Annotated in this window: 113 protein-coding genes, 1 tRNA gene and 1 pseudogene (1 of these 115 running past the window's edge); 67 read left to right on the plus strand and 48 right to left on the minus strand. The window is 54.8% G+C overall.

The window, feature by feature from the left end:
- Positions 1-27, plus strand: partial view of a hypothetical protein gene (locus SynROS8604_RS14885; protein ID WP_186544569.1) — the 3' portion only. 408 nt of this gene lie to the left of the window's left edge; only the last 27 of its 435 coding nucleotides appear in the window; its start codon lies beyond the left edge, outside the window; it ends in the stop codon at positions 25-27.
- Here the strand turns inward: SynROS8604_RS14885 and SynROS8604_RS14890 are convergent, their stop codons facing one another.
- The 3 genes from SynROS8604_RS14890 to SynROS8604_RS14900 form a co-directional block, all read right to left on the minus strand.
- Complete coding sequence (locus SynROS8604_RS14890; RefSeq protein ID WP_186524120.1) at positions 28-549, minus strand: DUF1269 domain-containing protein; 522 nt, start codon at positions 547-549, stop codon at positions 28-30.
- Between the two features lie 58 nt (positions 550-607).
- Positions 608-1141, minus strand: coding sequence for an RNA helicase (locus tag SynROS8604_RS14895; protein WP_186544570.1), 534 nt, complete (start codon positions 1139-1141; stop codon positions 608-610).
- Positions 1142-1247: 106 nt separating this feature from the next.
- Positions 1248-1796: a SprT family zinc-dependent metalloprotease gene (locus tag SynROS8604_RS14900; protein ID WP_186544571.1), complete on the minus strand. Its 549-nt coding sequence runs from the start codon at positions 1794-1796 to the stop codon at positions 1248-1250.
- A gap of 99 nt (positions 1797-1895) precedes the next feature.
- Between SynROS8604_RS14900 and SynROS8604_RS14905 the strand changes: the two genes are divergently transcribed.
- The 4 genes from SynROS8604_RS14905 to SynROS8604_RS14920 are packed head-to-tail and all read left to right on the plus strand — an operon-like array spanning position 1896 to position 5716.
- Entirely contained in the window at positions 1896-2315 is a 420-nt protein-coding gene (locus SynROS8604_RS14905) for a hypothetical protein (RefSeq protein ID WP_006854171.1), read from the plus strand.
- A 10-nt stretch (positions 2316-2325) separates the two neighbouring features.
- Positions 2326-4419 (plus strand): NAD-dependent DNA ligase LigA, encoded by a 2094-nt coding sequence (gene ligA, locus SynROS8604_RS14910; RefSeq protein WP_186544572.1) that lies wholly within the window; start codon positions 2326-2328, stop codon positions 4417-4419.
- 14 nt (positions 4420-4433) lie between these two features.
- On the plus strand, positions 4434-5549 hold the full coding sequence (locus SynROS8604_RS14915) for a TIGR00341 family protein (protein ID WP_186544573.1): 1116 nt from the start codon (positions 4434-4436) through the stop codon (positions 5547-5549).
- Complete coding sequence (locus SynROS8604_RS14920; RefSeq protein WP_186544574.1) at positions 5546-5716, plus strand: hypothetical protein; 171 nt, start codon at positions 5546-5548, stop codon at positions 5714-5716. Before SynROS8604_RS14915 ends, SynROS8604_RS14920 begins: the two co-directional genes overlap by 4 nt.
- Before the next feature lie 164 nt (positions 5717-5880).
- On the opposite strand, the gene SynROS8604_RS14925 is transcribed toward SynROS8604_RS14920, so the two are convergent.
- Positions 5881-6492, minus strand: coding sequence for a TVP38/TMEM64 family protein (locus tag SynROS8604_RS14925; protein WP_186546057.1), 612 nt, complete (start codon positions 6490-6492; stop codon positions 5881-5883).
- Positions 6493-6700: 208 nt separating this feature from the next.
- Between SynROS8604_RS14925 and SynROS8604_RS14930 the strand changes: the two genes are divergently transcribed.
- Positions 6701-7879, plus strand: coding sequence for an ABC transporter substrate-binding protein (locus SynROS8604_RS14930; protein WP_255445102.1), 1179 nt, complete (start codon positions 6701-6703; stop codon positions 7877-7879).
- Positions 7876-9246, plus strand: a complete 1371-nt coding sequence (locus SynROS8604_RS14935; protein WP_186544575.1) for a mechanosensitive ion channel family protein — start codon at positions 7876-7878, stop codon at positions 9244-9246. Before SynROS8604_RS14930 ends, SynROS8604_RS14935 begins: the two co-directional genes overlap by 4 nt.
- Here the strand turns inward: SynROS8604_RS14935 and SynROS8604_RS14940 are convergent.
- From SynROS8604_RS14940 to SynROS8604_RS14950, 3 genes are read right to left on the minus strand one after another with little or no spacing between them, the layout of a single operon-like run.
- Entirely contained in the window at positions 9163-9951 is a 789-nt protein-coding gene (locus SynROS8604_RS14940) for an ABC transporter permease (RefSeq protein ID WP_186544576.1), read from the minus strand. The two genes, SynROS8604_RS14935 and SynROS8604_RS14940, sit on opposite strands and share 84 nt — an antisense overlap.
- The gene (locus SynROS8604_RS14945) at positions 9952-10749 is read right to left on the minus strand and encodes an ABC-2 family transporter protein (RefSeq protein ID WP_186544577.1); all 798 of its coding nucleotides are present in this window, start codon (positions 10747-10749) and stop codon (positions 9952-9954) included. It lies immediately after the preceding gene.
- Positions 10749-11723: an ATP-binding cassette domain-containing protein gene (locus tag SynROS8604_RS14950; RefSeq protein WP_186546061.1), complete on the minus strand. Its 975-nt coding sequence runs from the start codon at positions 11721-11723 to the stop codon at positions 10749-10751. The genes SynROS8604_RS14945 and SynROS8604_RS14950 overlap by 1 nt, the downstream gene beginning before the upstream one ends.
- A gap of 138 nt (positions 11724-11861) precedes the next feature.
- Here SynROS8604_RS14950 and SynROS8604_RS14955 point away from each other — a divergent pair, with 138 nt between their 5' ends.
- Positions 11862-12935 carry a mechanosensitive ion channel family protein gene (locus SynROS8604_RS14955; protein ID WP_186544578.1) on the plus strand — a complete coding sequence of 358 codons (1074 nt, stop codon included), beginning with the start codon at positions 11862-11864 and terminating at the stop codon, positions 12933-12935.
- A gap of 10 nt (positions 12936-12945) precedes the next feature.
- On the opposite strand, the gene SynROS8604_RS14960 is transcribed toward SynROS8604_RS14955, so the two are convergent.
- Positions 12946-15690, minus strand: coding sequence for a valine--tRNA ligase (locus SynROS8604_RS14960; protein ID WP_186544579.1), 2745 nt, complete (start codon positions 15688-15690; stop codon positions 12946-12948).
- 91 nt (positions 15691-15781) lie between these two features.
- Between SynROS8604_RS14960 and SynROS8604_RS14965 the strand changes: the two genes are divergently transcribed.
- Positions 15782-16069 (plus strand): hypothetical protein, encoded by a 288-nt coding sequence (locus SynROS8604_RS14965; protein WP_255445105.1) that lies wholly within the window; start codon positions 15782-15784, stop codon positions 16067-16069.
- Here the strand turns inward: SynROS8604_RS14965 and SynROS8604_RS14970 are convergent.
- Complete coding sequence (locus SynROS8604_RS14970; RefSeq protein WP_186544581.1) at positions 16060-16692, minus strand: 2OG-Fe(II) oxygenase; 633 nt, start codon at positions 16690-16692, stop codon at positions 16060-16062. The genes SynROS8604_RS14965 and SynROS8604_RS14970 overlap by 10 nt on opposite strands.
- Positions 16692-17159 (minus strand): protein phosphatase, encoded by a 468-nt coding sequence (locus tag SynROS8604_RS14975; protein WP_186546063.1) that lies wholly within the window; start codon positions 17157-17159, stop codon positions 16692-16694. Before SynROS8604_RS14975 ends, SynROS8604_RS14970 begins: the two co-directional genes overlap by 1 nt.
- A gap of 62 nt (positions 17160-17221) precedes the next feature.
- Here SynROS8604_RS14975 and SynROS8604_RS14980 point away from each other — a divergent pair, with 62 nt between their 5' ends.
- From SynROS8604_RS14980 to SynROS8604_RS14990, 3 genes are read left to right on the plus strand one after another with little or no spacing between them, the layout of a single operon-like run.
- Complete coding sequence (locus SynROS8604_RS14980) at positions 17222-17479, plus strand: hypothetical protein (RefSeq protein WP_006854188.1); 258 nt, start codon at positions 17222-17224, stop codon at positions 17477-17479.
- A 39-nt stretch (positions 17480-17518) separates the two neighbouring features.
- The gene (locus SynROS8604_RS14985) at positions 17519-18439 is read left to right on the plus strand and encodes an oxidoreductase (RefSeq protein ID WP_186544582.1); all 921 of its coding nucleotides are present in this window, start codon (positions 17519-17521) and stop codon (positions 18437-18439) included.
- Between the two features lie 6 nt (positions 18440-18445).
- On the plus strand, positions 18446-18844 hold the full coding sequence (locus tag SynROS8604_RS14990; RefSeq protein WP_186544583.1) for a Fur family transcriptional regulator: 399 nt from the start codon (positions 18446-18448) through the stop codon (positions 18842-18844).
- Positions 18845-18862: 18 nt separating this feature from the next.
- Here the strand turns inward: SynROS8604_RS14990 and SynROS8604_RS14995 are convergent, their stop codons facing one another.
- The gene (locus SynROS8604_RS14995; RefSeq protein WP_186544584.1) at positions 18863-19066 is read right to left on the minus strand and encodes a hypothetical protein; all 204 of its coding nucleotides are present in this window, start codon (positions 19064-19066) and stop codon (positions 18863-18865) included.
- Positions 19067-19943: 877 nt separating this feature from the next.
- Here SynROS8604_RS14995 and SynROS8604_RS15000 point away from each other — a divergent pair.
- Positions 19944-20114, plus strand: a complete 171-nt coding sequence (locus tag SynROS8604_RS15000) for a hypothetical protein (protein ID WP_186544585.1) — start codon at positions 19944-19946, stop codon at positions 20112-20114.
- A gap of 1075 nt (positions 20115-21189) precedes the next feature.
- Here SynROS8604_RS15000 and SynROS8604_RS15005 read toward each other — a convergent pair.
- From SynROS8604_RS15005 to SynROS8604_RS15015, 3 genes are all read right to left on the minus strand, one after another.
- The gene (locus SynROS8604_RS15005; RefSeq protein WP_006854199.1) at positions 21190-21390 is read right to left on the minus strand and encodes a hypothetical protein; all 201 of its coding nucleotides are present in this window, start codon (positions 21388-21390) and stop codon (positions 21190-21192) included.
- Between the two features lie 11 nt (positions 21391-21401).
- A complete protein-coding gene (locus SynROS8604_RS15010; protein WP_006854200.1) occupies positions 21402-21560 on the minus strand; it encodes a hypothetical protein in 159 nt (52 codons plus the stop codon).
- Between the two features lie 165 nt (positions 21561-21725).
- Positions 21726-21797: transfer RNA gene (locus SynROS8604_RS15015), tRNA-Val, on the minus strand.
- A gap of 56 nt (positions 21798-21853) precedes the next feature.
- On the opposite strand from SynROS8604_RS15015, the gene SynROS8604_RS15020 reads away from it, so the two are divergent.
- Positions 21854-22372: a metal-binding protein gene (locus tag SynROS8604_RS15020; RefSeq protein ID WP_186544586.1), complete on the plus strand. Its 519-nt coding sequence runs from the start codon at positions 21854-21856 to the stop codon at positions 22370-22372.
- Between the two features lie 85 nt (positions 22373-22457).
- Positions 22458-23300 (plus strand): nucleoside triphosphate pyrophosphohydrolase, encoded by an 843-nt coding sequence (gene mazG, locus SynROS8604_RS15025; protein ID WP_186544587.1) that lies wholly within the window; start codon positions 22458-22460, stop codon positions 23298-23300.
- Between the two features lie 22 nt (positions 23301-23322).
- Here mazG and arfB read toward each other — a convergent pair whose 3' ends face one another.
- Complete coding sequence (gene arfB / locus SynROS8604_RS15030; RefSeq protein ID WP_115071375.1) at positions 23323-23757, minus strand: alternative ribosome rescue aminoacyl-tRNA hydrolase ArfB; 435 nt, start codon at positions 23755-23757, stop codon at positions 23323-23325.
- 122 nt (positions 23758-23879) lie between these two features.
- Here arfB and speE point away from each other — a divergent pair, with 122 nt between their 5' ends.
- Together speE and speB are read left to right on the plus strand one after the other, a co-directional pair.
- Positions 23880-24743 carry a polyamine aminopropyltransferase gene (speE, locus tag SynROS8604_RS15035; RefSeq protein WP_186544588.1) on the plus strand — a complete coding sequence of 288 codons (864 nt, stop codon included), beginning with the start codon at positions 23880-23882 and terminating at the stop codon, positions 24741-24743.
- Positions 24740-25621: an agmatinase gene (speB, locus tag SynROS8604_RS15040; protein ID WP_186544589.1), complete on the plus strand. Its 882-nt coding sequence runs from the start codon at positions 24740-24742 to the stop codon at positions 25619-25621. Before speE ends, speB begins: the two co-directional genes overlap by 4 nt.
- Before the next feature lie 144 nt (positions 25622-25765).
- Here speB and SynROS8604_RS15045 read toward each other — a convergent pair whose 3' ends face one another.
- On the minus strand, positions 25766-25999 hold the full coding sequence (locus tag SynROS8604_RS15045; protein ID WP_186546112.1) for a hypothetical protein: 234 nt from the start codon (positions 25997-25999) through the stop codon (positions 25766-25768).
- Between the two features lie 179 nt (positions 26000-26178).
- On the opposite strand from SynROS8604_RS15045, the gene gcvT reads away from it, so the two are divergent.
- From gcvT to SynROS8604_RS15065, 4 genes are all read left to right on the plus strand, one after another.
- Positions 26179-27291: a glycine cleavage system aminomethyltransferase GcvT gene (gene gcvT / locus SynROS8604_RS15050; protein WP_186544590.1), complete on the plus strand. Its 1113-nt coding sequence runs from the start codon at positions 26179-26181 to the stop codon at positions 27289-27291.
- A 71-nt stretch (positions 27292-27362) separates the two neighbouring features.
- Positions 27363-29198 carry an aspartate--tRNA ligase gene (gene aspS, locus SynROS8604_RS15055; RefSeq protein WP_186544591.1) on the plus strand — a complete coding sequence of 612 codons (1836 nt, stop codon included), beginning with the start codon at positions 27363-27365 and terminating at the stop codon, positions 29196-29198.
- A 93-nt stretch (positions 29199-29291) separates the two neighbouring features.
- The gene (locus SynROS8604_RS15060) at positions 29292-30422 is read left to right on the plus strand and encodes an RNA polymerase sigma factor, RpoD/SigA family (RefSeq protein ID WP_038014277.1); all 1131 of its coding nucleotides are present in this window, start codon (positions 29292-29294) and stop codon (positions 30420-30422) included.
- Positions 30423-30452: 30 nt separating this feature from the next.
- Positions 30453-30935, plus strand: coding sequence for a Dps family protein (locus SynROS8604_RS15065; protein ID WP_186544592.1), 483 nt, complete (start codon positions 30453-30455; stop codon positions 30933-30935).
- A gap of 3 nt (positions 30936-30938) precedes the next feature.
- Here the strand turns inward: SynROS8604_RS15065 and SynROS8604_RS15070 are convergent, their stop codons facing one another.
- The gene (locus tag SynROS8604_RS15070) at positions 30939-31673 is read right to left on the minus strand and encodes an SDR family NAD(P)-dependent oxidoreductase (RefSeq protein ID WP_186544593.1); all 735 of its coding nucleotides are present in this window, start codon (positions 31671-31673) and stop codon (positions 30939-30941) included.
- Between the two features lie 53 nt (positions 31674-31726).
- On the opposite strand from SynROS8604_RS15070, the gene SynROS8604_RS15075 reads away from it, so the two are divergent.
- A complete protein-coding gene (locus tag SynROS8604_RS15075; RefSeq protein ID WP_186544594.1) occupies positions 31727-33400 on the plus strand; it encodes a CTP synthase in 1674 nt (557 codons plus the stop codon).
- Entirely contained in the window at positions 33397-34005 is a 609-nt protein-coding gene (locus SynROS8604_RS15080) for a 7-carboxy-7-deazaguanine synthase QueE (protein ID WP_186544595.1), read from the plus strand. The genes SynROS8604_RS15075 and SynROS8604_RS15080 overlap by 4 nt, the downstream gene beginning before the upstream one ends.
- Before the next feature lie 16 nt (positions 34006-34021).
- Here the strand turns inward: SynROS8604_RS15080 and SynROS8604_RS15085 are convergent, their stop codons facing one another.
- Positions 34022-34543: an ecotin family protein gene (locus tag SynROS8604_RS15085; protein WP_186546065.1), complete on the minus strand. Its 522-nt coding sequence runs from the start codon at positions 34541-34543 to the stop codon at positions 34022-34024.
- 31 nt (positions 34544-34574) lie between these two features.
- On the opposite strand from SynROS8604_RS15085, the gene queC reads away from it, so the two are divergent.
- Genes queC through SynROS8604_RS15105 form a run of 4 tightly spaced genes read left to right on the plus strand, consistent with a single transcriptional unit; the run spans position 34575 to position 39078 of the window.
- On the plus strand, positions 34575-35255 hold the full coding sequence (queC, locus tag SynROS8604_RS15090; RefSeq protein ID WP_186544596.1) for a 7-cyano-7-deazaguanine synthase QueC: 681 nt from the start codon (positions 34575-34577) through the stop codon (positions 35253-35255).
- The gene (locus SynROS8604_RS15095; RefSeq protein ID WP_186544597.1) at positions 35252-36595 is read left to right on the plus strand and encodes an anthranilate synthase component I family protein; all 1344 of its coding nucleotides are present in this window, start codon (positions 35252-35254) and stop codon (positions 36593-36595) included. Before queC ends, SynROS8604_RS15095 begins: the two co-directional genes overlap by 4 nt.
- Positions 36592-37458, plus strand: coding sequence for an aminotransferase class IV (locus tag SynROS8604_RS15100; protein WP_186544598.1), 867 nt, complete (start codon positions 36592-36594; stop codon positions 37456-37458). Before SynROS8604_RS15095 ends, SynROS8604_RS15100 begins: the two co-directional genes overlap by 4 nt.
- 24 nt (positions 37459-37482) lie before the next feature.
- The gene (locus SynROS8604_RS15105) at positions 37483-39078 is read left to right on the plus strand and encodes an APC family permease (RefSeq protein WP_186544599.1); all 1596 of its coding nucleotides are present in this window, start codon (positions 37483-37485) and stop codon (positions 39076-39078) included.
- Here SynROS8604_RS15105 and urtE read toward each other — a convergent pair.
- The 8 genes from urtE to ureE all read right to left on the minus strand — a co-directional run bounded on the left by urtE (position 39041) and on the right by ureE (position 46042).
- Positions 39041-39748 carry an urea ABC transporter ATP-binding subunit UrtE gene (gene urtE, locus SynROS8604_RS15110; RefSeq protein ID WP_006854218.1) on the minus strand — a complete coding sequence of 236 codons (708 nt, stop codon included), beginning with the start codon at positions 39746-39748 and terminating at the stop codon, positions 39041-39043. The two genes, SynROS8604_RS15105 and urtE, sit on opposite strands and share 38 nt — an antisense overlap.
- On the minus strand, positions 39745-40518 hold the full coding sequence (gene urtD / locus SynROS8604_RS15115) for an urea ABC transporter ATP-binding protein UrtD (protein ID WP_186544600.1): 774 nt from the start codon (positions 40516-40518) through the stop codon (positions 39745-39747). Before urtD ends, urtE begins: the two co-directional genes overlap by 4 nt.
- On the minus strand, positions 40515-41645 hold the full coding sequence (urtC, locus tag SynROS8604_RS15120; RefSeq protein ID WP_186544601.1) for an urea ABC transporter permease subunit UrtC: 1131 nt from the start codon (positions 41643-41645) through the stop codon (positions 40515-40517). The genes urtD and urtC overlap by 4 nt, the downstream gene beginning before the upstream one ends.
- Before the next feature lie 4 nt (positions 41646-41649).
- Positions 41650-42804 (minus strand): urea ABC transporter permease subunit UrtB, encoded by a 1155-nt coding sequence (gene urtB, locus SynROS8604_RS15125; RefSeq protein ID WP_186544602.1) that lies wholly within the window; start codon positions 42802-42804, stop codon positions 41650-41652.
- A gap of 90 nt (positions 42805-42894) precedes the next feature.
- Positions 42895-44190, minus strand: coding sequence for an urea ABC transporter substrate-binding protein (gene urtA, locus SynROS8604_RS15130; RefSeq protein WP_186546066.1), 1296 nt, complete (start codon positions 44188-44190; stop codon positions 42895-42897).
- Between the two features lie 117 nt (positions 44191-44307).
- Positions 44308-44910 (minus strand): urease accessory protein UreG, encoded by a 603-nt coding sequence (gene ureG, locus SynROS8604_RS15135; RefSeq protein ID WP_186544603.1) that lies wholly within the window; start codon positions 44908-44910, stop codon positions 44308-44310.
- Positions 44910-45578 carry an urease accessory protein UreF gene (locus tag SynROS8604_RS15140; protein WP_186544604.1) on the minus strand — a complete coding sequence of 223 codons (669 nt, stop codon included), beginning with the start codon at positions 45576-45578 and terminating at the stop codon, positions 44910-44912. The genes ureG and SynROS8604_RS15140 overlap by 1 nt, the downstream gene beginning before the upstream one ends.
- Positions 45575-46042 carry an urease accessory protein UreE gene (gene ureE / locus SynROS8604_RS15145; protein WP_186544605.1) on the minus strand — a complete coding sequence of 156 codons (468 nt, stop codon included), beginning with the start codon at positions 46040-46042 and terminating at the stop codon, positions 45575-45577. The genes SynROS8604_RS15140 and ureE overlap by 4 nt, the downstream gene beginning before the upstream one ends.
- 109 nt (positions 46043-46151) lie before the next feature.
- Here ureE and SynROS8604_RS15150 point away from each other — a divergent pair, with 109 nt between their 5' ends.
- From SynROS8604_RS15150 to SynROS8604_RS15180, 7 genes are all read left to right on the plus strand, one after another.
- On the plus strand, positions 46152-47042 hold the full coding sequence (locus SynROS8604_RS15150) for an urease accessory protein UreD (RefSeq protein ID WP_186544606.1): 891 nt from the start codon (positions 46152-46154) through the stop codon (positions 47040-47042).
- A gap of 63 nt (positions 47043-47105) precedes the next feature.
- Entirely contained in the window at positions 47106-47408 is a 303-nt protein-coding gene (locus tag SynROS8604_RS15155; RefSeq protein ID WP_186544607.1) for an urease subunit gamma, read from the plus strand.
- An 11-nt stretch (positions 47409-47419) separates the two neighbouring features.
- On the plus strand, positions 47420-47740 hold the full coding sequence (locus tag SynROS8604_RS15160; RefSeq protein WP_006854228.1) for an urease subunit beta: 321 nt from the start codon (positions 47420-47422) through the stop codon (positions 47738-47740).
- A 3-nt stretch (positions 47741-47743) separates the two neighbouring features.
- Complete coding sequence (gene ureC / locus SynROS8604_RS15165) at positions 47744-49453, plus strand: urease subunit alpha (protein ID WP_186544608.1); 1710 nt, start codon at positions 47744-47746, stop codon at positions 49451-49453.
- 243 nt (positions 49454-49696) lie between these two features.
- On the plus strand, positions 49697-51187 hold the full coding sequence (locus tag SynROS8604_RS15170; RefSeq protein ID WP_186546068.1) for a circularly permuted type 2 ATP-grasp protein: 1491 nt from the start codon (positions 49697-49699) through the stop codon (positions 51185-51187).
- Positions 51181-52164, plus strand: coding sequence for an alpha-E domain-containing protein (locus SynROS8604_RS15175; protein ID WP_186544609.1), 984 nt, complete (start codon positions 51181-51183; stop codon positions 52162-52164). The genes SynROS8604_RS15170 and SynROS8604_RS15175 overlap by 7 nt, the downstream gene beginning before the upstream one ends.
- Positions 52149-53051 (plus strand): transglutaminase family protein, encoded by a 903-nt coding sequence (locus tag SynROS8604_RS15180; protein ID WP_186544610.1) that lies wholly within the window; start codon positions 52149-52151, stop codon positions 53049-53051. Before SynROS8604_RS15175 ends, SynROS8604_RS15180 begins: the two co-directional genes overlap by 16 nt.
- Here SynROS8604_RS15180 and SynROS8604_RS15185 read toward each other — a convergent pair.
- The 3 genes from SynROS8604_RS15185 to SynROS8604_RS15195 form a co-directional block, all read right to left on the minus strand.
- On the minus strand, positions 53039-53530 hold the full coding sequence (locus tag SynROS8604_RS15185; RefSeq protein WP_186544611.1) for a redox protein: 492 nt from the start codon (positions 53528-53530) through the stop codon (positions 53039-53041). The two genes, SynROS8604_RS15180 and SynROS8604_RS15185, sit on opposite strands and share 13 nt — an antisense overlap.
- Positions 53531-53594: 64 nt before the next feature.
- Positions 53595-54647 carry a GTP 3',8-cyclase MoaA gene (locus SynROS8604_RS15190; RefSeq protein WP_370586529.1) on the minus strand — a complete coding sequence of 351 codons (1053 nt, stop codon included), beginning with the start codon at positions 54645-54647 and terminating at the stop codon, positions 53595-53597.
- Positions 54644-55240 (minus strand): molybdenum cofactor guanylyltransferase, encoded by a 597-nt coding sequence (locus SynROS8604_RS15195; RefSeq protein WP_186544613.1) that lies wholly within the window; start codon positions 55238-55240, stop codon positions 54644-54646. The genes SynROS8604_RS15190 and SynROS8604_RS15195 overlap by 4 nt, the downstream gene beginning before the upstream one ends.
- 218 nt (positions 55241-55458) lie before the next feature.
- Between SynROS8604_RS15195 and SynROS8604_RS15200 the strand changes: the two genes are divergently transcribed.
- Positions 55459-57021, plus strand: a complete 1563-nt coding sequence (locus SynROS8604_RS15200) for an MFS transporter (RefSeq protein ID WP_186544614.1) — start codon at positions 55459-55461, stop codon at positions 57019-57021.
- A 76-nt stretch (positions 57022-57097) separates the two neighbouring features.
- The gene (locus tag SynROS8604_RS15205; protein WP_186544615.1) at positions 57098-59326 is read left to right on the plus strand and encodes a molybdopterin oxidoreductase family protein; all 2229 of its coding nucleotides are present in this window, start codon (positions 57098-57100) and stop codon (positions 59324-59326) included.
- Here SynROS8604_RS15205 and SynROS8604_RS15210 read toward each other — a convergent pair.
- The gene (locus tag SynROS8604_RS15210; RefSeq protein WP_186544616.1) at positions 59307-59762 is read right to left on the minus strand and encodes a nitrate reductase associated protein; all 456 of its coding nucleotides are present in this window, start codon (positions 59760-59762) and stop codon (positions 59307-59309) included. The genes SynROS8604_RS15205 and SynROS8604_RS15210 overlap by 20 nt on opposite strands.
- Positions 59763-60075: 313 nt before the next feature.
- Between SynROS8604_RS15210 and SynROS8604_RS15215 the strand changes: the two genes are divergently transcribed.
- The 3 genes from SynROS8604_RS15215 to SynROS8604_RS15225 are packed head-to-tail and all read left to right on the plus strand — an operon-like array spanning position 60076 to position 62118.
- Entirely contained in the window at positions 60076-60396 is a 321-nt protein-coding gene (locus SynROS8604_RS15215) for a hypothetical protein (RefSeq protein WP_186544617.1), read from the plus strand.
- A gap of 2 nt (positions 60397-60398) precedes the next feature.
- Complete coding sequence (gene moaC, locus SynROS8604_RS15220; protein WP_186544618.1) at positions 60399-60875, plus strand: cyclic pyranopterin monophosphate synthase MoaC; 477 nt, start codon at positions 60399-60401, stop codon at positions 60873-60875.
- Positions 60859-62118: a molybdopterin molybdotransferase MoeA gene (locus SynROS8604_RS15225; protein ID WP_186544619.1), complete on the plus strand. Its 1260-nt coding sequence runs from the start codon at positions 60859-60861 to the stop codon at positions 62116-62118. Before moaC ends, SynROS8604_RS15225 begins: the two co-directional genes overlap by 17 nt.
- 8 nt (positions 62119-62126) lie before the next feature.
- Here the strand turns inward: SynROS8604_RS15225 and SynROS8604_RS15230 are convergent, their stop codons facing one another.
- Together SynROS8604_RS15230 and SynROS8604_RS15235 are read right to left on the minus strand one after the other, a co-directional pair.
- Complete coding sequence (locus tag SynROS8604_RS15230) at positions 62127-62564, minus strand: molybdenum cofactor biosynthesis protein MoaE (protein WP_186544620.1); 438 nt, start codon at positions 62562-62564, stop codon at positions 62127-62129.
- A gap of 4 nt (positions 62565-62568) precedes the next feature.
- On the minus strand, positions 62569-62823 hold the full coding sequence (locus SynROS8604_RS15235; RefSeq protein ID WP_115071340.1) for a MoaD/ThiS family protein: 255 nt from the start codon (positions 62821-62823) through the stop codon (positions 62569-62571).
- Positions 62824-62882: 59 nt separating this feature from the next.
- On the opposite strand from SynROS8604_RS15235, the gene moaB reads away from it, so the two are divergent.
- A complete protein-coding gene (moaB, locus tag SynROS8604_RS15240) occupies positions 62883-63410 on the plus strand; it encodes a molybdenum cofactor biosynthesis protein B (protein ID WP_186546070.1) in 528 nt (175 codons plus the stop codon).
- 53 nt (positions 63411-63463) lie between these two features.
- Here the strand turns inward: moaB and cobA are convergent, their stop codons facing one another.
- Both cobA and SynROS8604_RS15250 read right to left on the minus strand, forming a co-directional pair.
- Positions 63464-64252, minus strand: a complete 789-nt coding sequence (gene cobA, locus SynROS8604_RS15245; protein WP_186544621.1) for a uroporphyrinogen-III C-methyltransferase — start codon at positions 64250-64252, stop codon at positions 63464-63466.
- Positions 64249-64935, minus strand: a complete 687-nt coding sequence (locus SynROS8604_RS15250) for a DNA mismatch repair protein MutS (protein ID WP_186544622.1) — start codon at positions 64933-64935, stop codon at positions 64249-64251. The genes cobA and SynROS8604_RS15250 overlap by 4 nt, the downstream gene beginning before the upstream one ends.
- Positions 64936-64977: 42 nt before the next feature.
- Between SynROS8604_RS15250 and SynROS8604_RS15255 the strand changes: the two genes are divergently transcribed.
- The 4 genes from SynROS8604_RS15255 to SynROS8604_RS15270 all read left to right on the plus strand — a co-directional run bounded on the left by SynROS8604_RS15255 (position 64978) and on the right by SynROS8604_RS15270 (position 68773).
- A complete protein-coding gene (locus SynROS8604_RS15255; RefSeq protein WP_255445106.1) occupies positions 64978-65121 on the plus strand; it encodes a hypothetical protein in 144 nt (47 codons plus the stop codon).
- A 220-nt stretch (positions 65122-65341) separates the two neighbouring features.
- Positions 65342-66883 (plus strand): ferredoxin--nitrite reductase, encoded by a 1542-nt coding sequence (locus SynROS8604_RS15260; protein WP_186544624.1) that lies wholly within the window; start codon positions 65342-65344, stop codon positions 66881-66883.
- Positions 66884-67160: 277 nt separating this feature from the next.
- On the plus strand, positions 67161-68048 hold the full coding sequence (locus SynROS8604_RS15265) for a formate/nitrite transporter family protein (protein WP_186546072.1): 888 nt from the start codon (positions 67161-67163) through the stop codon (positions 68046-68048).
- A gap of 11 nt (positions 68049-68059) precedes the next feature.
- Entirely contained in the window at positions 68060-68773 is a 714-nt protein-coding gene (locus SynROS8604_RS15270; RefSeq protein ID WP_186544625.1) for a HEAT repeat domain-containing protein, read from the plus strand.
- A 51-nt stretch (positions 68774-68824) separates the two neighbouring features.
- Here SynROS8604_RS15270 and cynS read toward each other — a convergent pair whose 3' ends face one another.
- Positions 68825-69277, minus strand: coding sequence for a cyanase (gene cynS / locus SynROS8604_RS15275; protein WP_071778049.1), 453 nt, complete (start codon positions 69275-69277; stop codon positions 68825-68827).
- Positions 69278-69822: 545 nt separating this feature from the next.
- On the opposite strand from cynS, the gene SynROS8604_RS15280 reads away from it, so the two are divergent.
- The 5 genes from SynROS8604_RS15280 (at position 69823) to SynROS8604_RS15300 (ending at position 76199) form a co-directional block, all read left to right on the plus strand.
- The gene (locus SynROS8604_RS15280; RefSeq protein WP_186544626.1) at positions 69823-70896 is read left to right on the plus strand and encodes an anthranilate phosphoribosyltransferase family protein; all 1074 of its coding nucleotides are present in this window, start codon (positions 69823-69825) and stop codon (positions 70894-70896) included.
- 19 nt (positions 70897-70915) lie between these two features.
- Positions 70916-72139 (plus strand): MFS transporter, encoded by a 1224-nt coding sequence (locus SynROS8604_RS15285; protein WP_186544627.1) that lies wholly within the window; start codon positions 70916-70918, stop codon positions 72137-72139.
- A gap of 48 nt (positions 72140-72187) precedes the next feature.
- Entirely contained in the window at positions 72188-74311 is a 2124-nt protein-coding gene (gene ppk1 / locus SynROS8604_RS15290) for a polyphosphate kinase 1 (RefSeq protein ID WP_186544628.1), read from the plus strand.
- A gap of 210 nt (positions 74312-74521) precedes the next feature.
- Entirely contained in the window at positions 74522-75544 is a 1023-nt protein-coding gene (locus SynROS8604_RS15295) for an RpoD/SigA family RNA polymerase sigma factor (RefSeq protein WP_186544629.1), read from the plus strand.
- A gap of 43 nt (positions 75545-75587) precedes the next feature.
- A complete protein-coding gene (locus SynROS8604_RS15300) occupies positions 75588-76199 on the plus strand; it encodes a diacylglycerol/polyprenol kinase family protein (RefSeq protein ID WP_186546074.1) in 612 nt (203 codons plus the stop codon).
- A gap of 40 nt (positions 76200-76239) precedes the next feature.
- Here the strand turns inward: SynROS8604_RS15300 and SynROS8604_RS15305 are convergent, their stop codons facing one another.
- On the minus strand, positions 76240-77298 hold the full coding sequence (locus SynROS8604_RS15305) for a 3-deoxy-7-phosphoheptulonate synthase (protein ID WP_186544630.1): 1059 nt from the start codon (positions 77296-77298) through the stop codon (positions 76240-76242).
- A 114-nt stretch (positions 77299-77412) separates the two neighbouring features.
- Here SynROS8604_RS15305 and acnB point away from each other — a divergent pair, with 114 nt between their 5' ends.
- From acnB to SynROS8604_RS15320, 3 genes are read left to right on the plus strand one after another with little or no spacing between them, the layout of a single operon-like run.
- A complete protein-coding gene (gene acnB / locus SynROS8604_RS15310; RefSeq protein WP_186544631.1) occupies positions 77413-79995 on the plus strand; it encodes a bifunctional aconitate hydratase 2/2-methylisocitrate dehydratase in 2583 nt (860 codons plus the stop codon).
- Between the two features lie 19 nt (positions 79996-80014).
- Positions 80015-81421 (plus strand): ClC family H(+)/Cl(-) exchange transporter, encoded by a 1407-nt coding sequence (locus SynROS8604_RS15315; RefSeq protein WP_186544632.1) that lies wholly within the window; start codon positions 80015-80017, stop codon positions 81419-81421.
- A gap of 31 nt (positions 81422-81452) precedes the next feature.
- Complete coding sequence (locus SynROS8604_RS15320) at positions 81453-83138, plus strand: radical SAM protein (protein ID WP_186546076.1); 1686 nt, start codon at positions 81453-81455, stop codon at positions 83136-83138.
- On the opposite strand, the gene SynROS8604_RS15325 is transcribed toward SynROS8604_RS15320, so the two are convergent.
- Both SynROS8604_RS15325 and purU read right to left on the minus strand, forming a co-directional pair.
- Positions 83074-84369, minus strand: a complete 1296-nt coding sequence (locus tag SynROS8604_RS15325) for an O-antigen ligase (protein WP_186544633.1) — start codon at positions 84367-84369, stop codon at positions 83074-83076. The two genes, SynROS8604_RS15320 and SynROS8604_RS15325, sit on opposite strands and share 65 nt — an antisense overlap.
- Positions 84366-85220, minus strand: coding sequence for a formyltetrahydrofolate deformylase (gene purU / locus SynROS8604_RS15330; protein WP_186544634.1), 855 nt, complete (start codon positions 85218-85220; stop codon positions 84366-84368). The genes SynROS8604_RS15325 and purU overlap by 4 nt, the downstream gene beginning before the upstream one ends.
- 100 nt (positions 85221-85320) lie before the next feature.
- Here purU and psbQ point away from each other — a divergent pair, with 100 nt between their 5' ends.
- The 3 genes from psbQ to pstS are packed head-to-tail and all read left to right on the plus strand — an operon-like array spanning position 85321 to position 87932.
- Positions 85321-85779, plus strand: a complete 459-nt coding sequence (psbQ, locus tag SynROS8604_RS15335) for a photosystem II protein PsbQ (RefSeq protein ID WP_006854265.1) — start codon at positions 85321-85323, stop codon at positions 85777-85779.
- A 14-nt stretch (positions 85780-85793) separates the two neighbouring features.
- Positions 85794-86879 carry an FAD-binding oxidoreductase gene (locus tag SynROS8604_RS15340; protein WP_186544635.1) on the plus strand — a complete coding sequence of 362 codons (1086 nt, stop codon included), beginning with the start codon at positions 85794-85796 and terminating at the stop codon, positions 86877-86879.
- Positions 86880-86927: 48 nt separating this feature from the next.
- Entirely contained in the window at positions 86928-87932 is a 1005-nt protein-coding gene (gene pstS / locus SynROS8604_RS15345; protein ID WP_186544636.1) for a phosphate ABC transporter substrate-binding protein PstS, read from the plus strand.
- Positions 87933-88095: 163 nt separating this feature from the next.
- Here pstS and SynROS8604_RS15350 read toward each other — a convergent pair.
- Both SynROS8604_RS15350 and dnaK read right to left on the minus strand, forming a co-directional pair.
- A pseudogene (locus SynROS8604_RS15350) lies at positions 88096-89770 on the minus strand (iron uptake porin).
- A gap of 216 nt (positions 89771-89986) precedes the next feature.
- Entirely contained in the window at positions 89987-91900 is a 1914-nt protein-coding gene (gene dnaK, locus SynROS8604_RS15355; protein WP_186544637.1) for a molecular chaperone DnaK, read from the minus strand.
- Between the two features lie 129 nt (positions 91901-92029).
- On the opposite strand from dnaK, the gene SynROS8604_RS15360 reads away from it, so the two are divergent.
- From SynROS8604_RS15360 to SynROS8604_RS15375, 4 genes are all read left to right on the plus strand, one after another.
- Entirely contained in the window at positions 92030-92923 is an 894-nt protein-coding gene (locus SynROS8604_RS15360) for a shikimate dehydrogenase (protein ID WP_186544638.1), read from the plus strand.
- A gap of 38 nt (positions 92924-92961) precedes the next feature.
- A complete protein-coding gene (locus tag SynROS8604_RS15365) occupies positions 92962-93426 on the plus strand; it encodes a Tic20 family protein (protein ID WP_006854938.1) in 465 nt (154 codons plus the stop codon).
- Between the two features lie 78 nt (positions 93427-93504).
- Positions 93505-93870 carry a 30S ribosomal protein S6 gene (rpsF, locus tag SynROS8604_RS15370; RefSeq protein ID WP_186544639.1) on the plus strand — a complete coding sequence of 122 codons (366 nt, stop codon included), beginning with the start codon at positions 93505-93507 and terminating at the stop codon, positions 93868-93870.
- A gap of 41 nt (positions 93871-93911) precedes the next feature.
- Complete coding sequence (locus SynROS8604_RS15375; protein ID WP_186544640.1) at positions 93912-94229, plus strand: hypothetical protein; 318 nt, start codon at positions 93912-93914, stop codon at positions 94227-94229.
- Between the two features lie 2 nt (positions 94230-94231).
- Here the strand turns inward: SynROS8604_RS15375 and SynROS8604_RS15380 are convergent, their stop codons facing one another.
- Together SynROS8604_RS15380 and SynROS8604_RS15385 are read right to left on the minus strand one after the other, a co-directional pair.
- A complete protein-coding gene (locus SynROS8604_RS15380; RefSeq protein ID WP_186544641.1) occupies positions 94232-95437 on the minus strand; it encodes an argininosuccinate synthase in 1206 nt (401 codons plus the stop codon).
- Positions 95437-95682, minus strand: coding sequence for a hypothetical protein (locus SynROS8604_RS15385; protein WP_255445313.1), 246 nt, complete (start codon positions 95680-95682; stop codon positions 95437-95439). Before SynROS8604_RS15385 ends, SynROS8604_RS15380 begins: the two co-directional genes overlap by 1 nt.
- A gap of 62 nt (positions 95683-95744) precedes the next feature.
- On the opposite strand from SynROS8604_RS15385, the gene SynROS8604_RS15390 reads away from it, so the two are divergent.
- From SynROS8604_RS15390 to SynROS8604_RS15400, 3 genes are all read left to right on the plus strand, one after another.
- Positions 95745-96008: a DUF3134 domain-containing protein gene (locus tag SynROS8604_RS15390; protein WP_006854943.1), complete on the plus strand. Its 264-nt coding sequence runs from the start codon at positions 95745-95747 to the stop codon at positions 96006-96008.
- Between the two features lie 26 nt (positions 96009-96034).
- Positions 96035-97144: a phospho-N-acetylmuramoyl-pentapeptide-transferase gene (gene mraY / locus SynROS8604_RS15395; protein ID WP_186544643.1), complete on the plus strand. Its 1110-nt coding sequence runs from the start codon at positions 96035-96037 to the stop codon at positions 97142-97144.
- A gap of 299 nt (positions 97145-97443) precedes the next feature.
- Positions 97444-97707 carry a hypothetical protein gene (locus SynROS8604_RS15400; RefSeq protein ID WP_186544644.1) on the plus strand — a complete coding sequence of 88 codons (264 nt, stop codon included), beginning with the start codon at positions 97444-97446 and terminating at the stop codon, positions 97705-97707.
- On the opposite strand, the gene SynROS8604_RS15405 is transcribed toward SynROS8604_RS15400, so the two are convergent.
- Positions 97708-97869, minus strand: coding sequence for a hypothetical protein (locus tag SynROS8604_RS15405; protein WP_006854947.1), 162 nt, complete (start codon positions 97867-97869; stop codon positions 97708-97710).
- 45 nt (positions 97870-97914) lie between these two features.
- Here SynROS8604_RS15405 and purT point away from each other — a divergent pair, with 45 nt between their 5' ends.
- Positions 97915-99084, plus strand: coding sequence for a formate-dependent phosphoribosylglycinamide formyltransferase (gene purT / locus SynROS8604_RS15410; protein WP_186544645.1), 1170 nt, complete (start codon positions 97915-97917; stop codon positions 99082-99084).
- Here purT and SynROS8604_RS15415 read toward each other — a convergent pair.
- From SynROS8604_RS15415 to recN, 4 genes are all read right to left on the minus strand, one after another.
- Complete coding sequence (locus SynROS8604_RS15415; RefSeq protein ID WP_186544646.1) at positions 99069-101219, minus strand: HAD family hydrolase; 2151 nt, start codon at positions 101217-101219, stop codon at positions 99069-99071. The genes purT and SynROS8604_RS15415 overlap by 16 nt on opposite strands.
- A gap of 263 nt (positions 101220-101482) precedes the next feature.
- Positions 101483-102997, minus strand: coding sequence for an alpha/beta fold hydrolase (locus SynROS8604_RS15420; RefSeq protein WP_186544647.1), 1515 nt, complete (start codon positions 102995-102997; stop codon positions 101483-101485).
- Entirely contained in the window at positions 102994-105981 is a 2988-nt protein-coding gene (gene uvrA / locus SynROS8604_RS15425; protein ID WP_186544648.1) for an excinuclease ABC subunit UvrA, read from the minus strand. Before uvrA ends, SynROS8604_RS15420 begins: the two co-directional genes overlap by 4 nt.
- 46 nt (positions 105982-106027) lie before the next feature.
- Positions 106028-107716 carry a DNA repair protein RecN gene (gene recN, locus SynROS8604_RS15430; protein WP_186544649.1) on the minus strand — a complete coding sequence of 563 codons (1689 nt, stop codon included), beginning with the start codon at positions 107714-107716 and terminating at the stop codon, positions 106028-106030.
- A gap of 75 nt (positions 107717-107791) precedes the next feature.
- Here recN and SynROS8604_RS15435 point away from each other — a divergent pair, with 75 nt between their 5' ends.
- The 4 genes from SynROS8604_RS15435 to SynROS8604_RS15450 all read left to right on the plus strand — a co-directional run bounded on the left by SynROS8604_RS15435 (position 107792) and on the right by SynROS8604_RS15450 (position 112515).
- Positions 107792-109657 (plus strand): AarF/ABC1/UbiB kinase family protein, encoded by a 1866-nt coding sequence (locus tag SynROS8604_RS15435; protein ID WP_186546078.1) that lies wholly within the window; start codon positions 107792-107794, stop codon positions 109655-109657.
- 22 nt (positions 109658-109679) lie between these two features.
- Entirely contained in the window at positions 109680-110249 is a 570-nt protein-coding gene (locus SynROS8604_RS15440) for an alpha/beta hydrolase (protein WP_186544650.1), read from the plus strand.
- A gap of 112 nt (positions 110250-110361) precedes the next feature.
- Complete coding sequence (thrC, locus tag SynROS8604_RS15445) at positions 110362-111420, plus strand: threonine synthase (protein WP_006854955.1); 1059 nt, start codon at positions 110362-110364, stop codon at positions 111418-111420.
- 96 nt (positions 111421-111516) lie between these two features.
- Positions 111517-112515: a hypothetical protein gene (locus SynROS8604_RS15450; protein WP_186544651.1), complete on the plus strand. Its 999-nt coding sequence runs from the start codon at positions 111517-111519 to the stop codon at positions 112513-112515.
- Here SynROS8604_RS15450 and SynROS8604_RS15455 read toward each other — a convergent pair.
- Positions 112500-112703: a hypothetical protein gene (locus SynROS8604_RS15455; RefSeq protein ID WP_186544652.1), complete on the minus strand. Its 204-nt coding sequence runs from the start codon at positions 112701-112703 to the stop codon at positions 112500-112502. The genes SynROS8604_RS15450 and SynROS8604_RS15455 overlap by 16 nt on opposite strands.
- Positions 112704-112762: the final 59 nt, after the last annotated feature.

Consider the following 112762-nt stretch of genomic DNA (forward strand, 5'->3'; position numbering starts at 1 on the left):
CGTCTTGAGGAGAGCAGCAGCTGCTAGTCAGCCCAACCTGAGGCCTTCAGCCTGCCGTTTTGCCTTCTCGAGTTGCTCCTTCAGCAAGTCTTCATCGGTATGGCTGAGGTTGGTGTGGATCAACCGGGCGTGGGGCGCATGGCGACGCAAGCGCTCGATCACACGATCGGGCGTGGCATCCCTCACTAACAACGCCAAAGCAGCACTGCCCTTCGGCAGGGTTTCCGCGAGTTCTTTCAAAAAGTTGTCGTTGATGCCCATGTCATTCAGCGAACCCGAGGCAGCACCAGCACCGGCACCAACAGCAAGACCCAACAAAGGATTGGCAAACAACAAACCGATCAACAACCCCCAGAAGCTTCCGCCCATGGCTCCAGCCGCCGTCATATTGATCGCCTGACGCAAGTGCACATGGCCGTCTTCTCCATGCTCAAGCACCACCGCATCCTCAAGCGCAATCAAATGCTCTTGCTGGATCGTGACCAATTCGCGACGGACCTCCTCCGCTTCTTGGGCCTTGGGAAAGCCCACAACCACCAAATTGCTCATACAAACAGAGTGTTTTTAAAAGAGTAGAGATCAATCGATCCAGCGATCAGTCTCGTGATCAGTCCCGTCGCCTGCTGGAGCGAGGTAATGGACGTCTGGATGGGCCAGGGCCACGGGGCACAGGCTGAGGCGCTGGCGTGATTGCTGGGGGCGCTGCAGAACGGGACCAGCGCTCCACACGAAAGCTTTCGTCATCAGGCCAGCTGTTGTCATCCTCGCCGTAGGCGGGCTGAGGCTCAGGTACGGGCTCCACAATCTGCTGCCCAACACCTTGCCGCCGTGAGATCGCATCGAGAGGCCGCTTACGACTAGATGCGGCAGGCGATTCAGTCCGCAGGGCTGGCTCAACCGGATCCCTCCAGTCTTCTTCTTCGTCCATCAGCCAATCGATCTTGTCGCCGACCCAGCGACCCACGGTTTCGAGATCCATGCCAGGACGGGCTCCTCCACCTGGCCTTCGCCCAGGTCGCGTGCCAGCCACACCATCCACCAGCTGACGACCGGTTGCAAGCCACTGATCCAATCGCCGGTCACCAGAGTCCTGACTGCGCTGCACCTGACTGCGCTGCCGCGGTTGAAAACGTCCATCCATGTCCTGACCTTAACGACGACGCTGCTGCAGCCAACGCTCCCTTTGCCAACCGATCAACGCAATGGACACCCCGCCAGCTTCTAGGACCCAAAGAAACAAATCCATCTCAATCCTGAGCGGGGGCAGGTACATAGCTGAGTAGACAACTCACGTGCCAGTGACCGTCATGATGCCGATCACAGCACAACCTGCAAGCCGCTTGCCTGACCCGGCGCCGATAGGGAGTCCGCTGTTCACAGATCGGACAGCTGGCAATCCAACGCGGGGGGCTTTGCTGAACCGGAAAACGATGGCGAATGCTCACCTTGAATCGGGATTGAGAGGCATTAATCGCCTCCATCTGAGCCCGAAAACAAGGGCCATGACCCTCCCGTTGACCCAACACCAAATCCACCCAGGCATGAATCATTTCATGACAAAGAGTGCTCTCGGTGGCGCAGCGAGGCAAAGGATCCAGCAAGGGTTTTGAGAGCACAATCTCCCGACCAAGAGGCGGTGCAACCGCCGGCCCGCGGCGATAAAAGCCCGCCGTCTTGCGCATCCGCCCATCACTCCAGCGCAAGGAGACCAGGGGGCCTGTGCCCCGCACTAGGCCGCCATCGAAATGTTCTCGATTAAGCCTGTGAAACAAAGGCAGCAGTGGCTCGAGGGGCATGGGGACTGAGAAAGAAGCCAAACAGCACGAAAGTCGGCTCAGTCTGCCTCGTTCCTGCATCCAGTCGGTCAGAATCTGCATTCATTCGGATGCACCCCGATGGAACTGGGCTTGGTTCGCGAGATCGGTAGCAAGGCTTTATTAGCCGGCGGTGGCGCTCTGCTGCTCTACTGGACCATCACGGCGGTGAAGCTGGTGCTGAGCGCCCGTGGCATCAATCCGCTGATCAAGCAGTTCTTCACGCAAGTGGCAGCGGGAAGAATCGATGCTGCTTACTTGCTCACCACCAAGAACTATCGCCAGCACGTGAATCGTCAACAGTTCATTCGCTATCTGGCGGGTTTGAAGCTCAATCGCTTCCGCAATCTCAAATCTGGTCGCCCCCGGCTGCAGGAAGGCAACATCATCCTGACCGTGAAGTTGATCGCAGACGACAAAGAAGAGATGCCCCTGGATTTCACATTTATCAAATCGGATGAGTCCTGGAAGATCGAGCGCATCGTCGCCGTGAACAGCTGAGCACGAAGCGTTGAGTGGGTCGCAGCCGCTTAGATCGTCCAGCAGCTCTCGATCGCGAGCAGAGGACTTGCGGCGCCTGCTCAACCGAGCGGCACACGCCTATTACGTCCTCAACGCTCCGGTCATGGAAGATCCGGTGTACGACCAGTTCTACAGGGAGCTTCAAGAGCTAGAGCACCAAGATTCAGCCTTGGTGAGTGCAGACAGCCCAACCCAGCGCGTGGGTGGGCGCCTATCGGAAGGCTTCCACAGCGTGCGCCACAGGATTCCCCTGTTCAGCCTCGACAATGCGTTTAACCGTGACGAGCTGCATGGCTGGTATGGCCGTCTGCTCAAGGTGCTTGACCGCGCACCAGCAGAAGGAGCTCCACCTCCGGCCCTGGCCATGGTGGGAGAACTCAAAATCGATGGCAACGCTCTCGCCCTGAGCTACGAAAACGGCGTACTCGTCCGGGCCGCGACGCGCGGGGACGGTGAACAGGGAGAAGAGATCACCGCCAACGTGCGCACCATCAGCTCCATTCCCTTGCGCTTGCACCTCGAACCGGCACCCGCCTGGGTGGAAGTGCGTGGGGAGGCCTTCATCCCCGATGCCACCTTTCATGCGATCAACAACGAACGTCTAAGCCGCGACGAACCTCTCTTTGCCAATCCCCGCAATGCCTGCGCTGGAACGTTGCGCCAACTAGATCCAAGCGTTGTGGCCTCAAGACGGCTGGACTTTTTTGCCTACACGCTTCAGCTGCCAGAAGACTGGCAAGGATGCAGGCCGCTCACGCAATGGGATGCCCTGCAATGGCTGGGCGATGCCGGATTCAAGGTGAATCCCAATGCGGGTTTATTGCCAGATCTTCAATCGGTAGAGCAGTTCTTCGACACCTGGGATACAGAGCGCCGGCAGCTCAATTACGCCACCGATGGTGTGGTGGTGAAGCTCAATGATTTACGCCTGCAGGATGCAGCAGGCTTTACTCAAAAAGCACCACGCTGGGCGATTGCGCTCAAGTATCCAGCAGAGGAAGCTGCAACCAAGATCCTGAGAGTCAGCTGTCAGGTGGGACGCACGGGAGTGATCACTCCGGTGGCCGAATTCGAGCCTGTGCTGTTGGCCGGCACGAGCGTTAGCCGAGCCAGCCTGCATAACGCCGACAGACTGGTCGAGCTCGATCTTCATGACGGCGACACCATTGTGGTGCGCAAGGCCGGAGAAATTATCCCAGAAGTAGTGCGGGTGTTGCCGGAGCTACGACCTGCGCTGGCCCAACCCGTGGAGCTCCCCAAGACCTGCCCAACCTGCGGATCCACCTTGGTGCGCGAAACCAGCGAATCAGCCACGCGCTGCATCAACAGCAGCTGCCCCGCGATCCTGCGGGGTGCCCTGCGCCACTGGGTCAGCAAGGGGGCCATGGATGTGGATGGCCTGGGCAGCAAGCTCATTGAGCAACTGGTGGATCGAGGCCTCGTTCAATCGATTGCAGACCTGTATCGCCTCGACATGGCCCTGCTTGGCAGCCTGGAGCGCATGGGCACAAAAAGCGCCGAGAATTTAATTCAAGCGTTGGAGGCATCCCGCTCTAAAGGATGGGCCAAACAGCTCTATGGCCTCGGCATCCATCACGTCGGAGACGTGAACGCCAAGGCGATTACTGCTGCTTTTGCCAATGCAGACGACCTGAATCAAGCGGCGTGTCACGCACCAGACAGCATCACCACAATTTTTGGTGTCGGCAAAGAAATTGCCCAAAGCTTGCAGCAGTGGTTTTCCAACCCTGCCAATCAGCGGCTACTCGATGAGTTGCGGAGCCTCGGATTCAGCCTGGCACTCAATGAGAAAGAGCAAACACGAGCCACTGCGGCGGCGGCCAACGATCATTTATCTGGTTCAACCTTTGTACTGACCGGTACCTTGCCCACACTCACCCGTTCTCAAGCCAAAGAGCAAATCGAGGCTTGCGGAGGCAAAGTGTCGGGATCGGTCAGCAAAAAAACCAGCTATCTCGTGGCAGGTGAAGAGGCTGGAAGCAAACTCACCAAAGCCCAGGAGCTTGGGGTCCAAGTCCTTGACGAGGCTGACCTGCTGAACATGCTGAGAGGATCAGGGTAAGAATTCTTCTAGGCATGCAAAGCCCAGTTCAGAATCTGCTTGGGAGCCTCTCAGGTGAGTGGAAACTGAACCTGGAGACGCAGATCCCCAGGAACGACCTCTACAAAAGTCGAATTGCCTCTTCGAGGCCGACGCTGGGCTTCTTTTTGCTGCTGATCTGTTCAGCTGTGATTGCAACGCTCGGATTGATCTCCAACAGCACCGCTGTGGTGATCGGCGCCATGATCGTGGCCCCACTGATGGACCCAATCCTCAGCCTTGCCTTCGGACTCTCGATTGCCGACAACCGCTTGGTGAAACGGTCGGCGATCACGGTGATCATTGGCGTTCTCACTGTGATTGCCACGGCAACGCTGTTGGGCTGGATTCTCGATGCCAGTGAGGTGAATCGAGAGATCTACAGCCGAACCGCACCCAACCTGATCGACCTCGGCATTGCAGTAGCTGCCGCCATCGCCGGATCGTTCACATTGACCCGGGATCGATTGTCCAATTCGATCGCAGGGGTGGCCATCGCCGTGGCCCTGGTGCCACCGCTATGCGTCTGCGGAATTGGACTCAGCATGGGCTCGGAAGTCATTGCCGTGTTCGGCCGGGGCAGCGTTGCTGGACTCAGCAATCAGATCTCAGAAGGATCATTTTTACTCTTCCTAGCCAACTTAATTGGCATCACAGTTGCCAGCTTGATGGTGTTTTTGTTGCAGCGCTATGGCTCGATTCATCGCAGCTGGCGCAACCTACTTGTTTGGCTAGGACTACTCGGCCTGCTGTGCATCCCCTTGGCATCGTCACTCCGAGACTTCAGCATTCGCCAAAACATTGACGCCCAATTTGCCACCTTTAAAGCAGGACGCGTCAAGCAATTCAAGCTGACCGAAAAGAATCCATACCTCTGGAAAAAAGTAAAATTGCTCTATAGCAATGTTCGCGTTTCCCAGAACAACGCCACCATTGAGCTTGTCCTCAATGCCCAAGAAGGGCTGATCACTCAAAAGGTTATTGATGAGCTCCATCAACGGATCATCACGAGAGCAAGAAAGGATTATGGGATCAACGAAATCAGCGTTAATATCAGTGTGATTCCCAACCAAATCTTCAAATACAACTTTACTGAAGGCAAACAATCATGAGCTCACCCCAAGCCTTCCGCTGGATCAAAACAGAATGTGGTCGAGCTAAGTATGTTGAGCTGGCCTCTCGCAGCGGTGTTGCAGCAAAGCTTCGCTTGGGATGGTTTGTCGTGATTGCTGCAGCACGGGACCTTCGAACCCCGAATCCAGACCACACTCCTCACTAATCAATCAAAATCAATCACAAAAGAAATTAAACCCTTAGGAAAATTCGCGAACTCAGCACACTCCTATTGGACCAAAAAAAGGAACATCTAAATACAAGAACGTTCGCCATTAACTTGCGATTACATCAGCAAACATCCATTTAGCCAATAACTTTCAAAGGCTTTTATTGAACCTCGCTCGTCTCATCTTTCAAAGCCCGTTGTGCTGCACGCCCCACCAACCAAACCACCGCAACCGTGGCCAAAATGCCAACCACACGCAGAATCCAGCCCTGTGCTGAAGCTTCTCCAGCGAGCACCTCACCAAAACGAGCAGCATCACCCGCCAAGGCGCCCAAAGCACAAAACAAAATAGTGCCGGGAATGATGCCAATTAAACCGATGCTGTAATCACGCAAGCTCACCTCACTGAGGCCATAAACCAAATTCAATAACGAAAACGGAAACGCTGGAGATAGACGCGTCAACAGCACAAGCTTGAGCCCCTCTTGGCTCACGGCCCTCTCCACAGCCTGAAGCTTTGGATACTGCATCAGACGCTTGCTCGTCCAATCACGCAACCAATATCGGCCGAGCAAAAACGCGGCCTCTGCGCCGAAACAGGCCCCAACAAACACAATCAGGCTTCCCCACCAAGTGCCGTAGAGAGCACCCGCCAACATCGAAGCCCATACGCCCGGAAGCAACAGCGTCACCCAAACCGCATAAAGAGGAATGAACACCAGTCCGCCCAAAGGAGAGCGCAGCCAGAGCATCAATGGCTCGAACCAGGACATTCCCTCAATCATGTGTCCCACATCACCCGAGGCCAGCATTCCATCGTGATCGTTTTGGTGCCGAAGGGGATCATGCCTACTTTTACGCTAATGATTGGACAACTGTTCTAGAGGTATGGCAGCAAACCGCCTTTGTGCATCGATCAGAAGGAACAGACACCGACGCATCGCTCTCGTTCTGAGCACATCCTTACTTGGGGGCTGTGCCATGACCGACAACCAAGGATCGATCGTGTTGAAGGTGGCGCAAGCCAGCAATGAAAACGAACAACACTCCGACCATCGTTTTGAGACAGAACGGAAGATCACCAGGAATTTTCAACAGCAATTAAAAGAAATGCAGCCTGGAATCAAGCTGCATCCGTCGATCTATCCCGAAGAATCTCTAGTGAGGGCGCTGAAAACTCAAACCAACAGCGGCCTAGGACCGGACCTTGTGATTGCAGATAGCAATCAAGCCCTGAGCCTTCTTGCCTTGGGTCTGACCGATCCCATCAAGCTGACGAAAGAGCGTCAAAACTTGATCAACCCAGCAGCCCTAGAGCGCGTTAAGACAGCCAACGGATCCCTAGCGGGGCAACCGGTCTCGCAGTATTTCCAGATGGCTTGCTTCGATAAACGCAAGCTCAAAAAAGCTCCTGAAACACTCAAAGAACTGTCCGAGGCGAGTGGCACTGGCACGATCTTTGGAATGGTTACCAACCTCCAGGATCTTTACTGGAGCCTTGGCAGCTTCGGGGCGGGCGAGGCATTAACAGCCTCGTTAGCAGGTCAAAAAGTCACTGTGGCGGCCCATGAACGCCTAACGCAATGGATGCGTTGGCTCAAGGCATCCAGCTATCAGCAAAATATCGTGTTCTTACGAAATCAAGCCGCACTTCGAAAGGCGTTTATCAAGGGCGACATGCATTGGATCAGCTGTTGGAGTACCCAGCTACCCCAACTCCGTGAAAAGATCAAAGATCATCTCGGCATCGCCCCATTACCAAGTGGAGAGTTTGGACGGGCAACACCGATCACACGCTTGCAAGTTTGGGCTCTTGGTAAAAACTCAAGTAGACGCCAACGAGCGGAAAGCCTGAACTTGCTGGATTTCATGGTGCAACCCTGGGCTCAGAAAACCTACGCTCTCACATACCGGACGGGCTTTCCAGTTAATCCTGCAGCGGCAATGATCGTTAGCAAACAATTACCCCCAGGGTTCTCTAAGTTTAGCGAGGAAGAAAACAAGCGTGTAAGCCGCGGTGATGCCATTGTCTCGGCAATTGATGAAAAACCAAGATTAAAAAGAGGGATTCAGTCCACACTCAATGAGTTAATTTTCGAAGGATTGTCTCCCGAAAAAGCGGCCACTGAACTCGAAAACCAGATGAAGGCGAAGCGATGACTCTTTCCATGTCTTATCTCATCACTATCAACCCAGGGGCAATTCTCAACGAGCTCCTGAGCTGGTTGGCATATCTGAGTCGTGCGACTGTGGTTCTCCAACTCCTTTTAGTTGGAGTTGTGATGGTGGCAGAACAACGTGGCGCACTGCGGCGCCGCGTAGAGCACAGGCTGGTTCCTGAGTACATCCGAGTGCTGATCGGTCCCCTACTGCTTTTAATCAGTTCCAGTCTTTTCCTTTTAGTGGGCTTGCCATGGGGATTACTACGCTATTTCGGGCTCCTCTGGCTGGGATGGATGTCATTCACACCCTTAAAAACATTAATTTCACGCATCAACAAAAAGTTTCCTGTTGATGAATTAGAAAGCACATTTTTAAGACCAATCTACGTCATCGTGGCCTCAACCTCCTTCATAAGATTAATGGGGAGCACAGAGAATTTGGCACAAACTCCTGTTGCGAACCTATTTGGAGTTGAGCTCACTCTGGGAAGAATTTACCTCGCGATAATAGCCGTTTATGTAATCATGACGCTCTCCTCAAGGCCTGCAACATTTCTCGCATGGCTTAGTGGTGTGCTGTTTGGAGTCCGCCCCAGAAACAGGCGCGGCTTGGAACTCCTATTTCGCTACAGCGTGATCACCGTTGGCATCATTGGCGTGGCTTACTTCATCGGCATCGACGGAACTGCGTTCATCGCCATCGCTGGCGGATTGTCTGTTGGCATCGGCTTTGGCATTAAGGAAATCATCTCCAATTTCATCAGCAGCATCTGGTTGCTGTTTGAGGGATCAGTTCGCCCCGGAGAGATTCTGATGATCAACGGCGACCCCTGCACAGTGCGAAAACTGGGGCTTAGAGCGACACAATTACGACGCGGACGTGATGGAGCCGAACTATTGATTCCGAATCAAAACTTCTTCACGCAAGAAGCCACATCATTCACCGCAACGGAAACATCAAGACGTGATGGAGTGGTCGTTGGTGCCGCCTACGAGCACGACCCAGACATCATCGTGGAGCTATTAAAAACAATTGCAGAAAAACACAAAAAAGTTCTGGAATACCCTCCAGTCAATGCTTTTGTGATCGACTTCGCAGAGTCTTCGATTAATTACAAGGTTCTTTTCTGGGTCTCCAACCCCCTCGATGCCTTTGAAGTCGGTAGTGATATACGACGAACAATCTGGAAGCAATTTGAACAGAAAGGAATCACCATTCCATTCCCACAACGTCAGGTCTATCCAATGGAGTGGCCTCCCAGCCTGCAACAAAGCCTGCACTCAACTGGAGGCGGAGGTGTAGTGACGCAAGGCGTACAGCCAGAACTGACGGGCAGCGATGAAAAACCCCACAGCGAGGCCTAATCCAAGCCAGAGCGTGGGGGCGTTTGCCCGTCCCAGTACAACTTCAGCCGGAACAGTTGTTAGAAATGCCACCGGAATCACTATGGTAAACAGCAAATGCAAGGGGGCTGGGTAGGCCGCTACGGGATAGCGACCAGAGGCCAACACAGCCCGCAAAACCTCCGTTGCATTCCAGGTTTTCACAAACCAAATGCTGGTCGCTGCAATTAAAAACCAAAGGGAATACAGGATCAATCCACCAGCCAAGAGCATCAGCAACACCACCGCAAAGCCTCCTGGCGACAACGAAGCGCCAGCCTGTTGCCCACCCCAAATCACTAACAACAAACCAAGGACGATCTCCGGCAACCCTGCTGGCGAGATCGTTCGCAACGACAACCAAAACTGACTGTCAATTGGCTTGAGCAAGATGAAATCAAGCGTGCCTTCTCGCACATGGGTCACGATCGAAGACAGGTTGGGGCGCAACCAAGTGCTCGCCACACCATCGAGAACGGTATAAAAACCTTGAACAATCAAGGCTTCATTCCAGCTCCAGCCACCCAACGCTCGTCCTGGTCCAAAAAAGAGCGACAGCATGAATAAGCTGCCAAGCAAACTCAAGCCAACAGCTACCAGCTCAATCACAACATTGAGTTGATACTCCAGCTGCGAAGCCACGGCTGTTCCCCAGAATCGACGGAGACTTTTGAAATAACGCCCCATTCAGGCCCCCATCGCGCTGTAACGCCGAACCCCAGCGCGCCAAAGCAGAAGAACAAGCGGCAACAGCAGCACGATCCAGGTCAACTGGATTGCAAATCCAGCCAACATGTCCACAGGCTGTTCGGCTAAAACGCGCGCCGGAAAGTCAATCAGATAGGGGAATGGCGTCCATTGAGCAAATGTGCGCACAAAGGGAGGGAATGCTGTGATCGGAGCAAGAAGCCCAGACAAGAAAAGAAAGGGAATAAACAACAACCTCTCCAGAGCACTGGCCTTCTCACTCCAAAAACAAAGGGAAGCAATCAGGCTTTGCAACAGAAAAGCGATCGAGAAGGCCATCCATGTGGCCAACCAAGCCAGCACAAAGTGCCCCAAAGATGGCACCCAGAAGGCCTTGGGCTGAATCAGAAAGAAGATCGCGGTAATCACCGCAGCAAAAGGCAAGCGCGTGAGCTGCTCGCCAAGATGACTTGCCACATAACGCCAAAGCGGATGAAGTGGCTGAAGAAGATAAGGAGACAATCTGCCAGTGAGAGCATCTTCTTCAAAGGCGTAAATCATCCAAACAACAGAAAACTGCCGAACCAAAAAAGCACTTAAAAAATAACGATCAAGGCCTACACCATCCATCCCCAACACTCCGCGCGCATCACTGCCATTCCAAAGGCTGAGCATGATGAAAGGGAGCACACCAGAAAGAGCCCACAGGGCAATTTCGGCTCGATATTCCAACATATGGGCATATTCCGTGCCCAACAAAACACGAATAATTTTGCGATTGAGTCCAAAAATCCGCATTAGACGCTTCCCTGGCGAAACAAATCACCAATCAGCTGATCAATCGGGGGATCATTCACCTCCAGATCACGCACTTCAAAGCGTTCCAACAGTTGGGCCACCACAGCCGTGAGCTCATCAGGCTGCACACGCAAGTTGACCTCGCAGTCGCAGCAACTGTCGAGCCGGCCAAGGCCCGCAAACGCTTCAGCCCCAACGGGTGCAGCAAGTTCCAGACGAACATGGCGCTCAGGCGCGAGCCGACTGGCCAAGCGATCAAGCGGGCCGTCATGGAACAAATGCCCCTGATGAATCAACAACACGCGCGGACATAGGGCAGTGATATCGGCCATGTAATGGCTCGTGAGCAGCACAGTGGCACCAGTTCTTTGGTTGTAGTCCGCTAAAAACTGCCGCACCCTCGACTGCGCATTCACATCCAAGCCAAGGGTGGGCTCATCAAGAAACAACACCTCAGGTTGGTGAAGCAAGGCAGCGAGCAGCTCAGCTTTCATGCGCTGGCCCAACGACAACTTGCGAACAGGACGGGTGAGCTCCTCACCCAACTCCAATAAATCAGACAGCTCGGAGATACGGCGCTTGGCGTCCCGATCACTAATGCCATACACAGCAGCATTAACCCTCAAGGAATCCATCGGCGGCAGATCCCAAAGCAATTGCTGCTTTTGCCCCATCACCAGTGTGATCCGACGCAAAAAATCGGGATGTCGCTTTTGTGGTTGATGACCTGCAACGACCACCTGACCTGCACTGGGATAGATCAACCCACACAACATCTTCAAGGTGGTGGTTTTCCCGGCGCCATTGGCACCAAGAAATCCCACCATCTCTCCAGGGGCAATGCTGAAGCTGATGTCACGCACGGCGTGCACATCACGGTGTCGCCTGCGCATGAAGTGTTTCAAGGTTCCAGATAAACCCGGTTGCTTGTCGGCAACCCGGTAAATCTTGCTGAGGCCTTCAACCTCGATCACAACAGAACCATGAGCAACTTGTGGATGTAGGGAACGTTGTGGCGCCACGTGAATGGGAGTTTTAAAGCAGCTGCATTTGGACTGAACATAAGCAGCTGAGAAGGCAGACTGCATGAAGCAAGTCACCACGATGGCTCAATGAAAGAAGAGATCATTCAAGACGTGAATTTGATCCACTCCAACACTGGAGTCTTGATTGGAACTGTGGTCCTCATCCTGCTCTGGCTTGTCCTTGGGCTGATGGAGCGGAGAGGGCAACATCTTGGAGGAATGATCGCGAGAGCAATCCGTAAGCCATTGCTGCTAGGACTCAGCTCCTCTCTGTATTTGGGCTGGCTGGGTCGTCAAATCGCCAACAATGTGGAATGGCTTGATGGCAGCAATGCCATAAAACTCTCAGCCACCATCACAATCCTCGCCGTCATGTGGGCGCTGAGCCGATTAGGCCATGCCGTGATGGAGACCAGGCGTTTTGAGCGCTGGCTCCAGATGGACGACCCGAAAGATCGGTCGATGGCCATCAGTTTTATCGGCCGGATCTACACCATCTTGATCCTGGTGATTGGCTCTGGCGCCTTGATGCTCACCTTCGGCATTCCAGCCACTGCCCTCGCTGCTCTGGCAGGTGGTGCAGGCGTCGGCCTGGCCTTCGGAACGCAAAATATCTCCCAAAACTTTTTTTCCGGTTTCATGCTGTTCTTCAACCGTCCCTTTAAGGAGGGAGATTGGATCAGTACGGACGGAATGGAAGGAACCGTTGAAAACATCGGCTGGTATCACACACGCCTACGCACCTTTGAGCGCCGACCAATGTATATCCCCAACGCAGTCTTTGCGACCAATAGCATCATCAATCCTGGACAGATGTATAACCGCCGGATCCTGGCCAATATTGGCTTGCGATATGAAGACATCCCGGCGATGGATACGATTACCAAACAAGTGCGCGAACTCCTCAAAAGCCACAACGCCATTGACACGAATCAGATCATTCTTGTGCACTTCAATGCTTGGGAAAGCTCATCCCTCAATCTTCAGGTTTACTGTTTCACTAAAACCACAAATTGGCAGGATTACCTAGACATTCAGCAGGAAGTTTTTCTGGGGATTGCAAAAATCGTGAAAAACAATAATGCCGATTTCGCCTTCAATTGCACAACTCTCTATCCCGCGCCCAATTTAAAACCAGAGCAACTATTCCCCTCCAATTGATACTCACTTTTCATCCCAAATCCGCCAACCGTCTGCGTGCCAGGTCAGCCTGAGCCTCCGCTTCAGCAAGCTTTGCCTTGCATTCAGCCACCACCTCTTGCGGAGCCTTGTCCGCAAAGTTGGGATTGCTGAGGCGTCCTGCTAGCCCCTTGATCTCCTTCTCTGCTTTGGCGATGTCTTTTTCAAGACGACCCTGAAGCGCTTCCAGATCCACAAGGCCTTCAATGGGCAGCAACACCTGCAACTCACCGCTGATGCCAGCGAGTGCTTTCGCAACAGGTGCAGCCTCGGCCTGAGCCTGCGTCATCAACTCCACCGATTCCGCTCGCGTGAGCGCGGTGATATCAGGAGTCCCTTGCTCCAACACTGCCATCAGCTCTGGGCGGCTCGTCACGAAACGAACGGGCACCGATTGGGATGGCTTTAAGCCCGCCACAGCTCGCAAATTACGAACCACTCGGATCGCAGCGATCAACTCGGAAAAAGACGCTTCCAAGCCATCATCCAAAGCAACCTCGTCCACAGCCGGCCAAGGCTGAAGCGCTAACAACGTGATGTCGGGCTCAGCCGTCACGCTGTGCCATAGCTCTTCAGTGAGATGGGGCATCAACGGATGCAACATCACATGCATTTGGCTGATCACCTTGGCCAGCACTTGTTTGGCCGTGTGCTGATCCGCCAACGCTGCAGCGCTGGGCTCCTCGCCTGGATTTAGGCGTCGCTTGCTCAGTTCCAAGTACCAATCGCAAACATCGTTCCAAGCGAATTCATACAAACCTTTTGCAGCTTCACCAAGGGCGTAACTGCTGTATCGCGCTGCCGTTTCCCGGTTCACGCGCGCCAACCGCGACAAAATCCAGCGGTCGGCAAGCTGCAACGCTGAAACCTCTGGCTCCCCCAGCTCTGCTGGTATGGCCCCACCCAGATTCATCAAGGCGAACCGGGTGGCATTCCAGAGTTTGTTCGCGAAGTTACGGGAGGCCTCAACCGTGGCGGAGGTGTCCTTCTTGCGGTCGTAGTCCAGGCGGATGTCCTGACCCGCACCCGCCACCTCCCGCACCAAGGCGAAACGCAGGGCATCGGTGCCATAGCGCTCAATCAACAAAAGCGGATCGATCCCGTTGCCGGCGCTTTTGCTCATCTTGCGGTTCTGCTCGTCCCGCACCAGGCCGTGGATATAAACGTCCTTGAAAGGCATCTCACCGGTGAAGGCGCCGGCCATCATCGTCATCCTGGCCACCCAGAAAAAGATGATGTCGAAACCCGTGATCAGGGTGCTGGTGGGGTACCAACGCTGAAAATCAGGTGCATTCTCATCAGGCCAACCCAGGGTTGAAAACGGCCACAACCCACTGGAAAACCAGGTGTCGAGCACGTCTTCGTCCTGCTCAATGCGGGCCTCAGCTCCAAACTTTTCTTTGGCTTGGGCTAGCGCATCGGCTTCATTCCGAGCCACCACATAAGGAGTGGTGTCGGTGTAGTTGCCGCCGGTTTCACTAATCACAAACCAGGCGGGGATGCGATGGCCCCACCACAACTGACGGCTGATGCACCAGTCGCGAATATCCGTGAGCCAGTCGCGATAGACCTTTTCCCAGCGCTCAGGAATAAAGCGAGGGTCCTGTTTCTCGAGTGCTTCTCGACAGCGAGCTGCGAGAGGCTCGGTGTTCACAAACCACTGGGTAGAGAGCAGGGGCTCCACTGGCACCTTGCCCCGGTCGGAGTGGGGAACGCTGTGCCGATAGTCCTCCACCTTGACCAACAAACCCTCCTCGTCGAGGGCTGCCACCACAGCCTGACGCGCCTCAAAGCGATCCATGCCTTCGAAGCGGCCGGCTTCGGCATTCATCGTGCCGTTCTTGCGCATCACCGTGATCTGAGCCAAACCGTGACGCTGCCCAATCGCAAAGTCATTGGGGTCATGGGCCGGTGTGACCTTGACGCAGCCAGTGCCGAACTCTTTCTCCACGTGATCGTCGGAAACGATCGGGATCTGACGGCCCGTAAAAGGAAGGTCAAGGGTCTGACCGACGAGATGGGCATAGCGCTCATCGCTGGGGTTCACTGCTACTGCCGTATCACCGAGCATGGTTTCTGGCCGCGTCGTGGCCACCTCGAGATGGCCATCCCCACTGCTGAGCGGGTAGCGAAAATGCCAGAGATGGCCATCCACCTCTTTCATCTCCACCTCCAGGTCACTCACCGCGGAGCCCGAGGCAGGACACCAATTCACCAGGTATTCACCGCGGTAGATCAAGCCCTGCTCATGGAGACGAACGAAGGCCTCTTTCACCGCCTCGCTAAGACCTTCATCCAACGTGAAGCGTTGTCGCTTCCAGTCGACGGAATACCCCAACCGGCGCAACTGGTCGACAATGCGACCACCACTTTCTGCTTTCCACTGCCAGGCCCGCTCCAAGAAGGCCTCACGGCCAAGGTCATGGCGCGTCTTGCCCTCTTCCTTCAGCTGCTTCTCAAGGATCGTCTGCACTGCGATCGAAGCGTGATCCGTGCCCGGCAGACAAAGCACATTTTTGCCCGCCAACCGTTGATAGCGCACGATCGTATCGATCAGAGCCGTATTAAAGGCATGCCCCATATGCAGGCTGCCGGTGACATTGGGCGGCGGGATCACGACCGCAAACGGTTCACCCTCAGCCTCAGGATCCGGATGAAAGGCTCCCTCGTCCTCCCAAGCCTTCTGCCATCTGGCTTCTGTACCAACCGGGTCATAGGTCTTGGCCAGATCCGACACGGGTAGAGCCCATACAAGCCATTCATGGTCGCAAAAGACGTTTTCGAGCGGCTTGACAGCGATGATCAAACAGCGTCAATGCCAAAGATCCATGGGCTCCACTTCCAACGATCTCAGCACTGCCATCCAGCAGATGCTTGAAACTGTGGCCCAGAACGATGAGCTCAAGAGGGGCTTGCGGATGGCCACCACAGCGGCTGCCGTTAGCGAGGTGGCAGCAAAGGCAGGGTTTGAGATCGCCCCTGGTGCACTCGTGAAGCATTACGCCCAACGCCTGCTCGAGGCGTCCGATGCAACCGCAGTCCACAATTTCGATCTCTGCAGCTGGGATGCCGGAGAGCTTCTATGGGCGATGAACAATTGGCGTGTTCAGGACTGAGCAAGCCGCTTGAGGTACTCCTTCTGAGCCCCAGCATTAATCCAACCTGTTGCAATCGTCTTGCTCAAATCTGGATTCACACGCCCCCGATGAATGTGGGATGGGCCTGCTGGGAATATCACTAATTTGCCGCGTTCGGCAGGTTCGTGATGGTTTTGCCAATGGAATTCCGTACCGGCCTCTTCCACGGTGTCGCAATAAAGAATCCAAGCCAAGACACGATGCACTGGCTCAGTCGCTTCATCGCTGATGGTCCAATCGCAATGCCACTGCTTAAAACCTTCTCCAGGCGCATAGCGCTGCAGGTTGAAGATGGGCATCACAAACAACTCCTGATCCGGGCAAACCGAACGGAACAGAGGTCTTTCGTCTAGGTAGCGCTCTAATCCAGCGGCCACGCCGCGCGAGATCACCTCAGATAATCCAAAGGCATCTGGATCACTGCGATCAATCGCAACCAAACTGATATCCGTAGACACCTTGGCCGGTTCGTCTGCACCGCCTGGCCCAAAGGCCACCCCAGCCCGCTGAAGATCCGTGCGCCGATCAAAAAAGGCCATGGCACCATCAGCCACCGCTTCAAAACCAGCGTTGCGATACCGAGCGATTAAGTCTGTAGACATCAGGATTCAGGACGTTTCCAGGGAATCGCAACAACACCATCGAGAGCTTGCCACTCGCTGCGATCGGCACTCACAAGCTCCAACAAATCAACCCGCTTTAAGGCACGGGTCAAACACTCGGGAGCCAAAACTGAAGGATCTTGTGGAGCCTGAGACAGCAACAGCACCTGAGAATCCGCTGGATCCGCCAAAACATGGAGCTCAAGATCACCCAGCTCTCGCTCAAAAAATGTGCGGCGCATCCGAGTGGTAATCCGTTCACCAAGGGCCTGAGCGAAATGCTCAAAACTCTCCTTATCCGTGGATAGTCCGCAATTCAGCGCAAGCCAGATCATTAATTTGACCCAGCTATCCACAGTCCAAAGCGGTTGAAAACTGAGGCGGTGCTGTCGAATCAGCTCCAAAAGAGCAAAGTCCACAAGGGTTCCCTGCAGTTGATCAGGATCCGGAAGGCTCATACCGAACATCTGCTGCAAGACATCTTCCCCCCTGGAGGTCAAACTGGTAACGCCAACGACCGGCTCGGACCATGACCCTGGATCTCAACGATCCCGAACTCGAATTCTCGGATCTGGTTTACGCCTATCAGAGCTGGGTGATGGCCGTCATCAATGACGAGAAGCTCGAAGGCGATGACCAGCTCCTGACAGACGAGATCGCCGAAGACGCCCTCAACGCCATGAGATTCCTCCCAGGCGAAGTAACGAGCGCGATCGAAACGTCCCTTGCCCGTGTCTACGACGTGGATGCCGACGAACTAGCGGACTTGCTGTTCCCCGAAGACTGATTCCAACAGCGAGACTGGACGCTCTCTGACGCCTGCTCCATGGGCTGGACCCTGAAGGACATCCCAGACCAAACTGGACGCGTGGCCCTCGTCACCGGGGCCAACAGCGGCCTGGGCTTAGAAACCACGCGTGCGCTTTTGCAAAAAGGTGCCACCGTGCTCATGGCATGCCGCAGCCAACGCAAAAGCGAAGCGGCACGCCGTGACTTGCTGGATCTCGGCAGAACGGGCGTTGACCTGTTGGATCTTGATTTATCCGATCTCAACATTGTTGAACGTTGCGCCAACGTTGTCCAAGAGCGATACGGACGCCTGGACCTGTTGATCAACAACGCGGGCCTGATGGCACCGCCAAGACGGTTGAGCGTCCAAGGCTTCGAGATGCAGTTTGCTGTGAACCATCTTGGGCACATGGCTCTCACCCAAAGGCTTCTTCCCCTGATGGAAGGCCGCTCTGATGCGCGTGTGGTCACGGTGACCTCTGGCGCTCAATATTTCGGCAAAATGCAGTGGTCAGATCTGCAAGGTGAGCAGCGCTACGACCGATGGAGTGCCTACGGCCAAAGCAAATTGGCCAATGTGATGTTTGCGCTCGAGCTCAACCAGCGGCTTCAGCAGCAAAACAGCACCGTGATCTCTCTCGCCGCCCATCCAGGCCTGGCCCGTACCAATCTTCAACCAGTCTCCATTGCCGCGACCGGTGCCTGGCAAGAGTCCCTGGCCTACCGGCTCATGGATCCCTTATTCCAAAGTGCCGCGATGGGCGCACTGCCCCAATTGCATGCAGCAACAGCAAGCAACGCTAAGGGTGGAGAGCATTTCGGTCCAGGTGGGTTTGCCTCCATGCGTGGAATGCCAACACGTCAGCCTGTGGCCCGTACGGCCAGAGACCCCCAACAACGCGAGCGTCTTTGGACGACCAGCGAAGACATGATTCAATCCACAATGAGCAAGGTCTGAATCACCATGAAGACCCAGCCGTCCGCAAGCCGAAATCGACAACAACGCCTGCTCGAAGCCTTGCGTAGCTCTGGCGACGAAATGAGTGGGCAACAGCTTCATCGTCTCTTAGAGAACGGGGCTAGCGCCATGGGACTCGCCACGGTGTACAGGAACCTCAGGCAACTGCAGCAACAGGGTCTTGTGCGCTGCCGGCATTTACCCACCGGGGAGGCCCTTTATGCCCCGATTGAACAGGACCGTCATCACCTCACCTGCGTGGACTGTGGAAGGACCCAAACATTGGATCGTTGCCCGATTCACGGACTCTCCATCTCAACCGAAGAACAGTCTGGCTTCAAAATGTTGTTCCACACCTTGGAATTCTTCGGCATTTGCTCTGAGTGCCAACACAATCAGCCTTAATCAGCCTGCACACACGGATCAACTTCCACTGCAGCGGTTGACGGCAAAGGCCCGTTTCTGAGCAAAACTACCTTTGGCTTCCTGAATGACTTCATCCACACAATGGTCAAAATATCGAGCCTGATTTGCAATCGGAGCAATTTGGACCGAGAAATAAATCACAGAAAATGTAGCCAGCACTGGATATAGATGGGCATTAATCAGATCGCGTGCTTTTGACATGGACTGCTCCCCAAGGATCAAGCTTGATCATGACCAATCTGCAGCCAAAAGAAACCATCCAACAAGAAATCGTTTCATTCCTTACGGAACAAAAATGAATGACATCTGAGCGAATCCATGTCCGCAAATCGCATTTCGCCAAATCACCTATCGCCACAAAATCACTGCCTAAACGAAAGAAATTAGCGTAAGCAAGACCAAGGCGCAAACCATAAAAAACCCCGCATGACACGGGGAAAAGACAGATTACAGCAACCCATTTAAAACCAAAGAGATCTCACCACTTCACTCGAATCTTCCCACCGTTAGGGCCTTGGAATGTAACGCCACCTTCTGGTTTCTGAGGTTCATAGCGAGGCCCCCAGTTAATTGGCCTACGCCCTTTCCACCAGTCTCCGTTGCGCTTGCAAACACCACGACCTTCGTAGTGATAGCCGATCGCACAAACTTGATGGTCCCGCCTGTTTTTGGGTTTGCAATATCCAGAGCTGTATCCCGCGCCCGTCTGAACCCAGTGCCGATTAGGACCACAATTTTGCGCCGCACTCACAGGCAGGCCAGCAAAAGAGAGTGATTGCAATGCGGCAAAGCAGGCAATTGCCACATATTCAACTTTCAGCATCCAGTTCCCCTACAAATTCCAACCATGGCTCTTGACTGCCTGGATGTCAGCCAATCTTTGCAATGTTTCCTCATCGCTCGAGCGAGCAAAGCGCGAGCCAAAAAAGGCATTCGGCCGTGGTCAACGCTAAACCACTATTTAAAAAGATCGTATCGACGGCTCAGCACAAACGCGTGTTCGGGCGATGGGGGGATTTCACTGTCACGCCACACTCGATCAACTAGCGATTATTTGTGGGTTCTGAATTGAATTCAAATGTCCACTGAAATTCGTAATTGGGATGTTGTTGCCAAAGCTATGGAGGCATCAGGTGCAACATCGAGCCAAATGTATCAACGCGCCAAAGCATTAGCCCAAGGCAAACTTGACCCAATGCCAACCAGTGTTCCTGAGGCTCCTTACAGCATTTCAGCGATTGCTGGTTAATCACAACACGCCACTCAAGTCGTCCTTCAACGTGTCCTGCCGCCTTCACTGCCGGCAGGACACACTTCATTCACAACTGATCAATCTCAGCGCAAGTTTTATGTCCATTCAGCAGACCTGTAAACGCTACGCCATTCGATATCGAGATTCATGCGGATCGCCTCATGAAGACAATGTCTATGCCTCAGATGCAATGGAGGCACAACATTTAGCAATGGAGTTCAACGAAGAACTCATGCAAAGGCCCCACAGCATTACAGCTGTCCTTCAAACACCTGAATAACGCAACTCAATACATGAGTGAAGGAAGCCCATAAACGAGGTTTAAGAGTATGGCGCATGCTTAAAGCAAAAACAGACCGTTCAAGACTCACGCCAAGACGAAATAGTCAGGTCCTGAAACCGAACCTTCCGATACGGCTGCCCCCCTTCCAGGCGTAGGGGAGCAGATCTAGACAGACCTGAGCCCACTTGGAGACATCGATAACCACAATAATCCTCCATACCCCAATGGGCTTCGTCACCAGAGATGGCGAAGGTCACGACAAGGTGTATGCCAAAAAGCCACAAATGAACGCTTGGCCATGCTTGGCTTCGTTGCTGCCGTAATCACAGAAATAAATACGGGCGAGAGCTTATTGCATGCGATCGGGCTTTAACAAGCTCAAAAATGATCATTTTATCGAATGAAAACCATGAAACTATTCTCTGCCCTTGCTGCCATTACTCTGATGACTGTTCCAGCACAGGCAACGATGGGAGCAAAACCAAATCTCTTCAAGGAAATACTTTATTACGCCGAGGGGCGACAACACCCTGACCACCCACTGCATGGATTTTTCTGGCCTATGTTGCGATATAGGCAATTAAAGCATTCAATAACTTAAAAGCCAAAAGCAAAGGGGGCCTGCACATTCAGGCCAAGGAAATCAACAAGATAACTCCGAGCAGCTTGACCATTACCCAGGACACGCTGCTCGCCTTGTCGGATGGAGCTCTTATCTAGTTTTTCAGCACACATTCAGACGAATGCTTCACGAACAAACCCATATCCAAACAAGTCACTAGCGAAAACTCATCCAGCCTCAAGTTCAAAAGACTGTTCAAGCAAACAACGGAACAGCTGATCTTTGCTTTCTGCTAAAAACTGTTGCTCGAGGGGATCACCGCCAGGCCAATTGCGCAGCGCATCGCAAGTGGTTTTGTACGCCAATCGCAACGCTTCTCGGCTTAAGTGGACAGTCGCGACGATTTCTTCGGAATGATCCTGTGACATGGGATAACTCGTTATTTTTCAGAAATGACCCGTGCTGTAGCAGCCTTTTGCATGAAGTAAAGGTCTAAAAGCTGTCCAGCTACTTCTTTAAGCTCATCCATATCGCTGGCCTGTTGGATAGCCCCCTGAAGCCGAAGCTTCTCGAATTGGAAGTGGAGAGGCAAACCCATGGCGAAGCAGTCATTCCAATCAAATGTAAAGAACCATCAAGATTCAATTGGTAGTCATTTCTACTCAAAGCAAATCCCATGTCTCGGCCCATGGCCATGCGCCATGGAGTGCAGCTCTAGCTGGTCGCGCCGCAGCAAACACGGACTTTTGAAGGTGAGCTGAGATGGGCGATCCAGGTTTCGAACCAGGGACATCCTGCTTGTAAGGCAGGCGCTCTACCGCTGAGCTAATCGCCCTTAGACAGGGATTCTGCCTGAAGATGGCAGGCTACGTCCAACATTGTTTCTAAAGCATGGCTTCCGGCCGGAAGCACGATCGCGCCACCTGTGTCCTCGCTCTGATCTACGGGGCCATCTGGTGGCCATGGCTAGGGATCAGTGGTGCCGCCGGCAGTGCCGCGGCCTTTTTATTCGGCGGCCTCTTTCTTTCTCCTGATCTCGATATCAATTCCAGGCCCTATCAACGCTGGGGTGTGCTGCGCTGGCTGTGGTGGCCCTACCAACGCCTGATCCATCACCGCTCGGTGCTATCGCACAGTCCATTCCTAGGAACGGCGATTCGGCTCGCCTATCTCAGCCTCCTCGTAGCGGCGATCAGCTGGCTAGGCAGCCGTTGGGGAACGCCTACGCCAGATCAATGGCGCAGCTGGCTGCAACAGGCATGGAACGAATCATCAAACGCCATTTTGATCGGGCTGATTGGTCTTGAAGCAAGCGCTTGGCTGCATCTGATTCAGGACGGGGACCCCATGCCAAAACTGCCGATCAAGCGTCCGCTGTCTCACAAACGAAGACGCCGACGCCGAGGTTGACCTTGACCTAGACCTTGACGCCCTCGTTGGGCACGGCTGGTGGCTGTCCTGCCAACGAGACTTAAAGACTCCTCCACCTACCCCCATGAGCGACGCCATGCACGATCTGGTCGAGGTGGTCGCGCAATTACGCGACCCCGACCACGGTTGCCCTTGGGACCTCAAGCAAACGCATCAGACCTTGGTGCCCTATGTCCTAGAGGAAGCTCACGAAGTCGTGGACGCGATCCGCCATGGGGATGATCGGCACCTCAAGGAGGAGTTAGGCGATTTGCTTCTGCAAGTGGTGCTCCATGCCCAACTTGCTCAGGAACAACAACGCTTCGATCTCGACGCGATTGCGCGTGGAATCACGGACAAGTTGATTCGCCGCCATCCGCATGTCTTTGGCCATGCAGAAGCCCATGACAGCGAAACCGTCTCCGCGAATTGGGACAGCATCAAAGCCGCAGAACAAGCGGAACGGGGAGAGGTTTCCTCCGAATCAACCAGCCCATTGAGCGATCAACTCACCAAGAAAGTCCGTGGACAACCCGCTCTGGCTGGAGCGATGACCATCTCGCGCAAAGCCGCAAAGGCAGGGTTTGAGTGGGATGACATGAAGGGGGTTTGGGACAAAGTGCATGAGGAGCTTGATGAACTCAAGGAAGCGGTGTCTTCTGGTGATCAACAACATGCTCAGGAAGAGCTTGGTGACTTGTTGTTCACGCTTGTGAATGTGGCTCGCTGGTGTGAGATCCAGCCGGAAGAAGGCCTCGCCGGCACCAACCAGCGCTTTCTCGATCGCTTCTCTCGCGTGGAAACCGCCCTGGGAGGAGATCTCCAAGGACGCAGCATCAAGGAGCTTGAAAGGGTGTGGCAACAAGCAAAGCTGGCAATCCGTGCTGAACAAGCCTCCAAGCCCACAGCACCCAACAACCACCCCTGACAGGGAGCAAGCGCCCCATCGATCAATCGTCCAAGGACGGACGCTGTTGGCGATTTCTTTTGATCTGACCGCGACGCCCTTTGGCCTCAAGCCGTCGCTGCACCGCACCTCTGCCAGGCCGCGTAGCCCGGCGCTGGGGAGGCGGTGGCTTCAATCCCTCACGCAACAGATCAGCAAGCCGAGCCATCGCTCGCTGGCGGTTTTGCCACTGAGATCGCTCCTCTGCTGCCACCACACGCACACAACCATCCACCAGTCGCGATCCCAGTACCTCCATCAATCGTTGTCGCCGAAAGGGGCCCAGCGCCGACGAATTCGCCAGATCGAACACCAGCTCAACCCTAGAATCCGTGGTGTTCACGCCCTGCCCTCCAGGACCTGAAGCGCGAGAAAACCGCCATTGAAGCTCCCTTGAAGGGATCACCAGGCGAGCATTCACGGTGAGGTCCTGGGGCATCGTTCCAGCACTCCGTCACGGCATCAATCGCTGAACGACCGACTGACACCCCTGACCTTGGCATTTCGCCCTCAAGCCGGTGCTGGTTTTAGCTGGATGGAGCGAACGTCTAGCGACCCGCCATGACCACGGCACCTCAGACCAGTGGCAACTGGATCGATGAGCACCACAACGGCGTGCGCTACGGCCTGGAGGGACGCGTGCTGGTGGACGAGACCAGCCCGTTTCAGCGCATCACTGTGATCGATAGCCAGCGCTACGGGAAAGGACTCCTCTTGGACGGCTGCTGGATGACGGCAGAACACCAGGAACGCCACTATCACGAGCCATTAGTCCATCCTGCGCTCTGTTCGGCCGAGGCCATCGAGCGCGTGCTGGTGATCGGCGGTGGTGATGGCGGGACCGCCCGCGAATGCCTGCGCCACCCAGGGGTGAAGCACCTCGACATGGTGGAGATCGACCGCCGGGTTGTGGAGCTCAGTCAAGAACACCTCCCTTCAATCGGAGGCGGGTGCTGGAACGACCCCCGCTTCCAGCTGAGAATTGGGGATGGAATCGCCTGGGCTGCTGAAGCTGAAGACGCGTCTTACGACGTTGTGCTGGTGGATGGATCCGACCCCACGGGGCCCGCGGAGGGCCTGTTCAACCGTGCCTTCTTTGGCCACTGCTGCCGCATCCTCAAGCCGGGGGGTGTCTTTGCCACTCAAAGCGAATCACCCGAAGCCTTCCGCCAAGTGCACATCGACATGGTGAAGGTCATTCGGGAGCTGTTTGGCCACGCTGATCCTCTCTACGGCTGGGTGCCGATGTATCCCAGTGGCTGGTGGAGCTGGACCTTTGCGGCAAAGGATGGGCCCCGTTACCTCACCGTTCAAACCGAACGCTCCACGGCCGTGGCCGAAGGGTGTGCCATCTGGAGTCCCCGCTGGCAGCAAGGAGCCTTCCACACCATTCCAGCCTTCATTGAACGGGAACTCAATCCATGACCAATCCAACAACCCGAACGATTGATCAGAACCTGTTTGACGATGAGGGTGCCATTTTCATGGGAGCACGGCGCAATCCAAGCGGATGCCGCGTGGCCCTCTTTGGCGTTCCCTATGACGGCACCACCTCATTCCGCCCTGGCACCCGCTTTGGCCCAGCCGCGATTCGTGAGGTGAGCACAGGTCTTGAGACCTACTGCCCCCAGCTGGATCGGGACCTCGAAGACCTCGCTTACGCCGACATAGGAGCTGTTGAGATTCCCTATGGCGATCCGGAGCCCGTTGTGAATGCCGTGCGCCACGCCACCAGCACAGTGCTAGCTGCAGGGCTGAAACCGCTGATGCTTGGCGGTGAGCATTCCATCAGTTCTGGTGCGGTTGCTGCTGTAGCGGAGCAACACCCCGACCTCGTGCTCGTGCAACTCGATGCCCATGCCGACCTCCGGCAAGAGTGGCTTGGAACCCGTCACAGCCATGCCTGCGCCATGCGCCGCTGTTTGGAGGTGCTTCCCAGCCAACAGCTCATGCAGATTGCGATCCGTAGCGGCACCTGTGATGAGTTCAAAGAACTGCGTCGCAGCGGACGCCTGATCTCCATTCAAGACATCCCGGAGCGAATGAACGCGCTCAGGGGACGGCCGATCTACCTCACGGTGGACCTCGACTGGTTCGACCCGGCTGTGATGCCAGGGACAGGGACCCCAGAACCAGGTGGATTTGTGTGGAACGATTTCGCAGCCGTCATCAACGAGCTAAACCATCACCGCCTCATCGGCGCAGACGTGGTGGAACTCGCTCCCCAACTCGATCCGAGTGGGATCAGTAGCGTTTTGGCGGCCAAAGTCACACGCAGCCTGCTGCTGTTGCTGGCCCAATAGGCAACGCAAACCATCGCTCAGGCATTCAATCAACGGCATGAAACATCAAACAACCAAGCATGAAAGACTTGGCATTGATAAGCCCCCTAGCCCTCAAGCCTCAACAAAGAAGCCAAAACGACCAAAATGAATGCTGAGCCGCATTCACAGCCGAACTGTTCGTTCGGAAACCTGATCAGACGTTTGCATCGAATCACAAAAATCCAACTGACGATCCATTGGGATCAACAGAGGCTCCTGAAGATTGAGCTCGGGAAGTGATGGTGGACGACACGTCCAGTGGTGACAAAACACCTGGTTCGCCAACTCCGCATGAACGGAGAGTCGTCGTAACCGACACCATCCAGATCCTGTTGCTGCAGGGGGAGTGCAGTGCACGCAGGATTGACAACTTGACTGAGTCACATCTCACCTGCCGAAACGCGTGCTCAGACTAAGGACGCTTGCCAAAGCGGACCACAAAACCGCCGCAATCTGCTGCTTTGCTTCCAATTCCAGAATTGATCCCAATTCAAGCGCAAATTGGTTCATAGGATTTAAGCGCCAGCACCTCAGTCATGGACAAGAACTTCACACCGCTCCATGACCTCTGCATCGCGGCCGGAGGTCGCATGGTGTCTTTCGCTGGATGGGAGATGCCCGTTCAGTTTTCAGGGCTCATGGCTGAACACAAGGCCGTACGCAGCGAAAGCGGCATGTTTGATATCTCCCACATGGGAGTTCTGCGCATTGAAGGTGCCAATCCCAAAGATGCTTTACAAGAACTCGTACCAAGTGATCTGCACCGAATCGGTCCGGGGCAAGCCTGCTATTCGGTGTTGCTGAATGAGCAGGGCGGAATCATTGATGACTTAATCATTTACGACCTCGGGCCATCGTTGGTAAACGCGAACCACGAAACCTTGCTGGTTGTGATCAATGCAGCTTGCGCAGAAACCGACACAGCCTGGATTCGCCACCATCTTGAGAAAGCTGATCTGCAGGTCCTCGACGAAAAGAAGGACGGGGTGTTGGTCGCTCTCCAAGGGCCAACGGCCATCAGCCTGCTGGAGCGATTGAGTGGCAGCGATCTCAGCGAGCTACCGCGCTTTGGCCACTGCAGTCTCAACATTCACGGGCTGAAAGCTCCGGTTTTCACAGCCCGCACGGGCTACACCGGAGAGGATGGCGTGGAGCTGCTGCTCAACGCAGACGACGGACGGCAGCTCTGGCAGCAATTGCTTGAGGAGGGCGTGACACCCTGCGGCCTTGGCGCTCGCGACACCCTGCGACTGGAAGCCGCCATGCATCTCTACGGCCAAGACATGGACGCCGGCACCACCCCCTTTGAGGCGGGCTTGGGGTGGCTGGTGCATCTGGAGATGCCAGCCAGCTTCATCGGACGGGACGCGCTTGAACAAGCCGCTGAACAGGGACCGTCCAAGCGTCTGGTGGGCTTGAAGCTGAAGGGGAGGTCGATTGCTCGCCACGATTACCCCGTCATCCACAACGGGACGACCGTGGGCGTGGTGACAAGCGGCAGCTGGTCTCCCACCCTCGAAGAGCCCATTGCTCTCGCCTCCGTTCCCCCAGCCCTCGCCAAACTCGGCACAGAGCTGAGTGTGGAGATCCGTGGGCAGCTGCAGCCGGCCACTGTCGTGAAACGCCCCTTCTATCGCCGTTCCCAGTAGAGGCACGGGCTCCTGGGCACAGGTTGTGGGCACAGGCTGTGGGAAACTCGCCTCTCTCCAGCGAAACTCCCATGCGCAGCAACGGATGCGGCGACCTGCGCGACACGCACATCGACGAAACCGTTCAGCTCTGCGGCTGGGTGGATCGTCGCCGCGACCATGGCGGGGTGATTTTTATCGACCTGCGCGACCGCAGCGGCACGGTTCAAATCACCGTGGATCCCGACCTAGGTGCTGATGCCTTTGCCGTTGCCGAACACTTGCGCAGTGAAACCGTCTTGCAAGTCGAGGGATTGGTTCGGGCCCGTCCTGGTGAGTCGCTGAATGACCGACTGGCCACCGGTGCGGTGGAGGTTTTAGCGAGCAGCATCCACGTGCTCAACAGGGTGAAGGGCACGCTGCCCTTTCCTGTGTCTGTGCATGACGAGGAAAACACGCGCGAAGAACTGCGCCTCCGCCACCGCTTCTTAGATCTGCGCCGCAAGCGCATGAACGACAACCTGCGCTTGCGTGCCCAAACGATCCAAACGGCACGGCGATTCCTTGAAGACGAAGGGTTTATCGAAGTGGAAACTCCGGTGCTGACCCGCTCAACCCCAGAGGGCGCCAGGGATTACATCCTTCCCAGTCGCGTCTGCGGCGGTGAATGGTTCGCACTCCCCCAGTCCCCGCAGTTGTTTAAGCAGTTGCTGATGGTGGGCGGCATTGAGCGGTACTACCAAGTGGCTCGCTGCTTCCGCGATGAGGACCTACGGGCGGATCGGCAACCTGAGTTCACGCAACTGGACATGGAGATGAGCTTCATGGGCCAGGAAGAGATCCTCGCGCTCAACGAGCGTCTGATTGCCGCCATCTGGAAAACGGTCAAAGGGATTGATCTGCCTCTGCCCTTTCCACGCCTGACCTGGCACGAGGCGATGGAGCGCTACGGCACGGATCGCCCCGACACCCGTTATGGCATGGAGCTCACCAATGTGAGCGACATCGTGAAAGACATGGGCTTCAAGGTGTTCAGTGGAGCCGTGAAGTCCGGCGGCTCCGTGAAGTGCATTGCGGTTGCCGGAGGCAATGACGCTGTGTCCAATGTGCGGATCAAACCCGGTGGTGATGTGTTCAGCGAAGCCCAAGCGGCAGGAGCCGGTGGCTTGGCCTTCATCCGGGTGCGAGAGGGCGGCGAAATCGACACCATCGGTGCCATCAAGGACAACCTCTCAGACGAGCAAAAGCAAACCCTGCTGCAGCGCACCGGGGCTGAGCCAGGAACCCTGCTGCTCTTTGGCGCTGGAGACACCGCGACGGTGAACAAAGCTCTCGACCGCGTGCGCCAGTATCTCGCCAAAGAGATGGGGCTCATGAAGCCCGACAGGGACAACGATCAGTGGAATTTCCTCTGGGTCGTCGATTTCCCGATGTTCGAATTCAACAAGGACAAAAATCGGCTGGAAGCCCTGCACCATCCCTTCTGCGCCCCAAACACCACCGACCTGGGCGATAACGCTGAAGATTGGGCAAAAAACCTCCCCACAGCACGAGCTCAGGCCTACGACCTGGTTCTCAACGGACTGGAACTAGGAGGGGGCTCCTTACGCATCCACGACTCCGCCCTGCAACGTGAAGTCCTGAACAGCATCGGGCTTGCTCCGGAAGAGGCCCAAGAGCAGTTCGGCTTCTTGGTTGATGCCCTCGACATGGGCGCACCTCCCCACGGTGGACTGGCGTTTGGTGTGGACCGCATGGTGATGTTGCTCGCCGGAGAGGACTCCATCCGCGACACGATTGCGTTCCCGAAAACCCAGCAGGCACGTTGCCTCATGACGGCAGCGCCGGCAGGGGTCTCCGAGCAGCAGCTCGAGGATCTGCATGTCGCGAGCACCTGGGTCGATCCCGTGACAGAGAACACTGACTAGTCGGAGCGCAAAACCCGAACAGAAACCGACGTTTCTGCAGACCAACTGGCTTAAACCGAGACCCTTGAGACATCTCATCGAATTCTCAGTCCTTTGTCCGCCAGCTCCTCATCGACGGGATCCACCCCGATCCGCTGGAGCGGCGGCAACGACCTGTTGCGTCTCTACTTGCAGGACATCGGTCGGGTAGACCTGCTCACCGCTGAAGACGAGGTGGTGTTGTCGCGCCTCGTGCAGCAATACGAGCGCCTAAAGCGCGAAGAACGTCAATTCGCCGAAGATCATCCTGCAATCGAACGGTTGCTATGCCTTGAGGAACTGCAGTTGAGAGAGGCGAACCATCTCTCTCACTGGCCCACAAGACAGGAATGGGCACGGGCTGCCGAGATGCCTTTGCAAGAGCTGAACCTGGCCCTCACCGAGGGCTATCAAACCTGGGCGGATCTGATCACCTCCGACAGCCGTGACCTGCAACGGCGTCTGCGTGAGGGGCGGAAGGCCCGTGACCGGATGATCCAGGCCAATTTGCGCTTGGTGGTGGCCGTAGCGAAGAAGTACCAGCACCGAGGCATGGAGCTGCTGGATCTCGTCCAGGAAGGCACGTTGGGGCTGGAACGGGCGGTCGAAAAGTTCGATTCCACCCGAGGCTTTCGCTTCAGTACCTACTCCTACTGGTGGATTCGCCAAGGCATCACCAGGGCGATCGCCACCCAAAGCCGCACCATCCGCCTCCCCGTCCACATCACCGAAAAGCTCAACCGCATCAAACGGGTGCAGCAAGAAATTGCCAGCACGGAGGGGCGCACCGCTTCGGTGACAGATCTTGCGAGGGAGCTGAGCGTCAGCGAAGACACCGTGCGTCAAACCCTGGCTCGCGTCCCCCGTTCCGTCTCCCTGGAAACCAAGGTGGGCCGTGATCAAGACACCCAGCTTGGCGAGCTCCTCGAAGACGAGCACGCCACACCAGAGCAGACCCTGACCCGTGATGCACTCCACGACGATCTCGAACACCTGCTGGATGAGCTCACCCCGAGGGAAGCCACCGTGATTCGCTGTCGCTTTGGACTTGAAGACGACACTCCCCGAACCCTCGCTCAAATCGGCGAAGACATGAACCTCTCCCGCGAGAGGGTGCGTCAGATCGAAACCCGAGCGCTTTTGAAGCTGCGCCAACCCCAGCGCCGCAGCAAGGTGCGCGATTACATCCAAGCCCTGGATTCCTAAACCAACCAGCCGTTTCCACTCTCATCAACCATGGCTAGTCACTCCGCCATCGACATCGGCATCACCAGCACACAACGGGAAGAGATCGCGGCTGCAATCAGCCGCCTGCTCGCAGATACCTACGTGCTGTACGGCAAAACCCACGGCTTCCATTGGAACGTGACCGGGCCGATGTTCAACACGTTGCACCTGATGTTCATGAACCAATACACCGAGCTGTGGAACGCCCTCGACGTCATCGCTGAACGCATTCGCGCCCTTGGCGTTTTGGCTCCCCATGGCGGATCCACCCTGGCCGGCTTGGCCTCGATCCCAGAAGCAGAGCAACAACCTGCAGCCCTCGACATGGTGCGTGAGCTGGTGGCTGGCCATGAGGCCGTGGCCCGTACGGCACGAAGCATCTTTCCGCTGGCAGAGGCTGCTAACGACGAACCGACTGCTGACCTGCTCACCCAACGGCTTCAGATCCACGAAAAAACAGCCTGGATGCTGCGCAGCCTGCTGGAAAACTAAGCATCACTCCAGGCTGGAGTTGACCGCAAGCTCAAAAGGAACCGCCCGATTGGGAAGTTTCAAGAGTTCAGCACTCATCGACGCGATGTCCTCGGGCTGAGTCATCGCTTCGGCTTCCATCGCCTGCGTTGGCCAGCGATCGCTCGAACCGCTGCGCACAGCAGCCGCCATATCCGTATTCACCCAGCCAGGACAAATCGCCGTCACCCGAATTCCTGCAGCCCAGCCCTCATTGCGCATGGTTTGGCAGAGACCAAGCAGGGCAAATTTGCTGGCGCTGTAGGCCGCCAGGCGACCCTTGCTGCGCTTCCCACTCATGGAAACCAAAACCTGGATGCGACCTTCTCCATGGGATGCCAACTGCGGCCAGGCAGCGCGCGTCAACCACCACGGTCCCATCAGGTTCACATTGATGGTGTGGGCGATTTCATGCTCTTCGCTCGGCTCAAACAGAAGCGGCACACGGCTGAAGATCCCAGCGCTATGGATCACGCTGTCGAAGCCACCAAAATGCTCGATGGTGGAATCAACCCAGGCCTGGGCCGCCGCTGGGTCCTCAGCCGCATAGGGCTGAAGCAAGACCCGTTCACTCCCAACCAAGTCAGGGTCAAGGGGGGTCTGTCTCAACACTTCCAAATCGCGAAGCCCAAGGCTGAGGCGATGGCCGTCAGCAAGAGCGCGTTCAGCGACAGCTCGACCAATCCCACGACTTGCACCACTAATCAGGAGAGTGCGCACAGCTACACGGGTGAAGGTCTACAGCGGTAAATTGACACGTTGCCGAGCAAGCCATGGCCAAGTTCGTGTTTGTCACCGGCGGTGTGGTCTCCAGCATCGGCAAAGGGATTGTGGCCGCGAGCCTCGGGCGCCTGCTGAAGTCTCGGGGCTACAGCGTTTCCATCCTGAAGCTGGATCCCTACCTCAATGTGGATCCAGGAACGATGAGCCCGTTTCAACATGGTGAGGTGTTTGTCACCGAAGACGGTGCCGAAACCGATCTGGATCTAGGCCATTACGAACGCTTCACCGACACCGCGATGTCACGCCTGAACAGCGTGACCACCGGCTCGATCTATCAATCCGTCATTAATAAAGAGCGCCGAGGCAGTTACAACGGCGGGACCGTCCAGGTCATCCCCCATATCACCGGGGAAATCCGCGACCGCATTCACCGTGTGGCCTCGAATAGCAATGCCGATGTGGTGATCACCGAAATCGGTGGAACCGTTGGTGATATCGAATCGTTGCCCTTCCTGGAAGCCATTCGAGAGTTCCGAGGGGATGTGGGGCGACGCGATCTGGCTTACGTGCACGTGACCCTACTCCCCTTCATCGGCACATCGGGAGAACTGAAAACCAAACCCACCCAGCACTCCGTTAAGGAGCTGCGCTCGATCGGGATCCAGCCAGATCTGCTCGTCTGTCGCAGTGATCGCGACATCAACGATGAGCTCAAACGCAAAATCGGAGGCTTCTGTGGTGTACCCCAGCGCGCTGTGATCCCCTCCCTGGATGCCGACAGCATTTACGCCGTGCCGCTCACGCTCGAAGACGAAGGATTGTGCCGTGAAGTCCTCGACGTCCTTGACCTTGAAAATCACGACAGTGACATGGTGGATTGGTCGCAACTGGTCCACAAACTCCGCAATCCAGGTCCCGCGGTCAAAGTCGCCTTGGTGGGCAAATACGTCCAACTCAATGACGCCTACCTATCGGTCGTGGAAGCACTGCGCCACGCCTGTTTAGCCCAAGACGCCTCCCTCGATCTGCACTGGGTCTGCGCCGAAGAAATTGAAAATCAAGGCGCCGATGCCCTTCTCAAAGGCATGGACGCCGTGGTCGTGCCAGGTGGATTCGGCAACCGTGGTGTTGACGGAAAAGTCGCCGCCATCCGCTGGGCCAGAGAGCAACGCGTGCCGTTCCTTGGCCTTTGCCTAGGGATGCAATGCGCCGTGATCGAGTGGGCACGCAATCTGGCAGGCCTTACCGATGCCACAAGCGCTGAGCTCGAGCCAGGAACCACCCATCCAGTGATTCATCTTCTGCCTGAGCAACAAGACGTTGTGGACCTTGGAGGCACAATGCGGCTTGGGGTGTATCCCTGCAGGGTTGCTGCAGCCACCCTCGCTTCAAAACTGTATGGGGAAGAAGTGGTCTATGAGCGCCATCGCCATCGCTTTGAATTCAACAACGCCTACCGAAACCTGTTTCTCGAGTCTGGCTACGAAATCAGCGGAAGCTCCCCCGATGGCCGGCTGGTGGAACTGATCGAACTTCCCGAACATCCCTTTTTCACCGCCTGCCAGTACCACCCCGAATTCCTGTCGAGACCCGGCAGGCCCCATCCCCTGTTCCGCGGCCTGATCGAAGCGGCCCAACAACGCTTGCCCTCCAGCCCCAGCGAAGCCATGCACCAACAAAAGAATTCAGCAACTGGATCCAGTCATCCCAGCCTGCAGCCTTGACCCACGCGTTGCCCGTTGTTGAGACCTTCCATTCTCTTCAGGGGGAAGGGGTTCATACGGGGCGAAGTGCTTTTTTCATCCGCCTGGCGGGATGCACTGTGGGCTGCAGCTGGTGTGATACCAAGCACTCATGGCCTGCTGACTCGCATCCGAAGCGTCTGGTGATGGACTTAGCGACTGAGGTCACTGATGCCGCTGACAGCGGAGCCGCCTTCGTGGTGATCACCGGTGGAGAACCCTTGCACCACAACCTCGATGAGCTCACCGCTGCGATTCGCTCACAGTGCGCTCAGCCCGTGCATCTTGAAACCAGTGGCGTCGATCGATTGAGTGGTGCCCTCGACTGGATCACCCTTTCGCCAAAGCGCCACATGCCTCCAAGGCCGGATCTGTTGCAAGCGTGTCATGAGCTCAAGGTTGTGGTGCACGAGCCGGCAGATCTGCTGTTTGCGGAGGTGGTGGCAGCACAAGCGCCCCAAGCCAATTGGCTGCTTCAGCCTGGCTGGGACTGCGAGGAAGGACTGAAACTCGCCATAGGCAAAGTTTTGCAAGATCAGCGCTGGAGGTTGAGCATGCAAAGCCATAAATGGCTTGGCGTGCGCTAGCGACCTCTCATCCCATTCAAAGCTGCACAGCATCCTGCTGAAGCGTCTCCGCTTTCCAAACTCGCCAGCGCAACTCCACGCCATCAGGCAGATCCACCACCACCGGCCAAGAGGCGTTGTAGGGAATCAAATAGGGCTGCTTGCCGAGGGATAAAAAGGATTTGCCTTTCGCTTGATCCCGCGTGCAAGCCATGCGCGTACTCAGCACAAGCACGGGACCAGCCACTTCAAACAGGGCCTTTCCAGAAGCTTTAGGCAGTCGCTGCATCGATAAAGACGGCCCCGACAAGCGCTTGACATTGCAATCAACCTCCACCTCCTTTCCCACGATCAACTGGATGCGCCAATCGAGTGGATGGGCCGAAATCATCGCGTCGTCACTCTTCGGCAGCAGACCCGAGGGCTGAATCACCCAACGTTTCAAGCCTTGCTTGGGTGCTGGATAACCACTCAGATCAAGACGGGGAATTGCCACAGCAGGAGCTGAAGCAGCCACCATCAGCAGCGGCAGTGCCAGCCTCAAGAATCCCAGACCCATGGTCATACCCACACGGCAACAGAATGCAAGCATGACCGATTCCACCGCGATTGCCCTGCTCTCGGGAGGGCTCGATTCCGCAACGGCCGCGGCACTCGCCATGAAGGCAGGCTTCCGCGTGATTGGCCTCTCCTTTGATTACGGCCAACGCCATCGAAAGGAGCTGGATGCCGCCATAGACATCGCCAAGGCTCTGAACCTGGCAGAACATCACACGATCAAAGTGGATTTGGCGATGTGGGGAGGCTCCTCGCTCACCGATCACGCCCAAACCCTTCCCACAAACGGCGTTGAGCCAGGCATCATCCCCAGCACCTATGTGCCAGGGCGAAACACCGTGTTCATTGCAATCGGCCTCAGCCTCGCCGAAGCGCGGGATGCCGATCGACTGGTGCTGGGCATCAATGCCGTGGACTACTCGGGCTATCCCGACTGCCGGCCGGATTATTTAGAGGCCTTTCAGGATCTTGCAGACCTCAGCAGCCGGGCTGGACGAGAAGGGCATGGTCCAAAGCTATGGGCACCACTGGTGGAGTGGAGCAAACAGAAAATTGCAGAAGAAGCACTACATCTAGGGGTTCCGATCGAACGCACCTGGAGTTGCTATAGCGGCGGAGACGTGCCCTGTGGTGTCTGCGACAGCTGCCGAATCCGTGATGAAGCACTGCTCGCCGCCGGACGGCCGGACCTGTGCAGCCCAGGCCGTCGATGACCTCCAATCACGCCGGCACCCAGAAGCTGATTCGCAGCAGCCATCCCTGGATCGAACCTGATTCCGTGGCCAAAGCTCTCGCCCAAGAGCACGGAGAAGCTGGCTTGATTTGGCTGGACGGGGATACCAGCGACTTGGGCCGTTGGCTCACCCTGGCCGCTGACCCTCTCGAACAACGTTGTTGCCGGGGGTTGCCAGGAGAGGTTGGTGCCACCAATCCATTTGAGGCTCTGCGCTCGCTCAATCCTGGGCACTGGACGGGCTGGCTGAGTTACGACGCTGCCGCCTGGCTCGAACCCACAAACGCTTGGCGAAACGATGCCATGGCCAGCCTTTGGATCGGTCGCCACGACCCCGTTCTGCGCTTTGACCTCCAACAACGGGAGGTTTGGATTGAAGGGCTTGATGCCAAGCGTCATGCCGCGATGGAGCGCTGGATTCTGGGACTGCGTGAACGATTTAAACAACACCCTGACGCACACCGCAGCCCCAACCCGCTCCATACAGCGTGGAGACGCCACAGCGACAGAAAGGCCTATGCCAAGGGCGTCGAGCGAATCCATGAACTGATCGCGATGGGCGATCTCTTTCAAGCCAATCTCACCAGCTGCACCAGCACAACCTTGCGAGAGCCGATCAACAATTTGGAGCTCTTTCTGCGCTTGCGTCAAACCTGTCCCGCACCCTTTGCAGGTCTCGTCGTTGCCAGCGGTGAGGCCGATGGCGAAGCACTCCTGTCCACATCACCGGAACGATTCATGGAAGTGCTGCCCAACGGTGCCGTTCAAACGAGACCGATCAAAGGAACACGCCCTCGGGACTCCGATCCACAACGGGATTCCGACCAAGCCGCTGAATTGGTTTGCAGCGAAAAGGACCGTGCCGAAAACGTGATGATTGTCGATTTGCTGCGCAATGACCTTGGCCGGGTCTGCGTACCTGGCAGCGTCGATGTCCCTCAACTGGTCAAGCTCGAAAGCTATGCCCGAGTCCACCACCTCACCTCGGTCGTCAAAGGCCAACTCCGAGACGGGCTGACCTGGGTGGATCTCCTAGAGGCGAGCTGGCCAGGTGGTTCGATTAGTGGTGCACCAAAGCTGAGGGCATGCCAAAGGCTTCAGGAACTAGAACCCAAAGGGCGAGGTCCTTACTGCGGTTCTTTGCTAACGCTGAACTGGGATGGGCGTTTTGACAGCAATATTTTGATTCGCACCGTTCTGCGCAAAGACAACGAGCTTCGGGTGCATGCAGGCTGCGGAATCGTTGCCGACTCGGATCCTCAGGCAGAAGCCGATGAACTGGACTGGAAACTGCTACCACTGTTAGAGGCACTGGAGTGACAGCAACTGAGCCACAACACTCCATCGCCTGGATCAACGGAGCATGGGGTCGGCCTGCAGAGCTGACGCTGCCACTCAGCGATCGGGGGCTGCAGCTCGCCGACGGACTATTCGAAACGATCCTCGTTCAACACAACCGTCCCTGCCTATTCGATGCACACCTCCGTCGCTGGCAGCGAAGTTGTGAGCTGTTAGGGATGGCACCACCACCCCAAAAACCCTGGTTGGTTTCGTTGATTCAAGAAGCGATCGAGCGACTCGGGCTTGAGCATGGGGAGGGCGCCCTGCGCCTGAACTGGAGTCGAGGCGATGGAAGCCAACGAGGGATTGGGCTCGATCACAACGCAGCCGACCCCTCCAGGCATCGCTTTTGGCTCACCTTGCAAACGCATACTCCGACGTTCGAATCCATCAGCACATGGATCAGTCGTCATGAATATCGGCATGCCTCCAGCCTGATGAGTCGATGCAAAACCTTTGCCTACGGACAAGCGATTCAAGTGCGCCGGGAGGCTCAACAGAGGGGAGCTGAAGATGGATTGATGCTCAGCACCAATGGCTCACTGTGCTGCGGAAGCAGCGCCAACCTTGTCGTACTACGCCATGGCCAATGGCTCACACCCCCTTTCAGCGATGGCTGCCTACCTGGAGTGATGCGGGGTCAAGGCCTCAAACAGGGGCTGATCAAAGAGCAATCTCTTTCATCCAAACCTCAACCGGGTGATCAATGGTTATTAATCAACAGTCTTGGCTGTAAGACGATCAGCCACGTGAATGATCAGCCACTCACGATCAGCGGCCATGGAGAAACCCTTTGGAAATCCTTATTGTCATCTCATTCAGAGGACTCATTGCCATCCTGAGCGCAGAAACAAGCGATTGCCAATATGGAATTACGGCGTGACTTAAGCCTCACAAGCCTCACCCTCACCGTCGTCACCGGAACCATCGGATCGGGATGGTTGTTTGCCTCCTATTACGCCGCCCGAACGGCCGGACCCGCAAGCCTGCCCGCCTGGCTCTTAGGAGGCTTGATCTCCTTTCTTCTCGCTCTCGTCTTTGCGGAGCTGGGCTCTCTCATCAACAGTTCCGGGGCCTTGGCCCAGATTCCACTCCTAAGCCACGGTCGCCTATCGGGTTTCATCGGTGGTTGGAGCATCTGGATCAGCTATCTGTGCGTGCCAACGATCGAGCTGATAGCCATGCTCGACTATCTCGACAGCAGCCTGCCCTGGCTCACACAGGATCGGAACGGCACACAAATTCTCAGCGGAGCCGGTCTAGCTGTCGCCATCGTCTTGATGGTGTTCTTCACCTGGATCAACCTCAACGGTGTGAAGGGTCTCGCCCGCTGGATCGACAACCTCACCATCTGGAAGTTGATCGTGCCGCTCCTGGTGGCGGGTGTGTTGATGCTGCTCAGTCAGCACTGGGGGAACCTGAGCATCCCGGTCACGATCGGAAGCGATCCATCTGCAATCAAAGCTGGCAGCGGTACGGAACTGGTAAATGCCGTCGGAAGCGGAGGCATTCTGTTCTGCCTCCTTGGTTTTCGCACCGCTGTTGACCTTGCTGGAGAGGCGCGCAACCCCCAACGCAATGTGCCGCTCGCCATGGGACTAGGGCTCGGCATCAGCCTGCTGATTTACCTGGTTCTGCAGTGGTCTTTCCTGGTGAGCGTGCCGCCGGAAGCCCTCCAGCAGGGATGGTCCCAACTCAGCCTCAGCCAACATGGCGGTCCGCTTGCAGCCATCGCCCTTGGCCTTGGTCTGGGCTGGATGGTGGTGCTGTTGCTGATCGACGCAGCCCTTTCCCCCAGCACAACCGCAATGGCCTATTTGGGAGTATCGGCGCGGGTGAGCTGGATGATGGGTCGCTGCAAGCTGCTCCCTGAGTCTCTGGGTCGGGTCAACAGACATGGGGTGCCGGATCTTGCCGTCGTCAGCAGCTTGGTGTTGGGATGTGCCCTGTTCTTGATCGGCCCAGGCTGGCAACAGGTTGTGGCCTTTCTCACCGCAGCGCAAATGATCGCCCTAGCCATGGGGCCAGCAAGCTTGTTAGCCCTGCGCCAACAACTCCCACAAGAACAAGGCCATTTTCGAATTCCCTATCCCACGGCCATAAGCGCCTTGGCCTTTGTGATGGCAACATGGGCGACGAACTGGTGCGGTCGCACAGCGCTTGAGGGAGCCGTGCTCGCCATCGGAATCCCGAGCCTGATCTTTGCGCTTCACAACTGGCGAAAACGCCAGCAAATTGAAACCAAAGCAGGACTTTGGTGGGGGCTGTATCTCGGACTACTTGTGTTGGACATAGAACTGTTCAGCAAAGGACGACCCCTGGAACTCTCGAACCCGGCCCATCTCGCAGTCCTGGCGGGGATAGCCCTTCTAGTGCTGCCAATAGCGGTCAACAGCGCCCTACCAGAAGTGTCACCCCACGCGCTCACACACTTAGGAAACGATCCACCACATCTTGGCTGAGCTCGGAGGTAGAGCCACTGGCCACAATTCCACCGCGCTGCATGGCGTAATAACGATCCGCTTGTCGAACAAAATGCAAATGCTGCTCCACTAGCAGAACGCCAATCCCTTTCTCAGCGATAATTCGTTGAACGGCAGCTTCAATATCTTGCACAATATTGGGCTGGATCCCTTCCGTTGGCTCATCAAGAAGCAATAATTTAGGCTGGCCCAAGAGAGCACGAGCAATAGCAAGCTGCTGCTGCTGACCTCCGGAGAGATCACCTCCTTTACGTGAAAGAAACTCCTGGAGAATTGGGAAGAGCTCATAAATAAAAGGATCAATTCGACGATTTCGAGAAAGACCACCTGGGAGAGCCTCCATCCCCAACATCAAATTCTCTTCAACAGTTAATTGAGGAATGATTTCCCTCCCCTGAGGTACATAACCAAGTCCAGACCTGGCACGCTGATGAGGAGGCTGACGCTCCATTCCATGGCCTTCAAAAATAATCTCACCGGATCGTGGTTTAAGCAAACCGATCAGAGACTTAAGGAGTGTGGTTTTACCCACCCCATTCCGGCCGATGAGACAAACCATTTCCCCAGCGAGGACCCTTAGATCAACATCTCGAAGAATATGGCTTTCGCCGTAATAGGTATTGAGACCGCGAATCTCGAGCATTGTCATTGAGCTTCGTCCTCCTTAGTTCCCAAATAAACCTCGATCACTCGAGGATCCTGTTGCACCTGATCCATCGAGCCCTCACAAAGAACATGACCCTGATGCAGGACAGTCACAGGGCTCTCGAGACGACGAATAAATTCCATATCGTGCTCAATCACCAAAACAGTGTGTTCTCCAGCCAAAGACTTCAGCAAATCAGCCGTTAGGTCAGTTTCCTCATCTGTAAGACCTGCAACTGGCTCATCCACCAGCAAGAGGTCAGGATCCTGACCAACCAACATCGCAATTTCCAACCACTGCTTCTGTCCATGAGACAGAGATCCAGCTCTCCAGTCGGCACGAGACTGAAGATTGACTATACTAATTAAATGGTGAACTTGGTCGCGCTGCTCAGCACGAATGCGACCAAACAGCAAAGACCAAGGCTGCTTTGACCGACTAACAGCCAATGCCAAGTTGTCCTGAACCGTTAAATCTTCAAACACACGCGGGCTTTGGAATTTACGACCAATTCCAAGTCGAGCAATGCGATGTTCAGGGATTCCAACCAGAGAGCGGCCTTTAAAAAGCACGCCTCCTGAGCTGGGAGCAACCTTGCCCGTGATGACATCGAGAAACGTGGTTTTCCCAGCCCCATTTGGACCGATCACAGCCCGAAGCTCCCCAGGTTGCAAGCTTAGATTTAGGTCTCGAAGGGCAAGAAAACCATCAAAACTAACCGTGATGTCTTTGAGCTCCAGAAGTGCTCTGGAGCCAGAAACAATATTGCTCATGGCTGCACCTCCTCATTGCCATCAACTTCAAGTTGCGGATAAGTGCCAATCGGCCGAATAAAGCCCACACGGGACATCAGATTCCTCGGGCCTTCTCCTCTGAACCAACCAATCACGCCCTCAGGTAGTGCCGTCACCACAAGAATAAACAACCCACCTTGAATGAAAAGCCAAGTTTCAGGCAATGCTTCGCTGACCAAACTTTTGGCGTACATGATGACAACGGAACCCAAAATCGCTCCTACCAAGGTTCCACGACCACCAACAGCAACCCAAATGACCATTTCGATCGAAAAGGGTACAGTCATGAACTGGGGGGAAACAATCCCAGATTGCACGGTGTAGAGCGCTCCACCAATACCCGCCAAGCCCCCAGCGATTGCGAACACGATTGTTTTAAACAATGTTGGGTTATACCCAGCAAAGCGAAGTCTTGGCTCATCATCGCGGATCGCAATCAGAACATTTCCAAAGCGACCACGCACAACCCATCGTAAAAACATCCAAACGAAGATCACAACGACAGCAGTCACCCAAAAGAAGCCTCGCTGCATCTCTGGCGATCCCAACTCGAGCTGGCCAAACAGCACGGTGACATCTGTTTTCAGACCATTGGTGCCATTAATTAGCTTTTGCTGTCCATTGAAGAAGTTGAAAAAGACCAACAGAGCAGCCTGGGTCAAAATCGAAAAATAAACCCCCTTAATTCGATTGCGAAACACCAAGTTCCCCAATACAGCTGCAAGCAAAGCAGGGACTAGCCAAATTGCAATGAGCGTAAAGAGAGGCGAACGAAAGGGCTCCCAAAACAATGGCAACCGATCAACTCCATACAAACTGAAGAATTCAGGAATAGAATTGGGCATATCAATAGAACTCCTCAGTTGGAGATACATTGCAGCGGCATAACCTCCAAGAGCAAAGAAAATCCCCTGACCAAGACTCAGAAGACCTGTAAAGCCCCAAATCAAATCAATCCCAAGCGCCACAATCGCTAGCGATAGAAACCGACCCAACAGGTTCAGACGGAAAACAGGAAGAACCGATGGAGCAGCAACGATTACCGCGATGATCAACACCCAAACAGCCACCGAGAGCCATGGACGCTGTTGAAAAGAACGAAACATCAGTTCAAGCCTCAATCATGCGGCCTTTTTGCGGGAACAGGCCTGAAGGACGGAACTGAAGGAACACCACAATGAGGGCAAACACCATCACCTGAGCCATGCTCGTGGTCGCAAAAAATTCAACGCCACCAGCCAGTGGCCCAGGCATATCGGGCCAAATCGTAAGCAGCCTCCCCGCTCCAATCAGATCAGTTATCAAGCCGATCGCAAATGAAGCCAAGACGGTGCCGAAAAGATTGCCAACACCACCTAGCACCACAACCATGAAACAGCCCACGATGTAAGACGTTCCAACGTTGGGACCTACCGAACCCAACAACGACACTGCAACTCCAGCCACCCCAGCCAAACCGGAACCGATCCCAAAGGTGAGGACGTCAACGGTGTCAGTCGGAATGCCGAGGCAGTCGCTCATCGAACGATTCTGAGTGACTGCCCGGATCCGAATACCCCAAACACTGCGGTTAAGGAACCAGATCACCCCAACGACTGCGATCAATGTCATCACGATGATCACAAGACGTGGCACCGGAAATGTGAGATCCATCCACTCGAGACCACCGCGCATCCACTTCGGAGCGGTGACATCCACATTGCGGGATGTTGCCTTAGCAATACGGCTAATTTGCGAGGCCAATCCACCCGCAAATAACACTCCAATGAAAGCAGAAACAGCCCAACCAGCTAGTCGCACAAACCGAGATTGACGACCCTCCAAAAAGGTATTCGGAAGAAACAACGGAATACTGAATCCGAGCACGAGAAACACAACCATTCCTGCCGCATAAGCAAGCGGAACGCTGCGCACAAACTGCTGGAGAATCAAACTGACACCCCACGTAGCAAGCAGAGTCTCCAGTGGACTCCCATAGAGACGTCGTATCACTGTGCGTTCAAGCAAAATACCAACAACACCGCTCACAACGAAGGCGCATGGAATAGCAACCAATACGTAGGCGTTGTAAATAGGTGCAAGTAGGGGAAGTTTGAAAATGAGCTGCACCACGTAGGTGGTGTAGGCACCGAGCATGATTAATTCGCCATGAGCGAGATTAATCACACCCATCAAGCCAAACACAATGGCCAGTCCAAGGGCGGCCATCAGCAACACAGAGCCGATGGCCACACCGTTGAACAGACTTTCAAAAAGCAGTTGCACGGGGGGGTCTAGTAGGCGAAACAAATAAAAAGAGGAGCCCCCAAGGGACTCCTCTTGTAGCAATCCATCAATCGATGGAGCTATCGATGATCAAAGCTTGTACTTCTCTCCCTTGCTGGGATCAGACCAATCGCAAGCGAAACCCTTCGATGTGGGCTCAAACTGGTTCCAGGTCTGAGGATCAATTGGGTTATCCGACTCTTCTACGATTTCGAACTGACCATCTGCAGTGATCTCTCCGATCCGAACGATTTGAGAGATGTGATGGTTAGGACGAACCTCGATGGGTCCTTGAGGAGCATCGAACTTGATACCAATCAGGGCTTCACGTACTTTGTCGTCATCGAAAGTACCGGCTTTCTCAACAGCCTGCTTCCAGAGGTAGACCATGTTGTATGCAGACTCTTGAGGGTCGGCAACAACGCGGTCAGCGCCATACTTAGCTTTGAAGTCTGCAGCAAACTTCTTCGAAGCCGGCGTATCAATGGACATCATGTAGTTCCAAGCGCCGTAATGACCCTCAAGGAACTCAGGTCCAATTGTGCTGATTTCTTCTTCTGCAATGGAATAGCTCATCACGTAGTAGCCCTTTTCAGGAGTGATTCCAGCATCCTGAATCTGCTTAAAGAAAGCAACATTCTGGTCACCGTTCAGGGTGTTGATAATCACACCACCATCAGGCAAGGCTTTTTTAATCTTGGCGATAATTGGAGCAACCTCAGTATTACCTAGAGGCAAATAGTCTTCACCAACCACTTTTCCACCCAGAGACTTCACCTGCTCCTTGGTAATGGTGTTTGAAGTACGAGGGAAGACATAGTCAGAGCCCACTAGATAGAAAGGCTTCCCTGCAGCTGGTGACTTCTCGAACATGAAGCTGGTCGCTGGCTCCGACTGCTGGTTAGGAGTCGCGCCGGTGTAAAAAATATTCTTCGAACACTCTTGCCCTTCGTACTGAATTGGGTAATACAGAAAAGCATCCTTCGATTCGTACACCGGAAGCATTGCCTTACGGCTGGCAGAGGTCCAGCCGCCAAACACAACAGGAACTTTGTCCTGATCGATGAGTTTTTTGGACTTCTCAGCAAACGTGGGCCAATCGGAGGCACCGTCTTCAACGATGTAATCAATTTTGTATTTCTTGCCGTCTACCTCAACACCACCGGCAGCATTGATTTCATCAATGGCCATCTTTTCTGTATCCACCAAGGTGGACTCAGAAATCGCCATCGTCCCCGTTAGAGAATGAAGGATGCCGACAGTGACGCTGTCGTCAAATTCCACGCTGGAGGCTTTCTCATCGCCACCACCACAAGCGGTGACGGCCAGACCCAGCGACGCTGCGGCCATGCCGACGAAGAGACGCTTGGACAATGATGAACTCATGAGTACCAAAAACAAGTTGATTGACGCTTAAACGCCGGAGCACGAAAGGTACAGATCAAGAGCCGCAGGTTCCTGTATCAATAAAAACAATTTGACTCTTAAGCGCCTAAATACCCTTCATTCTTGTATCTGTTGCAACACAAAGGCTTCCACAAGATCGAGTCCTTCCCCATTTCGAAGGTTGGTAAAGCACCAGGGTCGATCCCGCCGCATCCTCAGCGTGTCCTGTTCCATCACGACTAAGTCAGCACCAACAAGGGGAGCCAGATCAATCTTGTTAATCACCAATAAATCGGATCGTGTAATTCCAGGACCGCCTTTGCGAGGAATCTTGTCCCCAGCCGCTACATCAATCACATAAATACAAAGGTCGACTAATTCGGGGCTAAAACTGGCCGCAAGATTGTCACCTCCGCTCTCCACCATCACCAAATCAAGCCTTGGGAACTGACGTTCCAGTTCACCCACAGCCGCTCGGTTGATGGAGCAGTCTTCTCGGATCGCCGTATGCGGGCACCCTCCGGTTTCAACCCCACGGATGCGCTCAGGCTCTAAGGCACCTGAACGCGTCAGGAATTGGGCATCCTCTTGGGTGTAAATGTCATTGGTCACAACCGCCAATTGCAGGCGATTGCGCAATCTCCTGCACAGCGCTTCCACGAGCGCTGTCTTGCCTGAGCCCACCGGCCCGGCGATGCCAAGCCTGAGTTTGCTGCTCATCAGCTCCGGAACAAACGTGAATACAACTCAGCATGCGCCAACTGGGCCAGCCCCGCACCAGCACCACCACACCAAAGGGTGTACGGGTCTTGATCTTTCAAAACAGATGCCTGTTCACGAATCATCGGCAACAGCTGCTGCTGGATCCGTTGAGCCGTGGTGGGACCCAGCGGCACCAAGCGAACCGCTGCACTGAGCTGATTCGCAACCCAGCCGTAGAGATAACCCTCCACCATCTCCAGCTCAGAAATCTTCAACGACAAAGCAGCCCAAGCCCAGGCCGCCGGCCATGCCAGCACCACCGGCTGAGGCAATGGATGTCCAAGATCAACCATCAACTGCAGCAAAGAACCGCCCATCTGTCCTTGCTGGGCACGCACCTCAGCCGACTCCCTCAAAGCCAACAACCAACCATCCAAAGACATCAACTCGCTGGGCATCTCTGACCTTTCTTGCTCCCAGCGTTGAAGCTGGACGCGCAATGGGTTTAATGCCGCAGCCTCCAACCTCAGGGCACCCCTTTGCAGCTCCGCTTCAATCCAATGTTGGAGGTCTAATTCATCGATCAATGAACCATTCTGGATCAAAACTTCAAGACCCTCGGAATAGCTAAAAGCGCCAACGGGCAAGGCAGGACTCACCAACTGCAGCAATGCAAGCGAGGTCATGCGTGCTGATGGCCGATGTAAGCACCGCCTTCTGGCATGAAGGGACAGCAACACCGTGTCACCTTCAATCCGCGACCGTTAAGCATGGTGGCGAGGACGGAGTCGTTGAGCAACAACAGCTCATGCTCATGCAACTCAAGAGCTACATGGCGATTACCCAAGTGATAGGCAGCCTCAAGCAGGGCCAGCGGCGTTGCTGCCTCCACTCTCAACAACTCCTCAGGAGCCGCAGTCACCAGCACATGCACCTGATGATGCGCATCGGTGAGGCGATCACCTGGCGTTAACGGGCGCTCGCGAGGCAGCTGCAACAACACGTCTCGACCACAGGCCGTGCGACGACGTCCACGCAGCACCGTGCGCTGATCCGCACTCAGCGGCAACTCCATGACAGCGAGGGTGGCATCAGGCAATGGCTCCTCAGACAAGAGGCGGTGGTCCAACACGATCAAACCAACATCCAAGGGTTCAGATAGCCAACGAGATCACACAACAAAGACTGCCCAACCAGCACGCCTTCGTTTGGTAGTGCTTGCTACAGAGCTGAGCAGAGTTGGCGTCGAGCGTGCACTGATGCATCGACTTAACCCGTGGCACGGCACCTGCAACCTGCAGTTTTTTGAGGGCAGCAGGGGCAGTCAGCATCAGGGGGGTTGCACCGCCCCCCTGAAATTGATGCGCGCCGAACGGGGTGAGAACGGGCGGTGCGAGCTGCCATTGCTTCACACCGCGGGCGGCCTCGTGGGTGGAGACCAATTGAGAGTCAACCTCGACCTAAAGCCAAGCAGTCGCTGTCTGCTCACAAGTGTGGCCGCGCAAAAGGTCTATGGGTCAGTGGGCCGAAGCCAGCTCCATCCCCAGGGGGCTTGGGCCCGCCAACAGGTCGCGGCAGAGCTTGATGCCGGGGCTGATCTGGAGTGGCTTCCCCAGGAGCTTGTGCTTTATGCCAATGCTCTGTTTGAACAAAACCTCAGCGTCATATTGCCGAAGAATGGATCATTTCTCAGCGCAGAAATTGTGCGTCTCGGGCGCACTGCCGCCAACGAAACCTTGGGGCGGGGGTGCTGGAGATCAGGCGTTCAGATCCAACGCCAAACGCCTGAAGGTCAGCGCTGGGAACTTGTTGACAGACTCGAAATCAGCGACGCAGCGCTGAAGGGAATCCATGGACTCAATCAACAACCCGTCTTTGGCACCTTCGTTTGGGCGGCACCCTTCCCTTTCCCTACAGAAACGATCAACACCCTCATCGATGACGTTCGGCAAGATCGAGAGGATCTCGAAGGCCAGATGCATTGCGGCGTTCTCCCCCAGGGGCTGATCGCCCGTTACAGCGGCTTCTCAAGCCGTGATGCCCGTTTTTGGTTCAGCAGGATTTGGGCTCGCACCCGTCGAGCTCGAGACCTAGCTCCTCCGCAGATTCCCAGGGTCTGGCCCTTACAAGAACATCCATTGAAGGCCTAAGCGTTCAATTTGAACATTCCGCTGGCCGAGGGAGATAGAGACTAGAAATAGTGCAAGGTCACCATGCACCTCAGCCCCCAAGAAAAAGACAAACTGCTCATTGTCACGGCTGCGCTCTTGGCAGAACGTCGACTCCAGCGTGGCCTCAAACTCAACCACCCTGAATCCGTGGCATGGCTGAGCTTCTTGGTTTTAGAAGGCGCACGCGATGGGAAAACTGTGGCCGACCTGATGCAGGAAGGCAGCACGTGGCTGAGCCGCGACCAGGTGATGGAGGGCATTCCAGAGTTGGTGGATGAAGTCCAAATCGAGGCGGTATTTCCCGATGGAACCAAGCTCGTGACCCTGCATGACCCCATTCGCTAAGGCTTTTTTTGATGGCACCCCTCATCCCCGGTGAATTAATACCGGAACCCGGCGAACTGGAACTCAACGCCAACAGAGAGGTCACAACCCTCAGCGTTGCCAACAGCGGCGACCGCCCCGTCCAGGTGGGATCCCACTTCCATTTCCAAGAAGCCAATGCTGCTCTGATCTTTGACCGTGACGCTGCACGCGGTCAAAGGCTTGATATTCCAGCCGGTACGGCCATTCGCTTCGAACCAGGTGATCACCGCGACGTGAATTTGATCCCGTTTGCTGGAGCACGCCGCGTTGTCGGCTTCAACGGACACATCAACGGACCCCTCGACGCCTGATTCATGCCCTATCGCATTTCCCGCCAGGCCTACGCCGAAACCTATGGGCCAACCACCGGAGACCGCATTCGCTTAGCGGACACCGACCTCATCCTCGAAGTGGAAAAAGACTTCACCACCTACGGCGATGAGGTGAAATTCGGTGGCGGGAAAGTGATTCGCGATGGGATGGGCCAATCCCAAACCTCCCGGGCTGGAGGAGCCGTTGACACCGTGATTACCAATGCCCTCATTCTTGATTGGTGGGGCATCGTCAAGGCCGATATCGGCCTCAAAGATGGCCGCATTGTCGGGATCGGCAAAGCAGGCAACCCCGACATCCAGGAAGGCGTCACCATCGTGATTGGCCCCGGCACCGAAGCGATTGCTGGTGAAGGACACATCCTCACCGCTGGAGGGATTGACACCCATATTCATTTCATCTGCCCCCAACAGGTCGAAACGGCCCTCGCCAGTGGTATGACGACCTTGATGGGGGGCGGCACTGGACCAGCCACAGGAACAAATGCCACCACCTGCACGCCTGGTGCGTTTCATATAGGCCGCATGCTGCAGGCCGCTGAGGGCCTACCCGTCAACCTTGGATTTTTCGGGAAAGGGAACGCCAGCACTTCAGAAGCGCTAGGGGAGCAAGTGCGCGCTGGTGCCTGTGGTCTCAAACTGCATGAAGATTGGGGCACCACGCCTGCCGCCATTGATGCCTGCCTGTCGGTAGCCGATCAAATGGATGTGCAGGTCTGCATCCACACCGACACCCTGAATGAAGCGGGCTTCATTGAAGACACCATCGCCGCCATCAAGGGCCGAACCATTCACACCTTTCATACCGAAGGTGCTGGCGGCGGGCATGCACCCGACATCATCAAAATCTGCGGAGAGGCGAATGTGCTTCCCAGCAGCACCAACCCCACACGTCCTTACACCTGCAACACCCTCGAGGAACACCTCGACATGTTGATGGTGTGCCATCACCTGGATCCAAAAATCCCTGAAGATGTGGCCTTTGCAGAATCACGCATCCGCCGCGAAACGATCGCAGCTGAGGACATCCTTCACGATCTAGGCGCCTTCTCGATCATCGCCAGCGATTCCCAGGCGATGGGCCGTGTCGGCGAGGTGATCACGCGCACCTTCCAAACAGCCCACAAGATGAAAATGCAGCGTGGAGCGTTGCCGGAAGACTCCAGCCGCAACGACAACCACCGTCTGAAGCGCTATATCGCCAAAGTCACCATCAATCCAGCCATCGCCCATGGCATCAGCAGCCAAGTTGGGTCTGTAGAGACAGGCAAACTCGCCGATCTAGTGCTCTGGAAACCAGGATTCTTTGGGATACGACCACAACTCGTCGTGAAAGGCGGATCGATCGTCTGGGCCCAAATGGGTGATGCCAACGCCTCAATCCCCACACCTGGACCTGTGCATGGAAGACCCATGTTTGCCGCCTTTGGCAAAGCCCTTGCGCCCAGTTGCCTCACCTTTTTGAGCGAAGCAGCCCTCAACGACAACATCCAAAGCAAACTCGGTCTGGAACGCACCTGTATTGCCGTAGAGCACACCCGTGACGTTGGCAAAAGTGCGCTGAAACTCAACTCAGCGCTTCCCAACATGAGCGTGGATCCACAGACCTATGAGGTGTTCGCCGATGGCGCGCTTCTCACCTGTGAACCAGCAGAGGTATTACCTCTCGCCCAGCGCTACCTGCTGCTTTGATCGCGACCGACCAAAGAACATCGTCCAGAATGACATCAATAAATGTTCAATAAAAGATTCCTAGACCAAGAAATGGTTCTCGCCACTACTTGATCACTGTTGCATTAATCCAGAAAAGGTATTAACCGAAACCAAAAAACCGTCCTTCGAACCATTTGTCGTTGCGATCAAGCGATCGGTAACAAAGAGCACGTGGCCCAACAGACATGCAGATCTTTGATGACTGAGTGCAATGGTGAGCCAATGTTCAATGAGTATCGGCCAACCCATGGTTACGACGAATATTTTTGTTGGAAGGAATCCGCTCCAAGGGCAGATTTGGAGCCACTGCTGTCGTCGCTTGGGCAGATTGGGCTCACGGAACTAAATCGAAATCATGCTTCGGCCGGAAACCTCCTCCGACGACTCGGAGCCACCTTCCGGCTGAATGGCGCAGGATTAGATGGGAGAGAAAGAATCCTGCCCTTCGATCCCCTGCCAAGGCTCATTCATCTCAACGATTGGGCCAAGCTCGAACGTGGTCTTCTTCAGCGCTTGGAGGCCATCGATCGGTTTTTAGCCGACGTCTACGGACCACAGAGAATCCTGAAGGATCGTGTCATTCCACGGGAAGACGTGGAAAGTTCTCAGGGCTGGAGACCCCAAATGCAAGACATCCAGCTCCCATTGAATCGCTGGTGTCACATCTCAGGACTGGATCTCATCCGCGACGAGGAAGGCACATGGCGCGTGCTGGAAGACAACCTGCGCTGTCCATCTGGTGTGGCCTATTTCCTCGAGAACCGACGGGTCATGAAGCGGTTATTTCCCAGCCTGTTTGCTGGTCGAACCGTTCAACCCATCGACGACTATCCCTCGAGATTGTTGCAGACACTGCAGGACTTAGCTCCATGGGCAGATTCACCGCGCGTTGTGCTGCTCACACCTGGGGTGTTCAACAGTGCTTACTTCGAACACAGCTACCTCGCCCAACAGATGGGCATTGCCCTGGTGGAAGGGCGTGACTTGATCTGCGAAGACGGCCGCGTTTGGATGCGCAGCACCACTGGACGAGAAGCAGTGGATGTGATTTACCGACGAATCGATGACGATTTCCTCGATCCAAAGGTGTTCCGTCGCGATTCGGCGCTTGGCGTACCTGGATTGATGGATATTTTGCAAAATGGCCGCATCGCCATTGCCAATGCTCCAGGAACTGGGGTCGCCGACGACAAATTGATCTACGCCTATGTACCAAAAATGATCCGTTATTACCTCAATGAAGAACCGATTATCGACAATGTCCCCACTTATCTCTGCTCCCACCCAGATGATCGCCAATACGTTTTAGAAAACCTCGAAAAACTTGTGGTTAAGTCTGTGGCTGAAGCAGGGGGTTATGGAATGTTAATAGGACCACAATCTAGCCGAAGTGAAATCGAAGAATTCGACTCAAAAATTAGAGCAAACCCTCGAAATTACATTGCCCAACCAACATTACAACTCTCGACTGTTCCCTCGCTAAGCGATGGAGAGCTGTTTCCTTGTCATGTAGATCTAAGACCTTATGTTTTACGCGGAGCATCGAACTGGGTCAGTCCGGGTGGCCTCACTCGCGTCGCCCTGAAACGTGGTTCCCTTGTGGTGAACTCATCGCAAGGAGGAGGCTGTAAAGACACATGGGTTGTTGGTGACAGCCAGATTGTCAAAGACAGCCAAGTTGAACCAAGCATGCAGGAGGCAATGCCATGCTGAGCCGGGTTGCCGACTCCTTGTATTGGATTAATCGATATGTGGAACGCGCAGAGAACATTTCTCGTTTCCTGGAAGTGAGTGAAGCCATGGCGTTGGATTGCCCTCCCGGCAGCGCCGAACCATGGCTTCCACTCATTGATGCCAGTGGAGACAGGCAGAGCTTTGATCAAGTTTACCCACTGCGATCTCCACGAGATGTCTTGGGGTTTCTGCTCCTTGATCGCGACAATCCCAACAGCATTCTGAGCTGCATTGCCAATGCAAGAGAAAATGCTCGCCAGATCCGTGATGTGATCACCACAGAAATGTGGGAGCAACTGAACGACCTCTACTGGAATGTTCAAGATGGTGAGTCAATCTGGCAAGAACCAGATCAAGAACAGCTCCGCAGCATCCGAAGAGGTTGTCAGCTTTTTTATGGCATTACGGATGTCACCCTAAGCCGTGATCAGGCCTGGCTTTTCAGTCAACTAGGCCGCTGGATCGAACGCGCCGACAAAACATCCAGGATCCTGGACGTGAAGTATTTTCTTCTTCTACCAAGCACAAAAGAAATTGGTGGTGTTCTTGATGAACTTCAATGGATATCTCTACTTCGTACAGCCGGGGCTTATCAGATGTACCGGAAAAGTGTTCAACAAGCAATCACTCCATCTTCCGTGGCCAGATTCCTACTACTGGATCCAATCTTCCCGCGATCAGTGCGCTTCTGTTTGCAAAAAATCAACGACACATTGCGCCTCATCCAACGACAACCACAACTGGGCCCCCCTGATGATCTCGAATGCCTGCGCGGACAGTTGCTTGCCAAGTGGAGCTATGTACGGATTGATGTCCTGATTGAGCGGGGGCTGCACGAAGCCATCGACGAATTACAGGAAGAGCTCAATCAACTGCATCAACTGATTCACGCCCGATATTTCATCACCACCGACCTTGGCTCCATTCCCACTGATCCATCATGCGCGCTGAGCTAATCCACTGCATCACTTATCACTACGAGGCTCAAATCAGTCTGAGCGAACACAGGCTCTGCATGCAACCTCGGGGCCATGGTCATCAGCGCCTGATCGATTACCAACTCAACATTTCACCCCAGCCCTTCCATAGCCATGAACTCGTCGCAGCCAGCGGCGATGCCATTCAACGCGTGCGCTTTCAAAACACCACTGATGAGCTCCGCTTCGAAGCATGCAGTCGCGTTGAAACCACGACTCCAGCACCGTTACTGAATTGTCTCAATGGGCGCGAACCCCTACTGCCCTACCCACGTGGTCGATTAAATCCAGATCTTCAAGGAGCGCTAGAGGGCTGGCTGCCAAACGGCCAACACGATCCCTCAGCAGTTGCCTTAGCTCAGGACGCCTTGATGGGCACCAACCAACAAGCGCTGCCTTTCCTCAAACAGCTCATCGAAATGATTCAAGACAGGGTGAAATACACCCAACGCCATCAAGGAGCCGCCTGGCCAGCAGGCCGAACTCTGCGAGAGCGGGTTGGGTCCTGCCGCGACCTCGCCATGCTGATGGTGGAATGCTGCCGAAGCATTGGTTTACCGGCTCGCTTTGTCAGCGGTTACCACTTAGCGAATCCGGCACCCGAGTCCTACGACCTACATGCCTGGGCGGAGATTTATCTACCAGGTGCTGGATGGCGTGGGTTTGATCCCAGCGCAGGAGGAGAAACAACCGATCGCTACATCGTGCTTGCGAGTTCCTCCCGCCCAGATCTCACGGCAGCGGTCACGGGCAGCTTCAGCGGGCCGGCATCCACGCAAAGCCACCTGAGTTGGACCATTCAAGCCACCGTTGACGACAACACCAATCAACCGGAGAACAAGACGGCTCTTATTCAGGCAGCTTGAAGAAGCGGCTCAACACCATGCAACACAGGACGCATGGCACCTTTGGTCGTCACCAACCTCAAGGCAGGGATACGACCACTGTTATAAACACGAAACTCACGGGTCAAAGATGCCTTCTCTTCACGAACCGCTTGATTGAGCACGACAGATCCATCTAGATCAGAAATAGATCGATGAAATGTTCCGGGAGGAATGCGAAGAATGTCGCCTCCTGCCGCCAGACGAACAATATGAAAAGGCTGATCCCAAGCAAAATTGACCAAATAAAACGTTCGCCCTCCACTAGCGGCCAACAGGTTGTCTTCTTGATGGGGATGCAAATAAAATTGCCAATCTCCACTCTCCTCTGCATCCGGAGGACTTACCGCTGGCCCACGGTGAATAACTAAGTCGCGAGCATTCGAATCAGAAATCGTGACATCAAAAAAACGAACAGATGGAGTATCACGAAAACGCGTATAAGGAATAAGCTCGAACATCGCAACAAAAAGTCAGTAATCAGCTTTAACGCTTATACCTCGTTTAATCCGTAGCGGATGCCACTCATCCACCCAAATAAGCCATCTCGGCGTGATGGTTTGCTGGCTGCTCTAACCCACGCTCTTCACTAAAACGATCAGAACGGCGCGACCACAGCCCAGTCATCACCTCTGCAAGCGCAAAATCGGAAACATCCTCTCGAAGCCATCGGCGCAAATCAAGACCTTCACTGGCAAACAGACAGGTAAACGCTTGCCCGTCTGCGGTGATCCTAAGACGATTGCAATCAGAACAGAATGGCTCTGTAATTGAGGCAATGGTGGCAACAGAACCTTCACCATCTTCGTAGATCCATTGACCACTTGTTCCACCAGGTTGACGACCAAGGGATTGAAGCGGCCAATTGCTGTGAAGAAGCTGAATCATCTCACTGGCCGGCATCACCTGATCACGACACCAGCCATTGCGATTGCCTACATCCATATATTCGATCAAACGCAATGGCAATCCTTGTGTCCTTGCAAAACGCGCCAATGGAATCAGCTGATCATCATTTTGACCGCGTTGGATCACGGCATTCAGCTTGAGACGACCTCGCGCAGGATTGAATCCCGCAGCACGAGCTGCATCAATTCCCGCCAAGACGCGCTGAATGAGAGCCTTCCCAGCCTCAGGACCAGAACGCAAGCCAGCCATACGGGCAATACTTGCTCCATCAACGGCATCCAAGCTGATCGTGATGCGATCCACTCCCATATCGCGCAACCGTCTTGCCTTCTCATCGTTGAGGAGAGAACCATTGGTGGTGATAGCCACGTCTTTCAAACGACTAAAAGGATGAGCAACCTCCTGCCTTGCAAGCGAGAGTTGATCAAGAAGCGGCCAAAGGCGATCGGTGAGCAAAGGTTCACCACCTGTTAGTCGAAGCGTATGGGCTCCTAACTGACAGGCCGCTTGGATCAAGCGAAGTTGATCACGAGTAGACAACAAACCTGGAGGCTCAATGCTTTCTGGACAGCAATATCGGCACGCTAAATTACATCTTGCAGTTAGAGACAACCTTAAAACTCCCAGCGGCCTAGCAAGGAGATCAATGACAGCTGATGGCTTCATCATTCCTCAAGGGCTCCTAGATCAGCAGGACAGTTGAGATTTCGCAACGCCCCATAAGGCAAGGCAAGCACCCGATGCGGCACCCTCTCAAGCCAATCATGCATACTCAGCTGTTCAGCAGCCAACTGACTCCACAAGGCATCTCGATAGACACTGTGATTGGGATAGATAGCAAACAAAGGCTGAAGCTGATTTCCGTCATGTGAAACCACAGCCAAAGATGGCTGCTCCTGCCAAGCATGAATCAGCCGGACCAGGATCGAAGCGTCCAAGCAAGGCATATCAACAGGGAGGACAAGGAAAGCGAGCGCCTTCGCCTGACCAAAAACCGCCGACAACGCAGCCAAAGGCCCCTGACCGGGGGAAGGATCAGACCTGCACTCAACACCTTCCAATGTCGACACCAACTGACGATGACGAGGGATTGAACTCACCACATCAACTGGCAGATCCAGAGAACGGCACACACCAATACTGTGGGTCAACCAACAGCCGCCATCAGGATGAGCGAGGAGAGATTTGTCTTGGCCCATGCGACGACTCATCCCGCCACTAAGCACACAAGCGCGGAGTCCTTGCACGATTGGCAGGTCCATCGCAGACGAAATACCGAACAAAGAAGGCTCATGCAATGTAGCGAATAAAACAAAAGTGAACCGATCAGCATTGGCATAGCCCCTTATAGGTATCAAACACAACTATGCGAGTCAGAGCCTAATGATCAAATAGCTGGGCGGTTTGCATGTGCGCCGCATTTTGATTCCTCTGCGCATTTTTCAGAAGCCGGGGTTGACTTACACATTTTCATACCCCCATGCTTGGAGAACTCTGGTCTTTCCAGGGGAGATACCGAACTCTTCATCTCACCTGGTTCGCATTTTTTCTGACCTTTGTCGTCTGGTTCAACCTGGCGCCCTTGGCTACCACCGTTAAGGCCGATTTGGGCTTAACACTCGGTCAAATCCGTACCGTTGCGATCTGCAACGTGGCTCTCACGATCCCAGCCCGCGTTCTAATCGGAATGCTTCTCGACAAATATGGGCCTCGACTGACCTATTCCAGCCTGCTGGTTTTTTCGGTCATTCCTTGCCTGATGTTTGCCTCAGCGCAAGACTTTAATCAGCTAGTGGTAGCACGCCTACTTTTATCCATCGTGGGTGCAGGCTTTGTGATCGGGATCCGCATGGTTGCCGAATGGTTCCCACCCAAAGAGATCGGTCTCGCCGAAGGAATCTATGGCGGTTGGGGCAATTTCGGATCAGCGTTCTCGGCATTAACACTCGTAGGACTGGCAGGGTGGCTCTCGTTCTCAGGCGGCTTTGAACTTCCCTCAGGGGCCATCCTTAATTGGCGTGGTGCGATTGCTCTAACTGGAATCATTTCTGCCATATACGGTGTTATCTATTACTTCAACGTTAGCGATACACCTCCTGGAAAAACTTATCAAAAGCCTGAACGCACAGCAGGCCTGGAAGTCACTTCAATGCGTGATTTCTGGGGATTGCTGGGAATGAATGTGCCGTTTGCCGCCATTCTCTGCGTGCTTTGCTGGCGCTTACAAAAGGTTGGTTTTCTGAATGCAGGAACCTATCCATTGGCCTTGGGTGCCGTTCTGATCTGGTTCATTTTTCAAACCTGGGGAATCATTCGCACCAATCGAGAGCTGATCATGGGTACGAAAACGTATCCCAAAGAAGATCGCTACGAATTCAAGCAGGTTGCCATTCTTGAACTCACTTACATTGTGAATTTTGGATCAGAGCTGGCCGTCGTTTCAATGTTGCCAACATTTTTCGAAACCACTTTTGATCTCCCTAAAGCAACCGCTGGCATCCTCGCCTCTTGTTTTGCTTTTGTGAATCTTGTCGCTCGCCCAGCTGGAGGCCTAATCTCCGACAAACTTGGCAGTCGTAAAAACACGATGGCGTTCTTAACAGGAGGTCTTGGGATTGGTTACCTCGTCATGAGCATGATCAAACCTGGCACATTCAGCGGAACCACAGGGATCATCATCGCTGTGTTGATCACCATGCTGGCCTCTTTCTTCGTTCAATCAGGAGAAGGAGCTACGTTTGCACTCGTTCCTTTGGTGAAGCGACGCGTCACAGGCCAAGTTGCTGGTTTGGTTGGTGCGTACGGCAACGTCGGAGCTGTGACTTACCTCACGATTTTTAGTCTGCTACCGATGTGGATGGGTGGGGGTAAGGATCCTTCTCCAGAAATCATCGCAGCCTCCAATAGTGCTTTCTTCCAAGTTCTGGGGGTCGCTGGCCTAATCGTTGCTTTCTTCTGCTTCTTCTTCCTCAAAGAACCCAAGGGTTCCTTTGATGACTTGCATGAAGGAGAAACAGCGAGTCCTAATTTCGCCAATAACTGATTCCTTACACCTATTCATATCTGCATGGCACCCGGAGCCATTGGTTCCGGGTGTTTCTAATACCAATTATCGAATCATGGCTGAGCCAATCACAACCATTCGCAGTCAATGTCCTTATTGCGGAGTGGGGTGTGGGTTGGACTTTCGACCACCGGCAAAAAAGGGGGAAGCCGTCCGTCGAGATGCAGATGGAACCCCAATGTGGACGGCTCGAGGAGATCGGCTGCATCCATCAAGCCTCGGCCAAGTTTGCATCAAAGGGGCAACAGTCGGAGAAACCCTGTCGAGGGGCCGACTGGATCAACCTCTTGGTCGCAACAGTCTTGATGACGACTTCCAACCGATCAGCTGGGATGAGGCGCTTGAGCGCATCTCAAGCCAAATCAAAACAAGCCTGAAATCCAAAGGACCAGATGCTATCGCGATGTATGGCTCGGGACAATTTCATACAGAAGACTATTACTTGGCGCAAAAACTCCTCAAAGGAGCGCTAGGTACTAACAATTTCGACGCTAATTCAAGACTCTGCATGAGTTCAGCTGTTGCGGGTTACACCCGCAGCTTGGGCTCAGATGGTCCCCCCTGCAGCTACGAAGACTTAGACCATTGCACGGTGGCATTTCTGATCGGAACCAACACCGCTGAATGCCATCCAGTGCTCTTTCAACGATTACTAAAACGAAAAAAAAGACACCCTGGCTCCGTCACCATTGTGGTGGTGGACCCACGCCAAACCGATACCGCAAATGCTGCTGACATTCATTTAGCAGTCGCTCCTGGGAGTGACCTTGCCCTCCTTCACGGCATCGCCCACCTGGTGATGCGAGAAAACGGGCAGGACCCAGCTTTTATCGATGAGTGCACTGACAACTACGACGCCTTTTTTGATGTCGTCGCCCGCTGGACCCCTAGACGTGTGGCCTTATTTTGTGGCATTCCGGAAAAACGTCTACGGGAAGTCGCCCAGCTCTTTCATCGCCGCGAAAAAGTCTTGAGCCTCTGGTCGATGGGTGTGAATCAACGGCGAGAAGGCACCGCTGTCGTGGGTGGAATCATCAATCTGCACTTATTGACAGGACAAATTGGCAAAGAAGGAGCCGGACCTTTTTCACTCACAGGACAACCCAACGCCATGGGAGGAAGAGAAGCAGGCGGCCTCTCCCACCTTCTTCCCGGATATCGTCAAGTTACGAACCCGGAGCATCGTGCTGAAGTCGAGCACTCCTGGGGGTTTTCTGAGGGGAAAATTGACTCCAAGCCTGGACTAACGGCCTGGCAGCAGGTGGAAGCGATGGAACGGGGAGAACTCGATTTGTGGTGGGTTGCTGCGACGAACCCTCTGGTGAGCATGCCAGATCTAGAACGCGTCAAAACAGCGATGAAACGCTGCCCATTGGTCGTCGTAAGCGAAGCTTATACAGATTCAGAAACATCCCATTACGCCCACCTGCTCCTACCAGCTGCTCAATGGAGCGAAAAAGCTGGAACCATGACCAACTCTGAACGCAGAGTGACGTATTGCCCAGCATTCCGGAATCCCCATCGAGAAAGCCGCCCCGATTGGGCAGTGTTTGCCGAAATCGGAAGGCGCCTGGGGTTTGAAGAACAATTCACATACGAATGTGCGGCTGAAGTTTATGCAGAATTTACAGCACTAACAAAAAAGAGATTATGTGATGTCTCAGGATTAAGTCATGACGTTCTGACCAAAGAGGGACCCCAACAATGGCCATTTCCTCAAGACAGTTCACCCTCTCAAGAGTCAAAACGGCTGTACACCAATCACAAGTTTTTAACCACAAATGGACGAGCAAGGTTCTGCAGCGACCAACCACTTGGTCTTGCAGAACCACCTTGTGACACGTACCCACTGGTCCTCACTATTGGCCGTTATCTCGGACAGTGGCACACGATGACTCGGACAGGACAGGTGGAGCGCTTAAAAACGATGCACCCAGAACCCCTCTTAGAAATTAACCCTAAAGATGCAGATCAATTTGCGGTGAAGCATGGAGAGCTCGCCGCGGTGAGCTCCCGAAGGGGCCAACTCACCGCTCGCGTGAAAGTCACAGACAAAATCCGACGGAGCACAGTCTTTCTTCCGATGCATTGGGGATTCACGCAAGCTCAAGCCTGTGAGGTGAATGCACTGATGCATGAACAGGCCTGCCCCATATCAAAACAACCAGAATTAAAAGCAAGTGCCGTCATCGTTGCTCCAGCAGTTTCTGTCATCAAACCAATCGAACAGGAAGCTGGGCGCTTGGAAGCGCTTCGAAAATTGATCAACCCAGTATTTCGCTAAAAGCAGCATCCAAGTTGTGATGATCATGGCCAGGACGGGCCAATTTACATAAAGCAAAACGCTCTAATTCAAACAAAGAAGCCCATTGGTTCACATTAATAACAATCGATTTTTTCAAGGCAGATTCCTGCACAATGCTGGGCAGTTCTCCCAACACTTGCCAAGGTTCATCCACAGCTAAAGGCAGGTCTTTGGCCATCCCCTCAGCCAACAGCCGAGTGAGAAGTCGCAAGTGCTCACGCAACTCATTCAAAACTGGCAACTCATCAGGCCAATCCACAAGCATTTGGCGCTGTTCCTGAGTGAGCTCCAACCAATGACTCAATTTTAATTTGACGCCAATGAGATCTAGCTTCCGGCGTACACAAAGAGGGATGCAACGCCAGTTCCCCACAAAATCCTTCTCAAACCCAAAACAATGGCTGGCTTGATCCATGCATTTAACGACATAAATTGTTCACTTTGAACCATTTGCAGATATCGCCCACCGAAATGGTTTCAATCGCAACTTCGAACTCCTTCATCTAAAGAGAAGATTTCGAGAGTTTATGGCCTGTTCTGTGCGTTTAGCAATTTCCCTTGGACTTCTTCTTGGCTCTCTTCACGGTTGGTACACAAGCGAAGCCAATGCCCATGCAGGCTCGCCCTACGGCCTCAAGAATGTGAATTATCCTGGAGCTTTTGCCTCATTTGGTAGCGATTCACTCAACACGTTTCCATAGTGAGAGTCTGAATTCTTCAACTTAGGCATGAACTCTGGGGTCGTCTCTACAGGGAATCGCAGTCAAGTCGCCATAGCAGCGGGCTTTTTAGGAGCCTTCATTGTTGGGTCGCTTGCAGTACAAATGGTGCGCAGTCAGGCTGGCGTTGCCATCGACGGCAATCAGTCCAGCGCAAAAGTGGAACCAGTGATTGGCTCACCAGCCACCCTCTGGGCCGAGTTGGGATCCCGCAGCGACGTTGTTGAGCCACTTGCGTCTTCACCAGCCACCAGCTCATCGCCACAAGCCGAGGTGGCTCCAGTTGTGGGCTCTGAAGCCACACTTTGGTCTGCCTTTGGTAGCCGCTAAGCATGGAACAAGGCCTCACTCACCTCAACGCATCCGGTGATGTTCACATGGTTGATGTGGGTGATCGCCTCCCCACGCGACGCGAAGCAAGCGCTCGGGGGTGCCTTCAAATGCAGCCAACCACACTGGAAGTGATCCGTACCGGCAATACGCCGAAAGGTGATCTCCTTGCTGTTGCGCGAGTCGCTGCCATCCAAGCAGCGAAACGGACCTGGGAACTGATTCCCCTTTGCCACCAGTTACCACTCAGTGGCGTGGAAGTCACGATCGAACCAGATTCCTCATTACCGGGACTAATTCTGTGCTGCCGGTGCCGCACAACACACAACACGGGTGTGGAGATGGAATCCATGACAGCGGTCTCCATTGGATTGCTGACGCTTTACGACATGCTGAAATCGATTGATCCCGGGATGACCTTGGGACAGGTCGCTCTCACCCACAAGGACGGAGGCCGCAACGGTGCCTGGTCACGCTGAGCCCTATGGCCGCGAAGGATTACCTCTTAACGAAGCTAGAGAGCGGCTGCTCAAACACATCAAGCCAATCAAAGGCCTAATAACGGTGCCCCTAGACGAGGCTCTAGGGCGCGTCAATGCCAAACCAATCAACGCTCCTGACTCGATCCCAGGGTTCCGAGCCTCAATCATGGATGGCTATGCCTTAGGGCAACACCATCAACCGAGCGTCGGCCAACAATGGACCCTTCACGGCCGCTCAGCCCCGGGATCTCCATTTGATCGAGTCTTAAACGCTGGTGAAGCTATCCGTATCTTGACCGGAGCACCCCTCCCAGAGGGAGCAGGCTGGGTTTTGCCTCAGGAATGCGTAGGGACGAGCCAAACGCAACTGAGCTTGGCTGCTGAAGTTTCGGATCAACCCTGGATCCGAGCCGAAGACGAAGAATGCAAAGCCGGGGATCGATTGATCAATCCAGGCCTGCGCTTAACGCCTTCCCAGCTTGGACGCCTTGCAGGTTGCGGTGTAGCCACACTGGAGGTCCACCGCAAGCCTCGCATTGGCCTCCTAATCAGCGGCGATGAGCTTGTGCCAGCTGGGCTAGAGCGACGCGCAGGAGCCATATGGGAAAGCAACAGCACCCTGCTTGAGGCGATCCTGAACAGCCTCCATCAGGTGGTCCATATAAAATGTGTGATTCCCGATCAGCCAGAAGCGTTGCGGCGGGCCTTAGCTGAGCTCAGCAACACCTGCGATGTTGTGGTGAGCACAGGCGGAATTTCAGCAGGAGACAGTGACTGGATCCGAGCGCTTGTAAGTGAATTGGGGCAAGTGAATTTCTGGAAACTATTTCTGAAGCCCGGACGCCCCTTTGCCTTCGGGCACATCAACAACCAAAGGGGGGGCGTGCCTTTCTTTGGCCTCCCTGGAAACCCTGTTGCTGCAGCGATCACAGCCCTACAACTGCTTTGGCCAGCCTTACAGCTCTTGGAGGGTCAACAAGAGCCTGAATGTTTTCCACGCGTCAAGGTCAAGCTGGCCAACGCTTTGGCTCGCCGGCCAGGACGACCCGAATTAGCCCGTGCTCGCTTGGAGGTCAATGCCAACGGAGAGCTGATGGCGCGGGTGAGCGATTCTCAAGCCTCATCCCGCATTGGCTCTCTCGTTCAGAGCGATCTGTTACTGGAGATTCCAGCACACACAGGAGGCTTGAAAGCCGGCGAGAGTGTTTGGGCACAACTCATGCGAGCACGCCTCCTCTGAAGAGGGACTCAAAGCGGTGTATTTCCGCTAACCCAGCTGCCTTGTCCATCCCTCCACTCTTTTTTCCAGAGAGGGGCCTGATGCTTGATCGCTTCAAGCAGCGCCATGCAACAACGTTGCGCAGGACCACGCCGATCAGCCTCAATCGCCACAAGCACGATGACCTCATGAGGCGATAAGCGTCCAACCCGATGAATCACAAGCGCTGCAGTCGCTCCATGCGCCATCAACAACCGTTCCGCATCCTCACGGATCAAGCTTTCGCACAGTCCTGGATAGTGCGTGAGCTCAAGCGCTTCAAGTGAACTCCCATATTCAGCAACATCGCGAACCCGTCCAATGAATGAGGTTGAAGCAGCAGCAGTCGATGACCATTCAGACAACTGAATCCAAGGATCAAAGGGTTGGCTGTGAATCTCAACTGTTATTTCCAGTTTTTGTGTCATGCCTTCAACCTCCGGTGAAGGGTGGAAGAAACGCAACTTCATCCCCTATTTGCACAGGGGTCAGCGAACTCACCAACCGCTGATTAATCGAGATCTGCACAGACGCAGGGCGAGGTCCAAGCTTCAACTGATCCCAAATGTCCTCAGCCGTCACAACATCTTTGTCAGGAAGAAACACACACTGTTCATCCCAGCCCGCCTGATCTCGAAGCGAAGCAAACAACAGCACCTGGAGTGTTCTCTCCGGAGATTTCGTCATAGGAAACAACGTCAAGCCCTACTTGGTTCTAGCGTTATCTTTCCTGCGCGATGCTGGAGCTGGCCCTCTCAATTGCTCTCCTCACCATTTCCGACCGACGCACCAGGGCGGAAGACTCCAGCGGTGATGCACTGGAACAACGTTTAACGGCAGCAGGGCATCAACTCAGCGATCGGCGAATCTGCCCTGATGATCGTTACCAGATCCGCTCAGAACTCAGTCAGTGGATTGCCGACCCAAGCGTTGATGTGGTGATCACAAGCGGGGGAACAGGCCTGACCGGCCGAGACGGCACCCCAGAAGCGATCGCCCCGTTGCTAGACAAAACCATCGACGGTTTTGGTGAACTCTTCCGGGTTCTTTCCTACGAGAGCATCGGGACCAGCACCTTGCAAAGTCGATGCCTGGCAGGCGTTGCCAACGGAACTATCGTCTTCGTGCTTCCCGGTTCTTTGGATGCCGTTCAAACGGCTTGGGACCGACTGATCTCCAGCCAATTGAACGCAAACACGCGTCCTTGCAACCTCGTACAACTTCTGCCGCGATTACGAGAAGCATCCTGGAAAGCCAAGGTGGATCCCGATTAGGGCGTTGAGAAGCCTCAGGGGTCTACGTCACATAGCTGCCAAAGGATCAAAATTCAAAATGGAATCGGCATAGTCACCGCCGCGGGCTCAGGCGCACAGGCAGCCACTTGTTGGTTCACCACATCACCCACCACCACGATGGAAGGAGAGGCAAAATTCTCAGTTCGAGTGGCCTCTGCCACCTGGCGCAGAGGTGCCTTCAGGCATCGCTGACCAACCACGGTGCCCTGCTGAACAACAGCAACAGGGGTCTCTCCGTCCAAACCGCCAGCGATCAATTCCTCAGCAATACGCGGGAGATTATGCAAACCCATGTAGATCACTAAACCATCACTCGCAGTGGCCAGAGCACGCCAATTCACGGAGGGGCGACGTTTGTCGATCTCCTCATGACCGGTCACAAAGGTGACCGAGGAGCCGGCACGGCGGTGGGTCACTGGTATGCCCGCATAAGCCGGAGCTGCAATACCAGAGGTCACACCCGGAACCACCTCAACAGCAATGCCATGGGAGACCAAATGGGCTGCCTCTTCTCCGCCGCGGCCGAAAAGGAAAGGGTCGCCACCTTTTAAGCGCACCACGGTTTGATGGCGCTGACCCAAGGCCACCAGCACGGAGTTGGTGCTTGGCTGTGGAACGGAATGGTGCCCCCGACGTTTACCGACGAAGTGGCGCTCACAGGTCTCGGGGACAAGCTCGAGAACCTCCCTAGGAACCAGTGAGTCGTAAACAAGGGCATCGCAACATCGCAGTAGACGATGGGCTTTGACAGTGAGAAGGTCTGGATCCCCTGGTCCCGCACCAACGAGATACACAGTTCCTGTGTTGGTCAAGTCAGTCACGGCAATAGAGCAAGACAATGAATGAGTCCCTCACGGAGCTGGGGGTCTTCAAGAAGAGATGGCAGGCCACCAGCCTGACGCAACGCCTCCGACATCCGATTGGGCGCCAAGGAAAGAGGTAAAGGAACCACGTCGGGATGATCACATGCAAACTGGTCCCAGGCATCAAACGGCACCACAGGCAGGTCAAAGCGGCGTTGCAGCGCGCGGAGAAAACGATCGGACAGCCCTGGCCTCAACGGATGATGAACCAAAGCTAGGGAAGGATGCTTCGCGGCAACACCCTCAATCCAATCCGACATGAGAACCCACCAACAGTCCCAGGAGCCAAGAAAAGGAAGCGACTTCACGTCAACACCCTCTGCCATCAACCGCTGACGAATCTGCGGAACATCGCTGCGCGCATGACTGCCAGGGAGCAAGAGCAAAGGCACAAGCCACTGGCTGTCGGATTGCACTGGAGCAGGATGCTCGGAAGTCAGCACCTCCAACTCCACTGGCGCCGCCCGAAACGCCGCGACAGCTCCCACAAGTTGTTGCAAGCAAGGGGGGACCAATCCGCCTGAACGTCCATGAATGACAAGACGCATAGCGATTTGCCCACTCGATTCGCCGTATTTGCGTAACAACGGCCACGGATCTGAAGCCCCTGGGACTGATCTAGTCAGGTGGTTCCCATCCATGCATGCATGACTAACTACCGCAGAAGACATTCTCGCGCTCCCATGCAGTCAACTGCTCGCAGCAACCGTGCACAGCAGCGATTCAAGAATGATTTCGATCGCGACTTAGCAGCCATGGCCAGGGTCTGGTCCATGATTCGCCATGGGGCTGTTCGTTGGATCGGAGAAATAGGCCGCCAATACTGATTCAACTTCCCTGCTGTTGAGGAGGGGTTAATCGAGCCAGAAACCGCAGCACTTATTTGTAGCGAATCAAACAAAAACGCGGGCTCGCAAACACCGATTTGGTCCTATCCGATACCGAAACATCAGCCCATAGCTCGCTATAAACCTTTTTCAGCACGAATACTTCTGATGTGCTGGAAATTTCGCTAATCAACGAATTCCTGTACAAGACATCAGCGCTATGAGCATTCAAGTCCCTACCAGACCATTCCTAGAAAACAAAAAGCTCAATAAAATTGAGCAGAACAAAGCAGCCAAAGATGGGCTACTTGTTGGCAATGAGATTGAAGAATTCGCCAGAATTGGCTGGGAAGAGGTTGATGAAACCGATCTTCAACTTCGCTTGAAATGGTATGGAATGTTTTGGCGCCCCAAAACACCAGGCAAGTTCATGCTTCGCTTGCGAGTTCCCAACGGCGTCATTAATCATCAGCAACTTCGGGTTGTGGCCTCAATCGTGGAGCGCTACGGCGATAACGGAAGTTGCGACATCACAACACGCCAAAACTTACAACTTCGCGGCGTACTCCTGAATGATTTGCCAGACATTCTCAAACGACTGAAGGATGTTGGACTGAGCTCAATCCAATCTGGTTTTGACAACCCGAGGAATGTAACCGGCAATCCACTTGCTGGAATTGATCCAAACGAAATTATCGATACGCGCCCTTTCACCACGGAGCTTCAGGACTTTCTCACGAACCATTGCGAAGGAAATCCGGAATATTCCAACCTCCCTCGCAAATGGAACACAGCTGTTGCTGGAGCAAAAGACAACTTTCTACTCCACAACGACATTGTCTTTCACCCCGTTGAAAGAGACGGTGTGTTGGGGTTCGGCGTCTGGATTGGAGGAATTCTCTCCTCACAGATGAATGCCTATGCCATTCCCCTTAATACGTGGGTGAAGCAAGATGAGATTTGCAAAATGACCGATTGCGTCATTCGCCTCTGGCGCGACAACGGCGAGCGTGACAAGCGCCCCAAAGGCCGCTTCCGCATGTATCTCGACCAACTCGGTGTCGATGCCTTCAGGAGTGAAGTGGAAGGACTTTTTGGTCCACTCACAGAGGATCCAGGTTCAGTCTTCAACGCCACGCCTCGTTCTCATTATGGAATCCATCCGCAAAAAAATGCAGACGAGTTTTTCGCAGGACTGCATGTCAGCGTTGGACGACTCACAGCAACTGATCTACACGACTTAGCCACAGCAAGTCTTGATTACGGGGCTGGTGAAATTCGCCTAACAGAGGATCAAAATGTCATCATCGTGGGGATATCCACGGCCAATCTCGATCGCTTCAAAGCAGACCCATTGTTGCAACGCTTCCCTCTCGAACCAGGTGCTATTGCAGCTGGCACGGTCTCCTGCACTGGAAACACCTACTGCAGCTTTGGTCTCACCAACACCAAAGACCAAGCTATTGCAGCGGCGAAAAAACTCGACGACGAACTCGAACTACCCGAAGAACTCAAGATCCATTGGACCGGTTGCCCTAACACCTGTGGTCAAGCCTTCATGGGGGCTATTGGCCTAACAGGCACCAAAGCGAAAAACAGTCAGGGTGAAATGGGCGAGGGCTACACCCTGAGCATCGGGGGATCTCAAGGTGAAAACCCTCAGATCGGCGAAGTCCATCAAAAGGCCATTCCCGCAGAAGACATTCAAAACGTTCTTCGACAGGTGCTGATCGAACAATTCGGAGCAAAGCCTCGGGCTTAAGCAAACCGAATTGACTCGACGAAGTAAAACCGTGGCGCTTTGTTTTGAAGCCATGGTTTCGCATTAACCAATCCATCTGTTATTCATTGTTCAATGACTTTAAAAGGTGATTTCCTGTCGCGTTTTGTCAATTGGCTCAGCGCAAGTGGTAAGGACAGAACACCCGTTTCTGTATCACCACAGCATCAAGATGTCTTCTCACGCTTCATGAATCGCATTAGCGGCTGAATCTCTTTTCATTTATTAAATCCCAATCATGAGCGCAACAGCGTCCCAGATGGACTACGTCCTACCCAATGAACTCGTCGACGGCATGATTTTAGCCGGCGGCAAGAAAGCAACCGTCAGCGTTAAAAACTTGCTGATCCGTGGCTTTTATTCTGGCGCCATTCTTGGTCTTGCCGTCATCCTGGCCCTCACCGTAGGAATCCTGACAAAACTGCCATTTGTAGGATCTCTCCTGTTCCCATTTGGTTTTGCCAGCATCGTCCTGTTCGGAATGGAGCTGGTGACTGGAAACTTCGCATTGCTACCAATGGCAACATGGGCCGGCAAATGCAGCTGGAGTGCAACCTTTAGAAATTGGACATGGGTCTGGATTGGCAATTTCATCGGCACGCTCGTTGTGGCGATCATCATGGCCATCAGCCTCACCAGCGGAAGCATGGATGCTTCTGCTGAGAATGTTGGTCCACCCATTTGGGATCTTGTGGCTCAAAAGATCGTTGCTCTTAACCAGATCAACGTTGTGAAAAAGTACGAGGCCCTTGGAAGCATGGGTTTCTTCTTGGCTTTCCTGCGTGGAGTTGTGGCCAACTGGTTGGTTTGCCTCGGCGTCACCATGGCTCTTGTGAGCAAAAGTGTTCCCGGCAAATTGTTGGCCTGCTGGTTGCCGATTACGGCTTTCCAAACAATGGGCATGGAGCACATTGTTGTGAATCAATTCCTACACACAGCGGGACCAATCCTCGGTTCAGGCGTTCCTTTCTATAAAGTGATTTTCTGGAATTTCCTCCCAGTCACGTTGGGAAACATTGTTGGCGGAATGGTATTCATCGGCATGCTCTTCTACAGCACCCATCGCACCAAAATTTCCGATGTGCTTCCCACGGAGCATGATGAAAAGCTAGAACGTGAACTTGCCGCTGAGCTCGGCGCCCGCTGACTTCAAACCCTATGAGTGCCATTGATGAAGCCTCCCTTTGGGATCAGCTGGCCAAGGCACGGAAGATTCCTTTGAATCCAACCTGGCTGGGAGAGGTTTTCTCTCCCAGCCTTTCTGTTGAACTCCGTTTTGCAGTGGCTGAGCGCTTGGGGATGTTCGCAGAAACAGGTTGGCCAATCATCCATGCCCTGATCCAACAGCACGGAATTCATCCTGAGTTGATCCACGCTGCCGGCCTCTGCCATCAACCTGAAGCAAAAGATTGGTTACTCACGCAGCTGAAGCAATCCCATGATCCAGATGCACACTTGCTGAACGCACTGAGTTGCTGGGGTGCAGAGCTCACACCATCTCAATTCGAGCATCTTTTGCAATTACCTGGCCAAGCACAACGCATCGCGGGCCTTAATCTTCTTGGCTTCAAATCTCATCAACTTGAAGCCGTTGAATTGCTGCAATTGTGTGAATACGCACTTCAAGATTGGCGTGATCCTGTTGTCATCGCCTGCATACGTCTGCTGCAGCGACGAGACGACATGGAGATCAGCACCAGGCTTGCGGTTCTGGTCCATAAAGGCTCCGATGCAGCTGCTGAAGCTGGCTTAAGAGCCTTGGGTTGCATGGCCACAACGCATAGCAAAATAACGCTGAAGTCACTGAGCGTAGAGCTCACTAATCCAGAACGACGTGCGCACGCCCTACGCCAACTTCAACAGCAATATTAAAGACATTAAAAAACCCGGCCATGCCGGGCGTTTTTGATTTAAATCAAAAACTCACCATTTTTTATAAGGCAAGAATTTTCCGCACATTGTAATCTTTACCCTGTCTCCTTTAGGATCTTCAACCTTATCCACATCCAAAGTAAAGTCGATAGCACTCATAATACCATCGCCAAATTTTTCCTGAATAACATCTTTAAGAGGCATACCATAAACCTGCATGATCTCATAGAAACGATAGATCAGCGGATCTGTAGGAATCACAGGATCTAGACTTCCTTTCGTCGGAAACTCCTGCAGCGCAGCGGTAATGGCTGGATCGAGAGCCAACAATGTTGCTAATTTCTCCGCTTCTTCAGGGGATGCGGTTGCCTGTCCATAAAAGAGAGAAGCAATCCAAACCTCATCGAGCCCAAGGGCCGCTTCTAAGTCAGCAAAGGAAAGACCCTTCGCCTTCTTTGCCGCCATCAGTGAAGCAGTAAGCGTCGATGGCGAGGGACCAGCCAAGGACGGTGCTAAAGCAGATGTTGTCATGCAATAAAAGACCAATAAAGAACTACTAGAGATCAGAAACCCTTGCGGGACCACTCAGTAGTGGGCGAATCATCTACAAAATCAAGACCCAAAAAAGATGCATTGACTACCAATTCAGAAGCTCGGAGCAACCAATAGCAACATCTGCGACAGAACGACAGGTGGTGGGTAGTGCACTATGAAATAGCTGATGGTTAGTCCCTATTCATGCATCTTTCCACATTCGCGAATCTGTTTAATCAAAACTTGATTCAAGCTCTAAAAAGTATTAATACCCTGCTAGCAAACGATTCTTTGTCAGTCACACCAGCCCTTGTGCGCCAAACATTCCCAAACTTGCTCATTGAACGCCTCTATTACGCCGAGGGGCGACAGCATCCATCGCACCCACTCCATGGAAGCCATGCAGGCCTATGCAGGAGCTAAGGCTTCGAGTTACATAAAAAGATCTGGTATCAATCACTACCGCCGAAGGGGATAATTCTGCGGAACGATCTCCTTCGGTTCCGGTGATATCAATGGAAATGTCTCCAGTAGCCAAAAAGCGTGCATATTTCAAGCAATTGCTACGCAAAATTGGCAGTGGAGAGCACACCAGCAAAGGGCTAACGCGAAGCGAAGCCGATGAGGCCATGGAGTTGATGCTCACGGGAGGAGCTTCAGACGTCCAAATCGGCGCCTTTCTCATTGCCCATCGCATTCGCAGGCCCGAGCCTCAAGAGCTCACCGGCATGCTCGATACCTATAAACGTCTCGGGCCCTGTCTTCTCAGTGAACCCGATCAACGCCGGCCGATCTGCTTTGGCATGCCCTTTGACGGCCGATCTCGCACGGCACCGATCTACCCCTTAACAACGTTGCTGTTGGTGGGGTCTGGACAGCCTGTGGTCTTGCAGGGAGGGAAGCGAATGCCAGTGAAATTTGGAATCACTGGCGCAGAGCTGTTCGCTTCGATCGGGCTCAACTTGCAGGGACTGTCGATCAATGATGTTCAAGCAGGCTTCAACCTCCATGGTCTTGCCCTCATCTATCAACCGGAACACTTCCCCCTTGGCGAGGCACTGCTTCCCGCGCGGGATGATCTCGGGAAACGACCTCCACTGGCCAGCGCCGAGCTGCTCTGGACTGCTCACCAAGGGCACCACCTGCTTGTGAGTGGATTTGTGCATCCACCAACGGAAAACCGAGCCTGGCAAGCCCTAGAGCTGGCCGGAGAAAAGGACGTTATCACCGTGAAGGGCTTAGAGGGAGGAACAGACCTGCCGGTTAGTCGGGCCGGGATCACAGCTCGCATTCACAACTCAGGAGAGCCCGAACGACACATCGTTCACCCCCGTGATCATGGCTGCTTTGGAGACGACCCCCGCTGGGAATCAGAGGAGGCCTGGGCGACACACGCCAAAGAGGCCCTTCTAGGCCAAGGGCCCATGGCCCAGTCATTGCGTTGGAACGCAGGCTGCTACCTCTGGTTGAGCGGACTGAGCAAAAGCTTGGAGGACGGTGTAGAGGAGGCCCGCACCATGCAAGCCAATGGAGTTGGCACCGCCGCCTTGGAACAACTGATCGCCTGGCGGGCGTCTGTGGGAGGGTGATTAACCGTCTCGATCGAACGTGCGCCGTCCTCACGTTCCAACGTTATTAAGTGCGTTTCTAACGCTTCTCAATGACCGACTCAGCGAAAGCATTGTTTTTCCATTGCTGCCCTTTCTGTTGGCATCGTTCAATGCCGACGGTCGCACCCTTGGTCTTTTAGCTGGCAGCTACGCCCTTGCTCAGTTCGCAGCGACTCCCTTCATCGGAGCCCTGAGTGATCGCTTCGGCCGCAGGCCTGTGATCGCCATCTGCGTCAGTGGTTCCGTCCTCGGCCTCGGACTGTTTGCGATCACCGTGAGCCAAGACTGGCCCGCTGGAGCTGTGCTGCCCCTCTTTCTCCTGTTTGGAGCCCGTCTGATCGATGGGGTGAGTGGTGGAACAGCCGCCACAGCAGGAGCCGTACTCGCAGACATCACCCCTCCGGAGCAACGCGCACGCGCCTTCGGATTGATCGGAGTGGCCTTCGGACTTGGTTTCATTATGGGCCCCTTTCTTGGTGGCCAATTAGCCCGCATTGCCGTCACGGTGCCGCTCTGGGTGGCAACCGGCTTCGCCGTGCTCAACCTTGTTGTTGTCCTGACGTTGCTCCCTGAAACCCATCCGGTGTCAGAACGCCGCGTCCTTCCCCGCAAACGGGAGCTCAACCCCTTCGCTCAAATCGCGCGGGTGATTGGCAATCCAGCCGTCGGGCGTCTGGCCTTGGGCTTTTTTCTGTTCTTTCTTGCCTTCAATGGCTTCACCGCAATCCTGGTTCTCTATTTCAAGCAACGCTTCAATTGGGGTCCAGAGCTTGCCACTACAGCCTTTTTGATTGTGGGGGTCGTCGCCACCGTGGTCCAGGGTGGCCTGATCGGTCCATTGGTGAAACGGTTTGGGGAGTGGAAACTCACGCTGATCGGCCTCGGTTTGGTCATCGCCGGTTGTTTGCTCATCCCCACAACCGATCCGGAGCAAGCCAGGACCGGAGTGTTCACAGCCGTGGCGATTTTGGCCAGCGGCACGGGTCTCGTGACCCCAAGCCTTCGCAGCCTGGTGTCGCGGCGTCTCAGCGATGAAGGGCAAGGCGCAGCCCTTGGCAGCCTGCAAGCCCTCCAAAGTCTTGGCAGTTTTTTAGGCCCACCTCTCGCTGGACTGGGCTACGACCTCCTGGGTCAAACCAGTCCGTTCTTTGGAGGCGCCGGATTACTTCTGGTCGTCGTGCTCTTGGTGACGCGCAGTCCCCTTGAGGAATCCACAGGGTGACCGACGATTGCTACCTTTCGCTTGCGAGCACAGTGCTCTAGACCATTGATGAGCGGCGTCATGCTTCCCGAAAATCTCTACATCAATCGGGAACTGAGCTGGATTGCCTTCAACAAGCGCGTGTTGTCTCAGGCGCTTGACCAAAGAACGCAGTTGTTGGAACAGGCCAAATTCAGTGCCATTTTCAGCAACAATCTCGATGAGTTTTTCATGGTGCGCGTGGCGTCCTTGAAATCTCAGGTTGAGGCCGGCATCGACAAGCGAAGTGAGGATGGGCTCACGCCACGGGAGCAGCTCCATGAGATTCGTAACCAGCTCTCAGCACTGCTGGAAGCCCAGCAAACGCACTACATCAACCATCTCCGCGTAGGCCTGGAAGGCTTTGGTGTGTTTCTGTTCAACTACCAACAGCTGAACGCCGCCCAACAGCACTGGGTGGACAACTTCTTTCAAACGGCAGTTTTTCCTGTCTTGACGCCCCTGGCGGTAGATCCTGCCCATCCCTTTCCATTCGTTAGCAATCTCAGCCTCAACGTCGCCGCCCTGATCCACGACCCAGAGTCCGGCCAACGCCAACTGGCCCGAGTGAAGGTCCCACAAAAAATCCTTCCTCGCTTTGTCTCGATTCCAGTGGAGCTGAGCGGAGATGAATCCAAGCCAATGCACACAGCCGTACCTCTTGAGCAGGTGATTGCCTTCAATCTCGGCCTGCTCTTTCCAGGAATGAGCATTGAAGGGCATTACTTTTTCCGGGTCACCAGGGATGCAGACCTGGAACTACGCGACCTTGAAGCCGACGATCTGATGATCGCCATCGAACAGGGCTTGCGAAAGCGAAGGATGGGGGGTGAAGTGGTCCGCTTGGAGGTGGCTGCCGACACTCCTCTAGACGTCATTGAGATGTTGATGGACGGCATGTCCGTTGTTGAAGAAGACCTCTACAAGGTGAATGGACCTCTCGGGCTCGATGATCTTTTCGGCTTGATGAGCCTGCCTCTGCCACACCTCAAAGACACCACGCACTCAGGTCAAACTCCCACCGTCCTCAGTCGCACGCAGAGGGGCATGTTGGAAGACGGCTCCATCAAAGAAGAAGAATTCGAGAGCATTTTCTCGGTGATACGCCGCCGCGATGTTCTCCTCCATCACCCTTACGACTTGTTTTCCACGTCGGTCGAGGAATTCATTAACCAAGCGGCAGACGACCCCCTCGTCATGGGAATCAAGATGACCCTCTACCGCACATCCAAAGATTCCCCGATTATCGCGGCGCTTATCCGTGCAGCAGAAAATGGGAAGCAGGTGATGGCACTTGTCGAGCTCAAGGCTCGTTTCGATGAAGACAACAATATTCAGTGGGCCAAACATCTGGAACGCTCTGGAGTGCATGTGGTCTATGGGGTGATTGGCCTCAAGACGCATACCAAGATTGTTCTGGTTGTACGCAAAGAGAAAGAACGCCTACGCAGCTATGTCCACATCGGAACTGGTAACTACAACTCCAAAACCTCACGTCTTTACACCGATCTAGGCCTGCTTTCAGCTCGACCGGAACTTGGCCAAGACCTCGTGGAGTTGTTCAACTATCTAACCGGCTTCTCTAAACAACAAAGCTTCCGCAAATTACTCGTGGCTCCTGTCTCCTTAAGGAAGGGGATGGAACAATTAATCCGCCGTGAAATCGAACATGCTCAGCAAGGACGTGGTGGATCGATCAAAGCCAAAATGAATTCTCTGGTGGATCCAGGAATCATTGCTCTTCTATATGAAGCATCTCAAGCCGGGGTAAAAATCCAATTGATCATCCGAGGGATGTGCAGCCTTTACCCAAGACTCGAAGGTATAAGCGACAACATCAGCGTGATCAGTATTATTGGTCGTTTCTTAGAGCATTCACGCATCTTTTGGTTTAACAATGGCGGCGAACCGGAAGTGTTCATCGGTAGCGCCGACTTAATGCCGCGCAACCTTGATCGACGCGTCGAAGCGGTTGCCCCCATTGAAGAACCCGAACTCAGAGCACAGCTCGAACGCCTGCTTGAACGCTACCTAAGCGATAACAAGGGTGCTTGGGACATGCAAACCGACGGTACGTTTATTCAACGGCATCCCGAGGGAGAAGAGCGCAACTCCCAATCGCAGTTAATTGATGACTGGAAAGGAATGCACTAGTTCATCCAAATCGACAGCAATCTTCAACGACGATTGAAGGCCCAAATAGCAAGAAATCAATTAATTCTGTAGTCATTTTTACCATAAACAGTAGCCATCGACATCGCGAATTGATCCAGATAACGATCTACCGAAAGGCTTCAGAATTACAACCACTTCTAAGCGCTGACGGTGCTAAATTGCGCCCAAATTCGTCAGGAGACCAGGGTGATGGGGATCCCTCTGGAGTCCAATGGAGCTGCCCCCAAAGGCACTTCTGTGGAACCCTTATTGCCGACTGCTAGTCGACGCAATACAGCCAATCATTCACGTGGCACAAGCTCTGGCAGAGCAAGTCGTTCGGGTGGACGCTTGGCCACAGATTCAATTGGTCATTATTTGAGCAGTATCGGGCGTGTACCACTCCTAACGGCTGCTGAAGAAATTGAGCTTGCCCATCATGTGCAAGCCATGAAAGAGCTTCTTGACATTCAAGAAGAAGACCGGACTCCTAAACAACGCCATCGCATCCGGATGGGGAAGAGAGCACGCGACCGGATGATGGCTGCCAACCTCAGGTTGGTGGTGAGTGTCGCCAAGAAATATCAAAACCAAGGCCTCGAACTTCTCGACCTCGTTCAGGAAGGGGCGATCGGGCTCGAACGTGCTGTCGACAAATTTGACCCGGCGATGGGTTACAAATTTTCGACCTACGCCTACTGGTGGATTCGGCAAGGGATGACACGGGCGATCGACAACAGTGCACGCACGATCCGTCTGCCGATTCATATCAGTGAAAAGCTGTCGAAAATGCGCAAGATCACCAGGGAGCTCTCCCATCGTTTCGGGCGTCAACCGAACCGTTTGGAGTTGGCTCATGCCATGGGTATTGAACCGAGAGACCTCGAAGAACTCATCTCCCAAAGCGCCCCCTGCGCTTCTCTTGATGCTCACGCCCGTGGCGAAGAAGATCGCAGCACCCTCGGAGAACTGATCCCAGATCCCAACGGCGATGAGCCGATGGAAGGCATGGATCGCAGCATTCAGAAGGAGCACCTGGGCGGCTGGCTCTCACAGCTCAATGAGCGCGAACAAAAAATCTTGCGTTTACGGTTCGGCCTTGGTGGAGAAGAACCCCTCACCCTTGCCGAAATTGGCCGTCAAATCAATGTGTCACGAGAACGCGTCCGCCAACTCGAATCCAAAGCCATTTTGAAATTACGCACGATGACCAATCATCAACAGGCCGCCTGAGTCGTCCTTGCCTCTGCCATCTCTCTTGCTCATCGCCCTCTGGATGGCCGGTGTCTTAGGCAGCGCTCTGATCTGCCGTCAACGCTGGCCCAATCAACGCGAGCTGAGTCGAAAGATTGTTCACGTCGGCACTGGACCGGTTCTTCCACTCGCCTGGTTTCTCCAAATTCCAATCGCGATTGCAGTGCCTTTCGCTGTGGTGGTCACCGTGATCACCTTGATCAATCACCGTTGGCACTTGCTGCCTGCGGTGGAGGATGTGGGTCGAAGGAGCTACGGGACCGTTGCCTATGGCGTCGCCATCTGTCTGCTTCTAATCCTGTTTTGGGCTGAAAATCCAGCTGCTGCCTGTGCTGGTGTGCTGGTGATGGCGTTCGGTGATGGCCTAGCAGGTCTGATTGGACGCGCCGTGCGTTCCCCAAACTGGACGGTCTTGGCGCAGCGCAAGTCGTTTATCGGCACAAGCACGATGGCCATCACCAGTTCTGTGGTGTTGTTCGCCTTAGTGCTAGTGACCCAAAGTCCACTCAACCCACTTCGACTTTTCGCGGTCTGCTCGTTGGCTGTCGGGCTCGAACAAATGAGCGTCCTGGGCATCGACAACCTGTCAGTGCCCCTTGGCGTAGCCCTGAGTTGGACCTGGATGACAGCCTGATTACAGCCTGATCAAGGCCAACGCCTAAAGCGTCTGCGAGTTAGCTGAATCTTGCCTTGGCCACAGAGGCAGCAAGCTCTCCCAGAAGGTCAGCGGTGGTTTCGATGCTGATGCATGCGTCGGTCACGCTCTGCCCGTAAGTGAGGGTGGATAGATCTGAAGACAACTTTTGGTTGCCTTCTACGAGATGGCTTTCAATCATCACTCCCATGATGTGATCAAGTTTTTGGTCCACCTGAGCAGCCACTGCCTGTAGGACCTCACCTTGACGGCGGTAGTCCTTATTTGAATTGCCATGGCTGCAGTCCACCATCAAGCGATCAGGCAGACCTGCACCAGCCAATTCCGCAGCTGAATCCTGAATCGCTTCCAAGTGGTAATTGGTGCCGCGATTGCCACCCCGTAAAACCAAGTGACCGTCTGGGTTTCCTGTGGTGCTCACGATCGAAGCATGACCCTCACGATTGATGCCGAGGAAATGATGGGGCTTGGAAGCAGCCTGCATGGCATTAATGGCAATCGTGGCACTGCCATCGGTGCTGTTCTTGTAGCCAATGGGCATCGATAAGCCTGAGGCCATTTCACGATGGGTCTGGCTTTCCGTGGTGCGTGCACCAATCGCGGTCCAGCTGATTAAATCGGCGATGTACTGAGGAACCACAGGATCCAACAGCTCTGTCGCGGTGGGCATTCCTTCCCGAGCCAAATCGAGCAACAGGGAGCGGGCCATCCGTAGCCCCGTATTGATGTCATAGGAGCCATCGAGATGGGGATCGTTAATCAACCCCTTCCATCCCACGGTGGTGCGGGGTTTTTCGAAATACACCCGCATCACAATCTCCAACTCAGCGGAATGGCGCTCACGCAAGGGGGCCAAACGACGGGCGTAGTCCCGGGCCGCCTCCACGTCATGGACAGAACAGGGCCCCACAATCACCAACAGTCGGCTGTCCAATCCACGCAGGATGGCTTGGATGCGGCTGCGAGCCGTCGCCACCGTTTCTAAAGCCGTTGGATCAATGGGCAGGTCACGATGCAACAGAGCCGGTGGAATCAGTGGTCGCGTGTCCACCACATGCAGATCGTGGGTGGTGGTCATGCCTTGGCCTGAAATTCAATCCAGATTACGCAAGGCGATCCACCGTTAGAAACAACAGGGTGGAACGCTGACCAACAACAATGGTGTGTATCGCTGTTTGCGCCGCCAAAACCGATGCTGAGCACCTATCGCGAGAACGCCAAGGAACGGGAAAGCCAGGGCATCCCGCCGCTTCCTCTTGATGCCGCTCAGACGCAGGCCCTCACGGAACTTCTTCAAAATCCACCTGCGGGAGAAGAGCAGACCTTGCTGCACCTGCTGAGCGAACGCATTCCCCCCGGCGTGGATGAAGCGGCCTATGTCAAAGCAACCTGGTTAAGTGCTGTCGCTCAAAGCAAAGCATCCAGCCCATTGGTGGCGCCTTTGGAAGCGGTGGAATTGCTCGGCACCATGGTCGGCGGGTACAACGTCGCCGCACTGATCGAACTGCTGAAGCATCCAGACGAGACGCTTGCGAGCTGTGCCGTTCAAGGACTTAGCCGCACCCTCTTGGTCTACGACGCATTCAATGACGTCATGGAGCTAGCGACCAGCAACCGTTACGCCCAACAGGTGGTGGACAGCTGGGCTGCAGCGGAATGGTTTACCCGGCGAGATCAACTCGCCCAAGAGATCACCGTCACCGTGTTCAAGGTGGACGGCGAAACCAACACGGACGACCTCTCACCAGCCACCCACGCGACCACCCGTCCCGACATCCCATTGCACGCCCTGGCGATGTTGGAAACCCGCGATCCAGAGGGACTCCACACCATTGAGACCCTGAAAAAGAAAGGTCATCCCGTGGCCTATGTGGGTGATGTGGTCGGCACCGGAAGCTCTCGAAAAAGCGCCATCAACTCCGTGCTGTGGCACACCGGCAATGACATCCCCCATGTGCCCAACAAGCGCGCCGGCGGAGTGATCATCGGCGGTAAAATAGCTCCTATCTTTTTCAACACTGCGGAAGATTCAGGCGCCTTGCCGATTGAGTGCGATGTCAGCGATCTGAACACCGGTGATGTGATCACGATTCGCCCTTACGCCGGCACGATCGAACGCGATGGCGAGGTGATCAGCCGATTTGAACTCAAACCGAGCACGATCAGCGACGAAGTGCGTGCTGGTGGTCGCATCCCACTGATGATTGGTCGCGCTCTCACCGACAAGGTGCGAAGCCAACTGGGACTAGCTCCTTCTGAAACATTCATCCGGCCTAGCGCCCCTGCCGACACGGGAAAAGGCTTCACCTTGGCGCAAAAAATGGTGGGCAAAGCTTGCGGTCTACCAGGAGTCCGTCCCGGCACGAGCTGTGAACCGCTGATGACCACCGTTGGCAGTCAAGACACCACGGGGCCCATGACCCGGGACGAAATGAAGGAATTGGCCTGCCTGGGCTTTTCCGCTGATTTGGTGATGCAGAGCTTCTGCCACACCGCCGCTTACCCCAAACCAGTGGACCTGCAGACCCAGAAGGAGCTGCCTGATTTCTTTGCCCAACGCGGCGGTGTCGCCCTTCGCCCCGGTGACGGGATCATCCACAGCTGGCTCAATCGCATGCTCTTGCCCGACACCGTGGGCACAGGAGGTGACAGCCACACCCGGTTCCCCCTCGGTATTTCTTTTCCAGGAGGCTCAGGGGTTGTGGCCTTTGCTGCCGCCATCGGCGCCATGCCCCTCGACATGCCCGAATCGGTGCTGGTCCGGTTCAGCGGCTCTCTTCAGTCGGGGGTCACACTCCGCGATGTCGTGAATGCGATTCCCTGGGTCGCGATCCAAAAGGGCCTGCTCACCGTGGAAAAAGCCAACAAGAAGAACGTCTTCAATGGCCGGATCATGGAAATTGAAGGGTTGCCAGATCTCAAGCTGGAGCAAGCCTTCGAACTCACGGACGCCACGGCAGAACGCTCTTGCGCAGGCTGCACCATCAAATTGTCCGAAGCCACCGTGAGTGAATATCTGAGCAGCAATGTGGCGCTGCTCAAAAACATGATTGCGCGCGGCTACAGCGATGCCCGCACCCTGGCGCGACGGATCAAGGTGATGGAGGACTGGCTGGCCAACCCCCAACTCCTTCAAGCGGATGACGACGCTCAATACGCCGAAGTGATTGAGATCAATCTCGATGAGCTCACCGAACCCGTCCTTGCCTGCCCGAACGATCCCGACAACGTGAAGCTGCTCAGCGAAGTGGCTGGCGAAGCCGTTCAAGAGGTGTTCATCGGCTCTTGCATGACCAACATCGGCCACTACCGCGCCGCGGCCAAAGTGCTCGAAGAAGCCGGCGACATCGCTGCAAGGCTTTGGGTTTGCCCGCCCACGCGTATGGACGAGGACATGCTCAAGCAAGAGGGCTACTACGCCACATTTGAAGCAGCCGGCAGCCGCATGGAAATGCCAGGCTGCTCACTCTGCATGGGCAATCAAGCCCGGGTCGGTGACAACACCACAGTGTTCTCCACCAGCACTCGGAACTTCAACAACCGGCTTGGCAAAGGAGCGCAGGTCTTCCTGGGAAGCGCTGAATTAGCCGCTGTCTGCGCCCTGCTCGGGCGCATTCCCACACCCGATGAATACCAAAGGATCGCCGCTGAAAAGATCGATCCACTCTCAGCAGAGCTGTACCGCTACCTCAACTTCGACCAAATCGATAACTTCGTCGAACAGGGCCGAGTGCTGAGCGCTACGGAACAAGCGGAGGTCATGGCCGGCGCCTAAACGGCATCCGCTCAAAGCCATGACAGCAGCTAGCGACCTAAAAGAAAAACAAGATCCATCCGGTTCGAGTCGGAGCATTCGCCGGCTGCTGGAACGCCGCTGGCTAGTGGTTGTGCTCGCCTTGATGTTCACGGGGCTTGGCGCAGCCCTCACCGGAGTGTTGTTCAAGTTGGGCATCAAAGTTTTAGGGGCCTGGCGCCTGGAACTGCTGGCAGACCTACCGGCTTGGGCCGTTCTGCCTGGCTTAGGCGCAACAGGTGGTTTGGTATCCGGATTGCTTGTGTCTCGGCTGGCACCCTCAGCAGGTGGATCCGGAATCACCCACATCATGGGATTCCTGAAACATCGGGCCGTCCCGATGGGTCTCAAGGTGGGCTTGGTCAAGCTGATAGCCGGAATTGTCGCCATCGGCAGTGGTTTCCCCCTCGGGCCGGAAGGTCCCGCTGTTCAGATGGGGGGATCGGTGGCCTGGCAACTTGCCCGTTGGCTAAGAGCACCTGCGGCATTCCGTCGCGTGCTCGTCGCCGCGGGCGGTGGAGCAGGGATTGCGGCTGTGTTTCATGCTCCGATTGGCGGATTTTTCTACGCCATTGAGGAATTACTGCACTCCGTAAGGCCAGTCGTAATGCTGCTGGTGATCGTCACCACCTTTTTGGCAGATGCCTGGGCGGATGTGTTGGGGCTCGCGGGTTTAAGCACGGGTGGTAGCGGGCTGAACACTGGCCTTGGCTTTCAGCTGGAGAAGGAATACGAACCGCTGGTGAGTTTTTTACCCATCGATCTGGGCTACCTGATCGGACTGGGCGTTGTTGTGGGTGTGTTGGCCGAGCTGTATTGCCGCTATGTCCTCGCCATGCAGAAACAAGGTCATCGTTGGTTTGGCGACCGCCTCGTGCTGCGGATGGTGATCAGCGGAGCCCTACTAGGGGGGGTGTATTCGTGTCTCCCCTCCGAATTTCACAACCTTCAAGGCTTACAAGACCTCATCGGTGATGGGAAAGCGGATATTCCAATGGCGCTCGGCACCTTTGTGGTGCTGTTTTTCAGTACGGGATTAGCAGCAGCGTCTGGTGCACCTGGAGGCTTGTTTTTCCCAATGCTCACCCTGGGCGGTGCCATCGGCCTCGCCTGTGGGATTTGGGTGGAAGCACTCACCGGCCACGTCCCCAGCACCTATGTCTTTGCAGGGATGGGCGCCTTCGTGGCCAGTTGTTCGCGCACGCCGATCACGGCCATGTTTTTGGCCTTCGCCTTAACGAAGGACTTGTTAGTCCTGAAACCAATTCTGGTGGCCTGCTTGGCGAGTTTTCTGATCGCACGCCTGTTTGATCACCGCTCGATCTACGAACGACAGATGGGGCTTGAGTTTCTGGAAGAAGATCACCTCCAAGCTGAGAACGAACGGCGAGCGCAGCGGCATCCATAGCGCAGGAGGCTCTGTTGATCCTGCAGGATGCATGGGTGATGCATGGGCGCTGCTGAACCGCGAAACCCTTCTGTTTGAACCTGCTGCACCCGAAGCAGGTGCACTGAAAACAGTGCTGGCCTTTCCCAGCACTTACACCGTGGGCATCACCAGCCTTGGCTACCAACTCGTCTGGGCCAGCTTGGCCATGCGCTCCGACCTCGATGTCAGGAGGCTGTTTACCGATCAGGGAGATCCGCAACACCGTCGCTGTGATCTGTTTGGACTGTCCCTGAGCTGGGAACTCGATGGACCTGTTCTGTTGGATCTCCTCGAGCAACAACGCATTCCCCTTTGGAGCCATGAACGGGGTGATCAGGATCCAATCGTGTTTGGTGGCGGTCCCGTTTTAACCGCCAACCCCGAACCCCTGGCCCCATTTTTTGATGTCGTGCTGCTTGGGGATGGAGAAGAGCTGCTGCCCACCTTCATCGATGCCGTCCAGCAGACGCGAGACGAACCCCGTCACAAGCGGCTTCGTCACCTCGCGCAGATCCCCGGCATCTACGTGCCCGATCTTCATGCTCCGCAGTTCAGTGCCGACGGTGCCCTGCTGGGCATCAAACCCAGAGAGGCCGATCTACCGGAGCGAATCGCGAAGCAAACCTGGAGGGGCAACAGCCTCAGCCATTCCACGGTGATCACCCCTGAGGCCGCCTGGCCCGACATTCACATGGTGGAGGTGGTGCGCAGCTGCCCGGAACTGTGTCGCTTTTGCTTGGCGAGTTATCTCACCTTGCCCTTCCGAACCCCGTCTCTTGATGACGGCCTCATTCCTGCCGTTGAGAAAGGGCTTCAGGCAACCCGTCGTCTTGGCTTGCTCGGTGCCTCCGTCACCCAACATCCCCAGTTCAGCGATTTGCTGCAATGGCTGGATCAAGACCGCTTTGATGATTTACGGGTCAGTGTGAGCTCCGTACGAGCGGCCACCGTGACCCCGCAACTAGCGGGAACCTTGAGTCGCCGCGGTAGCAAGTCGGTCACGATCGCGATCGAAAGCGGAAGTGATCGGATGAGACGCGTCGTGAATAAGAAACTCAGCCGCGAGGAAATCAACGACGCAGCCCGGTACGCCAAAGAAGGGGGACTGAAAAGCCTCAAGCTCTACGGAATGGTGGGACTTCCCACGGAACAGGACGACGACGTCGAGGCCACCGCCGATCTGCTGCTGGATCTGAAAAAACAAACTCCAGGCCTGCGCTTCACCTTGGGCGTGAGCACCTTCGTTCCTAAAGCCCACACACCCTTTCAGTGGCAAGGGGTCAGGCCAGAAGCTGACAAACGCCTCAAACGACTCGCCAAACGCCTCAAACCCAAGGGTGTGGAACTCCGGCCTGAAAGCTACGGCTGGAGCATGATCCAGGCCCTGCTCTCCCGCAGTGATCGTCGCCTAGCACCAGTGATCGCCGCGGTGAGGGGCTCGCAAGAGAGTCTTGGTGGTTGGAAAAAGGCCTATCGAGCCGCACGGTCGGAGGAATTACCTGCCGCTAGCTCTGCCGGAGTGGCGTTGCCCCCGCCCCCCGCCTGGGAGGAGGTGGTTCATCACACCTGGGCCGATCACCAGATTCTTCCCTGGTGTCATCTCGATGGTCCCCTGCCCAGCGACACGCTTCTCAAGCATCAACGTCAAGCGCTGAGTCCAGAGAACGCTTCTGAAAGCGCTCCTGATTCGGTCTGAGCAAGCAGCGCAATCCAGCCAGCAAAATCCAGCCAGCAATATTCACGCGGCTATCAAAAAACGGCAAATCGGTCCCATGCAGCACCATCAAAATCAGCACCGCTGCCCACCAGGCACGATCAAACAATCGTGTGAGCCCACGACGGAGCGCCACGATCAACAAAGCCAAAACCAGCCCTGCCACCAAACCCGCCACCGGTAAGCCATGGGCAATGGCCAGTTCAAGGGGAAGGTTGTGAGCATGGCCATGCCATTTCCCCGTTCTGAGCGGATAAATCACCGAAAAAGCCGCTGCCCCCCATCCCAGCCAGGGCCTCTCAGCGATCAACTGAACCGCCACACCCCACTGACTCAGGCGCGTGGAGGCAAGAACGCGCTCACCAGCGTGCTGGCTATCACTGAGCCTTCCCCAGATCGCCTCTGGCACCAACGAGCGCGCGGGGGCCTGAATCAACAACGGCACCCCAGGAACAACAGAGACAGTCAACAGCCCAAGGCCAGCCACCAGCAGTGGCACCAGCCAAGGCCAGCTGATCGGACCCAACACGATCGGAAGCGCCAGCACCAACGCGCCCCAGCCATTCCTCGACTCGGTGAGCACAAGGGCCGTCACAAAAGCGGCCACCAAACCAAGAACAACACTTCTCCGCAGCTTGCTCAGGCCCGGTTGAATCAGTGCTGCAAGCGCCAACGGCCAAACCAGGGCCAACCAGGCTGCAGCGATATTGGCGTAATCAAACAGTCCAGACAGGCGACCCTCCGGTTCACCACCAGGAGTCATGAACCAGATAATCGAACCACCCAGGACTTGCCAGGGACCTTGCCAGCCCCACCAAAGTTGTCCCAAACCTGTCAACACCACGGGGAAGCTACCGGCCACGAACCAAAGCGCAGAACGACGGCGTGCCTCAGCCGAACTGACGTAGGGCTGAAACCCCCAAAACGCCCAAAAGAAAGGCAACCAGTTCCCCATGCCGACCCAGGCCAGGGACCCGGAATAGGAGCCGAAGCATCCAATCACCATCAACAAGGACGCCAAAAACAAAGGCGCGTTCCAGGGGTCACGCCAAAACGGACGCTCACTCCTCCAACTGCTCATGAGCAGAGAGGGAAACAACAACAAGCTGGCCAGCAGCGCCGAAGAGGGCAGCAAGAACAAGCCAATCTGGAAACATCGCCAACCCCAGCGCGACGCTTGGGGCGGGCGGGATGCATCGATGCGCTGGATCACGCGAACACCGCCGTCCGGCCGCGATACACCATGACCTGCCGGCAGAGATGCAAGCGCAGAGCCCGGGCCAAGGCCAATCGCTCCGTGTCCCGGCCCTTACGAATCAAATCCTCCACCTCATCGCGATGACTCACAGACAGGGTGGCCTGCTCAATGATCGGACCATCATCTAAGTCTTCGGTGACGTAATGCGCCGTGGCACCGATCAACTTCACGCCTCGGTCCCAGGCGCGGTGATACGGCTGAGCACCTTTAAACGCAGGCAAGAACGAGTGATGGATATTGATCACCTGGGAGAAGCGCTCTAAAAAATCGCCACTCAGCACTTGCATGTATTTCGCCAACACAGCGAGTTCAATGCTTTGCTCTTCAAGAAGGTCAAGAACGCGGTTTTCCGCGTCCCGCTTGGTTGCTGGAGTGACCGGTACGTGCACAAATCGCCCACCAAAATCACCACACAGTGGCTCCAAATCGGGATGATTGGAGATCACTAACGCAACCTCCATCGGCAATTCACCGCTGCGAGAGCGCCAAAGCAAATCCAGCAGACAGTGGCTCTGCTTACTCACAAAGATCGCAACACGGGGCAACTCATCGGAGAAATGGAGCTGGGCCTCACCGCCGAGCCGCTCCGCAAGGGCAGAAACCGCAGGCTCAATCGCGTGCCGAGGCAACCCGAATCCATCAAGCTCCCACTCAATCCGACTTAAAAACAACCCTGCACCCGAGTCGGTGTGGTGGTCAGCGTGACGAATATTGCCGCCGTTGGCCGCAACCCAACCAGCCAGCTCACTCACAAGTGCTGACCGATCAGGACAGATCAGTTGAAGGATGACCGTTGAGCCGTTCACGCGCAGCAGATATTCACAAGTTCATTCTCTCTTGGCAGTCATTGCTCTGGGAACGGAATTACGCAGGTAAACTCGCGGACTCCCTTCTCTACCGATCCCCATGCTGAGCGCCCTGCGTCGCCTCGCTGCGTTTTGCCTCTGCGTGTGCCTCTGCTTCGGCCTCGCGGCCTGCAGCGGCAATGGCAATGCCAAGCCCGCAACGATTAGCCCTGAAGACATGGCAGTCATCCGTAGGCAAGCCGAGGGATTCACGCAAGCCCAGGAACGTCTCCCAGATCTGGCAGCCCTTGTTAATCAGCGCGATTGGACCTTTACCCGCAACCTGATTCACGGACCCATGCAAGAGGTCGGTCGCGAGATGCTGTACATCAATCAGCGCCTCCTTCCAAACGACCGGGCTGAAGCCAACAAGTTGGCAACAAAGCTCAAAGAAGCTCTCGCTGATGTGGATGAGGCCGCCCGTCTCCAAGACGGAACACGCTTGCAAAAGTCCTACACATCCGTTGCAACGGGTTTTGCTAATTACGCCCGCGTCATTCCCGCCGAAGCATTGAGCTGATTACCTCGGTTGCCGTGATTGGTGCTGGTGCCGTCGGCGCCGGCACGGCTTGGCATCTGGCCCGTCAAGGACACACCGTCACGTTGATCGACCCGTCCTTAGACGCGCCGATTCAGCGCAGCAACGACCTTGACCAATCCCTCAATGGCACGACCGCTTCGCTTGGCGTGCTGATGGGGAACGTTTTTCGTCGATCAAGCGGACGTGCTTGGCGCCTGCGTCAACGCAGCATGGAGCTTTGGCCTCAATGGGTGGAGAGGCTGAATCATCCGGAGTCGCCCCTGCAGCTCCACTCATCTCTGATCCAACTGGCTTCTGACCCTGTGGAGGCAGAACGCATGGAGGCTTTGGCCAATCAACGCCATAACCTTGGGCTCGAAAGCTTCAGCTCAGTGAGCACGGAGTCCCATCCAGTCCCCTGGCCCAATCCTGGGCATGGAGGATTGCTTTCCAAACATGACGGGCGGATTGATCCCCTTGCCCTGCAACGGGCGCTGAGACGCAGCCTCAAGGCAGAAAAGGTCGGGCTTCTACCGGCTCGCGTGACAAAACTCCATCGAACGAGCATCGGGGGGGAAAACCGCTGGCACCTGGAGCTGGGCACAGACCGCACCATCGACTGCGCCGTTGTTGTGCTCTGCGCAGCCTTGGCCAGTGCGTTGTTGCTCCAACCTCTTGGGCACGACTATCCAATGGAGGCAGTGCTTGGCCAGGTGCTGGATCTTCAAGTCTCGGCCCCCAGCAAGGCATGGGATCACTGGCCAGCAGTGCTGGTTTGCAATGGAGTCAATCTGATTCGCCATGGCAACAACCGTCTTTGGCTTGGAGCAACCCTGGAACAAGGCGAGGAACCTTCCACTGAGGAGCCTGCGATCATGCGGCGATTGGATGGCCTGGCACCCCACTGGCTGCAACAGGCCGAGGTGATCGATCAATGGCATGGCCTCAGGGCCAGACCCTCTGGACAGCCAGCACCATTGCTCGAGGTGTTGGAGCCAGGCTTGATTTTGGCCAGCGGGCATTATCGAAACGGAGTTCTTTTGGCGCCTGCTACGGCAGACTGGGTTGGTCAGCAAATCTCAGTCTTTATTGGTCTTTGACACCTCAGATGTAGAGATGACATGCAAGTAAACCGCTCCTTCGACCTCATGCGTCGCCGTTTCTTGAACCCCTCAAGTACTGCACTGATCAGCGTTGCTGCCGCGTTCAGTCTTGCTGCCTGCTCCTCGAGCGATCAGGAAACTGGCAAACAACAAGGCCGACTATCAGCCGCAGGGGCATCGTTTCCCGCTGCGATTTACCAACGCTGGTTCCAAGATCTGGCACCTCAAGGAATTCAGGTCAATTACCAATCCGTTGGATCAGGTGCAGGAGTCCGTCAATTCACTGCAGGCACCATTGACTTCGGCGCTTCTGACAAGCCAATGCAAGCCGAAGCCATTGCCAAAGTGAGTCGCGGCGTCGTCCAGATCCCGATGACAGCAGGCGCCATCGCGGTGGCCTATCACAATCCAGGCTGTGAATTGAAGCTCACGCGAGAGCAACTTGCTGGAATCTTTTTAGGCAAGATTCGTGATTACAAGGAGTTGGGCTGCCAATCCAAAGCCATCAAAGTGGTGCATCGCTCCGATGGCTCTGGCACCACTTACAACTTCACAAAGCACCTTTCTGCCATCAGTCCGGAATGGAGCAACGCTGTAGGCGCCAGTAAATCTGTTCAATGGCCTACAGGCGTCGGAGCCAAAGGGAACGAGGGTGTCGCCGCTCAACTCACCCAGATTGATGGTGGGATTGGCTACGTCGAGCTGGCCTATGTCAAAGGGGATTTACAAGCGGCTGCCATTCAAAACGGCTCCGGAGAGAAAGTGGTGCCAACCAATGCCACGGCAAATCGTGCCCTGGGTTCCATCGACCTCGGGCCCAATCTCATCGGTAGCAATGCCAATCCAGAGAACGGATATCCCATCGTGACCTTCACCTGGGTACTGGCTTACGCCAACGGCAACGGAGCCAACACGGATGTACTCAAATCAACCTTTGATTACATGTTGTCGGAGGAATCACAGGCGAAAGCACCCGAACTGGGCTACATCTCCCTTCCTCCAGAGGTGATCGTTCAAGCCAAAGCAGCGGCTAACACGATTAAGGAGTAAGCCACCAACAGAAACGACGCTAGATAGGCTTTTGCGACTAGGCGTAGACCTTAAACAATCACTTTAGAATCCGATTCTACATTTAAAAATTCCATATTGCAGTTACAATACGGGAAAGTAAATAACAAAAAATTCCTCTAATGATGGATCAGTCTTTCAGTGATCAGAACTTGAAGGTGGTCTTCAGGAGGCCACCGAAGTTGTTGAACTGAGTGTCGCTGGAATTGTCCTGACGGTCGTCACCGAATTCACGGCTTTGGCCATTGGTCAGATCGCCATAAGGGCGGCTGAGGTAGTAGATCGCAGGAGTCACAGAGATGTTGTCGGTGACTTGGAACTGATACCCACTCCCAGGCGTAGTTCCCGTCGGCAACGAAGTTCGAATTCCCATCGAAGTCGTTGCGGTACTCAACGTCTGTCACGAAGGTGGGCTGACCAACGGCCATACCCAAGGTGTTGCCCTTCATGAAGGCGTCGGCCCACTGAAGACCCACGTACCAGGACTGGGTGGTTGCAGAACGGAAGACGAAGGTGTCGTCGCCATTAGTGATGCTGTTGTAGCCCCAACCAGCACTGATGCTGGGGAACCAACTGGCTTCTTCTGGGGACCACCAAGCACTCAGACCAACGGAAGAATTATTTCCGTTGCTGGTGAACGAATTGGCCAATGGAGTGCCGTTACCGGCATAGAGAGTGCCAGCATTTTTGGAGGTGTAGTTGTAAGCAGCTGCCAAACCCCAATTTTCAGGAGCGTAAGCAATCTGAACGGTTCCGTTGGAACCAGCACAATCGGTAGCAATGCCGCCGGTGCCGTCACCACACTTGTTGTCAAAAAGACCAGCTGAAGCATTCCCAGAATTTGAAAATGCTCCATTGGTGCTCAGATAATTAGCACTGATCATGAAGTCATTAGATTGCCACCAAAGACCACCGCCGGCTCCGAGGGCAGAGTTGTAGGTCGCAGGAGCACCGGCGTAGGTGAAGAAATCCAGGACGGTATCTATTGGATACGCACTTGGCCATACAGCCAGCAGGTCGTCCTGTTGCACATAAGCACCAACAGTTGCAGTGAAGCCCGCACCAATAGGAAATTGATAATAAATACGTTCTACACCAAGGCTGTCTGCACCTGAAGGCTCTTCAAACGCAATCTCCAAGGCATCAAGACCGACATAGCCATCACCACCAAAGGCAGAGTTACCGAAGTTCCCGGCACGGAGCATGGTGCGGAAAAGGTCCTTACCGGTAAAACTCGTGTCGAGAGTTATCTGGAGGTCGTAGTTGAAACTCACAGCACCAGACTGAGCGGCAGCAGCATCAGCACGCTTGGTTCCGTCTGCATTCTTAGCGTTGCCGCCGAAGCTGTTAGCACCGATCACGAAGGTGGCTACACCTTTCAGCTTGGTGGTGGTGGAGAACTGAGTGGCTTCCAGTTCGCCAACGCGGGCCTCAAGTCCGTCAACACGGCCCTTGAGGATGGCGAGTTCCTTTTCAAACTCTTTCATCAGGCGCTTCAGCTCGTCGGTCACTTCGGTGACGCGGTCGAGACAAGCGTTCAACAGAGCAGCCGCTTCAAAGCGGGTCATCGCCCTGTTACCGCGGTAGGCGCCGTTGGGGTAACCAGCCACACAGCCGTAGCGCTCGATCAGGTTGCTCAGTGCCTGATAAGCCCAGTCGGTTGGGTAAACGTCAGAAAACTGAGTGATGCTGGTGACTTGCTAGCGGCTGTTCGATGCAGAGCTGGCGGCGTAGTCAGACACACCGTTGATGTTCAGTTCAGTCGCTGTGAAGTCAGTGGCGTTCAGGTCACCGGTTTTTTGCTCAGATGCATGGGCAATATTTAAGTCAACCACCGACAACAATGCGAGCAATGTGAGACTCAAAGGCTGAAGTTGAGACAGTTTTGACACTCGTTTAACGGGCAATCTGCTAACTCTTTCATCAAATGATCCATCTTCAACTCAATAAGACCAGCCAGCCAGCTGGCCATAAACAAAAAAAGCCCCCTAAAGGGGGCTGAGTGAAGTCAAGCCACAAATAGTAAGGCCTTTAAATTACTTCGTTTCTGTGAATTCAGCGTCAATGACATCATCACCAGCATTACTGGATCCATCGCCAGAGTTACCAGCAGCGGCACCATCATCACCAGAAGCTGCTGCCTCAGCACCCGCCTGTTGGTAAACAGATGCACCAACGGTGTAAAGCTCCTGCTGTAACTCCTCAAGGAGGGTCTTCATAGAATCAAAGTCCTCTTTTTCCGTCGCTTCCTTGAGCTTGGTGGACTTCTCTTCAACCTTGGACTTGGCGTCGGCATCAACCTTGTCGCCAAGTTCAGCCAGTTGCTTTTCGGCTTGATACACAAGAGTTTCAGCCTGATTCTTCAGGTCAATCTTCTCGCGCTTCTCCTTATCAGCACTGGCATTGCTCTCGGCATCCTTCACCATCTTCTCGACTTCATTGTCAGAGAGGGTGGAGGCGCCTGTGATCGAAATCGACTGCTCTTTGCCGCTGCCCTTGTCCTTCGCAGTCACGCTCAAAATGCCATTGGCATCGATGTCGAACGTGACTTCGATCTGAGGCACACCGCGAGGGGCAGAGGGGATGCCATCCAGACGGAAGGTACCAAGACTCTTGTTGTCGGAGGCCATCTCGCGCTCACCTTGGAGCACGTGAATCTCAACGTTGGTTTGACCGTCCACAGCTGTGGAATAAGTCTCAGATTTTTTGGTTGGAACGGTGGTGTTCCTCGTAATCATTTTCGTCATCACCCCCCCGAGCGTCTCGACGCCCAGGGATAGAGGCGTGACATCAAGGAGCAAGATGTCCTTGACTTCACCGGCCAAAACACCGCCTTGAATGGCGGCTCCGATGGCCACCACCTCATCAGGGTTCACGGTCTGATTGGGATCCTTACCGGTGGTGCGCTTCACAAGTTCCAGCACAGCCGGAATCCTGGTGGAACCACCCACCATCACAATCTCGTCAAGCTCACTTGATGAAAGCTTGGCATCTTTCAAAGCCTGCTCAACTGGGATGCGGCAACGATCGATCAGCTTGGAAGCCAGCTCTTCAAACTTGCCACGCGTCAGGGTGAGATCGAGATGCTTGGGTCCTTCAGGGGTCGCCGTAATGAAGGGCAAGTTGATTTCGCTCTGGGTCGCGCTCGACAGCTCAATTTTCGCTTTCTCAGCCGCTTCAGTCAGACGCTGCAGAGCCTGCTTGTCCTGACGAAGATCAATGCCTTCGTTGGATTTGAAGCTGTCGGCGAGATGGTCAACAATCACTTTGTCGAAGTCATCGCCGCCAAGATGGGTGTCACCTGAAGTGGAGAGCACTTCAAACACGCCATCACCGACTTCGAGCACAGACACATCGAAGGTGCCGCCGCCAAGGTCGAAGACAAGAATGCGTTCGTTGCTCTTTTTATCGAGGCCGTAAGCCAATGCCGCAGTTGTGGGCTCATTGATGATGCGCAGCACTTCAAGGCCAGCGATCTTGCCGGCGTCTTTCGTGGCTTGGCGCTGAGAATCGTTGAAATAGGCGGGCACGGTAATCACCGCTTGGGTCACCGTTTCACCGAGGTACTTACCTGCATCTTCAGCCAGCTTGCGCAGCACCTGGGCACTCACCTCTTCAGGGGCGAACTGCTTGTCGAGAACAGGACACTTAACTTTGACGTTCGAACCTGCCTTCTCGACTGAATAACTCACCTCTTTGGATTCATCATTCACTTCATCAACACGACGTCCGATGAAACGTTTGACGGAATAAAACGTGTTGTCGGTGTTCATCACCGCTTGACGCTTGGCGATCTGACCGACCAGCTGATCCTGGTTTTTTGTGTAGGCCACCACCGATGGCGTGGTGCGAAAGCCCTCAGCATTGGCGATCACGGTGGGCTTGCCGCCCTCCATCACCGAGACACAACTGTTGGTGGTACCTAAATCAATGCCGACAACTTTGCCCATTAGTGCCCTCCTATCCCTCGAAAAATGTGACTAGAACACGTGCATCTTCGTCAGAGACATCACCAAGAGGCGAGGTGTGGTTCCCGAACAGCCCGAACGGCAGGCTGGTCTGGTCTGACACACAAAGGAATGATCAGCGGAACCACGGCACTGGTCGCACTGTTGGGACAACCAGTGAGCCATTCACTCTCACCGGTCATGCAAAACGCAGCCCTGAAGGCGATGGGACTCGACTGGAGCTTCATGGCACTGCCCTGCAGCGCTGATGTTCTCGCCAGCGTGCTCAATGGACTAGAGGCAGTGGGGTGCCGTGGGCTCAACGTCACCATCCCCCATAAACAGGCCGTCTCGCTGCTCTGTAAGGAACTCAGCCCGCTAGCGCAACGACTTGGGGCCGTAAACACGCTGACTCCTTTGCCCCGTGGTGGCTGGCACGGGCACAACACCGATGTAGAAGGCTTTCTCGCCCCGCTCCTACAAAATCATCCCGACTGGAGCGGAAGGCGAGCCGTGGTGGTGGGTTGTGGAGGAAGCGCCCGGGCGGTGGTAGCGGGTTTGCAGGACGTCAACCCAAGCGAAATCACAATCGCGGGGCGTCGGGCTGAAACACTCGAACCGTTTTGCAGCTCGCTCCAGCAAGGAAGTCCAACCAACGCTGTCCAGTTACAACCTCTTTTAAACAACGACCCACAACTGCAAACCCGAATTCAACAAGCAGATCTGGTGGTCAACACCACCCCGATTGGCATGAGCAGCCATCAGCCTGATCAAGGTTCCGCTCTGCCGCTTGGCGAAGAGATCTGGAACAACCTCTCTGCTCACACTGTGCTCTACGACCTGATCTACACACCACGACCCACGCCATGGCTGCAGCGCGGGGAAGCATTGGGCTGCCGCACCTATGACGGCCTAGAGATGCTTGTGCAGCAAGGGGCCGCCGCTCTTCGGCGTTGGAGTGGCATTGATGAGATTCCGGTGGACGTGATGCGGGAAGCAGCTCTCAAAAACCTGAGCCATTCCTAAACGCCACCTAGCCTCTAGGCATTCACCAGCTTCAACCTGTGCCCATCCCCATCTGGCAGCGCCTGCTTGGTTTGTTGGTTTATGTGTTGCCTTGGAGCGATGCCATCCCCATCGGCCAACACCTGCTCATTCAATTCCCTGTGTTGCAGTGGCTGACCCTGCCGGCCTTGCCTCTCTTCATTTTGGAGCGGGGAATTCCTTTTGGTCTGGGGAACCTTCTGGTGTTTTTCTTGTTGTTCTTAGCGGTGGTGAGGAATCCAAACGTTCCTTACTTCATTCGCTTCAACACCTTGCAAGCCCTTTTGGTTGACATCATTGTGGTGATTATTAGCTATGCGTTTGCCATCCTGCCCATCGGCGGAGGACTGATGATGCGCACCCTTTCCAGCACGGTGGTGGTGGGTGTCCTGGCGGTCGTGATCTTTGCCCTGATCGAGTGTTCTCGAGGTCGTGAGCCCGACCTGCCCGGCTTAAGTCAAGCGGTTCGCATGCAGTTGTACTGATCCCCATAACACCAGGAGATAAGGTGGTAGATCCGTCGCTCATTCACTGAGCCTTCAGTCCCCGTCGGATCTGTCTCCATGACCCAACAGCCTTATTACGAGACCATGTACATCCTCCGTCCGGACATTCCGGAAGAGGAAGTCGAGTCTCACGTAGCCAAGTACCGCGACATCTTGGCTGAAGCGGGTGCCGAGGTTCTCGACAATCAAATGCGCGGCAAGCGTCGTCTGGCCTATCCGATCGCCAAGCACAAAGAAGGCATCTACGTGCAGCTGAGCCACAACGGTGATGGCCAACAAGTGGGTGTCATCGAAAAAGCGATGCGTCTCAGTGAAGATGTCATCCGTTATCTCACCGTGAAGCAAGAAGGCCCCTTGCCTGCTCCTCGCGTGGCACCAGGAACAGAAGCACCAGCAGAGCCAGAAGCGGCTGCTCCTGCCTGACGGCCATTGTGCAAGCCATGGCTGGGCGATAACATCCGGCCATGGCGCATCAGGACTCCAGCTATTACTCAGCTCCACCCGTCTGGAAAGCCGCTCGCCCCCCCAGTGGTGACGTCGAAGCACTCAAAGTCAGGCTGAACGAACTGGAACAGCAGGTAAGGGATTACGAAACGCTGCTGAGCGAACTCCCCGACCTCTTTGAACGCAAATTCCAACAGCGCTTGGAACCGCTGCTTGAGCGCTACCGGTTGTTAGCTCAGGCACGGCAATTAATGGCTGGACCAGCTGAAGCCGAGATCGTTCCTCTGCCCTTACGCGCCGATCGACAAGGACAGCAGCAACGCAACATCGCAGCCTGAACTCAACGCCGATGCTTGGCGGCCCACAAGCGCGTGGGTAAGCCCCAAACGTAGATAAAGCCCTCAGCAGCACGATGATCAAACTTATCTTCGCTGCCGTATGAGGCCATCTCGGGGACGTACAAGCTGTTGTCTGTAGAGGATCTCCCGGTGACCGTGGCATTGCCCTTGTGAAGCCTCAGGCGCACGACCCCATTCACATGCACCTGAGTGCGATCCATAAAGCCATCAAGGGCATCTTTGAGTGGACCAAACCAAAGGCCCTGATAAACGAGATCTGCCCATTGCATCTCAAGCTGGCGCTTTGTCCGCAACACATCGGCGGCAAGCGTGAGACTCTCCAACTCCTGATGCGCCTGAATCAACAGCAGCAATCCAGGCGTTTCGTAAATCTCCCGACTTTTGATTCCCACCACACGGTTCTCGATCATGTCGAGACGACCAATGCCATGGGTGCCTGCCAAGCGGTTGGCTTCCCGGATCAAGGCCACGGGATCCAGCCGTTTGCCATTGATGGCCAAAGGATTGCCACCTTCAAAGTGAATCTCGATCTCCTCAGCATCGTTAGGGGCTTGATCCACGGAACGGGTCATGGCAAAGACCTCTTCAGGTGGTGCCACCATCGGGTCTTCCAAGGGACCAGCTTCAATGCTGCGCCCGAGCAGGTTGAGGTCGATCGAATATGGGGATTTTTTGCTGACGGGGGATGGCATGCCAAACCGCTCGCCATAGGCAATCGTTTCCTCCCGGCTCATGCCCCATTCACGCGCTGGGGTTAACACCTTTAGATCGGGTGCAAGCGATGCAATCGCCACATCAAAACGCACCTGATCGTTTCCCTTGCCGGTGCAGCCATGGGCCACAGCATCAGCGCCTACCTCTCGTGCCACCTCCACGAGCCGACGGGCAATCAAGGGACGCGCCAAGGCTGTTGAGAGGGGATAGCGACCCTCGTATAAGGCATTCGCGCGAATCGCTGGAAAGGCGAATTCTTCGATAAAGGGCTTAATAAGATCACCAACCAAAGACTGACTGGCTCCCGCCTCAAGGGCCTTGAGGCGTATGGGTTCCAGTTCATCGCCCTGACCGAGATCAGCGGCGAAGGTGATCACCTCCTCCACACCCCACTCCTGCTTGAGGTAGGGGATGCAGACGCTGGTGTCCACCCCACCGGAATAGGCAAGAACGACCTTGGTTGCGCGTCCCATCAGGTGGACTCCTGCTCTGAATCAGATTGCACTGATTCTCCACTCCCGCCGGCCCGCTGGACCGATTGGGGGACCAGCCGAGCGAGCCAAAACAGCCAAAGCGCCATCAAAAAAGCAGGCACAAACAACAGGGAAAGCACCGGAACCGTGGACACCACCAGCGGATCGGGATGCAAGCGCCCCCATTTCCAAAGGCCAAAACTCAGTAACAAAGCCCCGCCCCACACAGAGAGGAGCAGCCACACCTTGGCCAAGAGACATCCTCAAGACTGCACTGAACTATGATGATCGATTACGGAACTGGACAGTGTCGTCTGAGTTGAGCGCCCTCGACAACATCAATCCAGCTCTGACGCGTTATGGACGCAAGGAACCTGCACCGGTGCTGCCCCTCCGCGAAGAGCCCGATTTACTCAGCTGGCTGGAAACCAGTGGCCGCCTTGTAGAAGACGAGGAGTCCAGCACAGCCGAAGTGAGCACCGTAGAAGAAGAAGAGCTCTCTGCTCTCATGGGCGAAAAAGAGGATTACAACGCTGCCGATGAGCAAACAGAAGAGAATTGGGAAGATTGATTTAAGGTCCCTGCCCTAAGCCGTTAATGGAACGGGACGTGAACGACGCACAAGAGACTCCTCCACCCCTCAAGGGGAAAGTCTCTGCGGCTGTGCTTGCCGTTGTTGTGGTTGCAGCAGCGTTCGCATCAGACCGCTGGATCCCCAACAGCCTGCTGAGCCTCCCTTTGCTGATAGCGACCTTGATCGCTGCAATCGTGACCTGGTGGGGGGTACCCAAGCTCCGTGACTTAAAACTTGGGCAAGTGATCCGAGAAGAGGGGCCTCAGGCCCATCTCAACAAATCAGGCACCCCCACCATGGGTGGACTGCTGGTGGTGCCGGTCGGCGTGATCGTGGGCGGCCTGATCAGTTGGAGCGGTCGACCGGCTGAACAACTCTTAGCCGTGGCCTTCATCACACTCGCCTACATGGTGGTGGGAGGAATTGACGATTGGCGCAGTCTCACCAAACACACGAACACGGGTTTAACGCCACGCGGAAAATTATGTCTTCAGGCCCTAGCCGCCGTGATCTTTCTGATCTGGGCAGGAATGCGCGGTTGGATCGGTGGTGATGTGGCCTTGCCGTTTGACATCACCCTTCCCTTGGGCTGGCTGATTTGGCCGCTTGCGGTTTTTGTGTTTTTAGCTGAAAGCAACGCCACCAACCTCACCGATGGCTTGGATGGTCTTGCCGCCGGTTGCGGGGCCCTGGTGTTCACCGGCATGGCACTCCAGCTCACGTTGCGCGGAAACAGCGGAGATCCAAGCCTTGCTGGGTTCTGCATGGCCATGGCGGGCTGCTGGATTGGTTTCCTTGTGCACAATCGCAATCCAGCCAAAGTGTTTATGGGCGACACCGGCTCTCTAGCCATGGGCGGCGCTCTCACGGCTGTGGCCCTACTAACAAACAGCCTTTGGCCCTTGCTGGTGATGGGTGGAGTGTTCCTAGCGGAATCCCTCTCCGTGATCATTCAAGTGTGGGTTTTTAAAGCAACCAAAGGCGCTGATGGTGTGGGACGCCGGGTGTTCCGAATGTCGCCCTTGCACCATCACTTTGAATTAGGCGGCACACCAGAGCAGCTTGTCGTTCCCGGATTCTGGTTAGCAACAGCAGGACTTGTAGTGATCGGAGTGGCTCTTCGTCCTATTTAAGCAAGATAATAAATTTCAAAGGACATGAAAACCACACTGGAGTCAAAATATAAATCAATTAAAAAACGAAGACTTAACACCTCAACGCGCAATTATCAGTAAAAACAAAATAATTCAATCCGATTTGCTCCAATATTTCCCCAATAAGCATATGCATCAAAACAATCGACCTGATTAAATCACTTAAGAATCTCAAATATTATTGAGAGACTTGTAAAGGGGATTAGCGAAGACTTTACTATTCCAGTCACACTCCAGATCACTAGCTAAACCCTCCTCACTGCAATATTTTCAAGAAAATGTCTTATTTCACCTGGAAAGAAGCTGGCCTTACGAGCGACTGCGCCAGCCTTGAAGCGATGGCCTCCCGCTTTGAAGAAGCAGCCAGCCTGATGCGCCGGATGGCAAAAGAGGGCTTTGAGCTCCACTCACAAGGTCGTCAACAACGCATCACCCACAGCGATGCCGAAGTCTTTGCCTCTTGGGGCTTCGTGAATGAAGAGCCCGCCTTCCGCCAGCTCACCTTGATCAGCAATCCAGCCACCGAGCCGCCCTCCGCCTAATCAACGACGGCGGAACCCGCCAATCACCCAAACCAAGACAAACAAAAACGAAGAGAGCCCGAGGTAGATCAAGGCCCACTTTTGAACGGTGGCAATCTCCCAGCCAAACAGCAGACCATTGGCCGCATCTCCAGCCGTTGTAAACGCGAGCGGCAAAGGCATGAGGGCAAAGCGAGAAGATCAAGCCATGCTGCCTTGAAATTCACCATGACGACCTTCCCTAAAACAGTGATGCTGCTCGGCAGCGGCGAACTGGGGAAAGAAGTGGCGATCGCCGCCCAGAGACTGGGTTGCCACGTGATCGCCTGCGACCGTTACGCCGGTGCACCAGCCATGCAGGTCGCTGATCAGGCCGAGGTGCTCACCATGACCGATCCAAACGCCCTGAAGGCTGTTGTAAACAAACATCAGCCGGATGTGCTGATCCCGGAAATCGAAGCGCTGGCCGTGGACGCCCTGCAAGATCTGGAAGACAACGGCATCTGCGTGATTCCCACCGCCAGGGCCACTGCGGTCACGATGAATCGCGACCGAATCAGAAATCTTGCTGCTGGTGAACTCGGGCTACGCACCGCACGCTTTGCCTATGCCTCCGATGCGCAGGAGCTCCACCGTGCCGCCGCACCGTTGGGTTGGCCTGTAGTCGTCAAACCAGTGATGAGTTCCTCAGGGAAAGGCCAAAGCGTGGTGCACTCCGCTGCTGAATTAGATCAGGCCTGGAACGTCGCCATGGCTGGAGCACGGGGCAGCTCGGCGCAGGTGATTGTGGAGGAATTTCTTGAGTTTGATCTTGAAATCACCCTGCTCACGATCCGTCAACGCGATGGAAGCACCCTGTTTTGCCCCCCGATTGGTCATCAACAAGCCAATGGCGACTACCAATGCAGTTGGCAGCCTGCTCCAATCTCGCCGAGCCAACTGAAGCAAGCCCAAACAATGGCCCGCACCGTCACAGACAACCTTGGTGGCGCAGGTCTGTTTGGGGTGGAGTTTTTCTTATGCGGCGATGAGGTGGTGTTTTCCGAGCTCTCCCCAAGACCCCATGACACTGGTCTCGTGACTCTGATTAGCCAAAATTTCAGCGAATTCGACCTGCACCTCCGTGCCGTGTTGGGGCTTCCCATCCCCTCGATCACTGCTGCCGATGCTGCGGCCAGCCGGGTGATCCTGGCCGAGAGCCAGGGGAACGAGGTTGGATTCAGTGGCGTGGAACAAGCCCTCTCGGAGCCAGACACCAAGCTTCTGCTGTTTGGAAAACAAGAGGCCAGGCCAGGCCGTCGAATGGGCGTTGCCTTAGCCCGCGGCACCGATATCAACGAAGCCTTAGCCAAGGCAGACCGCTGTGCCGCGGCGGTCAAGATTCAGGTCAGTGACTGATCATGCCGGGCGCGTCCGCCCAAAAACCGATAGTGCTGGATGCCCTCCAGAACGCCAGGCAATTGGGAGCGACTCGCAAAGTACACACGCTGTTGCTGTCGAAAATCATCCAAACAAGGATCGTGATCACCCAAGACAACGGTGGCGGGTCGACCACAAACCAACTCGCCATCTCCCTGTTCACTGGCGACAACCAACATCTGTTCCAGGGAAAGCCCCCAGCGCAGAGCGAGAAAACGGATTGCTTCGCTGCGGGATGCTCGCAGGGGCAGCACATCTAGAAACCAATGGCAGCGAAGCTGGGGACGCGCGGCCTGGTGTCGCTGGCGCAGACGTTGCCGGATCAAGGGAAGGATCTCTTCTCCAGCATCGCGAATCGTGTAGCTCAGCTTGAACGAACCTTGCTGCTCAGGTCGCTGCAATTCGATGTGATCGGTGAGGTCTGCCAATGCACGTTCCACACCTGCACGATCCCAATCCACGCCAATCTGAGCCGACCAAAACAAATCAGGCTCACTTTCCTGGCCGTAGTGAATCTCCGTACCAGCCCCGGTGATCCACACCTTCGGTTCCGGTAACAACAACTCCGCAAAACGTTGTCTGGCAGCAGGCAACGAACGGCCTGACAGGATCCCTAGAGCACAGCGCTCGAGCTGCGCACGCAAAAGCTTGAGCGCATCACCGTCGGGCTGTTCCAAACTGCTGTCGAGATCAAGCAACAGCAAGCGGTCGCCCAAGGGCTGGAAACCTCCAATGGAGGAGCTCTGGCTGGATGGAAGCGCAATCGGCTGGGTCACCGCCTTCAGACGCTCCTGCATCAAGGCTAAGTAAGAGCAAACGTGGGCATCCCAGCTGAAATGGCGACTCACCGCCTCCACGCCGTTGTCACTCCAGCGGCTCCAGCGTTGGAGATCAGAACCCGCACACTCCAGTGCATCTTGAAGGGCCTCTCGATCCGTCACATCTGCAAGGAGGCCGTTGTCACAGCGCGCCAGGATGTCCCGTGGGCCTCCGTCATCGGTCGCCACCATCGGCAATCCGCAAGCGGCAGCTTCCAACAAGGTGAGTCCAAACGGCTCCGTCAACGCAGGATTCACAAAGAGGCCACGGCGCTCCGCAGCCCAGCGATAAATGGCAGGAATCTGATCGCGACGATGCTGCTTGGGGTAGGCAATACGGCCGTAAAGGTCGTAGCGATCAACAAGATCAAACACCTGCTGAAACACATCGCGCTGCTGCTTCTCCATCTGCCGGGGATCCTCCCTACAGCCCAGCACCAGCACCAAATTGTGGCGTTGCCGTAAGACAGCAGACCGGCCAAAAGCCTCAACCAGAGCGGGAATATTCTTGCGCCGAACAGCCCTAGAAATCGCCAACAGCGGTGGAAGCTCAGGCTGGCGCAAGAAAGGCGTTAAGAGTCCCTCAACGTCACTCACTTCTGCGTCCACCGAACCAGGGTGAAAGCGGCGTGCGTCCACACCGGGAGGAACCACCTGAGCCCGATCAGCACGAAATCCGCCGTAACGGGCATACTGCTGATCACATTCCTGGCGCGTGCTGGTGATCACCAGATCGGCATGAGCCAGCGCCAACTCCTCCGCATCAATGCGACGGCTAATCGAATAGGTCTGCTCGAGCTGTTGATGATCCCCACCTCCAGCTAACAGACGACGCTGCTTCTCACGACCAAGGGAATGGCCTGTGAACACCAAGGGAATGCCAAGACGACGACTCAGCAGGGCCCCGACGTAACCAGCATCGGCGTAGTGCGCATGAATCCAATCCGGTCGATGTTCAGGCTTCTGAAGATGCACCACAAGCTGATCAGCGAGATCTTCGAGATAGGGCCAAAGCAATTCCTTGCGGAGGTAACGCTTGGGACCGAAGGCAAAACGCTGGATGCCGGCACCGGCAGCAATCGCTTCAATGGGCTGGGCGTAATCAGCTGAAACCCGCCGGTCTTGAATCAGGCGAGTCACCACGTCAACGCGATCCACTTCAGCCCGAGCTGCAAGGCTGCGCACCAGTTCGAGCACATAGAGGGTTTGACCTCCGGTATCGGCGTCCCGTCCCAGCTCCAAATCATGGGAGCGGAACAGTCCATGAAGATGGAGATGAAGAAGCCGAAAACCCACAATCAACCCTCAACGGAACAAGACATCAGATGCATGTCTTGATTAAGGATTAAGGCGTTCAAACACGTTCAAAACTGAAGAGATCCTTAGAAATCAGCAGCTAGAACCATTTACTTCGGTTAAAAGCCTGGCTGAGTCAGGATCTTTGGCTGTTAACGCAGCAACAAGAAAATGCAAACTGATGATGAAATGCAACGCAGCATCGTGGAGATCGATCAGCTTGTTCTGATCATTTGAAGACAACGCTTTAAGAAAAGGGGTTTTTAGAGCTGTCCAGTGACATCCACCAAGGGGATGGACGCATGGCCCCAACCACCGCCACTAAAAGTATGGGAGGAGGGAACAGCCAGCTGTTCGTTAAGCCAAGCCAAGATCAGCGGCCCAAGAATCGGGGCTTCCTTCTGATCCACAGGCGCCCAAAGATTGAAATGGGTGCCACCTGAGGCGAGCACAAGGCGATGCCCATTGGCCAGTGGGTTCCCTCCCTTCAATGGCTCCACAGCCTCAGGATCGGCAGGCACCACCCAATCTTTTGTGCCACTCACCAACAACACCTTGGCCTGAAGGGAGGGGCCGCTCTCCTCATCAAAAAGAAGCCTCATGGGTGGACTGACCGCGACGGCTGCCTTGACCCGAGGGTCAGCCAATGATCCCTGATCAGCTCCCGACAACCAGCTGCATTGCAACACCCAACTGAGATTTCGAGCTGGATCACGAAGATCCTGACACCGCGTTTTCAGCTTCCGACTTGTGGTTTGTAAACCACTCAATTGCATCGCTGCCGTGGCACCCCATGAATGACCGACAACCGCTACGTCATCAATAGAGATCTGTTCTCCCACCAACAGAGTTCCAGCCTCCACTCCATCCAATAGAGCTGAGACATCAAGAGGGCGGAACCGTAACTCCTCAGGATTTGATGGTGCTGCAGCACCACTGAGGAGATGTTTTTGCTGATCAGCGTCACTACCAGGATGACTCGGCAATAAAACGGTGTATCCATTGGCAGCCAACAAGCGGCCCCAACCTTCAAAACTTTCTGGCTCATCCCACAAGCCATGGGAAATGACCACAAGCTTCCCGTTCGAGGTTCCCTCTGGCGTCAAAACAGTGATGTCAAGAGCTTCAGAGCGATGGGCCACAGGAAAGCGAATCTCTGCCCGTGTCCAACCCTCAGCCCCTGATTCAGCCAACGACTTTGGCGCTGGGGTCATCGCTGTTCCTTTCTGAACCAGTGCGCGGGCATCATCCTGATTGTCCCGTAAGCGTTTGGCGTTAAAAGCCAAGGCCTGAAAGTCGATGGATAACGACTCACCCGGGACGCGACGAAGCAAGCCCAACAAATTGGGCTCTCCATCGCGATAGGCGGCTTGCAGAGCATCCGACAACACTTGTCCGCTGGTATCCGCCGGCAAACCCTCCACCTTCACCAACTGGGAGGCCGCCAATAAAGCTTGCTCAAGCAGTGGATGGCCCACCGATTGTTCCAACACACTTGATGTCCGCTGGGGAAGAGGTGCGGTAAGGAACTGTCCAAGCAATCGGGACACAGAACCATCGCCAGCTTGATCTAATTCCTGCAGATCAGGGTTGGCCTCAATCAACTCCGCCGTTGTGCGTGCCCCCTTCAAATTCAAAGAGACATTCACATCCAAAAGTGGCAAATCAATCGTGAGTCGTTCGACTGCTGAAACGGACCCAGCAAATGAAACACTCAGTACGGACGCCAACGCAGCAGAACGAACACCATCACTCCAGCTACCAAAGAAAAAAGTCATGCCGCAGCCTCAATTGATTGAATTATTTGTGGAGGATGCTGCTTTAAAACTTGTTTGAGATAGCGACCGGTATGACTAGTTTCATGTTGAGCAACCTCTTCAGGGGTTCCAGTAACAACAATTTGGCCTCCCTTATTACCACCCTCTGGACCTAAATCAATAACCCAATCGGAACAACGAATAACATCCAAATTATGCTCAATACAAATCACAGAATTACCCTTATCGACAAGTCTTTGAATAACGTCCATCAATTTATGAACATCATAGAAGCTGAGTCCGGTGGTTGGTTCGTCGATTAGATAAAGCGTCTTTCCGGTAGCGCGTCGCGACAATTCCGTAGCAAGTTTGACGCGCTGAGCTTCACCACCAGAAAGTGTTGGGGCTGGCTGGCCTAACTTTACATATCCAAGACCAACATCAACCAGTGTGGTTAAGCGATCAGCAGCCTGAGGGATCGCAGAAAACACATCAGCGGCCTGTTCCACTGTCATTTCCAGAACATCAGCAATCGTGTGACCTTTGTAGGTGACCTGAAGCGTTTCGCGGTTAAAACGGGCTCCTTTACAGACATCACATTGGACATAGACATCGGGTAAAAAATTCATTTCAATCACGTTTACGCCCTGGCCACGACAAGCCTCACAACGGCCACCTTTCACATTGAAGCTGAACTGACCAACCTGATAACCACGGGCTTTGGCCTCCACTGTGGCCGCAAAAATCTGACGAATAGGATCAAATGCTCCTGTGTAAGTAGCGGGATTAGAACGAGGAGTTCGACCAATAGGGGACTGATCAATCACAATCACCTTATCGATTGACTTGAGACCGCGCAGTTCTCCCAATCCTTGAGGAAAAGGAATCTTGCGGCCAAGACCATGTTCCAAAGCTGGATGCAAAAGCTCATTCACCAACGTGCTCTTTCCACTCCCACTCACACCAGTGACTGAAACCAGTCTCCCCAGCGGAAACTCCACATTTAATCCCTCAAGATTATTGCGGGAGCAATCAAGAAGTTTCAAAATACGAGTACCACCATTACGGCGCTCTGCTGGAGTAGGAATACTCTTCCTCCCGCTTAAATAAGCACCAGTTAAAGAGTCTTTAGCACCTAATAAGTCATCAATCGACCCTTCAGCAACGATGTGACCACCATGCACTCCGGCTCCAGGTCCAATATCCACAAGATGGTCTGCGGCTCGGATCGTGTCTTCATCATGCTCAACCACCACCAAGGTGTTGCCTAGATCTCTCAAACGTTCAAGCGTGGCCAATAAGCGATCGTTGTCGCGCTGATGCAAGCCAATACTCGGTTCATCGAGCACATAGAGAACACCCGTGAGCCCAGCACCAATTTGAGTCGCAAGACGAATCCTCTGTGCTTCTCCACCTGACAGCGTCATCGCCGGTCGGTCCAAGCTCAAATAATCCAATCCCACGTCAAGCAAAAAACGCAGTCGCATTCGAATCTCCTTCAGCACAAGATCTCCGATCTGCATCTGACGAGAATTCAGCAGGGGCTCGGAGCCTTCATGGCTGCCCGCTCCCATCAAGCTTTCAATCCGTTCGAGGGTTTGACCCACACTGACTGCTGTCAGATCCGTAATCCGATACGGCCCAACTTTCACTGCAAGCGCCTCAGGTCGCAAGCGAAGTCCAGCACAACTCTCACAGGGGACTAGCTCTAAATATTTTTCAAGTTTCTGCCTCTGTGCTTCTCCACTCGCATCACGAAGCTGACGCTCAAGAATCGGTAAAATTCCCTCAAAAGGTCTCATGTAGGTCTGAGATTTTCGATAACGGCTATCTGCCTGAATTTGAATCGGCTCGCGACTTCCATTCAACAAAATATCTTTTTGTTCATCGGTGAGATCCTTCCATGGAGTCTTGATTTCAAACCCAAAAGCTTCTCCTACGGAGTACAACAGCGAGAAGTAGTACGAATTATCTTTTTCTGCCCACGGCACGACAGCGGAATACACAGGCTGGGACGGATCTGGAATAACCCGTTCAACAGTGAATTTTTTGATGTAACCAATTCCATGACAAACCTCGCAGGCTCCATAAGGACTGTTGAACGAAAAAAGTCTTGGTGATAGCTCTTCCATCACCGCCCCATGAACAGGGCATGCATAGTTCTCAGAATAGAGCCTTTCTTTCTCCACACCTTCGGGTATTTCTTCTCCCTTTTTTGGTACCACTTCAACAAGAGCTAAACCATCACCACGTTTCAATGCCGTCCGCAGAGAATCATTCAGCCGTTCCTGAATTCCTTCTCGAGCGACCAGACGGTCTACAACAACTTCAATAGCGTGCTGATGATTTTTGTCGATCTCAATGTTGTCTGCCAGCTCACGAACCTCACCATCAATGCGAATCCGAGCAAAACCTTCAGCGGCTAAACCACTGATCAATTTGCTGTGCGTTCCCTTTTTTCCGCGCACCACCGGCGCTAAAAGTTGATAACGCGTTCCCTCAGGAAGCGTCAAAATCTGATCAACCATTTCGTCAATAGTCTGGGGCCGAATGGAACGGCCACATTCAGGACAATGGGGCTCCCCAGCACGACCAAACAACAGACGCAGATAGTCGTGAATCTCGGTCACCGTGCCAACGGTGGAGCGGGGGTTATGGCTCGTTGATTTCTGATCAATCGAAATCGCCGGGGATAGCCCCTCAATGGCATCCACATCTGGTTTATCCACCTGGCCAAGAAACTGACGCGCATAGGCAGACAGGCTCTCCACATAGCGACGCTGGCCTTCCGCAAAGATCGTGTCGAACGCTAAGGAACTCTTTCCGCTGCCACTCACACCGGTGAACACCACCATTTTATTGCGCGGAATCGTGACATCCACGTCTTTGAGGTTGTGCTGCCGGGCACCACGCACCCGAATCACATCCTCCGGAGATCCCCCACTCAAGGTCTCAACCTTCGACGAGGTGGAATCATCCTTTGCGGTCGGAGCAGGGCGCCCCATACGGAGTGTGTTCAGCAGCCCAGAAGTCTAAGGAGACTGCTGCTGTTCAGGCTGCTCGCTGCTCCAACAAACTTGCCGCATAGGCTTGAGCATCCTCAAAATCCCCTCCAGCCAATTCAGCCAACTCTTGGCGTCTGGCCTGAGTGTCCCGCAGATGGGACACTCGCGAGCAGGTTTCTCCGTCCACCACCTCCTTGCTAACGCGGAAGTGATGATCAGCTGCTGCTGCCACGAGCGGTTGATGGGTCACACAAAACACCTGGCGATGCTTGGCCATGGTTCGCAGCAAGTTGGCCATCTCTCCACTCACGCGACCGCTCACACCACTGTCGATCTCGTCAAACAACAAGGTGCTGGAACCATCCACATCCGCCAGACAGGTTTTGAGTGCCAACAGAAAACGCGACATCTCCCCTCCTGAGGCCACCTCTCCTAACGGGGACAGGGGCTGGCCTGGATTCGCCGAAAATAAGAAGCAGATCGCATCTGCGCCTAGATCCATGGGCTCAGCTGCAGAGAAATCCACCCGAAAGCGCACATTTTCAAGGCCCATCGGTCGCAAGTGGGCCATCAAGCGCTCCTCCAAGCCCACGGCGGAAGCCTGTCGCAAAGCCGTGAGCGATTGGTTGCAGGAATCGCGATGCTTGCGAGCCTCCTGTTCCTGGTAGCGCAACACCTCCAACGCCGCGTCGGCACCCCCAGCGGCATGTTGATCGCGCAGCGCATCACGCCGCTCAATCAACACCTTCAGTTCAACGCCATAACGCCGCTCCAAGCGTTTCAGCAAAGCCAGCCGTTCCTGCAGCACACCCAATCGTTCTGGATCGCTCTCCAAAGCCGCTCCATACGCTTCCAGGCCCCGGATTAAATCGAGAACACCAGCCTCCAGATCAAGGCAGCTCTCAGCCGAAACGCTCAGGGAGGCATCAAGGGTCTGCAATTGCTGCAGCTCGTGGCAGCAGGCCATGAGGTGATCCAAAGCCGATGGAGCCTGCTCAGCGCCGTCTTGAAGCCGGCCAATCAACACAGCAAGACCTTCGAGCAAGCGCACGCCATGGACCAAGCGGTCTTGCTCCTGTTCCAGCTGTTGAATTTCAGAGGGGTCATCAAGGGAAGCTGCCTCGAGTTCCATCAACAACGCGTCTTGCTCCTGCTGCTCCTCTTGGAGACGACATCGATCTGTCTCCAGCTTCAACACGTCGGCATGGCAGGTCTGCCAAATCTGAAAACACTCCCGCACGGTTTGTAAACACCGCGCAAGCGGCTCACCGCCGAGTCGATCGATCCAACGACGTTGCTGACCCAAATAGGCAAGCTGCTGGGTTTGACCCTGAACGGTGAGATCAATCAACAAGGGCCTGAGCTGAAGCAATTGCTGCCGGTTCACGACGCTGCCATTCAGCCTTGAGCGACTGCTCAAGCGATCGTCTTGTCGTCGCCACTCCCGCGACAGAACCAAATCACCGCCGTCATCATCCAGTTGATGCTCTTGAAGCCAACGTCGCGCAGCGGCGTCGGGTGTGAAAGTCGCTTCAATCACTGCGCGATCACAACCCGTCCTTACCAACCGCCCCGCAGACGTCCCTTGCATGCCACCCAGGAGGGCATCAAGCGCATCTAACAACAGGGACTTTCCTGCCCCTGTCTCACCGGTGAGCACGGTAAAACCTTGCTCGAACGCCAACTCCAAGCGCTCGATCAGTGCGATGTTGTCCAGTCTCAGACCGGTCAGCACGGCGAATCTCGAGGTTCAACAAACCGTAGCGACGGCTTCGGTCGTTTAGAAGGGACCACCAACGCAGTGGCGGCTGTGGCACAACAAGAGCTAGGAGATTTCATTGAGGCCGCCGGTCTGCTCGAGTACGACCCGGCTGCCATCACGCGAATCTATGCCGGCCATCCGCAACGCCTCCTGCGCCGCCTCTGGCAAACCCTGGTCCCCATTGGGCTTTTGCTGCTCGGAGTTGGTGTTGACAAGCTTCTAGGACTGCTCAGCAATCAGGAGCGAGCCAGAACGAGAGCCAAAGAATGTGCCAACTTGCTCGTTGATCTAGGCCCTGCATTCATTAAGGCGGGTCAAGCGCTTTCCACCCGTCCAGACATCGTTCCTCCTGTGCTGCTCGAGGAACTGGCCCAACTCCAAGATCAACTTCCTGGCTTCGATAGCGACCTTGCCATGGCCTGCATCGAGGATGACCTCGGTGCACCGGTCGACAGCATCTACTCCGAACTCGACCGCGAACCAATCTCCGCAGCATCGCTGGGCCAAGTGCACCAGGGATATCTCAAGAACGGCCAAAAAGTTGCCGTCAAGGTGCAACGCCCTGGGTTGCGAGAACAAATCACTCTTGACCTCTACATTGTTCGCAATATTGCCGCATGGCTGAATAGCAACATCGGCCTTATTCGTAGCGATCTTGTTGCACTGATCGATGAATTAGGGAGCCGCGTTTTCGAAGAGATGGATTATCTCAACGAAGCAGCTAATGCAAATAAATTCCGCGAATTGCACAAACAAAATCCGCGCATCGCCGTTCCCGAAATTTTTGCAGAAGCCACCAGTCGACGGGTGCTCACAATGGAATGGATTGATGGCGTCAAACTCACCAATCTCGAAGCTGTTCGGGAGTTAGGAATTGATCCCAATGACATGGTGGAAGTGGGAGTGAGCTGCAGCTTGCAACAGCTGCTCGAACATGGGTTTTTCCACGCTGATCCCCACCCTGGAAATCTCCTAGCGATGGCCGATGGTCGACTCTGCTATCTCGATTTCGGGATGATGAGTGAGGTCAGCCGTGAATCCCGAACCGGACTCATCCAAGCAGTTGTTCATCTTGTCAATCGCAATTTTGGAAAACTCTCCAAGGATTTCGTCACCCTCGGATTTTTAGCTGAAGACGTGAATTTGGAACCGATCGTTCCTGCTTTTGAATCCGTCTTCAGTCAAGCGATCGAGATGGGCGTTAATCGCATGGATTTCAAAAGTGTGACCGACGATATGTCCGGTGTGATGTACAAATTCCCCTTCCGAGTTCCCCCTTACTACGCCCTCATCCTCCGCTCTCTCGTCACCCTTGAAGGCATTGCCCTGAGCGTGGATTCGGAGTTCAAAATTCTTGGTGCGGCCTACCCCTACTTCGCGAGACGTTTGATGGAAGATCCTGATCCTCAATTGCGTCAAAGTCTCAAAGAGATGTTGTTCGAAGGTGATGCCTTCCGTTGGACAAGGCTGGAAGGTCTTGTTGCAAGTGCAGGGAGTCAAAACCAACTAGATCTCGAGTCTTTACTCGATCAAGTGCTCGACTTTCTGTTTTCAGCCAACGGCGGCATGCTCCGCAATCAACTGGTTGAAGCGGTAGCGGATCGTTTGGATGCGATTGGCTGGACAGCCCTACAACGCATCGGGCGCCGCTTGCCGCGGCCTCTTCAACCAACGCTGCTGCTTGATGCCAGCCCATCCCTCAACGAAGACAGCTATCTCGACCTGGAGCCAATCCGGCAACTCATCGGCGTTTTACAGCAATTGCCAGGTTTCAATCCTGATCTTGTGTTTAGTCGACTTCCTCGCTTGATTCGTGAACGGGATGCAAGACAAATGGGTGTTGCGCTGGCACAAGGATTAGCCGAACGCGGAGTTGTCCGCCTGGTCAAAGCAGCAGCAGGAAGTCCGAATTAGATTCCGTCAATTGTTCAAGATCATGCCCCGCAAATCCAGCCGCCAAACCATCCTGGCGCTTGGTGCCGCAATCGGTCTCAGCATTTCATCTGCGTTTCAACCGGTCCATGCTGCCAAGGATGTTGCTCTCGTCAGCGGAGCCTATAAACGATCGATCTCTGTGAGCGACCTTGTCTATCTCGCAGAAACTGGCAAAGCCAGAGGCATTCTTTCTGATGTTCTTCGCTTTGGAAAACAGGATCCCAAAGAGGTCGCCAAATTACTGAACCAGAAACTTGATCTTCCCTTAGTTCTTACCAGTCGTTTGATGTCCACTCGCATCGGAGACGTCATCATCCGCCGTGTCGCAACGATCATTTATCCCCTCAAAGTGCCCGATCCCTCGGTGAGCGTTCCTGCCATCCGAGCCGGTGTCATTAACGGTCTGCAAAAAGAAGAGGGTGGCCTCACCGTGATCAACTTTCTGGATGCCTATCCGGCAGAGGTGATGGAGGTGAATATTCCTGCCCTCATGGCCTTGATCGAAAAAGCTGAATCCATTGCTGGCTTGGTGAAATTCTTCTCCGATTCACCCCTCGACGGTTTGAAATAAAGCCTTCGTACACCCGGCCGCTCGATCCAGACACATAGATTTCTGGAATTGCTGCTCTCTGCGGGTGTCCGTATTCAAGAACCTCCGCCGGCGTTTCACGGCCAAACCAGTCATGCAGGACTGGCCAGGACTGATTGAAGCCTATCGATCCTGGCTTCCCGTTTCCTCGGCGACTCCAGTGATCACCCTGCACGAAGGTGCCACTCCGCTGATCCCTGTCCCATCCATTGCGGAACGGATTGGTCGTGGCGTGAAGGTGTTCATCAAATACGACGGTCTCAATCCCACCGGATCCTTCAAGGATCGGGGGATGACCATGGCGATTAGCAAGGCCAAAGAAGCGGGCTGTGAAGCGGTGATTTGTGCCAGCACAGGCAATACGAGTGCTGCCGCGGCCGCCTATGCCCGACGAGGCGGGATGCGGGCCTTCGTGTTGATCCCAGACGGATACGTCGCGCAAGGGAAACTGGCGCAGGCCCTGGTCTACGGAGCCGAAGTGCTCGCGATCCGGGGAAATTTCGACCGTGCCCTCGACATCGTTCGCGAAGCAGCCGAGAAATACCCCATCACCCTGGTGAATTCGGTGAACCCTTACCGATTGCAGGGACAGAAAACAGCAGCCTTTGAAATCGTCGATGCACTAGGAGATGCTCCCGACTGGCTGTGTATTCCGATGGGCAATGCCGGAAATATCACGGCCTACTGGATGGGATTCCAGGAATATCAACAAGCTGGTCGCAGTCGGCGTTTGCCGCGAATGATGGGGTTTCAGGCCAGTGGCTCCGCGCCGCTGGTGAATGAAACCACCGTGAGTGATCCAGAAACAATCGCGACCGCGATTCGCATTGGCAACCCGGTGAATCGAGACAAGGCGATCGCAGCCCGTCAGGCCAGCAACGGAGCCTTCCTAGATGTCACCGATGAGGAAATCATCGCTGCCTACAAACTTCTCGGTGGCCAGGAGGGAATCTTCTGTGAACCCGCCAGTGCAGCCTCAGTGGCGGGCTTGATCAAACGGGCAGCAGAGGTACCAGACGGATCCACCGTGGTCTGTGTGTTGACCGGGAATGGTCTGAAAGATCCGGACTGCGCGATCAACAACAATGACGCCGCTTTTTACGCCGATCTTGATCCTGATCTGAGCACCGTGGCCAAGGTGATGGGGTTTTAACGCGTCGCTCCCTTGAAAAACCAAAACACAGCCTGCAGTCGTCTGCATTACCGCCATCGGTTCTGAAGCCCACTTAACAATGTTGATGTCATCCGAATGAGCGGATTCATGGATGTCAACACCTGGATGATCGTTGGCTTCTTATTGGCGGCCTACTCGGTTGTTACCAACGACTCACTTCAAACCCTCGGGACTTACATCTCTTCGAACAAGACACGCAGCCCAAAAGTGGTGCAGATGGCCTTCATCAGCACGGTCACGATTGCGGTGCTGATGCTCGGTTGGTTCCTCAAGAACGGTGATCCTGCCTGGGGTCGCCTCAGTGTTCCTGGTCAGGAGTTCCCACTTCCTGAACCCTTCACCTGGGTCTACATCCTTCCTCCCCTCGCCGTTCTGGCGCTTACTCAGTGGGGTGCCCCCGTGAGCACCTCCTTTCTGGTGCTCTCCTCGTTCCATCCAGCCAATATCGGACAGCTGCTGACTAGCTCTCTGACGGGTTACATCGTGGCGTTTTTCGTTGGTCTCAGCGCCTACGGCCTGGGCGTGTGGCTGCTCGAGCGCTGGGTCTTCCTGCGGACTCAAGAAGGCAAACAGATCAACAAGATCTGGTATGGCCTGCAGTGGTTCTCCACCGGTTTTCTATGGAGCATGTGGCTGGTGCAGGACCTCGCGAACATTTTTGTTTTCCTGCCTCGCCAACTTGACTTCTTTGCCATGGCGATCTGCACGGCGGTGCTCTGCGTGGGCCTATGCGTGCTGGTCGCCACCGGTGGTGGCCCGCTCCAGGCCGTCTTACGCACCAAAACCAACACCTCCGATCTGCGATCGGCCACGGTGATTGATTTCTTCTTTGGGCTGTGCCTGTTCTACAAAGCCTTCCTATCCAGCTTCCCCCTCAGCACCACATGGGTGTTCCTGGGATTGATCGGTGGTCGGGAGATCGCCCTGCGGGTCAAGGAACAGGAGTTTGAGGTTGTATTCACCAATCGTGAGGGGGGAAATCTTGGCCGGATCATCGGTATGGACCTTTGGAAGGCCTTCGTTGGCCTTGTTGTGAGCCTCGGGATTGCGCTCGGCATTCAACCCCTGGTGTGACGCACCGGCATCAATGCAACGGCATCAATGGGCACCAAATCAGCTGGGTTCGGACCAGAAACTGCCTGAGGAATCCACTGATTCGCCCGACTCAAAACCGTGGAAAACCAGGGACAACTCCGCACCCCAAGCAGCCAGAAGTTTTCCCCAGGGTGTGAGTGATGGGGAAACAGGGCGAATCTCCCCATCGCTCTCTTCCCATTCCACAACGTACCTGTTTCAAAAGCTGGCAGTAACAGGAGGTTTT

It is taken from the genome of Synechococcus sp. ROS8604, from assembly GCF_014279655.1.
In the GTDB taxonomy this organism is placed as follows: Bacteria; Cyanobacteriota; Cyanobacteriia; order PCC-6307; family Cyanobiaceae; genus Synechococcus_C.

What these genes read in the sequence shown, in the direction of transcription:
- SynROS8604_RS15440 (WP_186544650.1), top strand. Translation starts at nt 109,680, where the DNA reads ATGCCCCGCAAATCCAGCCGCCAAACCATCCTGGCGCTTGGTGCCGCA.
- SynROS8604_RS15170 (WP_186546068.1), top strand. Translation starts at nt 49,697, where the DNA reads ATGTTCAATGAGTATCGGCCAACCCATGGTTACGACGAATATTTTTGT.
- SynROS8604_RS15375 (WP_186544640.1), top strand. Translation starts at nt 93,912, where the DNA reads ATGGCGCATCAGGACTCCAGCTATTACTCAGCTCCACCCGTCTGGAAA.
- aspS (WP_186544591.1), top strand. Translation starts at nt 27,363, where the DNA reads ATGCGCAGCAACGGATGCGGCGACCTGCGCGACACGCACATCGACGAA.
- SynROS8604_RS15265 (WP_186546072.1), top strand. Translation starts at nt 67,161, where the DNA reads ATGGACTACGTCCTACCCAATGAACTCGTCGACGGCATGATTTTAGCC.
- SynROS8604_RS15455 (WP_186544652.1), bottom strand. Translation starts at nt 112,703, where the DNA reads ATGGGGAGATTCGCCCTGTTTCCCCATCACTCACACCCTGGGGAAAAC.
- SynROS8604_RS14945 (WP_186544577.1), bottom strand. Translation starts at nt 10,749, where the DNA reads ATGCGGATTTTTGGACTCAATCGCAAAATTATTCGTGTTTTGTTGGGC.
- SynROS8604_RS14900 (WP_186544571.1), bottom strand. Translation starts at nt 1,796, where the DNA reads ATGCCCCTCGAGCCACTGCTGCCTTTGTTTCACAGGCTTAATCGAGAA.
- SynROS8604_RS15230 (WP_186544620.1), bottom strand. Translation starts at nt 62,564, where the DNA reads ATGACACAAAAACTGGAAATAACAGTTGAGATTCACAGCCAACCCTTT.
- SynROS8604_RS14965 (WP_255445105.1), top strand. Translation starts at nt 15,782, where the DNA reads ATGGGCTCCACTTCCAACGATCTCAGCACTGCCATCCAGCAGATGCTT.
- SynROS8604_RS14915 (WP_186544573.1), top strand. Translation starts at nt 4,434, where the DNA reads ATGCAAAGCCCAGTTCAGAATCTGCTTGGGAGCCTCTCAGGTGAGTGG.
- SynROS8604_RS14905 (WP_006854171.1), top strand. Translation starts at nt 1,896, where the DNA reads ATGGAACTGGGCTTGGTTCGCGAGATCGGTAGCAAGGCTTTATTAGCC.
- SynROS8604_RS15010 (WP_006854200.1), bottom strand. Translation starts at nt 21,560, where the DNA reads ATGGGTTTGCCTCTCCACTTCCAATTCGAGAAGCTTCGGCTTCAGGGG.
- SynROS8604_RS15000 (WP_186544585.1), top strand. Translation starts at nt 19,944, where the DNA reads ATGTCCACTGAAATTCGTAATTGGGATGTTGTTGCCAAAGCTATGGAG.
- SynROS8604_RS15075 (WP_186544594.1), top strand. Translation starts at nt 31,727, where the DNA reads ATGGCCAAGTTCGTGTTTGTCACCGGCGGTGTGGTCTCCAGCATCGGC.
- SynROS8604_RS14925 (WP_186546057.1), bottom strand. Translation starts at nt 6,492, where the DNA reads ATGTCCTGGTTCGAGCCATTGATGCTCTGGCTGCGCTCTCCTTTGGGC.
- SynROS8604_RS15005 (WP_006854199.1), bottom strand. Translation starts at nt 21,390, where the DNA reads ATGTCACAGGATCATTCCGAAGAAATCGTCGCGACTGTCCACTTAAGC.
- speB (WP_186544589.1), top strand. Translation starts at nt 24,740, where the DNA reads ATGACCAATCCAACAACCCGAACGATTGATCAGAACCTGTTTGACGAT.
- SynROS8604_RS14980 (WP_006854188.1), top strand. Translation starts at nt 17,222, where the DNA reads ATGACCCTGGATCTCAACGATCCCGAACTCGAATTCTCGGATCTGGTT.
- arfB (WP_115071375.1), bottom strand. Translation starts at nt 23,757, where the DNA reads ATGCCCCAGGACCTCACCGTGAATGCTCGCCTGGTGATCCCTTCAAGG.
- gcvT (WP_186544590.1), top strand. Translation starts at nt 26,179, where the DNA reads ATGGACAAGAACTTCACACCGCTCCATGACCTCTGCATCGCGGCCGGA.
- SynROS8604_RS14890 (WP_186524120.1), bottom strand. Translation starts at nt 549, where the DNA reads ATGAGCAATTTGGTGGTTGTGGGCTTTCCCAAGGCCCAAGAAGCGGAG.
- SynROS8604_RS15315 (WP_186544632.1), top strand. Translation starts at nt 80,015, where the DNA reads ATGACAGCAGCTAGCGACCTAAAAGAAAAACAAGATCCATCCGGTTCG.
- SynROS8604_RS15175 (WP_186544609.1), top strand. Translation starts at nt 51,181, where the DNA reads ATGCTGAGCCGGGTTGCCGACTCCTTGTATTGGATTAATCGATATGTG.
- SynROS8604_RS15140 (WP_186544604.1), bottom strand. Translation starts at nt 45,578, where the DNA reads ATGACCTCGCTTGCATTGCTGCAGTTGGTGAGTCCTGCCTTGCCCGTT.
- SynROS8604_RS15320 (WP_186546076.1), top strand. Translation starts at nt 81,453, where the DNA reads ATGGGTGATGCATGGGCGCTGCTGAACCGCGAAACCCTTCTGTTTGAA.
- SynROS8604_RS14935 (WP_186544575.1), top strand. Translation starts at nt 7,876, where the DNA reads ATGACTCTTTCCATGTCTTATCTCATCACTATCAACCCAGGGGCAATT.
- SynROS8604_RS15400 (WP_186544644.1), top strand. Translation starts at nt 97,444, where the DNA reads ATGTCTTATTTCACCTGGAAAGAAGCTGGCCTTACGAGCGACTGCGCC.
- SynROS8604_RS15205 (WP_186544615.1), top strand. Translation starts at nt 57,098, where the DNA reads ATGGCTGAGCCAATCACAACCATTCGCAGTCAATGTCCTTATTGCGGA.
- SynROS8604_RS15155 (WP_186544607.1), top strand. Translation starts at nt 47,106, where the DNA reads ATGCACCTCAGCCCCCAAGAAAAAGACAAACTGCTCATTGTCACGGCT.
- SynROS8604_RS15215 (WP_186544617.1), top strand. Translation starts at nt 60,076, where the DNA reads ATGAACTCTGGGGTCGTCTCTACAGGGAATCGCAGTCAAGTCGCCATA.
- dnaK (WP_186544637.1), bottom strand. Translation starts at nt 91,900, where the DNA reads ATGGGCAAAGTTGTCGGCATTGATTTAGGTACCACCAACAGTTGTGTC.
- SynROS8604_RS15250 (WP_186544622.1), bottom strand. Translation starts at nt 64,935, where the DNA reads ATGGATGGGAACCACCTGACTAGATCAGTCCCAGGGGCTTCAGATCCG.
- SynROS8604_RS15190 (WP_370586529.1), bottom strand. Translation starts at nt 54,647, where the DNA reads ATGATGAAGCCATCAGCTGTCATTGATCTCCTTGCTAGGCCGCTGGGA.
- SynROS8604_RS15260 (WP_186544624.1), top strand. Translation starts at nt 65,342, where the DNA reads ATGAGCATTCAAGTCCCTACCAGACCATTCCTAGAAAACAAAAAGCTC.
- ppk1 (WP_186544628.1), top strand. Translation starts at nt 72,188, where the DNA reads ATGAGCGGCGTCATGCTTCCCGAAAATCTCTACATCAATCGGGAACTG.
- SynROS8604_RS15150 (WP_186544606.1), top strand. Translation starts at nt 46,152, where the DNA reads ATGCATCGACTTAACCCGTGGCACGGCACCTGCAACCTGCAGTTTTTT.
- speE (WP_186544588.1), top strand. Translation starts at nt 23,880, where the DNA reads ATGACCACGGCACCTCAGACCAGTGGCAACTGGATCGATGAGCACCAC.
- thrC (WP_006854955.1), top strand. Translation starts at nt 110,362, where the DNA reads ATGCAGGACTGGCCAGGACTGATTGAAGCCTATCGATCCTGGCTTCCC.
- SynROS8604_RS14940 (WP_186544576.1), bottom strand. Translation starts at nt 9,951, where the DNA reads ATGGGGCGTTATTTCAAAAGTCTCCGTCGATTCTGGGGAACAGCCGTG.
- SynROS8604_RS14955 (WP_186544578.1), top strand. Translation starts at nt 11,862, where the DNA reads ATGAAAGAAGAGATCATTCAAGACGTGAATTTGATCCACTCCAACACT.
- SynROS8604_RS15195 (WP_186544613.1), bottom strand. Translation starts at nt 55,240, where the DNA reads ATGGACCTGCCAATCGTGCAAGGACTCCGCGCTTGTGTGCTTAGTGGC.
- SynROS8604_RS15210 (WP_186544616.1), bottom strand. Translation starts at nt 59,762, where the DNA reads ATGGATCAAGCCAGCCATTGTTTTGGGTTTGAGAAGGATTTTGTGGGG.
- urtE (WP_006854218.1), bottom strand. Translation starts at nt 39,748, where the DNA reads ATGACAATGCTCGAGATTCGCGGTCTCAATACCTATTACGGCGAAAGC.
- SynROS8604_RS15380 (WP_186544641.1), bottom strand. Translation starts at nt 95,437, where the DNA reads ATGGGACGCGCAACCAAGGTCGTTCTTGCCTATTCCGGTGGGGTGGAC.
- SynROS8604_RS14975 (WP_186546063.1), bottom strand. Translation starts at nt 17,159, where the DNA reads ATGTTCGGTATGAGCCTTCCGGATCCTGATCAACTGCAGGGAACCCTT.
- SynROS8604_RS15185 (WP_186544611.1), bottom strand. Translation starts at nt 53,530, where the DNA reads ATGTTCGAGCTTATTCCTTATACGCGTTTTCGTGATACTCCATCTGTT.
- SynROS8604_RS14990 (WP_186544583.1), top strand. Translation starts at nt 18,446, where the DNA reads ATGAAGACCCAGCCGTCCGCAAGCCGAAATCGACAACAACGCCTGCTC.
- SynROS8604_RS14930 (WP_255445102.1), top strand. Translation starts at nt 6,701, where the DNA reads ATGACCGACAACCAAGGATCGATCGTGTTGAAGGTGGCGCAAGCCAGC.
- psbQ (WP_006854265.1), top strand. Translation starts at nt 85,321, where the DNA reads ATGCTGAGCGCCCTGCGTCGCCTCGCTGCGTTTTGCCTCTGCGTGTGC.
- SynROS8604_RS15235 (WP_115071340.1), bottom strand. Translation starts at nt 62,823, where the DNA reads ATGACGAAATCTCCGGAGAGAACACTCCAGGTGCTGTTGTTTGCTTCG.
- SynROS8604_RS15160 (WP_006854228.1), top strand. Translation starts at nt 47,420, where the DNA reads ATGGCACCCCTCATCCCCGGTGAATTAATACCGGAACCCGGCGAACTG.
- urtD (WP_186544600.1), bottom strand. Translation starts at nt 40,518, where the DNA reads ATGAGCAATATTGTTTCTGGCTCCAGAGCACTTCTGGAGCTCAAAGAC.
- SynROS8604_RS15305 (WP_186544630.1), bottom strand. Translation starts at nt 77,298, where the DNA reads ATGACCACCACCCACGATCTGCATGTGGTGGACACGCGACCACTGATT.
- SynROS8604_RS14970 (WP_186544581.1), bottom strand. Translation starts at nt 16,692, where the DNA reads ATGTCTACAGACTTAATCGCTCGGTATCGCAACGCTGGTTTTGAAGCG.
- rpsF (WP_186544639.1), top strand. Translation starts at nt 93,505, where the DNA reads ATGACCCAACAGCCTTATTACGAGACCATGTACATCCTCCGTCCGGAC.
- SynROS8604_RS15295 (WP_186544629.1), top strand. Translation starts at nt 74,522, where the DNA reads ATGGGGATCCCTCTGGAGTCCAATGGAGCTGCCCCCAAAGGCACTTCT.
- uvrA (WP_186544648.1), bottom strand. Translation starts at nt 105,981, where the DNA reads ATGGGGCGCCCTGCTCCGACCGCAAAGGATGATTCCACCTCGTCGAAG.
- SynROS8604_RS15065 (WP_186544592.1), top strand. Translation starts at nt 30,453, where the DNA reads ATGGCTAGTCACTCCGCCATCGACATCGGCATCACCAGCACACAACGG.
- SynROS8604_RS14985 (WP_186544582.1), top strand. Translation starts at nt 17,519, where the DNA reads ATGGGCTGGACCCTGAAGGACATCCCAGACCAAACTGGACGCGTGGCC.
- SynROS8604_RS15085 (WP_186546065.1), bottom strand. Translation starts at nt 34,543, where the DNA reads ATGGGTCTGGGATTCTTGAGGCTGGCACTGCCGCTGCTGATGGTGGCT.
- SynROS8604_RS15360 (WP_186544638.1), top strand. Translation starts at nt 92,030, where the DNA reads ATGATCAGCGGAACCACGGCACTGGTCGCACTGTTGGGACAACCAGTG.
- SynROS8604_RS15270 (WP_186544625.1), top strand. Translation starts at nt 68,060, where the DNA reads ATGAGTGCCATTGATGAAGCCTCCCTTTGGGATCAGCTGGCCAAGGCA.
- SynROS8604_RS15105 (WP_186544599.1), top strand. Translation starts at nt 37,483, where the DNA reads ATGGAATTACGGCGTGACTTAAGCCTCACAAGCCTCACCCTCACCGTC.
- SynROS8604_RS15420 (WP_186544647.1), bottom strand. Translation starts at nt 102,997, where the DNA reads ATGACTTTTTTCTTTGGTAGCTGGAGTGATGGTGTTCGTTCTGCTGCG.
- ureC (WP_186544608.1), top strand. Translation starts at nt 47,744, where the DNA reads ATGCCCTATCGCATTTCCCGCCAGGCCTACGCCGAAACCTATGGGCCA.
- SynROS8604_RS15180 (WP_186544610.1), top strand. Translation starts at nt 52,149, where the DNA reads ATGCGCGCTGAGCTAATCCACTGCATCACTTATCACTACGAGGCTCAA.
- SynROS8604_RS15200 (WP_186544614.1), top strand. Translation starts at nt 55,459, where the DNA reads ATGCTTGGAGAACTCTGGTCTTTCCAGGGGAGATACCGAACTCTTCAT.
- moaC (WP_186544618.1), top strand. Translation starts at nt 60,399, where the DNA reads ATGGAACAAGGCCTCACTCACCTCAACGCATCCGGTGATGTTCACATG.
- purT (WP_186544645.1), top strand. Translation starts at nt 97,915, where the DNA reads ATGACGACCTTCCCTAAAACAGTGATGCTGCTCGGCAGCGGCGAACTG.
- SynROS8604_RS15255 (WP_255445106.1), top strand. Translation starts at nt 64,978, where the DNA reads ATGCAGTCAACTGCTCGCAGCAACCGTGCACAGCAGCGATTCAAGAAT.
- SynROS8604_RS15095 (WP_186544597.1), top strand. Translation starts at nt 35,252, where the DNA reads ATGACCTCCAATCACGCCGGCACCCAGAAGCTGATTCGCAGCAGCCAT.
- mraY (WP_186544643.1), top strand. Translation starts at nt 96,035, where the DNA reads ATGGAACGGGACGTGAACGACGCACAAGAGACTCCTCCACCCCTCAAG.
- queC (WP_186544596.1), top strand. Translation starts at nt 34,575, where the DNA reads ATGACCGATTCCACCGCGATTGCCCTGCTCTCGGGAGGGCTCGATTCC.
- SynROS8604_RS15280 (WP_186544626.1), top strand. Translation starts at nt 69,823, where the DNA reads ATGGAAATGTCTCCAGTAGCCAAAAAGCGTGCATATTTCAAGCAATTG.
- SynROS8604_RS15020 (WP_186544586.1), top strand. Translation starts at nt 21,854, where the DNA reads ATGGCTTCCGGCCGGAAGCACGATCGCGCCACCTGTGTCCTCGCTCTG.
- mazG (WP_186544587.1), top strand. Translation starts at nt 22,458, where the DNA reads ATGAGCGACGCCATGCACGATCTGGTCGAGGTGGTCGCGCAATTACGC.
- pstS (WP_186544636.1), top strand. Translation starts at nt 86,928, where the DNA reads ATGCGTCGCCGTTTCTTGAACCCCTCAAGTACTGCACTGATCAGCGTT.
- SynROS8604_RS14920 (WP_186544574.1), top strand. Translation starts at nt 5,546, where the DNA reads ATGAGCTCACCCCAAGCCTTCCGCTGGATCAAAACAGAATGTGGTCGA.
- urtA (WP_186546066.1), bottom strand. Translation starts at nt 44,190, where the DNA reads ATGAGTTCATCATTGTCCAAGCGTCTCTTCGTCGGCATGGCCGCAGCG.
- ureG (WP_186544603.1), bottom strand. Translation starts at nt 44,910, where the DNA reads ATGAGCAGCAAACTCAGGCTTGGCATCGCCGGGCCGGTGGGCTCAGGC.
- SynROS8604_RS14995 (WP_186544584.1), bottom strand. Translation starts at nt 19,066, where the DNA reads ATGTCAAAAGCACGCGATCTGATTAATGCCCATCTATATCCAGTGCTG.
- SynROS8604_RS15450 (WP_186544651.1), top strand. Translation starts at nt 111,517, where the DNA reads ATGAGCGGATTCATGGATGTCAACACCTGGATGATCGTTGGCTTCTTA.
- SynROS8604_RS15405 (WP_006854947.1), bottom strand. Translation starts at nt 97,869, where the DNA reads ATGCCTTTGCCGCTCGCGTTTACAACGGCTGGAGATGCGGCCAATGGT.
- SynROS8604_RS14895 (WP_186544570.1), bottom strand. Translation starts at nt 1,141, where the DNA reads ATGGATGGACGTTTTCAACCGCGGCAGCGCAGTCAGGTGCAGCGCAGT.
- acnB (WP_186544631.1), top strand. Translation starts at nt 77,413, where the DNA reads ATGCTGAGCACCTATCGCGAGAACGCCAAGGAACGGGAAAGCCAGGGC.
- SynROS8604_RS15300 (WP_186546074.1), top strand. Translation starts at nt 75,588, where the DNA reads ATGGCCGGTGTCTTAGGCAGCGCTCTGATCTGCCGTCAACGCTGGCCC.
- urtC (WP_186544601.1), bottom strand. Translation starts at nt 41,645, where the DNA reads ATGTTTCGTTCTTTTCAACAGCGTCCATGGCTCTCGGTGGCTGTTTGG.